Raw genomic sequence first — 112,679 nt, 5'->3', positions numbered from 1 at the left:
GTCCCCTTGAATGTGTTCATACTCACCTCCATCAGACGCAATTACCCACCAACTCTCGTTAAATTTGGAGAGAGTTCATAGTGAAGTACACGTATTGTCTAGAAATGAGATATAGCTGTACGCTCGCATAAGTCAAATGACGAATACGAAATTAAGCCGTCTTAAGACAGCGATAAATTGTTAGCGTGAGCTCAAGGTTCAGTAATGCTACTGTTTTGAAGAATTGGACATTTTTGCAGGATCGGGCAGCTATGAGGAGCTGGTCCCTTTGGAAATGCAGAGCTGATTAGCAATGTTGTAATTAGTGTGTTCAATGTTGGGTTTCCCATTAACATGACGAACTGCGCCATAAGTATCCCGTCTATCAGCTAAAGGACTAGCCAATACCTACCCTACGTAATGTCCCAATCAGCAAGAATGGTCACTACGCGTATCCCCCAGAAGCAATCGTTGCTCTTCTTGAACATTTTCATTCCGAGATTGCGCGGGAAAGTAACATAAAGTGAAATGAACGATCAATAGTTTTTAGTAATAGCTTGATAAATAGCAGCGGTGGCTAAGTAATTGCTGTAAATATCGTCACACTATCGTTTGGGAAAGAGATCCCCGGTTCATTCGTTCCTCATACCCGAGGATGACGACGTGGGGTTATAAACGTTGCTAGAGAAGCTTTTAGGTCATGGCGTCTTTCCGTCATTCCCTAGCACGAGGAACAAGTTCATAGGGAATCTCGCTTTTAAAAACTAACTTGATTGCAAAATTTGAAACAGAGATAGAAATAAATGTTGAGTGCGGATTCGAACAAGAAGAGTTCTTAAACGTAAAAGCTAAACGTCAGAAACCAAAAAGCCCGAACATTTCTGTTCGGGCTTCTTAAATTGGAGCGATACATCGGGTTCGAACCGATGACCTCAACCTTGGCAAGGTTGCGCTCTACCAACTGAGCTAGTATCGCATTTGCTTTATCGAGATAAAGACTTTAATAGATGGTGCCCCGGGCCGGACTTGAACCGGCACAGCGCGAACGCCGAGGGATTTTAAATCCCTTGTGTCTACCAATTCCACCACCAGGGCACGCAATTCTTTATTGCGATGCCGATTACTGAAAAGTAAAACACCATCTTAATGCTGACGCCAATCAACATTACAAAATTTGGAGCGATACATCGGGTTCGAACCGATGACCTCAACCTTGGCAAGGTTGCGCTCTACCAACTGAGCTAGTATCGCATTTTCATTCAAATTCTTTCTAGAAGAAAGAGAGAATGGAGGCGCCTCCCGGAGTCGAACCGAGGTCCACGGATTTGCAATCCGCTGCATAGCCACTCTGCCAAGGCGCCTTAGTAACTCCAATCGAATCGCTCATTGCCATCCTCTTGGGTACGGGATGCATTCTACGGATTCAGACGATTGAGTCAATATTATTTTTGTATTTTTAATTCGTTTGAATAGATTTCATACGAAACAGGCCAAATAGCTGACTTTATGTTCAAAACACACTGTGAGCGGGTTATTCAAATGAGATCTATATCACATTAGATATCCACTATTGATAACTTAACCTTAGGTTAAAGATCAAAAAAGCGAGCCTCAGCTCGCTTCTTCATCAATGATGTTTTTCGTCTAACAAATCGTCTTTGGCAGCCATCAAGTATTGTGCCATTGACCAATAAGTAAGAACGGTGGCGACATACAGTGCAATGTAACCTACCCACACCATCCAGTCGTCGTATCTCCAGATAAGTACCCAAAGAGCGAACATCTGAGAAACCGTTTTGACTTTACCAACCCAAGATACCGCAACACTTGCGCGTTTACCGATTTCAGCCATCCATTCACGAAGCGCTGAAATGATGATCTCACGAGCAATCATAGTCACTGCTGGAATAGTTATCCAAATCGAGTGGAAATGCTCAGTAATCAAGATAAGAGCCGTAGCAACCAGTACTTTGTCGGCTACAGGATCAATGAATGCGCCGAAACGAGAAGTTTGTCCAAGTTTACGAGCTAGCATGCCATCTAGCCAATCTGTAAAACCCGCTACCCAAAAAACCATCGCTGCAGCAAAAGGAGCCCATTGATAAGGTAGGTAAAAAACGACAACGAATACTGGGATCAAAAATAGTCTCAGTAAGGACAAAATGTTAGGTATATTCAAACGCATATTATTGGGCTCTTATTAATTGCGCTTTAATGGTGCGGGATTTTTACTATTGTTTCAATGCTTGATAAATGTTTTCTGCCAAAGAATGACTAATGCCCGGCACTTTGGCTATTTCTTCGACAGTTGCACGCTTAAGTTCTTGTAAGCCACCCATATATTTCAGCAAAGCTTGACGACGTTTAGGTCCTACCCCTTCAATTCCTTCCAAAGCACTGGTTCTGCGCGTTTTACCACGTTTCGCCCTGTGCCCTGCAATCGCATGATTATGGCTCTCATCACGAATGTGCTGGATAAGATGCAGCGCTGGTGCATCGCTAGGTAAATTAAACTCTTCACCTTCAAGGGTTACCAAAGTTTCTAAACCCGGTTTACGCGTCACGCCTTTCGCAATACCCATCATTCTTGGTCTAAACGGCCAATCACCCCAATATTGAGAAATGATCTCATGAGCGCGGTTTAGCTGACCTTTACCACCATCGATAAAGATGATGTCTGGGATCTTGTCGACATCGAGTTGCTTCGAATAACGTCTCTCAAGCGCCTGAGCCATCGCTGCATAATCATCGCCACCTGTAATGCCGGTGATGTTGTAACGACGGTACTCTGGTTTAACCGGGCCTTCTTGATTGAACACCACACACGACGAAATCGTGCTTTCACCCATGGTATGACTGATATCAAAACATTCCATGCGCTTGATAGCATCCATCGACAGCACTTCTTGGAGCTCTTTGAAGCGCTGATTAATCGTCATCTTGTGATTAATCTTGGTGGTAATAGCCGTCAATGCATTGGTATTAGACAATTTAAGGTAACGACCTCGGGTACCAGAAGGGTTGGTATTGAAGTGAATCTTACGACCCGCCACTTCACACAAGGCTGCTTGAATCGGTGTGACGTCTTCCATTAGATCGGCATTGAGAATCAAACGGGTTGGAATGGTTCTCGCTTCATTATGCGCTAAGTAATACTGGCTTAAAAAGCTCGAAAAAACCTCTTCGCGTACCGTATTGTTTGGAATCTTAGGAAAGTGGCTTCGGCTACCTAAGACTTTACCTTGGCGAATCATCAAGATATGAATACACGCTACGCCATTCTCTTGAGCAAAGCCCAACACGTCCATATCTTCCATTGAATCGTCAGATACGTATTGTTGTTCTTGCACGCGTCGAATCGCTTGGATTTGGTCACGGAAAGCGGCAGCTTGCTCAAAGCGAAGCTCACGGCTTGCTGTGTCCATTTTGTCGATGAGCGTCTCGAGGACTAGCTTATCTTTCCCTTGCAGGAATAGACGAACATAATCGATAAGTTCACTGTACTCTTCATCAGAGATGATTGAGCTGACACAAGGCGCGGCACAACGACCAATCTGATACATCAAACACGGGCGGGTTCGGTTGGCATAAACCGTATCTTCACACTGGCGGGCAGGGAAAATCTTTTGGATTAGGTGTAACGTCTCACGCACAGCGCCGGAATCAGGGTAAGGACCAAAGTATTCGCCCTTTTTCTTCTTAGCACCACGGTGCATCGACAAACGAGGATGCTTGTGACCGCTAATAAAAATATAAGGGTACGACTTATCATCACGCAAAAGTACGTTGTATTTAGGCAAGTACTGCTTGATGTAGTTGTGCTCAAGAATGAGCGCTTCTGTTTCCGTGTGCGTTACAGTGACATCGATCTTGTCAATATTACTGACTAGAGCGCGTGTTTTTTCACTGTCGACTTTTTTACGGAAATAACTGGAAAGGCGTTTTTTGAGGTTCTTAGCTTTACCGACGTAAATAACGACAGCCTCGGCGTTATACATTCGATAAACGCCGGGCTGCTCTGTTACTGTCTTGAGGAATGAGACTGAGTCAAACAAGTTGGTCACTATACGATCTCAGTGTTAAAGGGTCTCAGTGTCTAACATTCCATGTCTAATCGCTAAATGCGTCAGCTCTACATCGCCACTGATATCCAGCTTACTGAACAAGCGGTAGCGGTAACTGTTGACTGTTTTAGGACTTAGATTGAGTTGTTCTGAAATATCCGTCACTTTCTGACCTTTGGTAATCATCATCATGATTTGAAGTTCACGTTCAGATAAGTCTGCGAATGGATTTTCAGACGCAGGCGAGAATTGGCTCAAAGCCATCTGCTGCGCAATTTCTGGTGAAATGTATCGTTGGCCACTATTAACCACTCGAATTGCATTTACCATTTCGTCCGGACCTGCCCCTTTAGTAAGGTAACCAGCAGCTCCAGCTTGCATCACTTTAGTTGGAAACGGATTTTCCGTATGAACAGTTAAAACGATGATTTTAACATCAGGGTTGAAACGCAAGATCTTCTTGGTTGCTTCTAAGCCACCAATACCAGGCATATTCATATCCATCAAAATAACGTCAGTATTGTTAGTACGACACCATTTTGCAGCATCTTCACCGCTTTCAGCTTCCCCTGCTACGTTCATTCCACGGACGTCTTCAATAATACGTCGTATCCCTGTGCGAACCAGCTCGTGATCATCTACAAGGAAAACATTTATCAAACTTGTATCTCCACACTATTAATTGGCTCTGCAACCACTGTGTCGTTTCATCTGTTTGAAACAATTGAACAAAGGAACAGTGGATCGCAGCATTGAGTACATCTTAACTTAATTACTAAAAAAAAGCTCTGTTGAATATGTGCTGAAACACGAACTTTAGCAAGTACTTATTAACAAATAAGCTAACTAAAACAACAAGCTTTTTCTAAAAATCAACCAGTTAAAACAACACCCAATAAAATTACATAAGATAAAGATATTTTCAATACCATTGAATAACCATTCGCGACAATTTCACTTATTTGCTTATAGAGTCCCGTTATTCGCCTCTACTAACTAGAATTTAGTTAGTATTTTTACTGCCTGTTGTGCGCAGAGGGTCGCTAGATGGTAGTATTCGATTCCCCATTTCAATAGGTTACTACATTGGATATTCAGCAAGGCTTTGTACTCACAAGACAAGCAAGAGATTTTTCAGGGCGCACACAAATCGACTTGTGGTTAAGCACCCCTCAAGGCCCTACTCTGCTGACGATTCAAAATGAAAAACCGGTATTTTTTGTCGCTCAATCTGACGTTGAGGCATGTCAGGCAATCGCAGCGAAAGAGTCGATCGATTGCCAATTTAAGCCTCTAGAATTAGCCACATTCGAGCAAACACCTCTCGCCGCGTGTTACACCTCACTGTCGAGAAGCAGCTTTGGTTTAGCGCAAGCCTTTCACAACGAAGAAATCCAAACCTTTGAAAGCGATATTCGACTCGCCGATCGATTCTTGATGGAACGTTTTATCAAGGGAAGTATTGAGTTCACCGGATCTGCTGTGCAAAAAAATCAGCATCGTCGAGTCTCAAACGCAAAATGCCGAGCAGGTGATTACTTACCCAGTCTATCTGTGGTCTCGCTTGATATTGAGTGTTCGGAAAAAGGCGTGCTTTATTCAATTGGCCTAGACAGCCCGATGGACAGCCGAGTAATCATGGTCGGCGAAGCACAACAAGCTGAAACCAATATCCAATGGGTTGCCAACGAGAAAGCGCTACTTGAAGCCATGATAGCTTGGTTCTCTGAATTTGATCCTGACATCATCATTGGCTGGAATGTTATCGACTTCGATTTTAGGCTGCTGCACAAACGTTCAGAATGGAACGAAGTGAAGCTCAACATCGGCAGAGACAACCAACCGAGCTTTTTCCGCAGTTCTGCTCAAAATCAGCAAGGTTTTATCACGATTCCGGGGCGCGTTGTCTTGGATGGTATTGATATGCTCAAGACAGCGACCTACCACTTCCGTTCTTGGTCTCTTGAGTCGGTATCGCAAGAGCTGCTTGGGGAAGGCAAAGACATCCATAACGTTCATGACCGTATGGATGAGATAAACCGAATGTTTAAGTTCGATAAACCCTCACTCGCTAAGTACAACCTTCAAGACTGCGTACTGGTAAACAGCATCTTCGAGCACACTCACCTACTCGACTTCGCGATTGAGCGCTCTCGATTAACCGGTGTTGAGCTGGATCGCGTTGGTGGCTCTGTTGCGGCCTTTACTAACTTATATCTGCCTCAAATCCACAGAGCGGGTTATGTCGCACCGAACTTAGAGCCAGAGAATTGGATTGCGAGCCCCGGCGGTTATGTGATGGATTCAATTCCCAATCTGTACGACTCGGTTTTGGTACTCGATTTTAAGAGCCTGTATCCATCGATCATTCGCTCGTTTCTGATTGACCCTATGGGACTAATTGAAGGGTTGAAGCTTGAACTAGGCCCAGCAGAAAACCAAGCCGTTGATGGCTTTCGAGGTGGGCAATTCCACCGCTCTAAACACTTCTTGCCCGAGATGATCGAAAACCTTTGGGCTGCACGTGATGTGGCGAAGAAGAACAACGAGAAAGCGTTCTCTCAGGCGATTAAGATCATCATGAACTCATTCTATGGTGTGTTAGGTTCGTCTGGTTGTCGTTTCTTCGATACCCGGTTAGCGTCTTCAATTACCATGCGTGGACATGAGATCATGAAGCAAACCAAGGTTCTGATCGAAGACAAAGGCTATCAAGTGATTTACGGCGATACCGATTCAACCTTCGTGTCTCTGAACGGCAGTTATGATCAGCAAAAAGCAGACGAGATCGGGAACACACTGGTCGCTTACATCAACGATTGGTGGACGAATCACTTAAAAGAGACCCACAACCTAGCCTCAATACTCGAATTGGAATACGAGACTCACTATCGCAAGTTTCTAATGCCGACCATTAGAGGTTCAGAAACCGGCTCGAAGAAACGTTATGCCGGATTAATCACTCAAGGCGATAAAGAAAAGATCATATTTAAAGGGCTTGAGAGTGCACGCACCGATTGGACACCTCTCGCACAGCAATTCCAACAAACCTTGTATGAGATGGTGTTTCACGATCAAGATCCAACCGACTACGTCAGACAGTTTGTTGATGAAACCTCTGCTGGCAAACATGATGATTTATTGGTGTATCAAAAGCGCTTACGCCGCAAATTACATGAATACCAAAAGAACATTCCGCCGCAGGTTCGCGCAGCTCGTATGGCCGATGAGATCAATGCTCAGTTAGGGCGCCCTCTTCAATACCAAAATAAAGGACGCATTGAGTATTTGATTACTCTGAGTGGCCCTGAGCCCAAGGAGTATTTAAAGAGTGGTATCGATTATCAGCACTATATCGACAAGCAGATTAAACCGGTCGCAGAGGCAATACTGCCCTTCATCGGTTTAGACTTTGAAAGAGTTAGTGGGCAGCAGTTGGGTTTGTTCTAGCACTATATTCAATATGCTCTTAAAACGAAAAAAGCAGAGATATGTTCTTCAGCACACTCTGCTTTTTAGTATCAATGGATCGGTTATAAATCTCTATCCGATTCTGAACTCGGTTTTCTGATACTGCTTAATCAACCACTCACCAAAGCCATCAAGAATACCGATCACCGAACGTTTAGGGATTGGTCGACCAGAAAGTAAAATGCCCAACCTTTGGATTTCGACTTCTCGATCTGGGTGATACTTCAAGAACTGTTGGCCACATTCAACAGGATCATCGTACCAATATTTATCGCGGTACATCACCAGTGAGTAACTCGCCCGTAGAAGCTTCTTGGCAATAATCACCTGCGCAGCGACTTGTTGTTCTGGCGTTGTCGCTCTTGCGATCTTGTTGCGATACACCGCCAACCAGTTTTCCGCATCCATATTCCAGTGCTTAGCGATTTCCCAACTTGTTTCAAAATCACCATAGCAGTCTGATAAGTCTTCACCATGCACACACACGGCTAAATGCTTGAGCATAAAACCCCAAGTGAAGATATTGTCGAAATCGACTATCTCACTCACTAAGGTAGTTTTTATCGCCACTTGAGTTACCTGCGGGAAGCTCTTTTGGAAACGCCATTTGATGGTGTTCAACAAAGTGGTTCGTTGGTCAGGAAACGGTCGATGGGTCACCACAACCACATCTAGATTGGAGCGACCGAAGACGGCTTGCTTACGAGCCACACTGCCATAAATATAAATACTGTGCAGATTAGATCCTAACCCACCTTTTAGAAAGGTAATCAGATCGTTAACCACAGGTTGAAATTCAGGTTGAAAAGGCTGTGTTGGGTCAATAACGGGTAGCTGCATAGGTCGTTTCGGTAAATAAAATAATGATTTAACTATAACTCTATGATCGCCTAGGTGACTTTATGATTCAAGCTATTCCTATTTATAGCATCTCCGAGATATAATCAGCGGATAGACCCACTAAGGACAAACACAAAATGCCTAGAGCAAGTGAAATTAAAAAAGGTTTTGCTATCACAGTAGAAAGCAAAACAGTGATCGTTAAAGATATCGAAGTAACAACACCAGGCGGCCGTGGCGGCCAAAAGATTTACCGCTTCCGTGGTAACGATGTAGCAACTGGCGTTAAAACTGAAGTTCGCCACAAGGCTGACGAAATTGTTGAAACTATTGACGTAACTAAGCGTGCAGTAATGTTCTCTTACGTTGATGGCAACGAGTACATCTTCATGGACAACGAAGATTACACACAATTCATCTTCAACGGTGAGACTATCGAAGACGAACTACTGTTCATCAACGAAGAAACTCAAGGCATGTACGCGATCCTTATCGACGGCAACGCTGCAACGCTTGAGCTACCAACATCTGTTGAACTAGTTATCGAAGAGACTGATCCTTCAATCAAAGGTGCATCAGCGTCTGCTCGTACTAAGCCTGCTCGTCTTTCTACAGGTCTTACTATTCAAGTACCTGAATACATCGCGACTGGCGACAAAGTAGTAGTAAACACTGCTGAACGTAAATACATGAACCGCGCAAGCTAAGATACTTATTATGACCGAAGCTAACGACCTAATGTCTTATGACGACGCAATTGACACTGCATACGACATCTTCCTAGAGATGGCACCTGACAACCTAGAGCCTGCAGACGTGATTCTTTTCACTGCTCAGTTTGAAGATCGTGGCGCAGCAGAGCTTGTTGAAACTGGCGATGATTGGGTTGAACATGTTGGCTTTGAAGTCGACAAAGAGATCTACGCTGAAGTGCGCATTGGTCTTGTGAATGAAGCTGATGACGTTCTAGACGACGTATTTGCTCGCATGTTAATCAGCCGTGATCCAGAACATAAGTTCTGTCACATGCTGTGGAAACGCGACTAATACCGCTGTTGACGCTCATCTGCATGAGTAAACAAGTATTCATGTAAGCGAGTTAAAAGTTAGCCGAGCCCATTGCTCGGCTATTTTTATCACGCTATTTTCCATCGTGATTCATCACTTTCATCATCAACGTTAGATTCACTGATTATGACCAAAGCAAAAACAGACACACAATCAAAAGGCTATGCCTGCATTGGCCTAGTTAACCCAAAGACGCCAGAAAACGTAGGCTCAGTGATGCGAGCAGCTGGCTGCTACGGCGCCAACTCTGTGTTTTACACTGGCACACGCTACGACCATGCGCGAAAATTCCATACCGACACCAAAGAAAAGCACTTAGCCCTGCCTTTGATTGGTGTTGAAGAGCTGAAAGATATTATTCCAGTAGGCTGCGTGCCGGTTGCTGTTGATCTGATTGAAGGTGCTAAGCCTCTACCTGATTACAAGCACCCACCACGCGCGTTTTACATTTTTGGCCCAGAAGATGGCACGCTAAAGAAAGAGATCACAGATTTCTGTCGTGAGACGATTTACGTTCCGACCAACGGCTGCATGAACCTAGCAGCATCAGTGAATGTAGTGCTTTACGACCGATTAGCGAAAGGCGATAACTTCTCGAATCATAAGTAAATAGAACGAGATACGAGATGCGAAAAGATTTATAGATACGTGTAAACGAGATAAGAGATGCGAAGAGCATGCTTACTGCCGATTATGGCAGTATGTTTTCGATACTCGATTACTCGCATCCCGAATCTTTTATTTCTTCTAGACGTAAAAAAAACTGCTCAATGAGCAGGTTTTTTAGTATTCAGTGCTTTTAGCTAATGAAGCTTTACGCGCAATAAATTACGTAATTACTGACGTGTTCTTGGCTTAGCTGGTTTAGCCGGACGACCGTTGTTCAGTTTAGGCTTACTTTTGTTAGCCTGAGGTTTGCCTTTGTTTGCAGCTGGAGCGCTACGACCTGAATCAGGTGTTGTAGTACCGCGAGTTGCAGGCTTCTTACGCTTAGTTTGGTTGCTACGGCCTTTTGGTGCGTTTGCACGCTCTTCGTGACGCTTAACAGCGCGACGAATTTTTTGGCTACGAGAACGCTCACGCTTACGAGAAGTGTTTGAAGGATCAAGATCCAACAGTGTCTCTTTCTCAGGCTTAAGCTCAACAAGCTCACGCAAGTAGTTAACTTCTTGAAGATCTAGCTCTTTCCAACCGCCACGAGGCAGTTTCTTATCAAGGTAGATATCACCGTAACGTACACGTTTCAGGCGGCTTACTGTTGTTTCTTGTGATTCCCAAAGACGACGAACTTCACGGTTACGACCTTCGTTAATCGCTACATAGAAAGTATGGTTCATACCTTCACCACCAGCGTAAACCACATCTTCAAAACGAGCCATGCCGTCTTCTAGTTGTACGCCACGAGTAACGTTTTTAACTTTCTGCTCAGTCACTTCACCGAATACACGTACTAGGTACTCACGTTCAACCTGACGGCTTGGGTGCATTAGACGGTTTGCAAGCTCACCATCAGTAGTGAAAAGCAAAAGGCCTGATGTGTTTGCATCAAGACGACCAACTGAAATCCAACGAGAACCACGGATCTTAGGTAGACGATCGAAAACAGTACGGCGGCCTTCAGGATCGTGACGAGTACAAAGCTCACCTTCAGGTTTGTAGTAAGCAAGTACACGACAAACCACTTCTTCAGAAGCCTTGCCTGAAACAGTATGGCCATCGATACGGATCACTGAGTTCTCGTCTTCAAGACGCTCGCCCAGTTTCGCAACTTGACCGTTAACACTTACACGACCAGATTTGATTAAACCTTCTAGTTCACGACGAGAACCGTGACCAGCTCGCGCTAAAACCTTCTGTAATTTTTCGCTCATTTACTCTTTTCTACCTAATTGTCGTCTTCACAGACGTCGAATGAATTTTTCGCGACCAAATCGCGGTCGCGTATTATCGCAAATAACCTGCCAAAAAGCACTTGTTATTTACTGTGGCAGGTTTGCTGTATGGTTACAGACTGTTAATCAGTAAAGCGATTATTCAAACGGCGCAGGATCGCCAGCACCACGACGTAGAACCACGGCATCATCGTCACTGAAGTCAATAACCGTTGTCGGTTGCTCACCTAAGTAACCGCCATTCAAAATGACATCAACCGCATGTTCTAGGCTGTCACGAATTTCTTCTGGATCCGACTCCGTAGTCTCGTTACCCGGCAGAATCAGAGACGTCGACATTAATGGTTCACCCATCGCTTCCAAAAGGTCGAGTGCAATCTTGTTGTCTGGGACACGAATACCAATCGTTTTACGCTTGGCGTTCATCAAACGCTTTGGCACTTCTTTGGTTGCTTTAAAGATAAACGTGTAAGCACCTGGTGTATGTGCTTTCAGTAGACGGAAAGCCACGTTATCGACGCGTGCATACAGTGATAATTCAGAAAGATCACGACATAACAAGGTGAAATTGTGCTTGTCATCGATGCGACGAATTTTACAGATACGTTCAAGTGCTTGTTTGTTTTCAAGCTGACAGCCCAGCGCATAACCGGAATCTGTTGGATAAACCACAACGCCGCCATTGCGAATAATCGCAACCGCTTGAGTAATTAAGCGTGCTTGTGGGTTATCTGGGTGTACATAAAAAAACTGGCTCATTATTGATCCTCGTTATCGAATCTCTCGACTCTATCATCAGAAGGAGCTGGCTCACCTAAAGACTATTCAGATGGTGAAACCGTTTGAAACTCCCAATCTTTCCATACTTCTTCGACCCCAGAAGGTAGCCAGAGATTGCGTCCAAGTTCCATCCACGGAGATGGGTAATGGAAATCACTGCCTTGGGAGGCTAATAGTTTGTATTGTATAGCATAATCCGCGAGTGTGCGTCTTTCTTGTTGCGCTTGCTGAGGTTGAGCTACTTCCATCGCATCCCCTTTCGCTTCAACAAATGCCGCTAGCAGGCGCTTAACCCACTTGGCTGTAAGTCCATATCGCCCAGGGTGAGCGAGTACGGCTTGTCCACCAGCAGCATGAATAGCCGTGACAGCATCACTCATTGAACACCAAGTTGGCGGCACATAACCTGGGTTATTACGAGTAAGAAACTTTTTAAACACCTGCTGCATAGTTTTCGCATAGCCATTGTCGACTAGCCACTTAGCAAAGTGAGCGCGAGTGATTGGTGCATCACCCGCAATCAATTTAACTTCTTCTAACACCCCTTCACGAGTCGCTTTCTCAAGACGGTGAGCGATCATCTCAGCACGCCCAATACGGTGTTGCTTCTGTTGTTCAATGAGCGCTTTGAGTTCTGGTGACTCAGGATCAACGTTTAACCCAACAATATGGATATCTTTGTTTTGCCAAACAGTCGAAATCTCAATGCCGTTTATCAACTGAATAGGAAGGTTGTTATCCGCAATATAGCTGCGTGCTTCAGCAAGCCCATCAGTCGTGTCATGATCTGTAATCGCTAGCGCTTCGATGTTAAAGCCAAGCGCTCGGTCAATTAGCTCAGGTGGAGTAAGTCGGCCATCTGAGGCTGTTGTATGACTATGTAGATCAATTCTCATATATTCTTTTTCATTGTTTTCAATTTTTATCGTTATATTTGTGTCAACACACTTGACCCGCAAGCAGAAAACTAGTTAACTAGTACACAAATACGAAGTATCACATTTGATAGGTTCACCATGTTACAAGAATTTAACCAAAACCATAAAGATAAAGTTTTAGAACTTTCTTCAGTAGAAGCAAGTTCAGTGCTTAATTGGTGGCGCACTTGGACAAGTTCTTGGTGGGCTAACGTGTACTTCTAATTAAACAGTTTGTTTATAAAAAAGTTATCACTAAGCCCGCTTTAATAGCGGGCTTTTTAATTTGTCGAACATCTCACATTCAACTGACTAACAAATCATCGAATTGACCATATTCTAGATTGGGTGAAAGGTATCTTTATGCGACTATGTACGGCAGGAAATTTAAAGAATCATAAAGGAGGTCTTGTGAACAAGGCCATTGAAATCAAAAAGCTGGGAACCATTGAGGTCATCAATTCTTCAGTTCCTTACTCGCAAGATCCAACCAGCGTTTTTCATACTTTGTGTGAAAACAAAACTGATAGTCTTTTGTTGGAATCTGCCGAGATTGAATCTAAACAGAACCTGACAAGCCTACTCCTTATCGACTCTGCTGTTCGCATCGTATGTCGCGGACATGAAGTAACCTTTCAAGCATTGACTGAAAACGGTCAAGCGCTTATCGAACATCTCACTCAAAACGTGAAAGCAGAAATTAAATCTGACCTTACTGATAACGTTTTGACGCTGACTTTTATCGAGCCAAGCAACGAATTAGACGAAGACTCACGTTTAAGAGAAGCCTCTTCATTCGATGCTCTACGTTTAGTTCAGCACAGCTTTGAGCAAGACGCGGATAACAAACACGCATTATTCATGGCGGGCTTATTCGCTTACGACATCGTGGCAAACTTTGAGCCACTAGGTGATGCTGAAGCAACCAACAATTGTCCTGACTTTGTCTTCTATGTAGCTGAAACACTATTGCGTTTCGATCACCAAGAGAACGAAGGCCTACTTCACGCGAGCTTATTTGCTCAAGATGACAACATCAAAGCGCAATTAACTGACCGTCTAGCCGACATTCAAACTCAGTGTCAGTCCCTGAAGGCCATCACTGAAGTAACGCCGTTAGACAACGTTGAAGCTGTACCTAGCGTTTCAGATGAAGACTTCTGCCAAACGGTTCGTGATTTAAAAGAGTACGTAGTTAAAGGCGATGTATTCCAAGTGGTACCTTCACGCCGCTTCACTCTACCTTGCCCTGCCCCACTGGCGGCTTATAAAGAACTCAAACAAAGCAACCCAAGCCCTTACATGTTCTACATGCAAGACGAGCTGTTTACTCTGTTCGGTGCATCTCCAGAAAGCGCGCTGAAATACGAGACAGAAACCAACCAAATCGAGATCTACCCGATTGCTGGTACTCGTCGTCGTGGTAAGCGCCCTGACGGTCAAATCGATTTCGACCTAGACAGCCGTATCGAGCTTGAACTGCGTACCGACAAGAAAGAAAACGCCGAGCACATGATGCTAGTTGACCTAGCGCGTAACGATGTGGCACGTATTGCCGAAGCTGGCACTCGCCACGTAGCAGACTTACTGAAAGTAGACCGCTACAGCCATGTAATGCACTTGGTTTCTCGTGTTGTTGGTCAGCTCCGTGAAGACTTAGATGCTCTGCACGCTTACCAAGCTTGTATGAACATGGGCACGCTAACGGGCGCACCAAAAATCCGCGCAATGCAGCTTATTCGAGACGTAGAAAAAACGCGTCGTGGTAGCTACGGTGGTGCAGTCGGTTATCTAACTGGTGAAGGGACTCTAGATACTTGTATCGTAATTCGCTCTGCTTACGTTGAAGATGGCGTAGCACAAGTACAAGCTGGCGCTGGTGTGGTATTCGATTCAGACCCACAAGCAGAAGCCGATGAAACTCGCGGCAAGGCACAAGCGGTTATCTCAGCGATTCAAGCAGCTCATACTAAGAGCTCTGCTACAAACCAACACTCATCAAATAAGAAGGAGTCGTAATCATGGCTGATATTGTATTCATCGATAACTTCGACTCGTTCACTTACAACCTTGTAGACCAATTTCGTTCATTAGGTCACAGCGTAAAAATTTACCGTAACAACATTCCTGCAAAAGTAGTTGAAGCGGCGATCAACGAACTAGACAACCCTGTTGCACTGCTTTCACCAGGCCCTGGCGCTCCAGCAGATGCGGGCTGTATGCCAGAGCTGATTCAGCTTCTAAAAGGTAAAGTGCCAATGATTGGTATTTGCTTAGGCCACCAAGCGATTGTTGAAGCCTATGGCGGCACCGTTGCAGGCGCTGGCGAAATCATTCATGGTAAGGTGTCGATGATGGAACACCAAAACCATGCGACTTACCAAGGCTTACCTTCGCCATTGGCTATCGCTCGCTACCACTCTTTAGTGGCAACGCATGTATCTGATAGCCTAACGGTGACCGCTGAAGTCGATGATTTGGTGATGTCTGTGGTTCAAGAACAAGACAAGGTGTGTGGATTCCAATTCCACCCTGAATCAATTATGACGACCTACGGTGCAACGCTTCTAGCAAACGCTATCGAATGGGCTCTTGAGAAAAAGACGATATAGGAAACGATCATGGAACAGATTAATAAACTTTACGAACAGCAGTCTCTTACTCAAGAAGAAAGCCAACAGTTATTTGATGTGATCATCAAGGGTGAACTAGACCCAATCTTGATGGCTTCTGCGCTAACTGCACTGAAAATCAAAGGCGAAACGCCCGATGAAATTGCAGGCGCAGCAAAAGCACTACTTGCGAATGCAAACCCGTTCCCGCGCCCTGATTACGATTTCGCAGACATCGTAGGTACAGGTGGCGACGGTCACAACACCATCAATATCTCGACGACTTCTGCATTTGTTGCCGCAGCGTGTGGCTTAAAAGTCGCGAAGCACGGTAACCGCAGCGTATCGAGCAAATCAGGCTCTTCTGACCTACTGGATTCGTTCGGTATCAACCTAGCGATGACAGCTGAAGACACACGTACGGCTGTTGATGAACTTGGCGTAGCATTCCTATTTGCTCCGCAATATCACGTTGGTGTACGTCACGCGATGCCGGTTCGTCAAACAATGAAAACGCGCACTATCTTCAATATTCTTGGCCCACTGATTAACCCTGCTCGCCCTAACATCGAGCTAATGGGTGTTTACAGCAAAGAGCTGGTACGCCCTATCGCAGAAACCATGCTGCAAATGGGCATGAAGCGCGCGGCGGTTGTTCACGGTAGCGGCCTTGATGAAGTAGCGATTCACGGCGAAACCATGGTTGCTGAAATCAAAGATGGCACAATTCACGAATACACAGTGACACCAGCAGACTTTGGTTTGAACACTCACCCTCTTGAAGCAATCAAGGGCGGCGAGCCAGAAGAGAACAAAGCCATCACAACCGATATCCTGACGGGTAAAGGCACTGATGGTCAAGTTGGCGCAGTGGCAGTCAACGTTGCTCTACTGATGCGTCTGTTTGGTCACGAAGACCTAAAAGCCAACGCACAGCAAGCAATTGACGCGATGAACTCTGGCAAAGCATACGAGCTTGTACAAAAGCTTGCTGCACACGCCTAACGAACGACGAATCGAGACAAAGAACATGACACAGACTACCGATAAACTGTCGACCCACGTTTCAGTCAAAGAAGCTGAAATGGCGGAAGTATTAGCAAAAATCGTTCGTGATAAATACCAATGGGTTGAAGCACGTAAGCAGACTCAACCATTAGACGAGTTTAAAGCGTCACTAACTGCAACAGACCGCAGCTTTTATGACGCTCTGAGCGGAGAACAAACGGTTTTCATCACTGAATGTAAAAAGGCCTCTCCGTCAAAAGGTTTAATCCGTGACGAGTTTGACCTCGACTACATTGCTTCTGTTTACAACAACCACGCAAACGCGATTTCTGTGCTGACAGACGAGAAGTACTTCCAAGGTGACTTTGAGTTTTTACCTAAAGTTCGCAGCATTGCTAAGCAGCCTATCCTGTGTAAAGACTTCATGGTTGATACCTACCAAGTGTATCTAGCTCGTCATTACTCAGCTGATGCTATCTTGTTAATGCTATCGGTATTAGATGACGAAGAGTACAAAGCGCTGGCGGAAGTCGCTCACTCACTCAACATGGGTGTATTGACCGAAGTCAGCAACGAAGAAGAGCTTCACCGTGCAGTCGCTCTAAACGCTAAGGTGATCGGCATTAACAACCGTAATCTTCGTGACCTTTCGACTGATTTGAACCGTACTAAAGAGTTGGCGCCGCTGATTCGCGAACTGGCTCCAAACGCAGTTGTGATTTCAGAGTCTGGCATCTACACACATCAACAAGTTCGTGACCTTTCAACGTTTGCAGATGGCTTCCTAATCGGTAGCTCTCTAATGGCAGAGAAGAACCTCGAGCTTGCGGTACGCAAAGTAACACTGGGTGAAAACAAGGTGTGTGGTTTAACTCACTCTGACGATGCAGCAAAGGCTTATCAAGCTGGTGCGGTATTCGGTGGTCTGATATTCGTTGAAGCATCTAAGCGTCATGTGGATATCGAAGCGGCTCGTTTGACTATGAGCGGCGCACCTTTGAACTACGTGGGTGTGTTCCAAAACCACAGCGTTACTGACGTTGCGAAAACGGTTTCTGAGCTAGGCCTGTTCGCTGTGCAATTGCACGGTGATGAGTCTCAAGCGTTTGTCGATGAGCTAAAACAGTCACTACCTGAAAGCGTTGAGATTTGGAAAGCTTACGGTGTTTCTCCCGATGCTGAGAGCTCGCTACCAGAATTACTGGAAAGCAACGTGACTCGTCACCTGCTAGATACTAAAGTGGGTTCTCAAACTGGTGGCACAGGCCAAGTGTTCGATTGGAACCTAATCAACAACCAAAGCGCAATCATGTTGGCGGGTGGTCTAACCCCAGAAAATGCTAACCAAGCGGCTAAGTTGGGTTGCTTAGGATTAGACCTAAACTCTGGTGTTGAATCTGCTCCAGGCAAAAAAGACGCAGACAAACTGCAACGTGCTTTTGCTGCGATTCGTAATTACTAGTCCAAGCTCGGCGCTAGAAATTAGAAAGCAGAAACTAAAAACATATTTGTGAGCTTTGCCTTTTGCGAAGCTCAAACAAGATTAAATGACTTGGTGTGAATACACATCAGTAGAATTGAAGGAATAACACAATGGCTAAACTCGATGCCTACTTTGGTGAATACGGTGGTCAATACGTACCGCAGATCCTAGTGCCAGCACTAGACCAACTTGAACAAGCATTTATCGATGCACAAGCCGATCCTGAGTTCCGCAGCGAATTCATGACGCTTCTTCAAGAGTACGCTGGTCGTCCAACGGCACTAACGCTAGCACGCAACCTAACAAAAGGTACAAAAACCAAACTGTACCTAAAGCGTGAAGATCTACTTCACGGCGGTGCTCACAAGACAAACCAAGTTCTTGGTCAGGCATTGCTAGCAAAACGTATGGGTAAGCAGGAAATCATCGCTGAAACTGGGGCAGGCCAACACGGTGTGGCAACGGCTCTAGCGTGTGCTCTACTAGGTCTTAAGTGTCGTGTATACATGGGTGCAAAAGACGTTGAACGTCAAAGCCCGAACGTGTTCCGTATGAAGCTAATGGGCGCAGAGGTTATCCCTGTTCATTCTGGCTCTTCAACGCTAAAAGATGCATGTAACGAAGCGCTACGTGACTGGTCGGCAACTTATGAAGACGCGCACTACCTATTGGGTACTGCAGCGGGCCCTCACCCATTCCCAACGATTGTTCGTGATTTCCAACGCATGATTGGTGAAGAAACGAAGAACCAAATTCTAGCTCGTGAAGGTCGCCTTCCTGATGCGGTTATCGCTTGTGTCGGCGGTGGTTCAAACGCTATCGGTATGTTCGCAGATTTCATTGAAGAAGAGTCTGTACGCCTAATCGGTGTAGAGCCTGCTGGTAAAGGTATTGATACCGACCAACACGGCGCACCACTTAAACACGGTAAAACAGGTATTTTCTTCGGTATGAAAGCACCACTGATGCAAGATGAGAACGGGCAAGTAGAAGAGTCTTACTCTGTATCTGCGGGTCTAGATTTCCCATCAGTGGGTCCTCAACACGCGCACCTAAATGCCATTGGCCGTGCTGAATACGACAACGTGACCGATGACGAAGCGCTAGAAGCGTTCCAATTGATTGCACGTAAAGAAGGTATTATCGCAGCGCTAGAGTCATCTCATGCTTTGGCTCATGCAATCAAAATGGCTCACGATGATCCAGAGAAAGAACAGCTATTAGTCGTTAACTTATCTGGCCGTGGTGACAAAGACATTTTCTCTGTACACGACATTCTTAAAGAGAAAGGAGCATTATAATGGATCGCTATCAATCACTCTTCACTCGCTTAGCTGAAAAGAATCAGGGCGCATTCGTACCATTCGTAACAGTTGGTGATCCTAACCCTGAGCAATCGCTTAAGATCATGGAAACTTTGGTTGAAGCGGGTGCAGATGCACTTGAGCTTGGTATTCCATTCTCCGATCCGCTTGCAGATGGCCCGACAATCCAAGGCGCAAATATTCGCGCGTTAGATTCAAAAGTAACGCCAGATGTGTGTTTTGATCTTATTGGTCAAATTCGTGCTAAATACCCAGATCTGCCAATCGGCCTACTGATGTACGCAAACTTGGTGTACGCACGTGGTATCGAGAACTTCTACGAGCGTTGTGCGAATGCAGGTATCGATTCAGTATTGATTGCTGATGTACCAACCAACGAGAGTGGCGAGTTTGTTGCTGCAGCTAAGAAGTTTGGTATTCACCCAATCTTTATTGCTCCACCAACAGCAAGTGATGAGACGCTTCAATCGGTTTCTGAGCTAGGTGGTGGTTACACTTACCTACTTTCTCGTGCTGGCGTAACGGGTGCAGAAACCAAAGCAAACATGCCTGTGACTGCCCTACTTGACCGTTTGAACAAGTTTGATGCGCCACCAGCACTGCTTGGTTTCGGTATCTCTGCTCCTGAGCAAGTAAAAGAAGCCATCGAAGCTGGCGCTGCTGGTGCTATCTCTGGCTCTGCGGTTGTGAAAATCATTGAAAACAACGTTGAACAACCAGAAGCAATGCTTAAAGCACTTGCTGAGTTTGTTACGCCAATGAAAGCGGCAACGCAAAAATAATAAATAGGCTCCCACTAGTGCGATAATTTGCGCTGTGGGAGTTTTTCTCCGAGAACACGTCCAAACCCTCTCAATTGTTAAATTTCTGATAAAAACAACACCTCATACAAACCTGTAGCACACCTATAATACCCCACCAAAACATCACCACCATTTATAAAAATAATGACAAATCAAAAAGCAAACGTTTGCTTTGGTGTGAAAAATCATCAAATGACATTCAATTACTGCTTTTTGGTGTTCTTTCATCTCTGCTCATATTGATAAATGTAAAGGATACGTGTAAAACTTCTCGCGAAATATTAATCCAATGGTACATCGTACATTGGTGAGTAGTTCTGGGATTTTTATATTTAGTAGCACAGAGGTTATGGAAGTGTTAAAAGAAAAGAGTTTACTAAGCAACATCGGCGTTCAAGTCGTTATTGCAATGATCATCGGTACCCTAGTCGGTGCGATGATGGGTGACAGCGCAACTATGTTCGCTCCACTGGGTGCTATCTTCATCAATTTGATCAAGATGCTGGTTATCCCTCTAGTCGCGGTTGCCCTAATTTCAGGTGCTGCTGGTCTAGGCAACAGCTCATCAGCAGGTAAAGTGGGCGTGACCACTCTAGGTTACTTTGCACTAACGTCTGCACTTGCTGTAGCACTAGCGCTAGTAATGGGTGAAATATTCGAACCAGGTCGTGGTATCGATGTTTCTGGCGTTGAAGGCATGTTCTCTTCTGAATACGCTGCGAAAGGTGAACTTCCAACGTTCTGGGCAACCATCACAGGCATGATCCCGACCAACGTTTTCCAATCACTGAATGAAGCAAACATTCTGCAAATTCTAGTTTTCTGCTTATTCTTCGGTATTGCGATTTCTAAACAAGCGAAAGAGAAACGTGACCCTATCATCAATGGCGTAAACGCGATTGTTGACGCTATGGTTTGGATGATCAACAAGGTTATGATCATTGCACCACTTGGCGTATTCGGCCTAATGGCAGAAGCTGTGGGTACATTCGGCTTTGGCGCACTTATGGTTGTGTTCAAACTGTTCGTTGTCTACATCGCTGCGATTCTGATCTTCGGCTTTGTTGCTTACCCGCTAATGATTCAAATCTTCACTAAGACTTCTGCTAAGAAGTTCCTAGTGGCAATGAAGAAGCCTCAAGCGGTTGCACTATCAACAGCCTCTTCAATGGCGACACTGCCAGTAACAATGGAAACGGTAGAGAAAGAACTTGGCGTTCGTAACTCTACGGCTTCATTCGTTCTGCCACTTGGTGCGACGATCAACATGTCTGGTAACGCAATTTACTACGGCCTAGTTGCTATCTTCTTCGCACAGCTGTTCAACATCGACCTGTCTATGGGTGCTTACATTGCTATCATCGTAACGTCGACTCTAGGCGCAGTTGGTCAAGCAGGTGTTCCAGGTCCTTCTTTCCTAGTGGTTGCGGTTCTTCTAGCAGCTGGTATCCCTATTGAAGGTCTACCTCTGTTGTTCGCTCTAGACCGTATCTTCGACATGATCCGTACTGCTCTAAACATCACTGGTGATGCAGCATGTGCAGTCATCGTTGATTCTCTAATCGAAGACGAAGCGAAAGAAGCTGAGCTACAAAAACAGCAAGCGTAATATTAAGCTTCAGTTTGATTGATAAATAAAACCGCCTTCATGAGGCGGTTTTTTTATTAGGTAATGATCGATATTGATTCGGTAAATCTTACCCTTGTCAGGCTAATTGATGAGTCCAAACGCACGAGGCAGAGCCAAACTAATTTCAGGAATAAAAGTAATGGCCAACAGTGTGACGATCAATACGGCACAAAACGGCATGATACTTCTTATAACGTTTTCAATCTTAGAGCCACTGACACTACAACCCACAAATAGCGCCGTACCAACGGGTGGCGTTGCAATGCCAATACATAAGTTGAAGATAATCATCATCGCGAAGTGAATTGGATGCATGCCTAAATGCTCAGCAATCGGCATAAAGATAGGGGTAAAGATCAATACGGCTGGCGTAAGGTCCATAAACATACCCACAATCAGTAGAATCAGGTTCATCAGAATAAAGATGATAATTGGATTGTCTGAAATAGAGAGCATCCAATCACTGATCATGGTTGGTAGACCGGTAAACGCCATTGCCCATGACATAATGGTAGAAGCACCAATCAAGAACAGCATAATGCCAGTAACCTGAACCGTTTCTCTACAAATTATCGGAAAGTGTGCCCATTTGAGGGTTCGGTAACAGAGTGACAGTATAAAAGAGTATAGAACCGCTATACATGCCCCTTCTGTTGCAGTGAATATACCACCAATAATACCGCCAATAACAACAACAATAAGCCCTAAGCTTGGTGTTGCTTGCCAAACAATATTCAGCACATCTTTCGTTGTGAAGCCGTCATTCGCACTTGTTTTGTAGCCCTTCTTTTTAGCGATGAAATAGGCGACGACCATACAACTTAAGCCCATTAGAATACCTGGGACATACCCTGCGATAAACAACGCCGCAACGGATGTTCCACCCGATACCACTGAAAATACGATCAGTGAATTACTCGGCGGTATTAATAAGCCTGCCGGGCAAGATGCAACGTTTACTGCTGTTGCTAAGTTTTTATCATAACCATCTTTTTCTAATTCTGGGCCTAAGGTTTTACCAACCGCAGCTGCTGCTGCAACGGCTGATCCTGAAACGGCGCCAAACATCATATTGGCGAAGATGTTCACGTGAAAAAGTGAGCCCGGGATCCAACCAACCAAGAGCTTTGCAAGGTTGATGAGTCGACTCGCGATGCCACCTACATTCATTATATTCCCCGCGAGGATAAAGAAAGGGATGGCTAATAAACTGAAACTATCAATACCGGTAATGATTTTTTGACCCGCAGTAATACTGGCGACTTCAAACGGTAAGATGAAATACATGATGGTTAAAGATGACATGGCAATTGCAATCGCAATCGGCATGCTTATCGCGATCATGAATAAGAATAGGCCTAGCAGCCAAACACCAATGGACAAATCCATAATATAGAGTCCTTTTAAAACTTATTTTTTGTTGGGTTCACAAAAAAGATCAAACGTATTCATGACCAAATAAATGAGGATAATAACGGCTGAAATCGGCAATATTGAATACACCGTCGACATCGGTAATTGCAGTGCTGGAGAGAGTTGTTGTGTGGTTCTTCCCATTAGGGCGATGCCACCTTGAAGCATTGCTAGAAATACAAATGCGCCAGAAATGATATTGATGAGTACATGTAATGCGATATGTGCTTTACCCTTAAGATAACCATCCAATAACGTTATTGCTAAGTGTCCTTTGATACCGAATAAGTAGCTTGCTCCTAATAAGCCAAGCCATACCATCGCATAACGAGCAAGTTCATCAGTCCAGTTACTTGGATCATTCAAAACATAACGACTAAAGACCTGCCAAGTGACAGTAACGACAAGTAACATTAGTGCAAAAGAAGAGACAAAAAGAATCAGCCTATCAAGTAGGTTTCTGAAAGTTGCTAACATGGTGTGATACCTCAAAAAATTTTGCCTTAGCAAAGCCAAGGCAAAATTATATTTTCACTAAGACTGATTAAAGAGCTTCAATTTTTTCAATGAATGGAGCTAGTTTTGGATCTTTTTTCGCCACATCAATCATAGGTTTAACAGCTGCACGGAAAGGGGCTTTATCAACTTCAACAAACGTGACACCTTCTTTCATTCCTTTCTCTTTGTTCATGTCATCTGTTGCATCCCAGATTTTGATCTGCTCTTCAAGAGACTCAGCAGCAGCTTCTTTTAAGATCTTTTGCTCTTCTGCCGTTAATGAACCCCATTTGTATTCTGAAATGATGATCACGTCAGGTGTCATCATGTGCTGGTCCATAGAGTAAAATTTGGCAACTTCGCTGTGTTTCATTTCAACTAAGCTAGAAATATTATTTTCAGCACCGTCAATTACGCCTTGTTGCAGCGCCGTGTATACCTCATTGAAAGGTACAGGCGTTGCTTTACCACCTAATAGGTTAACCATTTCCATCATGGTTGGAGAACCCGGAACTCGAACTTTCATACCAGCGAGATCAGCCGGTGAGTTAATGGCTTTTTTAGCGTAGAAGCTACGTGTGCCTGAGTCATAGAATGTAAGACCGATGAAGCCTTTACCTTCACTTGAAAGCAACATCTCTTGTGCAGCTTCACTTCGCATGAACGTTCTCATATGTGGAACGTCACGGAATAAGAAAGGCAATGCATTAACCTTAAACGTTGGTTCAAAAGATTCGGCTAACCCACCATTGATTTTGGCCATATCAATCGCGCCAGTAACAACTTGCTCCGCTTGGTCACGTTCAGAGCCTAATTGACCGTTTGGAAAGATCTTAATCGTAAGTTCACCATTCGATTTTTCTTTAACTTTATCAGCCATGATCACCATGCCTTGGTGAGCTGCGCTTTCTAATGACATTGCATGCCCTAACGTCAAAGTTTTTGCTTGAGCGCCAAATGCCATAAGAATTGAAGCCGCTGCAATCGTCAGTAGGTGTTTTTTCATGTTCTTCTCCAGAATCCATTTTGTAAGAGGTACAGTTTTTATATGCAACGCTATAGCTAAGTTTGAAATCTAACGTTCTATTGCACATCGCTCATAGCAGTAACGTTTCATTACAACATTCTTACCTCCATGAATTTTGTATTACAATACTATATGTATATTTTGTGAACTAAGGTTTATCTATTGGCCTGAGAACCTAATTGATTGTGATACCAATCATATTTGGGACTAATTAGACCATTAAGCAGTCTAACTTCGGATTTTTTGGGAATTCCGATTACTTTCAACTGCTTTTAGAACAATCTCTTAGCAAAAAATTACCGATATATTTATGCTATTTTAAGACATTAAATTCAGTTATGGAGCACGACAAAGAAGGTCTCCTCGTTCTAAAACGCGAGTCGTGAACAGTGCTTTGTGAGGTGATGAAGGCAAGGTTTTCGGCTGAATTTAGGTAACAAGAATAGATAAAGGCAATAGAGAGAAGCTTGAGAGGATGAATTATTTGTAACAAAAATCCGAGAGCCTCACAGCCCTCGGATTTTTGTTTTTGGTGTTCTAATTTTTAGGCGTTAGACGAATTACAAATCAGCGCCATAGATATCAAACGTAAAGTACTTAGCGGCGATCTTGTCGTAAGTACCGTTCGCTCTGATCTCTTCAATCGCGGCATTGAATTGTTTCGCCAGTTTTGAATCCTGCTTTCTTAGTGCTAACGCCGTACCCTCGCCAATGTAGGCTTTGTCGGTCACTGCTTTACCTTTAAATTCAAAGCCCTCACCTTCTTTCTTGTCTAAGAAAGCCAATGACAGTTGATCCGAGTTGCCAAAGGTTAGATCTAGACGACCGTTTTGCAGATCCAGATAAACTTCATCTTGGCCGGTATAGCGTTTAATGTTTGCCACATCACCAAACTTGTCGGTTACGTAGCGATCGTGAATCGTACCTTGCTGAACACCGATGGTTTTGCCCGCTAAGCCTGCCTCATCGACGCTGAACTCCGCGCTTTTAGCAGCAACAAACACGGCTGGAGTTTGGTAGTACTTATCAGTAAATAAGATCTTACGCTTACGCTCTTCAGTAATACGCATCGACGCCATGATCACGTCTGACTTTCTTGCCAATAAGCTTGGAATTAACGAATCCCAACTTTGTGAAACCCAAGTGCAATCGAGTTTGGCTTGCTCACACAAGGCATCAGCTATCTCAATATCAAACCCGACAGGCACACCGTCACTGTTTTTATAGTTGAATGGCGGATACGTAAAGTCCGACGCCAAACGGATTTCTTTCGCCTGTACCGTTGTACCAAGTAAAGCGGCCGCACAAGCGAGTCCTAGTATTATCTTTTTCATCATTGCCATCCTAGATATGATCTTTATCGAGTTGAGATTGAGTTTCTATATATTGATCTTGTTGAGTCTGTTGTAGCTCGATTTGGTAGCGTGTTAGTGACGTTATCACTTCTAGCATGCTCTCTTGGCTACCAATACTGATTCGAACACAGTTACGCAAAGCCGGTTCATGGTTTTGGTTCCTTGTCACAATGCCGTCCTTCGCCAAGACACTGAACACTTGATGCCCAGCTTTTTGACGCAGCAAAATAAAGTTTGTCGATGAAGGGTAAACAGACTCGATGAAATCAAACTGCGTTAACTCACAAGCAAACCAGTTACGCAGCTCAACCAGATTCTGCGTCGCATCTTGCATCACTGAGACTCGTTCATCAGACAACGCGTCTAATACAATTTGAGATGAGCAATCTGGCATCGGATAAGGTGGAATCAGCTTCGCGACATACTGCATCACATTTTGACTCGCTAAGATAAAACCACAACGAACTGCAGCCAGTCCAAATGCCTTAGACAAAGTGCGAATCACAACCAAGTGCGGATAACGCTCAATAAGGCTAACGGCTGACGTTTGTGGTTCAAATTCGATATACGCTTCATCGACGACCACTAGAGATTTTCCAGTCGTGCCTTCCAGTACCTGAATCAAATCCGATTTAGGAATCACATTGCCCGTTGGATTGTTTGGTGAGCAAAGAAACACGATATTCGCCAGTTTTGCCTTATTCACAATATCAGCGACGTTCAGGCTAAAGTCTTCCTGCAATGGAGAGTCCAAGGTATTAATCGCCAATGCATCAGCGCAAAACTCATACATCGCATACGTTGGAGAGCAGATAAGTATGTTGTCGCACGCCGGTTTACAGAATGTTCTGATCAGCAAATCAATCGCTTCATCTGCACCACGAACAGCCACAGTCGCGGCATCGGTACTACAGTAATCTTGATAAGCCTTAGCAATATCTTGTGGTAAGAAGTCTGGGTATCGGTTGTGACTTGCTTCTCCTTGAAACAGCGAGCTTTCCAATTCATTGGCGTTTAGCCAGACACGTCCATCACCACCAATTCTTCTTGCCGATTGATAAGGTATTAATTTTTTTACAGCCTGAGGCACTAAGCTATCAATAAAAGATGTCAAGAAGCTATCCCTTTCACAAAATCACAATGTCTTCATCATTGCCTTCATATTCAAAAAATGTGACTTATACACATATTGAATCACAAATGATGATTAAGTATTTACATTCAAACAGAACACTATTGATAAATGAATCGAAATAATCACATAATAGCCATGATAAAAAGTCATAGGTAAAGATATGAATCGCACACTTCCTTCAACCAAAACCTTGCTCGCGTTTTTGTCTACGGCAAGGCACCTCAACTTTACACGCGCGGCACATGAGCTCAATGTTACGCAAGGTGCAGTGAGTCGTCAGGTATTGTCGTTTGAAGAAAGCCTTGGCTGTGATCTCTTCTATCGCCATGCTCGCGGATTGTCTTTAACGCCGAAAGGAGAAGAACTGGTTCCCCTGATACAAGGAACGATTCATCAGCTGCAATCGGCTCTAAATCAAGTGGCTAGCTCTCCGTCTAAGATCAAACTCAACGCACCGAGCTGTATTACCTCTTGGCTACTACCTAAGTTGATGTCTTTTCAGCAAGCCTATCCTGAAATTGATGTCGAACTGACGTCGACCATCAAGCACGTCTTCGAACCAAGCTTTGATCCGTTTGACGCCGTAATTACCTATGGTAAGAAGCCAAACCAACAATCGATTATCAGCCAATTATTGTTTAACGAGCAGCTAGCGCCCGTTTGCCAAGCACAAAGCATTACACAGAGCCATCTTGTCGACGACGCATCGACCATCATCAAGCCACACAAGCTTGCCCAATACACTTGGCTACACGCCAATAATGAGCAAAGTGATTGGCGACTTTGGTTAGAGCACATAGGCAGCCACGACCTTTCAAGCAAGAACAACCAACAATTCGCGACACTCGATCAAGCTATGAACGCCGCCATTCAAGGGTTTGGCATTGCCATAGGCGACATCACACTGGCCAAGCAAGATATTGATTTAGGTAGATTGGTAAAAGTGAGTGAAGGCAGTGTTTTCTCTGGAAATGGTTACTTCTTGCTGCAACCCAAGAATCGACAAAATACATCCTTATCTACGCTGGTTGATTGGCTCGTCGATTAGCGGCATCACCGTTGAAAGGCTCACACTATAAGCGGCAGTAGAGCGTCATAATGAGAATTTCATCGTTCTCAAAATGAAACTATTTGAGGTCTGTTTCGTATTGATTGTCAGAGAATAGAACGTACCTTCCTTTAACTATTTGAAAAGAAGTTCAATTCTATTTAGCCGGGAATTTATTCTGTTCCGTTGGAGAAAATGGCATTCGAGTTGCTTTGTCATAGATAACCCAACCAATATACAGCAGGTTGCACCAGTTTCACTGCAGCTTGTCACGGAGGATAGGCTATGACCTTACAAAGACATACGTATTACGGCTTGATTCACCATGGAATTAAAACCCTATTAATGGACAGAATTGGCCACTTCACAGAGCGTGAATATCACGAGTATCTCGACTTAACGACCGGTAAATCGACATGTTTTGCCATGAGTGAGCAAGAGCTCGAAAACACCTTAGACAGCTTAAAGAGCGAAGGTTACCTTGAAGATATCAAAAAGCTGATACCTCGCTATCAAACCTCGTCAATGCGATAACCTGCTTCAACTCTTTAAACACGATGAGTGGTTAGATTGAATTAATTGGCACCCAATTGTCTCGAGCTATTTAGCATCGAGACAGTTTTCGTTAGACTGTCAGCAACTCAACTAACTGGATAGTCAGTGTCTCATGAAACAAATTCTTGATTTCATTCCTCTCATTATTTTCTTTGCGCTTTATAAGATGTACGACATCTATACCGCGACCGGCGCTTTGATCGTTGCCTCTGCAGTTCAAATTATTTTGACTTATCTCATCTACAAGAAAGTCGAAAAAATGCAGGTCATCACCTTTCTAATGGTTGCCGTATTTGGTGGCATGACCATCTTCTTGCACGACGACAACTTCATTAAATGGAAAGTCACCATCGTTTACGCACTGTTTGCGATTGGCCTGACGGTCAGTCACATCATGGGCAAATCAGCGATTAAAGGTATGTTAGGCAAAGAGATCACACTGCCTGATTCGGTATGGGGCAAGATCAACTGGGCATGGACGCTGTTCTTTACCCTATGTGCCGTTCTCAACGTTTACGTTGCTTTCAGCCTACCGTTGGATGTTTGGGTCAACTTCAAAGTGTTTGGTCTACTCATCGCGACCTTGCTCTTCACCTTGCTCACTGGTGTTTATATCTATAAGCATCTACCAAAAGACCAGCAGAAAGAGTTAACGGATAAAAATACCGACGAGAAATAGCCCTTAGGGATGAGTCCTCATACCCTATTTGATACAATTATTATCAATATGCGATTGGCCAATGATACTCGTGATCATTGGCCGCTGATTATTTGTGTTCGGTGAAGACGTTAAAAATTAGACCACCACGAGTCTCGTAAACACATCTATTTTTATATAAAACAATCAATACCATTAAGAGTACGACAATGACTATTCAATCAACTTTGAACCCGATTGGTTCTTTACTTCTTCGCACATTAGCGATGCCTTCTGATACAAATGCAGCAGGCCAGATTTTCGGTGGTTGGATAATGTCTCAGCTTGACCTTGCTGGCGGCATACTGGCGAAGGAGATCTCTAACGGCAAGATTGTCACTGTTTCAGTATCGAGTATTGAGTTCAAACAGCCGGTTTCAGTGGGTGATGTTGTGTGTGTTTATGGTGACTGCACCAAGATTGGCCGTAGCTCGATGAATATCGACCTAGAAGTATGGGTTAAGCCTGTACTTGATCACGGCATCGGCGACCGATATAAGGTTTGTGGAGCAACGTTCAACTACGTTGCTGTCGATGAGGGTGGTAAGCCTCGCCCAATTAATAAATAGTACTTTCGACAGCCCTATCGCACTTTAAGGTCTTTAGTCGTTTCGATTAAAAATGCTAAAGACCTTCTCACTCTCCCGCACCATTTCACAATTTCTTATCATTAGCTCTTCCAATACCAATTAGTTCGCGTAAATTAGCAAGATAGCGAATTTAAACGCCCTCAATTTAGTGAAGTAAAATAAGGATATCTCAATATGTGGTACGTGATTTTTTCTCAAGACGTCGAAAATTCATTAGAAAAACGCCTAAGTGTTCGCCCACAACATCTAGAACGCCTACAAACACTTCACGATGAAGGCCGCCTTTTGACAGCAGGTCCAATGCCAGCGATTGATTCAGATAACCCTGGTGAAGCGGGCTTCACAGGTTCTACTGTGATTGCTGAGTTTAATTCTTTAGACGATGCACAGGCATGGGCAGACGCAGACCCGTACATTGCTGCAGGTGTCTACCAAAATGTGATTGTTAAACCATTCAAGAAAGTATTTTAACGTGAAAAAATGGATTATCGGTTCACTGGCCGCTGTTCTGCTTGCAGGCTGCAGCTCATCAAGTGAACAAGACAAACAAAGACAGCTAGAAATGATGGCGCAGCATCGCGCTGGCGTTTTATCCGCAGGCCTTCCGATTGAGTATGGCCCGCTGTCGGTCATGCGCGTGCTGGCAAAGAACACGGTTATCGAAATCATGATGATCTACAACCAAGATGCAAAAGGTGCTAAACCTTTAAACCAAGTTGTAGACATGAGTGTGAATAGCTACTGTACCAACTCTGAAGTAAGAGCAAACCTCGACATGGGCTTGGCCTACAACATCAAGATTCGCAACACTCGCGGACAACTGATCGTTGAGAAGCTGATCAGTAAAGATACGTGTCAAAGTAGCAGCTAGTTTCTAGCTCGAGATTCGAACAAGTATAAAACCAGAAGGCCTCGCAAATGCGAGGCCTTTGTTGTGGTTCATCGTGGATTAACGGATCAATCAAAATCTTAGACTGAATTATACCTCAGCTGATTCCCACTCTTTACGCAGTGTCTTCGTCGCCGATACAAGGTTGGCCAAGGCGGCTTCTGTCTCAGCCCAGTTACGCGTCTTCAGTCCGCAGTCAGGGTTTGCCCATAAACGTTCAACCGGAATTCTCTTTGCCGCTTTCTTAAGTAAATCAATAATCCACTCTTCTGAAGGGATGTTTGGCGAGTGAATATCGTAAACACCCGGGCCTACCGCATTCGGATAGTTAAACTCTTCAAACGCTTTCAATAGTTCCATATTTGAACGAGAGGTTTCAATGGTAATCACATCGGCGTCTAATGCGGCCACTGAATCAATGATTTCGTTGAACTCGCTGTAGCACATGTGAGTATGAATTTGCGTCTCTGGTTTAGCACTCGCGGCCGAGATCTTAAAGGCATCGACGGCCCATTCTAAATATTCTGCGTGGTCACGTTTTTTCAATGGTAAACCTTCACGAATCGCTGGTTCATCAATCTGAATAATATTGATTCCTGCATCTTGTAGGTCAGACACTTCATCACGCAGCGCAAATGCCAATTGATTAGTGATCTCTTTGCGTGAGATGTCTTCACGTGGGAACGTCCAGCACAAGATAGTGACAGGGCCAGTTAACATCCCTTTCATTTGTTTAGAAGTTAGAGATTGGGCATAGGTAGACCACTCCACCGTCATCGGTTTCTCACGCTCGATATCCGCGACTACAATAGCTGGTTTCACGCAGCGAGAACCGTAGCTTTGCACCCAACCAAATTTAGTGGTTTGAAAGCCTGCTAGATTTTCTGCAAAGTACTCCACCATATCATTACGTTCCGCTTCACCATGAACCAACACATCCAAATCTAGCGCTTCTTGGCGTTTCACCGCATCCGCAATATGGCCTTTCAATGCGGTTGTGTATTCCGCTTCACTCAGTTTGCCGGTTCGGTAAGCACTACGCTGAATTCGGATCTCCCCTGTTTGTGGGAACGAACCAATGGTTGTGGTTGGCAATAGTGGTAAACCCAGCACCTCAGACTGATGAACCGCACGTTCTGCATAAGGAGCACTACGCTCTGCTAATGCTTTGGTAATCGTGCTAAGACGAGCCTGTACTTGAGGCTTGTTCACATGAGTCGAGCTCTTACGTGCAACAATAGGTTGGCTATACGTCTCACACGCTAATATGGCATTTTGATCGCCGTCAAGCGCAGCACCCAATAAGCTAACTTCCGTGACTTTCTGTTTCGCGAAAGCAAACCAGCTTTTCACTTCATCGCTAAGTGAATCTTCTAACTCTAAGTCAACTGGGCTGTGCAGCAGCGAACATGAACTTGCGACCCAAAGCTTATCGTCTAACTTCTCTTTCACTGGTTGCAGTTTCGCTAGCTGAGTAGCCAAGTCTGCTCGCCAAACATTGCGCCCGTTGATGACACCTGCAGACAGCACCCACTCTTCAGGTAGTTTACTCACGACTTCATCGAGTTGTTGTGGCGCTGCAGCTAGATCGATATGCAGCCCGTTAACCGGTAGTTTGACGATTTTGTCTAAGGTATCTGTCACCGAATCGAAGTACGTGGTTAATAGCAGTTTCACTTCCCCTTGAATAACTTGGTATGCCAACTTGAATGAATCAGCCCAACGTTTTTCAAGTTCCAGAGAAAGGATAGGCTCATCGATTTGCACCCACTCAACACCTAACTTGGAAAGTTTAGCCAAAATCGCTTGGTAGGCAGTAAGCAGGCGTGGAAGCAAGCTTAGGCGATCAAAGCCCTCTTCCACTTCTTTGCCTAGGTACAAGTAAGACAGCGGGCCAAGAAGGACTGGCTTAACCTTATGCCCAGCTTGAATAGCTTCATTCACTTCATCAAACAGTTGCGGCCAGCTCACGTCAAACGAATCATCTTTACTGAATTCGGGCACAATGTAGTGGTAGTTAGTGTTGAACCACTTGGTCATGTCAGATGCAGCTGCACCGTCTTGAACACTTTCTGAACCATGTTTCCCGCCACAACAAGTTGGCTGCTTTTGAGATTGTATTTGAGTTTGAGATTGACCGCGACCAACACGGAACAAGGTATCTAAGTCTGGGAAGGCTTTCTCTTCTTCAGAGCCACCAGCGTGACGCTTTGGCACATGACCCAAAAGCAAAGTCGTTGTTAACACATGGTCGTACCATGCGAAGTCACCCGCAGTTGCAAAGCTTAGATTCGCCTTAGCTTGTACATTCCAGTTACGATTTCTTAGTTCGCTACCGAGTTGCTTTAAATCTGATTGGTTAATCTCACCGCGCCAGTATTTTTCTAAAGTGAATTTGAGTTCGCGTTTTTCGCCGATACGTGGGTAGCCTAAAATATGCGTTGTCGTAGTCATGAACCTGTTCCTTATTCAATAATTTTTAGTGTTCGATCAAACTGCCTAGCTTATGGTTTAAGTTCTTTACAAGGCGTCTAGATGGCTAAACTATCTCCCTAATCTGAACGATGAACAACGTCCAAATATTCATCTTGTTTATTAAAAATATTCATCTTGAATAAACCAAAGATGAGGAACTCAAAACCATCTAGACATCTAGACGTTTACAAATGATAAAAAACCCCGTAGGGTGATTATTAAGAAATATTGAATTGGCTTAGGGAATATGAGGAATACTCATGATAGAGCTTAAACACCTTCGAACATTGACCACCTTAAGAGACAGCGGCTCACTAACTGCCACTGCAACCTCTCTTCATTTGACGCAGTCGGCGCTTTCTCACCAACTGAAAGACCTTGAGGCGCGTATCGGTGGTCAGCTTTTCCTACGTAAAACTAGACCAGTTAAGTTCACCTCTGAAGGTGAGATTTTGCTTAGGCTTGCCGATGAGATACAGCCAAGAATAGCTAAAGCGGAGAACGAACTCGCGAGCCTAAAAGAGGATGTGAATGGTCGTTTGCACATGGCGATTGAATGTCACTCATGCTTCCAATGGTTAATGCCTGCTTTGAAGGAATATCAAGTGGCTTGGCCAAGCGTAACGCTAGATTTCTCGTCAGGCTTTGGGTTTGAGCCGCTACCCGCGCTAATGGCAGGCGAGCTAGATTTGGTGATCACCTCTGATATACAGCCTCGCTCTGAGGTTCATTACGAGCCGCTTTTCGATTTTGAGATGCGTCTTATCACCGCGATCAACTCGCCTTTGGCCGATAAAGCGAGCATTGATCCGCAAGATCTTAGCGAGATCACCATGCTCTCCTATCCTGTTCAAAAACAACGTTTAGACGTCGTGAAACACTTTTTGCAGCCTGCAGGCGTAGAACCTAAGAAGTGGAAACAAGCAGACAACACCTTGATGTTGGTGCAAATGGTATCGGCGGGTTTAGGTGTGGCGGCATTACCCAACTGGGCGATCAGTGAGTTCTCAAGACAAGGTTTGATAGCAAGCAAGCCGTTAGGTAAAGGGCTTTCAAGAAGACTGTTTGCAGCGGTAAGAAACTCAGAAAAAGACAAACGTTACCTGCAGGCTTTCTTTAGCACAGCAAGACAGCAAAGTAAGAGTCACTTAGATGGCATTGAGGTTGTTTAAGAGATTCATTGTTGGCTAGTTTAAGCCTGTGTTAAATCGGATAGGCAAACGCCAGAAACAAAAAAAGTCACAGATAATCTGTGACTTTTTAGTTTCAGTACCGATGATTTTCGATATCTGTTGATTCGCGAAAATAGACTATCTTGGATAAGACTTAAACTGGTTAGTCAATGGGTCGTATTGATAGCCAAGCATATCGAGCTTGCCCACGACACTTTCTATATCCATTTCATACATACTGATCAGCTCTTCAAAGCTATCGCACTCTAGGCGAAGTTTTTCATTCACGATTCCCAGCAAGATAATGCTATCGAAACCTTTGACGTTGCTTAAATCCATCTCGTACTCCTTACGAACACACCGACTATAATTAAGTTTAGAACGCTTACCAACGCCATGCTAAAAAACTGATCACACTTCTTAAAGAGAATGCGTGATTAATGAGCGTACGTAATTAATGAAAGTGCGCGATTAAAGTGCCCAAACTGGCGTTAAACCCACAGCCGCAGCCAATAACATCAGTAACGAAATCGTCAGTTGCAGCTTTTCCGGGGTTTTAACGAACAGTAAATGCCAACACCAAACCACGATAGCGGAGATTAACAAAGCAAAGCTGAACAGTAGCGTTGAAATCACAGGCTCTAATTGAGCTTCAGAAAGAGAATAAACACTCACGACTGTCGCCAAAACCACTAACATACCCGTCAGCACACCAACAACGGGCAGAACTCGGTGAAATGCCTGTAAGCGTGTTCTTGCTATCGTCAGCAATAAATGGCCAAACGCTGAGCCTAACAGTGCCACTAGCAATACAGTAGTTATGATGCCGACAGTAGTTGCTTGTTCAGTCGCTTGAATAGCCACGTAAGACAATGCCAAACCACAAGCTAAGTACATCACCCAAATAGGGCCGGAATCACGTGTCTTCTTGGTTTGAACTTGAGAATAGAAATAAAAGATCGCAAACACGACCAGAAAGGCTTCAATTTTTACTGAAGCGACGGCAAGCCACAGCACGCCAATCGCAGGTAACATCTTGTGGATCCGACCACGCTGCCCCGGACAAATATCCCCTTTCACCAAGATGAGGGTTAAGATCAGTTGGGCTCCTAAAAGCATCGGAGCAAATTGTACTAATAACGTTTCGACCATTGTGGATCTACTTCTTCAGACTTATTTTCGCGAATAATATCAAAAACTGCTGCGAACACTAATCAAAATCACAAATTAGCGACGTTATTCAAGGCTTCAACTATGCTGTTGTATGGTTCTTTTGTCGCCATTTACCGTAAAAAGACGAAAGACACCAGAACTAACAGGGGCATGTTCTACTGGCTAGTCTAGGCTCATGCCGCTATAATTCCCGCCTCAAAAATCAGAGGTTGAAATATGTACAGCGATATCACTCCTATTCACGAACACAAAAAATACTGGGCCGAGTGCTACGGAACTGCACCCTTTTTGCCTACCAGTAGAAAGGAGATGGATGCTCTTGGATGGGATAGCTGTGACATTATTATTGTAACTGGTGACGCTTATGTCGATCACCCGAGCTTTGGTATGGCTATCATCGGCCGTCTGCTTGAAGCTCAAGGTTTCCGCGTGGGCATTATTGCTCAACCAAAGTGGGACAATAAAGATGCCTTCATGAAGCTAGGTAAACCTAACCTATTCTTCGGCATCACAGCGGGTAACATGGACTCCATGATCAACCGCTACACCTCTGATCGCAAATTACGTCACGATGATGCTTATACTCCGAACAATGAAGGTGGCAAGCGTCCTGATCGTGCAACTCTGGTTTATTCTCAACGTTGTCGTGAAGCTTACAAAGGCACGCCAATCGTGCTTGGTGGTATTGAAGCGAGCTTACGTCGTGTAGCTCACTACGACTACTGGTCAGATAAAGTTCGCCGCTCTGTATTGTTTGATGCAAAAGCTGACATTCTTCTTTTTGGTAACGCTGAGCGTGCACTGGTTGAAGTAGCACACCGCATTGCCGATGGTGAAGACATGTCTACGCTGACCAATATCCGCGGTACTGCTATCAATCTTCCTGCGGCCCCTGAAGGCTTCAAGATCATTGACTCTTCTCGTATCGAAAAGCCGAACAAAGCGTATGTTCCGGTTAACCCGTACGAAGTTGAAACTCAGTGTGATACCAAGAAAGACGAAAAAGAAGAAGTAAAAGCGCAACCTATTACTATTCGCCCTTCTCGTCACGATGCAAAAACTACAGCGGTTCGTATCCCAGGTTACGAAAAGCTAAACAATGACCGTATTCTTTACGCTCACGCTAGTCGTATTCTGCACCTTGAGACAAACCCGTACTCAGGTCGTGCTCTGATTCAACGTCACGGTGATCGCGAGCTTTGGGTTAACCAAGCGCCAATTCCATTGACCACAGAAGAGATGGACTACGTGTTTGGCCTTGCATACAAGCGTGTTCCGCACCCTATGTACGGCAAAGCGAAAATCCCTGCATACGACATGATCAAAACCTCGGTTAACATCATGCGTGGTTGTTTTGGTGGTTGTTCTTTCTGTTCAATCACAGAGCACGAAGGTCGTATCATTCAGAACCGTTCGAAAGAATCTATCTTGGATGAAATCGAAGACATTAAAGATAAAGTACCTGGCTTCACAGGTACTATTTCTGACTTGGGCGGCCCAACGGCAAACATGTACCGTTTAGGTTGTTCAGATCCAAAAGCTGAAATTAACTGTCGTCGTCCATCATGTGTGTTCCCGAAAATCTGTGAAAAGCTAAACACAGACCATCAACACACCATCGACCTGTACCGCTCAGCAAGAAAAGTACCCGGCGTTAAGAAGATCATGATTGCTTCTGGTGTACGCTACGACTTAGCGATTGAATCTCCAGAATACGTTCGTGAGCTTGTGACTCACCACGTTGGTGGTTACTTGAAGATTGCTCCAGAGCATACTGAAAAAGGCCCACTGGATCTGATGATGAAACCGGGAATGGGCACTTACGATCGTTTCAAAGAGATGTTCGAGAAGTACAGCGCTGAAGCCGGTAAGAAACAGTACCTAATTCCTTACTTCATCTCCGCTCACCCGGGCACAGAAGATGAAGACATGCTTAACCTTGCAATGTGGCTTAAAAAGCACAACTACGAGTGTGACCAAGTACAGAACTTCTACCCATCGCCAATGTGTAATGCAACGTCGATGTACTACTCAGAGACTAACCCTCTGAAGCGCGTGAAATATAAGAAGCGTGAAGATGTGCCAGTGCCTAAAGGTGACCGTCAACGTCGTCTGCATAAAGCACTGCTTCGTTACCACGATCCTGAAAACTGGAAAATCATCCGTGAAGCACTGATCAGCATGGGTAAACAGCACCTAATTGGTGACAAAGCAAACTGCCTAGTACCAGCAGAAGACTTTGATGCACAAACACCTGCACAACGTCGTAAATCTGGTCGTCACGGTTCACAGCGCTTTGCGACTAAGCACAGTAAGTCTCAGCCAGGTCTTGGTGGCGAAAGCCCACGTAACCACTCTGGTAAGAAACCGGGTGGCAAGAAGCCGACTGGTAACAGCAACGGTAGCCAAGGCAATGCTAACCAAGGTGGCGGTAATGGCAATGGTCGTAAACCAGCGACTGGCTTTATTAAGAAAGGCCCTGGAGGTCAGCAATCGCAAGGTAATGGCGGCGGAAATGGCAAACCAAACCGTAACAAAACGGGCAATGGTCAAGGTGGCAAACCTGCGGGTAACGGCAAGAACCGCCAGCGCGCAGCACAACGCTAATATCGCGAGCCAATTTACTTCGCTATCGTAAAAACACAAAGCGCAGCTATTTAGCTGCGCTTTTTTGTGTCTGCTACTAGGGAGCTTAACGTGTGAACACCCAATACTGACTAAGCAAATAGTTACTGACCATGCCCACCAAGATGCCAACCGCCATTGCGATAAACACTGCCCCAGTAAATGCAGGGAGTAACTCCGTCATCAACTTAAAGCACAGCAAATTAGGTATCGCCGATATCGATGCTGACAGCATGAACTTTTGCCACTGAATCAGCTTTTCGGACCAACTCCCCTGCCCTTTGAGCTCAAAGGTCAACACTCGATTTCCAAACCAAGTTGTCGTTGCAGCTACGATGAAAGAACCCATTCGAGCACTCATCAAAGGCAGTCCAATAACGTAATGCAGCAATGCAAACACGGCACAATCGACAACAAAGCCACCCGCCCCCACCATAGCGAATTTAATCATCTTATGGTGAGGTTGTAGTTTTTTGTTTAGCGCGTCGAACTTGTGGCTAAACAGTCTCGATGACGAGTTAAAATTGAACATCGCCATCACTTCGAATATGGCTCAACGATAGATTTGGTTTGATATTTTGGCTATGACAACTAAATAGAGCGCGCTTGATCTTCACCGTCGGTTCTAAAATACAGGTTAACGCGTTGTCTTTAATCTTGGTTTCTACTTCCGCTCTTTTACCAATCAGATAGAACTTGTCGATACCATCTAACTGTTCAACATCGAGTAACTTTTTCGCTTGTCCATGACTGTAAAACTGCCCGGAGAACGGTCGTTTACCGACATAAAAGCTCGGCGCTTCATCCGTAATCTGTTCGAAGATAATACGGTCACTTTTCTCATTCGCTTTGCCTAAGTTGAGGTAGACCATTGCAATCATTAGCAACACAGGTAGCACTAAAGCCACACTCGAGAACCACTTCTTATCTTTTTCTACTACAAGCATTGCCACCAACAAGCCAAGGGCAGGAATGCCTGGCAACACATAGGCAGGAAGAATATTACCCGCCATGGTAAAAAGAATCAGAGGAGAGACCAACCAACACACGAGGAATGAAAACAATCCACTATGTTCAGCGTTAACTTCTGCGATTTTCTTACGACGGGCGAAAGTCAAAATAGGCAACACAATCGACCACGGTGCAGCCGCTTGAAGCCAAAACAACCAGATCATGCCTCTTGCTTGGCCATGGGCAGAACCGTATAAATCGCCCTCCCAGCCACTCACAACAAAACGCTTAAAGTGCTCGCCAACAATAAAGTAATCAATAAAACCCGGTGTTGCCATTTCAGCCATGATGTACCAAGGCAAGGCAATCGCCAGCATCACACCTAAGCCAGACAACAGTGGAAAGCGTTGCCATAACACTTTGAAAGCGCCAAAGAAGCCATGTTGCAATACTAACCAAGGGAAAACAGCGATACCCATGATCACAATCGCTACCGGCCCTTTTGCAAGCAAGCCTAGTGCTAAACCAATGAAACCAACATAACCCCAAGACCGATTAGTCTCAGCATTGCCCTCTCCCTTACAACTCTCTCCTCCTAACCAACATAGGTAAAAACCTAACATGGCAATGGTCATCGCTAACGTTAACGCCATGTCGGTCATCACAGCACCCGCCGCAATAGAGAAAATCCCACATGTCGCCAATACCACGGCCGCCACCAAGGCACTTTGTCCGGTGCGCTTAGCCATGTACGCAACCAACAAAATCGTCGCAAAACCTGCTAACCAGTGTGGCGCACGCACAGCAAACTCACTCAAACCAAACAGCTCAATGCCAATCGCGCTCATCCAGGTAAACATCGGAGGCTTACCCCAGAAAGGGATGCCGTAATCAAATTGAGGGGTTAACCAATTGCCGGTTTCTACCATCAAGCGAGCCATCTCACCGTAGCGCGCTTCCGTAGTGTCCATTAAAGGGTATGTCGCCAGAGATAAGAGCCTTAGAACCAATGCAAAAGCCAACAAATACCATAGGTGCGTTCGGTTCAGGCTCATGCTGACTCCTCTAATTTAAAATGCGTTTTTAATGCAGGGGTATCGACCACCGATTGGATCAGATACAAAGGACGGTTCTTGGTTTCGATGAAAATACGACCTATGTATTCCCCCATTAAACCAATACTCAGAAGTTGAATGCCGCCAAGGGCAAGTTGAACCACCATCATTGACGGGTAGCCCGTAATAGGCTCACCAAACATCATGGTTTTGAACACGATGAAGACGCCATACACGAAAGCAGTAAGCGCCACTAATCCACCAACGGCCGTCGCAATACGCAGTGGGCGGATAGAAAATGATGTGATGCCATCCATCGCCAATCCGATGAGTTTCAGGTAGTTCCACTTGGTCTCGCCACAGAAGCGAGCGTCGCGCTTAAACTGAATCGTTGCTTGTCTAAAACCTGGCCATGAAAAGATGCCTTTCATGTAACGGTTACGTTCAGGCAGTTGGTTGATATGGTCGACAACCTCTCGGCTTAACAGTCGGAAATCACCGACATTTTCTGGAACATCGATCTTCGCTGCCACGTTCATGACTTTGTAAAAGCTTGCTGCTGAAAACTTCTTAAACCACGTTTCACCATCACGTTGGCTACGCTGCATATTGACGACGTCATAACCTTCGCACCATTTGGCAATCATTTGAGGAATCAGCTCGGGTGGGTCTTGTAGATCGGCATCGAGCAAGATCACAGCTTGTCCTCGGCAGTGTTCGAGGCCAGCACTCATCGCTGATTCTTTACCAAAGTTACGGCTTAAACCGATCACAGAAATTGAGCTATTGATTGAAGTGAATGAACTCACCAAATCCAAGCTGTTGTCTTTGCTGCCATCATCGACATAAACAATTTCACTGGTGATGGGTAAGCTATCCAGTACCTTGGTTAAGCGAGAATGAAACTCTTCTAACACCTCTTGTTCATCGTAAAACGGCACAATGATCGATAGTGAAACGGCGGGATTGATCCGTGATGTGGAGACTTTAGGTCGGCTAATATGAAGTTCAGACATAATACGTTCTTCTATTTTTTAATCTGAATCCAATCTACCCCCTTATAAGTGAAAGTTATGTTATTGACATATTTTTCACGCTCACTCAGGATAATGTTACCGTCTATTTCTGTATGAGAATCAAAATGAAACGAGTTCTATTAGTCGAAGATAACCGTGAAATCGCAGGTGTCTTGTTTGATTATTTTGAGTGTATTGGCATGGAACTCGATTATGCGGACAACGGCGAACTCGGCCTGCAACTCGCGTTGGAAAACTCATTTGATATCATCATATTGGATCTGATGTTGCCAAGAATGGACGGCCTCACGGTTTGTAATAAACTGCGAGACCAAGGCAACGCGACACCTATTTTGATGTTGACTGCGTTAGATAGCCGCGATGATATGTTAAAAGGGTTTGAGCATGGTGCCGATGACTATCTAACCAAACCTTTTGATTTGGATATTTTGGAAGCCAGAATGAAAGCGCTTGTTCGTCGTTACCGAGGAAAAGTGGCTTCTTCTAAATTGCAGTTTGATGAACTCACCATCGACCAAAAAACGCGTAAAGCTTACCGTCAAGATAAGTTACTCGCACTCAACCCAACCACTTACACCATCCTTGAGATGTTGTGCCAAAAAGCACCAGAAGTGGTTACTCGCGAAGATATTTCCTACAAACTCTGGGAAGAAGACGAACCCAACAATGACGTGTTGCGCAGTCACATCTATCAATTACGTAACCAACTCGACAAGCCGTTTGATACTCAGATGTTAATTACGGTGCCTAAAGTTGGCTTCCGATTGGAGCCATCGAATTGATTTCAAATGTTCTTACAAGCACAAAAACCCTAACGGGCCGCTTAGCGGTTTTCTTTGGGTTAATGGCCGTAATTGTGTCGGCATTTGTCTATGTGGTATTTATCACAGCCCTGTACTTGTCGGAAGACCGCGTGGGTGAAAGACGCATCCTAATTGACCGCAACTATGCAGTCGGGTTATTCCAGTCAGGTGAAAGTGGAGAGCTTCGTATTGATGACCTGACTATCGCTTACAACGATCTTTCCTATCTACCGAAAAAGTATTTAAAGTATATTGAAGGCAAAGAAAATTTCATTGGTGAGGTCGGTGAAGATCCAGAATCTCGCATGGTCTATGTAGGCGAGTATACTCATGAAGGTAGAACTCACCCTATTGTTCTGCTTTCTGAAATAGACCGTGTCGAGCTTAGTGTCTTTGAGCTCGTTTATGCCACCACATTTGTATTAGCCCTTCTCTCTATTCTAATATTCAGCTTCGGAGCTCTGCTCTATCGGTTGTCTAAACGGCTGATTGAGCCCTTCAACTCCCTGTCTGAACAGCTTGAATCCAATAAGCTCAATCTAAACGAAGAATTTGGAGTGAATGACGATGCGGCGGTGGAGTTTCGTCAGTTGACGGATCAACTCAATCAATACAGAAGAGAAATCAATTCTCTAGTAAAACGCGAGCAAGCTTTCGCACGCTACTCAAGTCATGAACTAAGAACTCCGTTGACTGTTGCTCGTGGTGCCAACAAACTGTTACTGAGAAGCGAAACAACCGAATTTCAATCTCGTCAGGTTGAACGTATTGATGAAGCCATTGTTCAAATGTCTGAAATGGTCGATGCACTGCTTGGTCTCGTTCGCTATGAAAGAAACAGTGACGATGCACCGCTACGTTTATTCAGCCAGCAAGAGCTAGAGACTATCGTTTCTAAAAATTCGTTGCAGGCTGACGAGAAGGAAGTCGCGATAACCTTACAAGTTCAATCAGAACCCACAATTCAGGCCACCAGCGCGATAATGAATATGTTGGTCGGTAACTTGTTAAGAAACGCGATTGCAGCCACTAATAGCGGTACAGTAACTATTACCCTTTCTCAAGACAGTCTTATTATTGAAGACCAAGGCGAAGGCCTGCAGGAGCAATACAACCCGAATGGACACGGGCTAGGTTTGTTGATTGTCGATGACTTGTGTCAGCGTTTTCATTGGGACTTTGAATTGTTTAATCGCAGCTGTGGTGGATGCACAGCCAAGATCACCTTTCAAGCCGATTCATCCGCGTCAATATCGAACGAAAACTTGATTTAGTTGGTTTACAGCCGCCTCTGGCTACTAGATACTCGTCCGTCCTATTTGATTTAAAAATGCTGGCTCTTGAGTCAGCATTTTGTCTAAGTGCGATGAAACTAAATAATAGCCCTGTAACTCAACATCAATACAACGACCACACCTTTTTCTTAAAGCGTGACGATCAGCTTCATTCCCACTTTTGCGGCAACAAAGCCAGAAAGTTCATGAAGCTACTGGAAGACGAGCACCCAAGCACTACCACCCTAATAAGCTATGGTTCCGCTCAAGCCAACTCATTGTTCTCGCTAGCCGCACTTGCAAAAATCAAAGGTTGGACGCTTGAGTTTTACGTTGATCACCTACCTCGATGGCTACAAGAACGCCCACTCGGCAACTACCGTGGCGCTATCGATCTCGGGGCTGAGGTTATTTCAGTCAAAGAAACAGGCTCTGAGCTTCATCCACAAGAGTATATTGAGCAAGTAAGACAACCTGACTCACACTGCATTGTGTTACCCGAGGGTGGCCGCTCTCAGCTTGCTGAGTATGGTGTTAAGCAATTGGCAATGGAAATACTGAGCTGGACTCGCTTCGAAAACCAACACGATTTTGTGATCGCACTCCCCGCAGGGACTGGCAGTACTGCGCTGTACCTTCATAAGCATTTAAAAATGCACAACATCCCGGTATTAACCTGTGCGTGTGTTGGTGGCAGTGACTATTTAACGCAGCAATTCAATGAGCTTGGCGAAAGTGAACATCCGCAGATATTACCGCTTAAAGCCAAACACCACTTTGGAAAATTGTATCAACAGGATTATCAAACTTGGTTGGCTCTACAAGAACAAACTGATATTGAATTCGACCTGCTCTACGACCCATTAATGTGGCAATGCTTAGAACAATGGCAAGAAGATAACCCAACCAAAACTGTCATCTATATCCATCAAGGTGGTATCTTAGGTAATGAGTCGATGTTGCCGCGCTATCAACGTAAGTACCCAGAACTTCGAAGTAGTCACACCGCTGATAACGCTACTTGGTAGTAATCCGTTCTTTTCTACTCTAATGCCCCGCGTTTCTGCGAACTGAGAATTTCTCAGCGCATCATGAACAGCCATCGCACTCCCTTTCGATGGCTGTTTATCAGTAATAGCCACCTGCTATCCCTGCCAGACATTTCAAGTTAGAGACAGAAATCTGGCGAGAATCATCGCGTTATCTATACTTTCGATTGGAACGTCAATTGTCATCGAAAGGAATTACGCATGCGAAAACTCACTACGCTCGGCCTGTTTTCAGTTTTACTGCCCTTCTCTGCGATATCAGGAGAAAACGTCACTTACCAAGTCGATGGGATGGATTACGAAGGTTATTGGAGTGAAGCCAGTGACCAAGCGCCTTTGGTACTGCTAATACACGATTGGGATGGCTTAACCGATTACGAAAAGAAACGTTCTGAGATGCTCAACGAACTCGGTTACAACGTGTTCGCCATCGACCTATTTGGTAAAGGCATTCGCCCTACGGAAGTGAAAGATAAAAAGCAACATACAGGCGAGCTGTATAAAGACAGAGAAAAAATGCGTACGTTGCTCAACGCTGGTGCCATGGAAGCGAAAAGACTTGGCGGCAACTTAGATAACAACGTAATGATGGGATACTGTTTCGGCGGAGCCGCTGTATTGGAAGCCGCTCGTGCGGGCATTCCTTCGAAGGCTTATGTCACCTTCCATGGCGGTTTATCAACACCAAAAGGTCAAGACTACTCGCAGACTAAAGCTCCCGTAGTCGTGTTCCACGGCACGGCTGATGCCATGATTTCAATGCACGACTTTGGAAGCCTCGCCGCTCAACTTGAATCAACCAAAGTTCCGCATGAGATGATCACTTATAGTGGTGCGCCACACGCCTTCACAGTATTCGGATCGAATAACTATCAACATGAAGCTGACCAAAAATCATGGCAACGCTTTACTCAGTTGTTAAGTTCGGTATCTCGTTAACTTTCAATCTAGGTAACAGCCCAACGGCAGCCTGTTACCTAATTCGTACTAATTATTAGCGAGTATTTCTTTAAATTTGGTGTTCGTCACTCAAAAAGAAAGCGCTTTCTTGTAGTGTGTCTCTATTATCAATCAGGCACTCTGAATCAGATATGCTTTTTTAACTGTGAGAAATTATGAAATATTTAGCAATTCTACCAGCGGTATTCGCACTAAGCGCCTGTTCAACAGTGACAGAGTCACCGGTTAGCTACCACAAAACTTCTCCGGGGCTAGAGTCACTACAGAACAACGAAAACTGCTGTGAAAACCTGAGTACAATTCAATATCAAAGCGTTACGAACCCAGAAGAAACATCTGTTTCGATCACCACAGCAAGCCCTAAGATCGAGTTCAAATCGGGCCGATCCTTTGCTGGAGGGCTAAAGCTTCCTGCAACACTAGATGCTATTCGTTTTTCAGTGACTTCAAATGCTAGTTATTCAGCATTCGTTCCGTCACTTTTAGTCTTAGACAAAAATTACCAGCCGCTAGATGTCATTGGCAATGAAAGTATTAAGTACCAACCACTTAGCCTGCTTGATGGTGCACAATATGGCGCGCAAATCGAACTGCAAGAACGTTACTTAAACGGCGAGGCTCCTGCTTACTTGGTCGTATTCACAACCAGCGAAGCACTCGCGGAAACAACTCCTGTCGAAAAACCAAGTGATATGGCGATACGTTCTGGTGATATCCAGGCAAACATCGCTCATAACACGGACTACGCCATCCCTCATTCTGCAATCGGGAAAGTCTCCTTTGATTTTAAATTCACAGCGGTAACCACCGTTGTTGAAGAACAAAACCGTCAAAAGCGAGTTCAACAAATTATTCCAGAATCAACCGTAGCCCAATCAGATTTATTAACGGAAAATACACTGAATAAGAAAGAGGTTTATCAAACTCTTATAGAAAACTCGGTTTCATCTGGAGATTTTAGTGCAGCACTGACTTACGTTGAAGAATCTGAGCGATTAGGAATCGAAGGGATGCGAAACTCCTTTGTTGACGCGATGAAGCAATATCAAAAAGCACAATAACTCAACCTCAAAGTAGTCGTTTATTTTCTCTCACTTTACCTCTTTTTTGAGCAACGAGAGTTAAATAAACGACTGTTATCCCTTAGCCCTATTCAGGCATAAACGAAAATACTAATTGCTCCAATTCTAAGCCTAATTTGATGAATTCAATATCCAAAGAATAAAAGCCTTTATCAAGCTTAACGGAGAGCCCCTCAACTGAAACTGTCTCGCCATTAGTACCATTCACTGATAGAGACATCGCGTACACGTTATTGAGACTTAAACTACACGCAGATTGAGCCAAAGTGCCACTATCGTAGTTAACAATACCTGCACATCGATACACACCAGCCTGTTTAACTTCCAAAACAATGCTACGGTTTTCTCTGATATTAAGTGGTAATACTATTGCATGTTGCTCTGCCGTCAGAGAGCAAAAGTCTCCATCAGTTTTACTCTGTTGTTTATTAAGATTTTGGGTCGCCTCAAAGCTCTTAACTGGATCAAAAGCGACTAATGGGCGACCCATTGCTGGAGAGTCCATAATAAAACGACAAATATTCATCGCGCTTCGTTGCAACTCCCCTAAGCTCAACGTTCCGTTTTCAAGCGCCTGTAACGTATCGTCATTCGACACGTTATTTTCCGCACCATCATGCTCAACAACCATATAAAGATCATTTTGAGAGCGAAGCATAAAGGATGTGTAACTTCGACTTTCAGAGCCACCTTTGATTGGGTCATTCATTTTTGCCCACCAATCCGTCATCACTATCCCTTTATAACCCCACTCCCCACGAAGAATCGTAGTATTGAGGTCGTAATTGGATGCAGCCCAGTGACCATTAATAGGGTTGTAGGAGGTCATAACACTCGAAGCTCCTCCTTGTTTTACCGCTATTTCAAAAGGCTTCAGATGAATCTCACGAAGTGCTCTTTGAGATATAACACTATCAACATCAAACCGTGACGTTTCTTGATCATTCGCCACCAAATGCTTGATTGTGCCAGATACTCCTGCAGCTTTAAGACCAAGAGTTTGAGATGCAGCTATTACCCCTGAGAGAAATGGATCTTCTGAGAAATACTCAAAATTTCGACCATTCAAAGGGTGGCGGTGGATGTTAATCCCAGGACCAAGCAACGTATCAATATGATTGGCTTGCATCTCTTTCCCCACTAAATGAAATAGTTTCTCATTCAGTTCTGGGTTCCATGTACAGCCTAATAATGTACCAATTGGGACTTGAGATGCTTTATGTCCGCTGTCCATTCGGATACCAGACGGACCATCAGCAGCTGCAACGACAGGGATACCTAAATCAAATAAGCTCGGCGAAACACCCCCAAAAGCAGCAGCAGTACCTGGCGTCACCTTAGGGCTGCACATACCTTCCCCACGAACAATTGTCGCTAACTGCTTTACGGTCATTTGCGAGATAAATTCGTCAATGTTCGCTCGCCCCTGCTTAACATCCAGTAAACGAATGCCCGTATCTTCACCAAGAGGAATAGAGCTTGGAAGCTCACTCAGAATACGTTTACTCAAATCAATAGTTCGCAGCGGCACAGATTCGTAATCGCAACTGTAAACACCATTTTCCTCGTTGCCTTTTGGGATCAACCTACTAAATCCGGTGACAGGAGCAAGTGCTTCCGTTAATTGCTCAACAACTAACAGCTCTTCTATTTTAACGCTCTCACTAACAAGCTTTGCCTGGCGAACACTTCCTCCTAGATAAAAGTGATATTCTCCAGCTTCAAGTACGTAACTATTTGGGTGTCCCGTTTTACCGGAGTCATCAAATGATGCGAAGGAAGATAGAGGACATGAAATAGTCAAACACACCGTATCTTGCGGGTCCAAGGTCGGTGTTTTCACAAAACCGATCAGTGCTCGTGAAGGCTTACCAAGGTGACCTTGAGGCGATTCAACATACAGTTGAACCACATCCTTACCACTGTATTTCTCGCCTATGTTTTTAACTTCAATATCGAAGACCAACTCTTGTTCAGAGCCGGAACCAAGAGTCGTCAATGCATTTAATTTATTGGAAAAGCGGGTGTAGGACAGCCCAAAACCAAACTCAAATTGAACAGCTTTAGGATTGAAAGTTTCAAAATACCGATACCCGACATAGATATCCTCTTGGTACAGATTACGCTCTTTATTTCCGAAGCTAGCGCTGGAAGGATAATCAGATAAAGAGTGCGCAATAGTGTCGGTCAAACGTCCACTCGGGCTAACATCACCTGATAAAACATCAGCTAAAGCATGCCCACCTTCCATACCTGCGGCCCAACTATACAGAACAGCCTTAATCGCAGCAGAACCTTTAAGTGAACTTGTCCATGACATATCGATTATGTTGGTCACGTTCAGTATCACAATGACATCATCAAAATATTCTGTCACTTTCTCCAACATTTGTATTTCTAGCGCGGTTAAATTGTAACTGCCTTGCTGCTGTGCATTATCTTGATCTTCACCCGCCGTTCGACCGATAAAAATAACGGCTTTGTTAGATTTGGCAACGGCATCCATCACAACTGAATTTGAAAGAGGCATTTCATCTTGAAACCAAGGTTCTGCTGCCCAACCACCTCCTCCGTCATTGAACGGGTTGTCCTTGACCCAACGTTTGTATACCTCCACCAAACTGAGATTAAGATTGATGTTTGGATTCTCATACAAGCCCTGTAATGCATTAACGGAATAAGGGACATTCACAGCTCCACCAGATCCAGTGCCACTTCGGTAGGTATCAATCTGACAGCGACCAAAAAGAGACACCGTATCACTAGCCTGCAATGGCAATATTGAATCACTATTTTTTAGTAGCACAATGCCCTCAGTAGCCGCTTGTCGACTTATGGGTGCAAGCTGCTTCTGTGCTTCGAGAATTTCCACAGTATTCATTTAAAGTCCTACTATTTTTTTACTTAGAGCAAAAATTTGACCTCTCGCTCTAAAAGTTAATATTGTCTTTGTTCAAAAAATAGTAATCTTAACCACGGCGTTTAACTACCAAATAAGCGACAGAAATAGGTAAAATAGCGACATGAAAACCAAGTTTAGACTCCAAAGTCATCAGAGATATCCTCAGATAAAATTTGCCTATGTCGATGGTCATCACGATTTCGACTTTGACGTACATAGCCATGACTTTTCTGAACTTTTCTTAGTTGTGAGTGGTAGTGGAAAGCATACGGTAGCTAGCCACACTTACCCTTTAAGTACAGGAGATGTATTTGTTATTAATGGGGATATTGAACATGGATTTTGTGAAGTAAATAAACTGAAGATTGTAAACTTGATGTTTGATACGGCATTGCCTTTTTTTGAGGTCCCTTCAATGCGTCAAATGCCAGGTTATCAAGCGCTTTTCAAGGTAGAACCAATTGCTCGACAAGCATCTGAATATCAAGCAAAGCTTACGTTATCACTTTCTCAGTTGAAACGAATCAATGGACTTCTACAACAAATCAAATCGGAATACGACAACGCAGAACAGGGGTTTGAAATCATATTGACGAGCACAATGCAGCAACTTGCGATAGAACTTGCTCGGCGATATCAAGAACAGACCCATAGCTTACCAAGAACAACCCTGGCATTGAGCCGTGCTCTCGCACATATTGACCGTCATTACAAAGAAGTAGGATTAGATACAGAAACCATTGCGCAAGCGGCCTATATCAGCAAGCGGCAACTAGAAAGGTTATTCAGGCAGTTTTTAAATACATCCCCAAACCAATACGTCAAAGACCTTCAAATTCGACACTCGGCATCCTTATTATTAAACGACAACAAAAGCATCCAACACATTGCTGAGTCTTGCGGCTTTTCTGACAGCAACTATTTCTCCAAATGTTTTAAGGCCCAAAATGGATGCAGCCCTCGCGAATTTAGAAAGCAACATTCTTCCCATAACTCATAACCCTTTCCCCCTTTCCCCCTTAAACCTTAAACCTTAAACCTTAAAAGATTAGATATGTCACACATAAAAAAACCGCTCCTTTCGAAGCGGTCGATGAGTATCTTTGGCAAGAACACATTTGAAACGAAACTCAAATATGGAAGACTCATAGCAATAAAAATGAAACTCTTTGTGCTGCTAGGAAAGAGCTCAACTATTGCAATAAATAGGATATCGAGAACCTTGCCCGCCCTAAAGGCAAGGCCGTCATACCACTCCCCCGGTATGCTCGATATCACTTAAGACCCGAAGGTAAAAAATTCTACCACCACATGTCAGCTTGAATACCTACAACAAAGTCGCCCTCTTTACCCGTACCATCTTGCATTTCACCATCAAGGTAAGATGCCATGAAGCGAATTTCTGGAGATGGACCGAAGCCAGAGTGCACAACTAGAGTCGGTGCTACTGTTAGCTTGTAATCATAAGAATTCTTTGACTCACCATTACGGTCTTCGTAGTTGTACATGTAACCAGCTTCGGTAGCGATAAAGAAGTTTTCTGAAATTGGGAACGTTGGTCGCACCATTGCTGATACCCAGCCGTCTGTGTCACCATTGTCAAAATCGTTGTACTGGGTTTGAAGAGAGTGGAAAATATTCACACCATTTTCAAAAAAGTACCCACCCCATGCTAAAGCACGTAGCGATACATCGTTTTCATCAACAGCCTTCAAACAAGACGTACCACAGCCCGTGCCTGTCGTTAACCAACTTTGATAGTCGCTACCAGGCTTGTACGTGTTGTAAGTCGTAAGAGTACCGCCTAAAAGGTTACCTGAACCTAAGCCTTTACCAGCCTGCGCGATGTATTTTGTAAAACCTTTATCTGACAACCCAAAGACAGACTCAGTGTGAACAATTGCCGTCATTTCATAGCCATTCTCAGCGAATGCTTCTGGGCCATTACCAAAACCTAAATCGACCATATTGTCTGGCATATACTTAGCCATAGCGTGAAGCTCAACACTGCCAAAGTTCACGCCAGCATGAAGTGCATGCATGATGTTGTTGCTGTCACCCCAGAAACTTGTATCGCCAGAGTCATCGCTTGCAATATAAGCAAAGTCCCACTTATTACCACCTAGCTCAACACCTTCAATACCAACACCAGTACCTGACATATCCGTGTAGAAAAAGTCGGTCATAAAGATGTAATTATCTTTACCATAAAAGCGCTTACCACCCCATACAACACCGGTTTCAGATACACCTTCAAACTCGACAAAAGTTTCTGCCATACCAATTTCGCTGTTGGTTGCATCGGCATTGGCACCAAGTTGGTTGGTTGCATATTCCGCATTGTTGGCTGCTGCTCGTGTTTTGATTCGAATTTTCTGACCACCGTCATTCTCAAAATTTTTCTGCAGTGCAACTTCAAAGTGGCTATCCGACTCAACACCCAATCGACCTAAACGCTCTTTAGATGCTGGGAACTTTGCTCGTTTAAAATCATCATTTTCACTGAATAGAACACCAGCACGGAAATAACCGTGAAATTCAAATCCATCCGATTTTTCGGCATGTACAGCAGGTACAGTAGACAAGCCAGCAGTAGCGACTAAACAAGCAAGGGTAAGCTTAGAAAGTTTCATAATAACTCCATGTTCCAAATTATACTTTCAAAAAGAAAGCGCTTTCTTTGTTTTTCTTAAAAAAACCAATCGAACAGATTTAAAGAAGATCAAATCTAAGCCCACATTCACTATGCACTCTTAATCTTATTGGCTCTAACCGCTCAGTTGGTATGGAAAGAGTATAAATCGATCTCGTGAATATAAACCGTGATCAACCCCACCAAAGAAAGCGCTTTCTTATGCGTGAGTCACAAAAATAAAGATGTTAAGTATTTTGTTTGAACAATCATGGAACCAAGAAAAATGTCACTGTTTACATATTAAGGACGAATTGCTCCGTTCAATCACTCAGAACCTGTTTCGGAATACATCGTCGATTGCCTTCCTCAAATAATCGTCAAAATAAAAAAGGGAACATACATTGTATGTTCCCTTTATATTCAGACTTTTATTCAAACCCCTTAGTTAAAAGGCTTACTTTTCAAATCGCATATTGTCTAATTTAAAACTCATTTTTCCTTGAGGCTCAAACACTAAAAGGTTAGTGATCATTGTTGGATCAGCCTGATTCCCACCAGCAAAACGGTTGTCTCTCTTTAAAATGTCAGCTATTGGAATACGTACCGTCTTCCATTCATTCATTGCTGATAGCGGCACGGTATAGTCACTTGTTTTCGGCCAGCCACTGTCCATCTTAACCAGTAGTTCAACCCCGTCGGCCATACTCTCAACTTTCAAATCAAAGACCAGTTCACCCGTTTCTTGCCAATGTGTCACATCCGTTACAGGAGAACGAAAATAGATATTTCCTGATCCTTCATTCTTATTCACTTGTAGCACTGTTCCACGATCTGGTTCGCTCACTTCTTGATAGTCAACAATATCCAATGGGTCATAACTTGCATAAGCCAAGCTTGCGTTAAGAGTTTCGGTAAAAATCTCCAACGTTGGTCCATCAGCATAACTATCATCGGTTGCTAAGATCTCTGGAGCTTCGTGCCCTATTACTTGTATTGCATGTTCAGAGCGACTTGCACACCCTTTTCCTTTCCAACGATCAACCTTACAACGGTATACCTTTACTGAATCAACTAGCATTGTTTTCGGAAACAAACCTTCGTCGATGCCTTTATCATTTGCGTTTGCTGACCACGCTCCACCGACAGCCAAGTTCAATAACAAATGAAACTTTTCATCAAACGGAGCTGCTCCACTCGCATTAATGAGTTCCCCTTCTTCCGCTTCATATTGGCTGTACCAGCCCTCTTGAGTTTGAGTCGCGTAATGAATATTGTCTACATACCAACGAATTTCACCTTCTTCCCACTCAATCGCGTATGTATGGAAGCCCTCAGTAGGGTTCACACCATTTGGCAATGTCGCGGCCTGCCCTTTATAAACATTGTCTGGCCAATTTCGTCCGTAATGTAACGTCCCGTAGACTCGGCTCTCTAGATCATCATTTTTCACTCCCGCCGCATCTGAAAGTGTGTTTAGGTTAACCGCTTCCATAATATCGATTTCGCCAGAAGCTGCCCATGTGCCATATTTATTGTCGGTTGGCAGCATCCAAATTGCGGGCCATGAACCTTGTCCACCAGGTAACTTTGCTCTGATTTCATAACGGCCATATTTGGTGTCACGCTTGTCTTTTGTGCTAAGCCTCGCAGAAGTATAAGGGAGTGTCTTAGTTGCTCCGCCAATCGTACCTTCAGCATTGTCAGGCCCAGTATGACTTTGCTTCAGCGCGACAATGTGTAAAAAGCCATCTTTAACAAATGCGTTATTGGGATCATCCGTGTAGCACTGTTGTTCATTGTTCCCGCCCCCCCAACAGTTCACTTCTAATGACCAATTACGTTTATTTATTTGCTCGCCTTCAAACTGGTCTTCCCATACCAATAGCCAGTCTGGACTTAAAGTAACTGGAGCATGGGATAGCACGATCGGTTTTTCAGTTTGAGCTAAGTCCGGACTTTCGGATACCGGCAGCTCTATCGCCGTGCAGCCAGACATCAAAGCGGCAGAAATAAAAGACGTTAATATCTTTACCTGATTGGTTAGATGTTGCATTACAACTCCTTGTATCACGACTTTCAATGCAGGCGACACGTAATGTCGGCACCCATAAAAGAAAGTCGATTAGTGAATAACTCCGCGAGCATGGATCTAATATGAATATGCCATGCACGACTTTTTCAAAATGAGTATATAAAAGTGCATAGTTCAAAAAAGAGACAACGCTCACTTTAAGAAAGCGCTTTCTTGTTGGGTTTCACATTTTGCTAAAGTTCATTGCGGTTTATATAGATTCCCAAGAATTTTCATAACCCGATTATCTGCGATAACGCCCTAGTAGCCCTTTATTCTCAGACTTCTATTTTATCTAGTTCATAACTAAGATCAGAAAAACAGATTCACTTTCACTACAACAACAAAGAAAGCGCTTGCTTGATATTTAATCGAGTATATGAAAATATTCGTTACCTTACTTTGTATGCTTGACCTTCAAATTTAGCGTTAAGCAGTTCAGAGTTTTTAAATATTAATCATTGGATTACTAGGCTCTTATTGATCACGAAGGTAATATAGCTTAGTTCACTCCTTGTAGAGATAAGGCCACTACCATTGATCACCATTAAAGAAGTATCTGAACTTGCTCAAGTTTCTCAATCAACCGTCTCACGAGCATTAAATGGTCACCCTACGGTAAAGGAAGCCAATCGCGAAAAAGTATTCAAAGCTATTGAGCAACTGGGCTACAAGCCTAATGCGTTTGCACAAGCTCTAGCCTCCAGTCGTTCAAATAGCATTGGCATGCTAGTTGGTTCGCTTGATGGGCCTTTCTATGGACCATTAATGCATACAGCCGAAGATACCGTTCGCCAAAATAATATTCACTTAATCGTTACAAGTGGCCAGGAATCACGAACCAAAGAGCTCGATTCTATCCAGTTTTTGCAATCTAAACTTGTGGATGGCCTCATTGTTCACTCAGACAAGCTCAGTGATGACGAACTGATCAAAATCGCGAAAGACAGTGAAACAATGATTGTTCTCAACCGTTTTATTCCTGAGATTTCTGATCGCTGTATTTACATTGATAATGAGCTTGGTGGCTACCTTGCAACGAAGCACTTACTTGAAAATGGGCATAAAAAAGTCGCTTGTATCACAGGCCAGTTGAGTAAAGTTGATAGTAGAGATCGCTTTCAAGGATATCGAAATGCCTTGTTAGAGTTCGGTATCGAATACGACGCAGGGCTGTTTGTAGAGGGACGCTTTGATCATCAAGGCAACCACGAAACTGCGCGACGCTTGTTAGACCGAGACCCTGAGATCACCGCGATTTTCTGTCAAAATGACAACATCGCGCTTGCTGTATATGACGTAGCAGCAGAGCGAAACCTCATTATTGGGCGAGACCTTTCAGTCGTAGGCTTCGATAACGATACTCATAGCCAGCATATTCGTCCTCGCTTATCGACGGTCGACTTTCCAGTTCATGAGATGGGAGAAGAAGCTGCAAAAGGTGTTTTATCGTTAATTAATAAACGCGACTACCCATTGAAGCACAAACTAACCCCGACATTGATTGTAAGAGAGTCCGTGGCTAAGCTTTGATTTTTGTATATCAAGCACCCCATTTTTTACACTTAAAAGAAAGGCTCTAAGTATTCACTTAGAGCCTTTTTATTTCACTTTAAATTAGAATTAGAGTAACTGGTGCTTTGACAACACGACAACGACTTTCTCAATAAGACCACTACGAGAAAAGAGCTGTGAAGCCATTTCATGGTTTAGCGTTAACGATGCAAATGCCTCACTTGTTCCGTCTTTAAACTGAACTTCAATACCCTGTGTTGGCTCATCATTGAGTTGGTAAATAAACGGTACCTGACAGTAAGTAAAAGCCAGTTGCCCAGCCTGAACAATAAAGCTCTGCATTTGTCCTTCAATATTTTGGCAGTCAAAAGTCGCCGCTTTTTGTAAGAACTCTTTAGGACTAAGAAGTGAAGGGTTAATTACAATTGTGCCATCAACGACCTCTAGACCTAGCTCTCCAAAACGAGTAATCACTTCTTCCTTAACTTGCCCTGTCATCCCTGGCTGCTGTGCTCCAGAGTGCTTTGGCGTATGAGAATACGGATCCGTCGGAAACGCACCGTAGTTTTCCGGCGTTTTGTTGAAACCAATACCAGCTCTCACTTTGTAATAGTAATCCGCTAATTTAAGAGTTTCCTGGCTATTAGAGTCCATACTCCAAGCATGCTGATAGTTTTCTTGCACAGCTAGCAGCAACTTAGAAACCATATGCCAATAGATACAACCTAAACCTTCATAACCAAACATGGTTCCCGAACGCCCAGTAAAGGCTTTATGGTTGAATACACGCTCATACAAACTAGATACATGACAAAATTCATCATCACTAATTGACGGGTAATCGGCTTTAATTTCATCAATCGCAGCCTGAAGGAAACCTTTGTTTTCAAAGCTTGAATTGAAGTGGTAAGAACCTTTGCTGTCTTGGTTTACTAATCGGTTATCTTTGGCAACAACCATCATGCTTAACAATTTGCTCTGGTCAATGTCTTTAGCGTCTAAACAGTTTTTGTCCATAAAAGAAGCCAGCTCACGGTCAGGGTAAAGCATGAAGCTATTTTGATCAGCACGATACATGTCACTGGCAAACAATTTATCCAACAACTCAACCGCTTGTTTAGATGATAATAGACCCGAGCTCAATACTGCAACTTGCCCTTCTAGCATAGGGTAAAGCTCTTCAACCATTAAGCTCTCACCAGAACAACTCAAGATGTTATACGCATTGTACAAACCGTCTTCACGCAAGTTGTTTGCAATCGTAGAATCTAGGACTTTTAAGCTCGCGCCCATCAATTGAACAATCGCTTCTTTCTCAACTTTCGTTTTCCCTGAGAATCCATTTACTCGGTACACGCGCTCACGATAATTAGCAGCGGATTTAGCCAGCTTAGTCAGCATTGCTTTACGCGTTTGACGAGTGACCGTATCTTGACGAATCTCTGTATTTGCCTCTGAAACGATCTGTGTAACAGAAGACATCCACTCAAACACTTCTTTGGAAATACTGTATGACGATGGTGACTTCTCTAACAGGCGCTGCATAAAGGCAACATAGCGACGCATGTAGTACAAGGTTACCATTGAGAGGCCGTTGCCAACGATAGCGTTGTTTGCATCATTCCATTCTGGACGTTGTGTATTGAGCCAAATACCACCATCAAGCACTAAGTTACTCAATTTCGCCAATAAAGGGACGAGTATCTTCTCCATTAAGTTGACCATATAAACTTCTTGGTCACCCGTCATCAACAAGCGACCGTCACTGCCTAAGCTCTTTACACGTTGCTCTGTCAATTCCTGCAAGTCTTGGTTGAACTCTACGGTATCTTTAGGGTTATCAAAGAGGCCTTGAACTCCACAAAGCTCGTAAGGCACGTTGGCATAACTAAAAATGTCACTCTCTAGTAATTCGATAAGATCGCTTTGCTCAAATTTGTCTGCTAACTCAAGGAATTTTAATAGATAAATGATTTGATGATCGCCCCAGTAACCAATGTTACTCCAAGGATCATCCGCCTCTAACAGCTCCCAATCTACACCATCTTTAGTAATTCGATACGGATTGTAACCATCCACCGTTGAAGCATTAACAAACTTAGAGATGAATGATTTGATGAACCCTGGATAACTAAGAGCCATCGCTTCCCAGTTTTGGAAAATATCACGCCAGTTGCCTTGATAAGAAAGTAAGCGTTCGCCATTTTCATCTTTAAGCTTAATCTCATAGTGGTTCCAAGGGCGACTAGGGTCACCATGACGACGTCCAAAAGTAAGCGGTAGATACTCGTAGCTCAATCGAACTAATTGAGAATCCCCTGTCGCTTTAGCGCGCGAAACTAATTCAGAATGGCTGAAAACATCCCCTAACTGATCAAAAAAGTCTTGATGGCGGCCAGCTACCTGAGAGTTGGCCTTTTCCATAGTTTTAACTACGTCAACCTTTTCTAACATATAGCCGTTTTCAAACACGCCACCACGCATGTTATTGAACAACACATTGGCATAATGGTGAACGCTGGTATTTTCTTCAGCTGTTATTTGCCACGCATCCGCGCCAGACATTAATGTGATCAATTCATCTTGATTATCTGCAACGCTCTTTTCTAAAGCTAGTGCTAGGTTAGCAGGAACAGAGAGCTCAGATTGAAGCTGACAGATATCGGAATGAGTCTTGTCTATATCAGCGACAATCGACCAAACTTTGGTTTGATGTGCTCGCAGCGTCAGAGACTTATGAACTAAATAGCTCCCTCTAACCCCTTTCGTTAAAGGTTCACTTTTAACCGCTCGACCTTTTCTGAACGCATTAACTTGAGCACTCGTCAATAAAATTTGGCTGCTTTCCGTTTCTAAGCTGAAGACTGTCGTCGCTAGCAAAGATTCAGCAGGGTCGGCTCTATCGCTCAATTTCGCGTACATGCTGAACAGAGCTAATGAACTACCATCAACTTGTTCATTCCACTTGTACGCATCAACTAATGCACTTCTTGTTTGAAGAGCTGATAACGGAGCGCCTGAAGGAAGTATATTTTGTAAGCCATCTAGTGCTTCGACTTTACGCTCAAAGCTCGCGAGGTTGGTCAGTTTTGAACGACGAATAAAGCCGTATTTTTCACTCGTATTCCAGCTGTATTGGAACTGTAGTTGCAAAGTATGGTTTATCTCTTCAAATACAATCTTGTCTCCAATCGTATTTTTATAAAGATTGCGTTCAACATCAAAAATACCATCATGGAATGTATTAAACGGTTCCCAAAGTACAACCTTGTCGCCATGTTCAATACGGAAGATGGATTTTGAGCCGGTGTTTTCCGCATTTTCATGAATATGGTCAACAGACTTGTAAGGAAAAAGCGCATTTTCCGGACGAATGCGTCCAGCTGAAAGGCTGCCTGTTGATGAAATAAATAACCAGTGATCGCTCGACGATACAACGCTAATAAAGAATGGCGTCATTTGGTCAACATTAGAGATTTGGTAGTAACGCTCACCATCTAAATCAACGAACTTGCCATCGACCTCTGGTGTTGAGTTGTAGTCTTGTTTCATATCAAAATTCCAAAAAATTCTTACACTTAAACTTTGAAAGCGCTTTCTTTTGCGTTTCAAAAAGGATTTAAAGTTTACAAATGATGACAACGAGCAAAATGCTCTTCTGCAATTTGAGTCGGTTCTGGTATTGATTGCGTGCAAAGTTTATCGGCTTTCATACAACGGCTTGCGAACGGGCAACCTACGCTACTTGGCTTCCAAGAAGGGATATCGCCTTTTTTCACGTTCATGTCACGCTTGCCCGATTTACCGACTTCTGGCACTGCTGACAACAACAACTGAGAATACGGATGTTGTGGGTTCTGAGTGACGTTGTCGCTATTGCCCCATTCGACCATATGTCCTACATACATCACCGCCGTTTTCTCAGCAAAATAACGCGCTGTCGCAATGTCATGAGTGATGTACATGAACGAAATACCATGCTTATCCTTCAAGTCAGCCATTAGGTTTAAGATTCCTAACCGCACAGACACATCAAGCATAGAGATAGGTTCATCAGCTAGGATAACTTCAGGGCTAACAGCAATTGCGCGTGCAATTGCGACACGCTGTCGTTGTCCACCACTTAGTTCATGGGGGTACTTCTCTGCGGTCTCTTTAACTGGTGTAAGCCCAACCATTTCAAGCAATTCATAAACGAGGTTCGGAATCGCTTCTTTTTCTGCTCGTTTATGGATAAGTAATGGTCGCGCAATATGGTGGTAAATCGTATGTACAGGATTCAACGAGCCAAACGGGTCTTGAAAAATCATTTGCACTTGGCGTGCATATTCAAGCTCACCATATTTTTCAATATAATCAGACAGAGGCTCACCTTTGAATTCGATATCTCCAGCCGTCTTATCGTAAATTCGGGTAAGAATTCGAGCTCCTGTGCTTTTCCCTGAGCCAGATTCGCCAACAATCGCTAATGCTTCTCCTTTACGAAGATCAAATGAAACATCATTTACGGCTCGCATCATATTGCTTTTGACTGACTGGCCAAGTGGGAAATCTTTTACCAAATTCTTAACTGATAAGATAACTTCGCTTTTATCAACGTTCTTTAAAGTATTCATAATCTTTCGCTCAAACTAGGTGACAAGATACGTGATGCCCAGTCGCAATAGCGCCCAAACGAGGCTCACTTTTAATGCACATTGAAATGCATTCGCCACATCGCTCTTGGAAGTTACATCCTTGAGGTGTATCCAAAAGGTTGACAGGATTCCCAGGGATCCCGTAGAGACGTTCTTTTGGCCCATGAATAGTCGGGAATGAAGAGATAAGCCCTTTTGTATAAGGATGCTTAGGTTCACTAAATACCGTTTTCGCATCACCTAATTCAATAAGGTTACCCGCATACATCACGCCAATTCGATCAGCAATTTCGCCCATGAGGCTTAAGTCGTGACTAATAAACAGAATAGAGAAGCCAAACTTACTCTTAAGCTCATACAGTTCATTCAAGATTTCACGTTCAACCACTACATCAAGTGCCGTTGTTGGCTCGTCCATGATGATCAGTTTAGGTTCCAGCGCCAAAGCAATCGCAATAACAACTCGCTGACGCATACCTCCACTCAGTTGATGGGGAAAGCTCGACATTCTGTCGCCATGAATCCCAACCGTTCCTAACAGCTCGACCGCACGATCGTGAGCCTGTTTATAAGGTATTTTTCTGTGCGCTAGAATAACGTCCGTTAGCTGCTCACCGATGGTAATGACAGGGTTAAGTGAGTTCATTGCGCTTTGAAAAACAATAGAAACGTCATTCCAACGGAAGTCACGTAACTGCTTGTTATTCATCTTTAAAACATCCTGCCCTTTGTAGAGTATTTCACCCTCAGAGATAAGCGCTGGTGCTTTGTGTAGGCGTGATATAGCAAAAGCCAATGTACTTTTACCGCAACCAGACTCACCGGCAATACCGAGCGTTTCACCGGGCGCAATGGAAATACTAACGTCATTAACGGCTCTTGCTACGCCATTAGGAGAAACGTAATCAACACACAGGTTATTAATTTCTAATAGATTGCTCATTATAGGCCTCGGCGTTTATCTGCTTCTTTTTTAAGTTTGTGCCACAGTTTGATGTGTGGGCCCGTACGTAATTTAGGGTTGCTCACTTGGTCAATTGACATGTTAATCAATGCGAGTCCACCACCAGTAATCGCTAACGCCAATGCAGGAACCAGCATTTCCCACCACGCTCCGGTATATAACGATGAAGAGGTCTGTGCCCAATACAGCATAGAGCCCCAACTCACTTCTGTTGCATCACCTAAACCTAAAATACCTAGACCAGCTTCAGAGCCCATTGCGTAGATAACCGTGCCTAGGAACCCGCCAAAAACAATCGAAACTAAGTTTGGTAAGATCTCTACTAAAATAATGCGGATTTTTGATTCACCCATAACTTCTGCAGAAATGATGAATTCTTTGCTTCTAATTGCCATGGTCTGTGCACGAATCACCCTAGCTCCCCAAGGCCAGGAGGTTATTCCTAACAACACGGTAATAACCAGCGAACCGACCTGCCCTAAGAATGCGGCGAGAACAATCAGCAAGGGCAACTGTGGAAACACAAGAAATACGTTAGTAACGAAGTTCAAGCGTTCATCGACTTTTCCACCAAAGTAACCAGATGAAACCCCGACGAGCACTGCTATTGTCATCGCGATTACGCCCGCAGAGATCGCAACAGTAAGCGACTTTCTTGCTCCAAATAGAACCTGGCTATATACATCACGCCCGCTACGAGTAGTGCCCATAATATGCTCAGAACTTGGTGCAATATGTGGACGTGCTACGCGCTTTTCTGGATTATGAGTCGATAATACAGGCGCAAATAACGCCCCAGCTAAGACAATCGTAAGTAAAAAAGTACCTACAATGGCTGGAGGGTTACCGTAGAAAAATGCGTAAGCTTTACCGAGAGTTTTCTTTACGTTTTTCCACGACCATTTTGGCTCACGTACTGGCATATTCGGCTGGTTAGCGGTTTTTTGAGTATCCATTAAATTATCCATCATACGCCTCAGTTCGAGATTCTAGGGTCAAGCCAGACATATAGAAGGTCGGCAATAAAGTTAGCGGTCAGTACCGCTGTCACCAAGATAAGAAGAATGGCTTGGATAAGTGGGTAATCACGAGCAACTATGCCTTTAAGAAGGATGTTCCCCAAGCCTTGGTAGTTAAAAACCACTTCGGTCATGATTGAGCCTGCGAATGAGAATCCGATTGCCATTGCAATAGCGGTCGCAACAGGAAGGATGGCATTTCGACCAGCATAGCGAGACATAACACGATAACTACTCAAGCCTTTGGCCTCAGCCATCGTTACGTAATCTTCACCCAACACATTGATCATCGCATTACGCATATTGAAGACCCATGTTGCGATCCCAACCAGGACCATAGAGCCCATAGGCAACACAGCGTGTTTAGCCACACTAGAAATAAACTCCCATGTAAAACCTGGCTCTAGCGATGGGTCATAAGTGTATGCCAAAGGTAATAGTTCGAGTTTTAAACCGAAGAAATAGAACAACAGTAACGCGGTCACGATGTACGGGAAGTTACTAATAAATGCCAAAACTGGCGGAACAATTTGTCCAAATAGCCCTTCACGTCGATACGATGCATACGTACCAATACTGACACCAATGATAAGAGCAACAATCAGCGAACCAAGCGCTAGGAACATAGTCCACGGCAGTGCCATAGCAAGGACATCTGAAACACTTACAGGAAACATAAGCACTGAAGGTCCCAGATCAAGAGTGAATACGCTTTTCATATACGCGAAGTATTGTTCGAAAACATTGCCATCAACAAAACCGTACATTTCACGAACAGCATCCATTTGAGCAGGATCCATTCGACCTTGAGCTGCAGCGAAAAGAGCATCAACAGGATCTCCTGGCATTAGGCGAGGCAACATGAAATTAAACGAGATAGCGATTAAGAAAGCGGTAAAATAGAAGCCAAATCGGCGAATTAAAAACGACATAAAAATCTTTTAACCTAGGGGCTACAACCTAAGCTGTAGCCCTCTCAAAAATAACTTACTTAAGGTGTAGATTGTTGAGAATTATTACTCTCTTACCACCGTCGTACCATACTGGCTGTACGTATGGGTCTTTTTCACTTGGCCAACCAACAATATGTTTAGTACTGTATTGGAACCAAGTTGGGTTAGAAAATAGAGGGATAAAGGGAAGGTTTTCAGCCGTAAATTCCTGAAGTTCACTCAACACTTTCTCTTGCTGCTCTGCATCACCAATTTTGCCGAAGCTGTCGATCAATGCGTCGATTTCTGGTGAATTAACACCGTGACCAGCATGCCAAGTTTTTCCGATTCGAGACGTTGAGAAGTACTCTTGGTACGCCAAGATTGGATTTGTCGCGACCATTGACCAGTTAATTGACATGGTATATTTGCTTTCTTTCAAATTGCTGTCATATACCGCCCAATCCACAGTCTTAACGTTTGCTTTCACACCCACTTCTTCAAAGTATTCAGATACCATCTGAACCACTTGGATCCAGTCGGTCCAACCGTTTACAACCTCGATATCAAACTCAACCGTTTCCCCGTTTGCTTTGTCGCGGAATCCATCACCGTTTTTGTCAACTAAGCCCGCTTCATCAAGTAAAGCGTTTGCTCTTTCAACATCGTACTTAGTTAGATAACCATATTTCTTAGATACATTTTTATCAATGTGCGTTTCGTATAGCTCACCGATGCCACCAGCATTGAAGTTTGCGGTCGGATAACCGTAAGCAGCAATATCAACGATGGTTTCACGATCAAGAGCCATAGAAAGTGCTTGTCGTACTCTTAGGTCATCAAATGGCGCTTCTTTGGTATTTACGTAAAGGTGGATAGCATCATTCGCTGGATACCAAAAATGGTTATTTTCTTTATCCATATCGACAAATGTTGACTCAACGTCAGCAATAAAATTTGAACCCCAATCAATCTCACCTTTGATTAAGGCAGGTTGGATCTGAGAGTTGTCATTGTAAGAACGGAAGTTGATGCAATCTAAATAAGGTCTATTTTCTAAATAGTAATTTGGGTTTCGGCACAGCTCCATCTGTTGCGGTTTAATGTATTTAACCGTCGTCATTGGGCCACTACCTACCGGGTTAAGGTTGGTAAACGTTGTCAGCTCTTCAACTTTCGACCAAATATGCTTTGGTACAATATGGTAACGCTCTAAGTTCCAAGCAAATGTAGAATCCGCTTCCGTCAGCTCAAACACGACGGTTCGCGCGTCAATAGATTTGATTTCTTTTAAATTACCTGAAGACCAAATACCTTTCTGGTCAAAAGCTGGTGCCTCTTTAGTCAACATAAAGCTAAAAACAACGTCGTCTGCAGTTAACTTTGAACCATCAGACCACTTCAAATTCTCTCGTAACTTAAGCGTCAATGTTTTCAGGTCAGTTGAATACTCAACCGACTCAGCCAGGCGATAATCAACATCACCTGTCATGTTGTTGAATACGACCAATGGCTCAAACATTACCCCATGCAGCAAGTCTTTAGTTGTATAAGGGTTAAAGTTTTCAACAAAGCCAGTATTGATAATTGGCACCGTTAGTGTGCCACCCTGCTTAACTTCATCTGCTTGTACAGAGGCTCCGAATAAAGCTCCAATGGCGAGCGAAGCAATCAATGTCTTTTTGTGCATCACGTTGTCCTTTTAATGATAATAACCAGAAAGAAAGCGCTTTCTTTTAACTTTAAAAAAGGGGGTGTTTTCGTATTCACTATCGGCAACTCGCATCAAGAAACCGCTTTCTTTAGGTGGATAATAAGCCGATAGAATGATTCTTCAACTTACATTTCGGTGAAACGAACCATAGATCACAAATTGAGAATAGATTGAGAATAGAAATACACAATAGTGCCATTCGTCACATTAATTGTTCACTAACACGAAAAACAATTTAAAAACAATAATTTAAAATTCACTAATGGTACCCCCATGGTCTTTCCTAATCGTCGAACCTCTAACCCATCAATGAACTTATGTGCTTTCTTTAAAATAGCCTTTCCGTCGCGATTCTCAACATACATAGACTGTATCTATGTATGATTCTCTCAAAAACAAAAGAAAGCGCTTTCTTGGACGCTAAACCTATGTCAGCATACCAGTCATAAAATGTAAGTTCCCCCTTAGGACAACTATGTTTAACTTTTGGAATGGCAATAAATCAGGTAAAAGACAGCACTATGAGTTGGAGCTAATTCATAGCTTGTTGAATTGGGATCCGAACGAACCTATTGTCGTTCACAGCGATAATACAGACTTTCCAAGAGCTGAGGATGAAGGAAATATATTCCGCAAGAATTATGATGTACTCGTCACGGTGGCGGGAAACCGTAAATTTGCTGATAAGCCTGCAATCAAACTCAACTCTCCAATTTGTAAAGGCTTATTAGGACACCGTATCCTGATAATTAGGGAACAAGATCAACCCACATTCCATAATATCAACAGCAATAAACTGAAATCACTTATCGCTGGAATTCCTGCGACATGGGCTGATGTTGAGCTGTTTAGAGCAAATGGATATCGAGTACTAGAGCAAGGAACGTTACCAGAGATTCTGAAACTTCTCTCAGATAAAAAATGTGATTATGTGTCACTCGGAGCCAATGAAGTTGAAAGCATATACCAAGAACATACCTATTCCCTGGATGGGTTAGTCATAGAAAAAAGTATTATGCTTTATTACCCTCTTCCTCTGGTCTTCTATGTCCACCCAGACAAGGCTCAACTGGCTCAATTACTTGAGGACAAACTGCAAGACTACAAACTCAGTGGTGATTTCGAGCTATTGTTTAACCAACATTTCGGGGACGTAGTGAGATCCATTGGATTAGAACATCGCAAAGCTATTAACCTCGTAAATAAGGAGCTACCGCCAGAGCTAAGATCATTTAAGTCTCAAGTCATCTCGTGATTATAAATAGAGGAGACTTAAAGCCATGCACCTAGATTTACAACATTAGGTGCATCCGCTTCATGCTCCTAATGTCGATATCATCAAACCATAGGCAAGATAACTAACGGCTTGCTTTTACATATAGCGGTGGATACTCAAGTCATCAGTTTTTATATCACTAGCAGAGCCACTGACCACGCTTGCCAAGATCTTTCCTGAGCCACATGCCATTGTCCAACCTAATGTCCCATGTCCAGTATTTGTAAATAGGTTCTTGATAGGCGTCTTACCGATAATAGGCGTACCATCCGGCGTCATTGGTCTTAACCCAGTCCAGTATTCAGCCTTAGAAAAGTCACCCGCTTGTGGGAAAAGATCTTTAATCACCATATCAATCGTGGCTTTGCGTTTTTCAGGGATAAGGTAATTAAACCCCGCAAGTTCTGCCGTCCCTGCAATGCGAATACGATCATCAAATCGCGTCATCGCTACCTTGTAAGTTTCATCCATCACAGTCGAGGTTGGTGACTTATCTGCATTCACGATCGGCAGTGTTAGCGAATAGCCTTTCACTGGATAAACCGGGATCGACAAATCGACTTGCTTCAACAGTTCTCGAGAATAGCTTCCTGAAGCGACCACGTAAGCATCCGCTTTGAACTCGCCTTGAGTCGTTGTAATACTCTCAATGGTTTGATTCTGATGATTGAGCCTAACCACTTCGGTATTAAACACGAACTGAACGCCGAGTTGCTTGGCTTTTTCGGTCAAGGTTAAACAGAACTGATGACAATCACCGGTTTCATCGTGTGGTAAATATAGGCCGCCCACCAGCTTGTCTTTAACGTCTGCTAAACCAGACTCCACTGACAGACACTGTTCAACATCAAACAGCGAGTGTTCGATTCCACTCTCTGTTAATAGCTTCATATCCTGCTGAATAGCGTCCAATTGTTTTTCGCTTCTGAATACTTGCAAGGTGCCTTTCTGCCGGCCCTCATAAGCCAAATCTTCACTGATTCTTAGATGAGTCAGGCAATCTCGGCTGTAGTTAGCGACTCGTAACATCCGCGATTTATTCTGTGCGTACTTGGCTTCATTACAGTTGGCGAGCATCTTAGTCGCCCAAGACATTAACTCTGGAGAAAGAGAAGGCTTCACTTTAAGTGGCGCATGTTCTTGGGTAAGCCATTTCATCGCTTTCAAAGGGATGCCCGGTGCCGCCCATGGTGATGAATAACCGTAAGAAATTTGCCCGGCATTCGCAAAACTGGTTTCTTTGCCACTGCTATCTTGACGATCGATAACCGTCACCGAGTGGCCCTCTTTCGCCAGATACCAAGCACTGGTCAAGCCAATCACACCGCTGCCAATTACAATTACTTCCATTCTCTTCCCCTAATGCCCGACAAAGCCAAAACCAGCCGAACACAACTGTCAGTGTAAAACTCGTTTCGTTAATGGTTTGTAACTTATTCCGCACGTGTTGACTTAACAATAGAGAGAGCGTTGACAAAAACTCAATTCGACTTAAAAACGAATTCGGCAGTTTGAAAGTGTGATATTGGCGGTATTTGAAAGCTTAGGTAGGAGTCGCTAAGTAAATCAACTAAGCCTAGATATTATAAGCGTCATGGCTTAAGAAAGTGGCGTTCTCGAGTAAGAAATCCAACAAGGTTTCGGCTTGTAGCGTAAGTGCACGGCCTTTCAAAGATTGAACCTTAACCGTCGCCTTCGATAGCATCTCCAACTCGGTCGCAACCACTTCAATCTGCCCTGACTTTATTTCATCGATCACAGTGAGCTTAGGCATAAAGGTGACGCCCAACCCTGCTGAAACGAAGTTAGTCAGTGCCGTGACTGAGTTAGTTTGAAGTTTTGGCTGCAAGGTAAGATGGGAAATTTGTTCAGCCTGCTTTACTAGCCTCCCCATACCGGTCGAGTTATCGATCAAGGCGAGAGAAGCGTCTTGAATATCTTGCATTACCACTGGTGCATCTTTCATCGTAAGGAAGTGCCCCTTCGGAGCAATCAATTCGAGCGGATGACTACGCTCGACGTGTGAATGCAGTTTAGGATGAGGTGCAGACGCATAGGTGATCGCGAAATCTATCTGTTGATCTTCTAACATTTTCACGGCATCCAATGCACCTGCAATTTCAATCGATAAATTGATATCAGGGTATCGAGCCATGAAGGTTTGCATCGGTTTAGAGACCAAGTTAGTAATAAATCCTTCTCCAATCGCGATGCTAACATTACCGCCCTTGAGGTTTTTAAGCTTAGTTAGTCGAGCAAGCACAGCGGCCTCTCCACGAACAATGGAACGGTAGTAATTCAGCAGTTCATTACCCGCTTCGGTTAACAGTGATTGGCGGTTGTTGCGCTCCCATACTTTCATTTCCGCTTGCGCTTCTAACTGTGTCAACATCCGACTCATCGCGGCAGGGTCAACGTTCATCATCTTAGATGCCTTACGTAACGACCTGTATTTTGATAACGCGTTTAAGTACTCGAGAGCACGGATATTAAAGTGGTGCATTCAACTTCCTTGTAATTCAACTGACACTTAATCAAGCGTCTCACAAATTTGCTGCGAACATATATCCCAATTTATCAAGATCGTAATTGCTCTTACTAACTTGTGCACCGAGTCACTTCAAGACATCACATCAAAGGCTGATATACGTGTTTTAGCTTGCTGTCGATAAAACAAAGGCGACGACTTTCGTCATCGCCTTTGTGGTCATTATCCCGATGTAAACCTCAAGCAGTCAATAACCGGTCACTTCGCTACAGACCAACAAAGAAACTGATCACTAGCGCATTAATCAAATCAACAAAGAAACCACACACTAATGGCACCACAATGAATGCTTGTGGGCTTGCGCCATATCGATGAGTTACTGCGGTCATGTTCACAATTGCTGTTGCGGTCGAGCCTAGAGTGATACCACCGAAGCCTGAACATATCACCACAGAATCGTAGTTTCTTCCCATCAAGTAATAAACGACAAACACAGTAAACAACAGGGAAAGCAAGATCTGGATACTCATGACAACAGAGATATAGCCAAACAGTCCATCGAGATCCCAGATACGCAACCCCATCAATGCCATGGTCAAGAACATGCCTAAACAAATATCAGAGATCATCGCTAAGCCTTTGCGGCCTTGAGCGATTTTCTCTTGTGTACGACGTTTCTTAAACAGTGCGCGACCAACGTTTCCGATTAGGATACCTGCGATCAAACAGCTAACGAATAACGGCAGTTTTAGGCCCATCGAGTCGATAACTTCACTCAAGCTGTAACCCAGCATTAGTGTTAAGTTAAGAATCAACCACGCCCACAGAACGCCGTAGTGGCTAAGCTCTGTTTTTGTTTCACTCTCTTGGAATGCACCAACCGTAACCTCTTCTTCATTAGAAGGGCTTACTTTGTGTTTATTGAGCAGGTAGTTCGCAATCGGACCACCAATCACACACGCTGCAATTAAACCAACCGTGTTTGAAGCGACACCAAGTTCGAGCGCGTTAGCAATACCAAACTCTTCCACAAACATTGGCGCCCAAGCTAACGTTGTGCCTACGCCGCCTATCAAGCTAACAGACCCAGATAGCAAGCCTGCTTTCGCATCCATTCCAAAGCCAGAAGCGACTGCCATTCCGACTACGTTTTGCAACACGATAAAAATGGCAGCAAGACACAGTAGGATGAACAACGGTCGCCCGCCTTTAATCAGTGTTTTAATATCCGCTTGGAGCCCGATGCCAGCAAAAAAGTAGAGAAGCAAAAAGTCTCTGACATCTAGGCTAAAGGTGATTTGGATTTCAAAAATATAGTAAAGCGCCGCTACGGTCGCTGCGCAGACAAAGCCACCAATCACAGGCTCTGGCAGTGAATACTTTCTTAATACTTCAGATCGCTCGATCAAACCTTTACCGATAAACAGTAATGAAATCGCGATCGTAAAAGAGAGCATTGGAGAAACTAGGGTTTCTGTCATGAGGCTATGGGTTCCTAATAGTTAGATTATTCATAATATTGCGTACTATTAATAATCTAGATTCAGGCAAAAAAATCAAGCGATTATCGATGATAAAAACATCTAATATGGTTAATTCTGCGACGGTATTAATAGAGATTATAACTATAAAGCAATGATTAAAGGAACGGATATTAGGGAGGTATACAGATGAGGTGGGATATAGAGGCTCTAAAACGAGAAAACCCCAGCATTTCTGCTAGGGTTTTGAATAGTGGTGGAAGGATGGGGATTTGAACCCCAGATACGCTATAAACGTATACTCGCTTTCCAGGCGAGCGCCTTAAGCCACTCAGCCATCCTTCCACAAATTGTGTGTTGAGCATGTCACTCAACGAGGCGCTACTTTATTGATTCTGCTTGCTTTGGTCAAGGGGCATTCTCAAAAAAAGTGCCTTTTTCGGTTTGTTCGATTACAAATTAACTCATTAGATCAAAAACAAACCAAATTTCATTCTTTCGCTGCACTTACGCTTGTTGCTTTTCTTAAGCTTGTTGATAGTAGCCAGGAACTCGAAACCATTTACGACACATATCGAGGAAGTAGCCGTAAAGTACGCCCATACCGCACGAGATAACTGCATTACTGGTGACAGCCGTAACGATCTGGTCGCCTGAAGCACCCACTGCCAACAAAATACCCGCATACACTGGAGACTGGAATAACACGTATGCCATCAAATCAGACAAGTTTTTCATCAATGAGCTTTCTGAAAGTTTTGCACCATTGCGTAAGAACCAATCACGAAAAACGCCATAAGGCCAAGCGATAGCAATGTTTATAGGAATAGATAACGTTCGAGAAGCAAGAGATTGCTCAAACGTCATACCAGAAATAAACACTTCTACGATCATGCCAGAAATAAAACAGAAAACGACCATAGCAAATGTATCCGCAGCTGCGTTTCGAATACAAAATGGACCACGAGACTTCATTGACGACAAACCTAAAATATATCACTGCTTAATTAGTGATTTAGTAACATATAAACAAGGCACATTTGCACCTCACCAGATAATGTCGCTATTAAATCACAAGATTAGTAGTCATACACTCCAAATTAAAAATCAAGTTGTAAATTAACAACCAAAAACCACTTTAAAAGCAGTCACTTTCACCAAAAAATCCAACCAAGGTCAAATATTGGACAGTTCGTCATTTACTTACCGTAATTAAACAACATTTAAGCCATAGGTAGATTTACAGTAATGATATTAATGACATCTTGTGTAGGTGGTGATCCTAAAGCAACCTGCTCTAACGCTTTATCGACTTGTTCAGTAAGTTCCGCGTTGTTCATAGCTTCAACGTGGACACGTAGGCTCTCTAGTGCAAATTGAATCAGTTCTAGGTTGTTGTCTTCTAGCGCCACATACAACGTCACTAACAGCTCTTCAGTGTTATCTTTGTTGCGAAGATCAGGTTTAGGCAGTGACTCGCTTTTACTTTTCGAATCGTGTGGTTTTACGTCTTGGCTTTCGAGCTCATCCGCTTTTACTTCATGGTATTGATAAAGCTTATTTGAATAGCGGAACAAGGCATCATCCAGTTCACGCTCGTCAATCGGCTTAGCAATAATATAATCCACACCTGCCCCCAACATACGCTCACGAGTCTCTTTAAAGACATCAGCCGTACAACCAAACACCAATACCGATGACACATCGCCTATCAAAGCACGAATAGCAGTGGTTGATTCAACGCCGTCCATCACAGGCATATGGTTATCCATGAGCACCAAATCAAAGCGCTCAGCAACCACGGCTTGTATCGCAAGTTCACCGTTTTCGACGCTCTTACAGGTAAAGCCTTTACTGCTCATGAAGGCTTCAATGATCACCGTGTTAGTTCGGTTGTCCTCGACGATCAGTACCTTTAAGCCAGAGTAGTCCAACTTCTTATGTGGCAAACTCTCGATTTCTCCTGGCTGACATGGCTGAATCTTCAAGCGAACATCAAAACTCGTGCCTATCCCTTCTTCACTGGTGACGGTAATACTGCCATCCATCAACTGGGCAATTTTCTTCACAATCGCGAGGCCAAGGCCAGTACCGCCAAAACGCCTTGTGGTCGAAGACTCCGCTTGTTCAAACGGTTTAAAAATACGCTTCTGAGCTTCTTTAGAAATACCAATTCCGGTATCACGAACTCGAATGCTCAGATAGGTGTCACTCCCCTCTACAACTTCTTTCAGGTACACCTCAACAAAGCCTCTGGAGGTGAACTTCACCGCGTTGTTCAATAGATTAAACAAAATTTGGCGAAGGCGAGCTTTATCTGAGAAGTACCAACGACCCGAAGTCACCTCAGAGTACACTTTGAATTGAAGCCCTTTCTCGGAAGACAATGTGTAGTAAACACTGTTAATACTGCCGATGATCGAATCAAGCGGGAAACGCGTTTCATCAAGATCCAACCTGCCCTGCTCGATCTTCGAGAAGTCTAAGATCTCGTTGAGTAGAGTCATCATATGATCGCCGGACTCATACAAGCTCTTAAGATGCTTCTCTTGTTCAGAATTTAGAGGCGTTTTTAATAGGATTTGAGCGGTACCCAATACCCCATTCATCGGAGTGCGAATTTCATGTGACAAGGTCGCAAGGAAAGCGGTTTTTGCATTGGTGGATGCCTGAGCTTTAACCTTTTCCGCTTCGAGATAAATGGTCTTTTCGTTGAAGGTTTTAATCAAATGGCCGATTTCGTCATCACTCGAGTAATCCACATCAATGATTTCGCCGGCTTTCGAACTATCAACCTGTGCTGCAATCCTTGTGATTGGACTAATCAAATAACGGTTCAATAAGTAATACCCCGCCATGACACAAAGTAGCAATAGCGGAACAATACCGCCTTCAATGCTCATCACCTGACGAAACACTTCGTCTTCTACTCGTGATTTGGAGTTCACCACATCCACTTGCCAGCCGAAATCACCAAATTGATTGCTACTGATGTAAATGCCTTCAACGAGATTAAAGTTATGCGAAACCAACACTTGGTTAAGCTTATCTCTGAGCGTAATGCCAAGGTTGTATTCTTCGGCGTGGTTCTTGATAAAACCAAGCAGCTCTTCGAGCGAGAGATCCACCGTGGCAACACCGGCAAAAGTACCGTCGTAATAATAAGGGGAAGACGCCGTAATCATTCGAACGTGTGTGTATGGGTCGATATACACATCGCTCCAAGAGATCGTTCCTTGTTTTTTGTTGACGACAGAGGTGTACCAATACTCTTCTTGATAAGGGGCATTTTTGGGGTTGTTGTAAGAATATATCTGATCGATTCTTCCATCGTCGGCTTTATTAAAAAAGTAACTGTTGAGAAGCTTTTTAGAATCGAGCGCATAAGGTTCAGGCCAAATACCGGCACTGACAATTGTATCGTCGCTCGCCGCCAACATGGACTTAAATAGCGGAATAACATCATCACCATTGCGATGTGCTTGAGCAAACCCAACGAGACTGTCTACAAAGCCTTGAGAGCTGCTGAGTGGCTCTGTAATCAATGCGGATAACAATTGCGTACGCAAGTCGAGATTTTGTTGTAATTTGGCGCGCACAGGGGATTCTACGACGTAATACGTCACACTACCGACAATGGCAATAAACATCGCAAGGTATAATCCAAGCGCTACCATGCTTTTTTTCTTTAAAGACGACCGTATCTGCATAATTCTTTTATTGTTTTCTTTTCTGTTAAACCTAGTGTTTATCATCCATGACATCAAGCCTTTTTAGATTGAAGCTTGATTGGCACAAGTTCATTGGTACTATAAGCGCAAATATGTTCCCTTTTACGGTACCTCACTTTGACTTTACAAGATATTCTTGCGCTTCCAGAGTTGGAAGGAAAGCTAATCACAGAACACAAAACAATGGGCTTTGTCACTGCAATGGCAGCGGCACCGAATGTGTTAACCCCGCATGAGTGGCTACCGTTCTTATGGGGTGGCGAAGAAGTCGCACCTTTTACGGATGGTGAACAGCTAGAAAGCTACATTGAAGTTATCATCGAGCTTTGGAATAAAACCCGCCCTGAACTGATTGAAGGGACTTGGGTTTGGCCTGAAGCTTGTCAATTAGACGACGAAGAAGTGGTGAACACTGCCGCTCGTGATTTTTGTGAAGGCTTACTTCAAGGCTGGCAGATTGCTCGCGACGATTGGGAAACACTAATGCCTGAAGAGAGCGAAGATAACGCACTCGTTGGCGGTGTCCTGCTGTCACTGAGCATGCTTTACGATCCAGAAACGTCAATTGCTACGCTTGCAGAGCAAGGCATCGAAGGCCTAGAGCAGTTCGAAGAGATCTTTAACGCTGTTCCTGTGATGCTTTGCGGACTAACGCAGCGTGGCATTGCACTGGCTGAAGCTCAATAACAGTTAGCTTTATACAAGCCAAAAGGCCTCATTATGAGGCCTTTTTTAGTTTTCAGACGAAATAAAATAGTCGCTTTAGAAGCCTTTCCAATCGAAGTCATCAATTCGCTCATCAGCAATATAAAACAGCTTAGTGCCACTGCTGACCACTTGATCTAACTCTGGGTTGAGTTCAATACCGCTCCCCGTATCAATGGCGATCAGAGTTGCTTGATACTTCTCTTTAAACACTGAGAAAATAGGCGCGACGGTGACAGACTCAGCGTCTTCAGGGAAATACGTTGAATACTGTGTCATGCCTCTTGTTGAGCTCAATAATTCTTGGTGAAGCGCACTGGAACCTGGGTCTACCGCAGCCTTTGCTAGCATCTCAGCACCCACCGCTGGAATACATTCTGAGTTAGGGCAATGCTTGTGTAACAAATCGCTCAGCGCTTCATCTTTAAAGTAAACAAGAAGGTGCGCTTTAGGGTTTCGGTTGGCACAGTAAAGCGCCGCAGATAACGTAATGTCGTCTTCTGGGTTATCAATCAGGATGCAACTTGCAGACTCAATGCCCGTTTTCTCCATCTCTTTGCCATCGGTGTAGCTGTTTACTTTGACGAAATTGATTTCACCGGGTAACGGGTTCTCGATATCTGAACGCGTACATAGCACGATTGGTCGTTTACCCGTTTCTTCGTGTTGTAGCATGCGGATGAGATGAATGGTTCTTTGCTCATTCCACCCCAACATCAAAATGTGGTTGTCCACTCTAACTCTCCTTTTTCCTAGCAAGCCCGCTCGCCAATATTCAACACCTTCTGTCGCCACTTTACCGAGCAACGCGGCAAAAAGGCTCAACCCGCCTGGAATCACAAATAGAATAACGATCCACTGCCCCGCTACCGTGGTCGGTGATAAATCACCATAACCAACCGTAGAAGCCGTCACCACCAAGTAGTAAGCGAATACGGTAACCGAACTGGTTAAATCTATTTCACCCGCCAAATACAGCATCGACCACGATAAAGCGATGTAGCCAAGAAAAGTGAACAGTAAGTTTTTGCCATTCAAAACAAAGATGTTTGCTTTGATCCAGCGTTTGAGTTGTAACCAGATTATCATTCGAGCCTCTAATCTTTTCCTCTTACTTACATGCTAGAAAAAATACGCGATATCAACAAGATGTATCATCAGAAAAAGATACATGACCACAAGATTGATATTGGCGGCCTATACGCAGATACAAAAAAACCAGCACTATTGGCTGGTTTTTTTATTGGTTAGATAAAAGAACGACTTACGCGTTACCTTTTACCTGCACATTTAACTGCTCTGCAAAATCTAGCATGCGGTTCAATGGAATAAGAGACTTCACGCGTAATTCGTCAGAAACGAAGATTTCGTGTTGCTCACCACCATTCTCAAGCGCGTTTTCAATCGCTTCAAGGCCGTTCATTGCCATCCAAGGACAGTGTGCGCAGCTACGACACGTTGCACCAGCACCCGCTGTCGGCGCTTCAATCAGCTCTTTTTCAGGAACCAATTGCTGCATCTTGAAGAAGATGCCTTTGTCTGTCGCAACAATCATCTGTGGATGAGGCAGCTCTTTTGCTTTCTTGATCAGTTGGCTTGTTGAGCCTACAGCATCAGCCAGTTCAACCACGCTTGCTGGTGATTCTGGGTGAACCAAGATAGCCGCTTCTGGGTATACCGATTTCATTTTCTTCAAAGCATCAGCTGAGAACTCATCATGAACGATACACTCACCTTGCCAAAGCAACATGTCAGCGCCAGTTTGATTTGCGATGTAAGAACCTAGGTGACGGTCTGGCCCCCAAATAATGGGTTTGCCTTCAGCGTCTAGGCTTTCAACGATTTCTAAAGCGATGCTCGACGTAACTACCCAGTCTGCACGAGCTTTAACAGCTGCAGAGGTGTTCGCGTATACAACCACAGTGTGGTCAGGGTGAGCATCACAAAATTCTGTAAATTTGTCAGCTGGGCAGCCAAGATCAAGCGAACATTCAGCTTCAAGTGTTGGCATTAAAATGCGTTTTTCAGGAGTAAGAATCTTTGCAGACTCACCCATGAAACGAACACCAGCGATGATCAAAGTGCTTGCTGAGTGACGGTTACCGAACTTAGCCATCTCTAATGAATCGCCAACGAAACCACCAGTTTCTTCTGCCAGAGCCTGAATTTCAGGATCGGTGTAGTAGTGTGCAATTAGAACTGCATCTTTTTCTTGAAGTAGTTTTTTGATGTTTGCGATGTGGGCCTGTTTCTGAGCGTCGCTCAATGGAACTGGCTTAGGCGGAAACGGGTAAACTGTATCGATTTTATCTAGTATATGACTCATTGCTCTTGCTCTACGCAACTTCTTCCGAGAATCCGAGTATTCTACACAGGACAGCGATTGGGATCAAAAAGGATTGGTTGCAAGCGGTGACTAGCTAATGCTTAAAACGCATAAACAAGGCGATGTGTTGTCATCACTAGCAAGAGAAGTAAACACTAAACGGAAGTGAACAGGTATAAAAAAGAGGCGCCTAAGCACCCCTATTTTGGTTATAAGTGGGTTTTGGCCACTTTAGCCGAAGCACTGTTTGGGTGCTCGGTTACGACTTGTTGGTAATATTTCTTAGCTTGCGTCGCGTTGTTGTTGCGCGCTGCTATGTCACCAAGCTTAACCAGTGCATCTGCTCGCTTGTTTGAGTCTTTGTACGACACAACAGCAGCGAAGCTCTTCACGGCTTCTTTATCTTGCTTCTTAGCGAAATAAAGCTGACCTAACCAGTAATGTGAGTTAGGTGTGAAGGTAGAATCTGGGAAGTCTTTTTGAAACTTTTGGAATGCAGCGATAGCACCCGTGTAGTCTCGTTGCTTTAGAATCATATCTACAGCATTTTGATAAGCAGTTTGCTCATCCACATCAGTACTGAACGTACCAGAAGCGTCTTTAGAGCCTTCGCTCGCCGCCACTGCTACCGTTGCTGTTCCTGCTGCTTTCACCTCGCCTCTTACGCGATCCAGTTCAATGAACAGTTCACGCTGACGCTCTAGCATTTGCTTCATATCGTAGCTGTTTCGTTCCAGCTCACCACGAAGTTCACTGATCTCCAGTGCCATGTCGTCGATTTGCTGTTGCATTTGAAGCTGAACGAGATTGCGATTTTGAAGCAGGCGCTCTAAACGCTCAATATCTGATTCGTTAGATGCTGATCGAGAGGAAGATGATGAATTGGTTGCGGTGCTATTGAGATCGGATACTGGAGCTGGTGCAGCGAACGCGGTGTTCGCTGCACTTGCCAGTAACGAAAGCAAAATGACTCGCTTTGTGTTACTGAACATGAGGCAATTCCTCAATTATATAGTCTACTAAAATTAGTAAACTAGTACTGCGCGACGGTTTTTAGCGTACACATCTTCAGATTGACCTAGAAGAAGTGGCTTCTCTTCACCGTAGCTTACGATAGAGATTTGGTCAGCTTGAACACCTAGAGCTTGTAGGTATTTCGCTACAGCTTGTGCACGACGCTCGCCAAGTGCGATGTTGTACTCAGGAGTACCGCGCTCATCAGCGTGACCTTCGATAGTAACGTTCATGTCAACGTTCTTAACTAGGTATGCTGCGTGAGCTGCTAGCATTTCTTCGTAATCGCCAGCGATAGTAGAGTTATCGAATGCGAAGTAGATTGTTTGAGTTTCACGTAGCGCTTGCTCTTTAAGCTCTTGCTCAGACAGTTGACCGTTAGCGTCAATTGGCGTTACAACAGTTGTGTCTACATTGCCTTCTGAACCTGAAGTTGTTTGGTTGCTTTCAGTACCAGATGTTGCAGATGTTGCTTCATCAGTTGAGCTACATGCCGTTACTGCCATCACTGGTAGTGCAATCATCAAGCCTTTAAGAACTTTGTTAAGTTGCATCTTTTTTTCCTTACGTTATCAAACTTAGTTTCTACAGCGACTAAGAGTGCTATAGATAGTTAAATGCCACAATAGTTAACACTATCAATAGCTAAAAGAATATGTAATTTTCCCTAGAGGAACGGTGACCATGCAGGCGCTCTTACGCGTCCGTTAGTTGCCGGTAATCTAGCTTTAAAACGTCCATCGATAGAAACCATCGATAGTACATTTGTTTTGTTGTAAATAGAGCTATAGATAACCATACCTCCATTCGGTGCAATACTTGGAGACTCATCTAACAATGTTTTTGTTAGTACCTGAACCGCACCGGTTTCCAAATCTTGCTTAGCCAAGTTAAAACCTGAGTTGCTGCGATTCACCATGATCATGAATCGACCATCAGGAGTGATCTGGCCACCTAAGTTTTGGCTACCTTGCCAAGTAATACGAGAAGTCGAATTATTGGACAAATTTACATTATAAATCTGTGGTTTACCACCACGATCCGATGTGAAAATAAGAGACTTGCCATCTGGGTGCCAGAATGGTTCAGTATTATTCGAACGGCCGCGGGTAATTTGAGTCAGCTTACGGCTAGCAAGGTCAAGTGTGTACACCTGAAGGCTGCCCGTTTTCGACAATACCAATGCCAATGTTTTACCATCTGGCGAGAATCTTGGCGCACCATTGTGACGAGGGTATGACGTCACTTTCTCACGTTCACCCGTGTAAATATTCATGATGAATATTTCAGCTTGGCCATTCTGGAAGCTCACATAAGCTAGCTTTTTGCCGTCTGGTGACCATGCTGGAGACATGAGAGGCTGCTTAGAACGAAGTACTAAACGCTCGTTAAAGCCATCGTAGTCAGCAACACGAAGTTGATACGGGTACTTGTCTTTATCGTTCACTACCACGTAAGAGATACGAGTTAAGAACGCGCCTTTCTCACCAGTTAGCTCTTCATACACTAGGTCTGAGATACGGTGTGCGTACTCTCTCAAGCGCTTGCCAGGAACCGTAGCCTTCTTGTTGAACAGCACGTGATCTTTAGAAAGAACCAATTGACCTTCATCGCTTAGTGCACGGCTTTGTCCTTTGGTCAGTTGACCACGAACAATGTCGATCAATTGGTAATTCACCACATACTGCCCTTCGGCATTTTTAGTGATACTACCGGTAAGCAATGAGTCAACACCTAGGTTAGTCCAAGCATCAAAGTTAACCTCAGTTTCGCTGTAAGGCGTTTGAGGCATTTTGCTTGTCGCAACTGGGCTGAATTTACCACTGCGCTGTAAGTCAGAAGCGATAACCGCTGATACATCGTGTGGCAATGGCTCTGAGCCTTCCCAACGGAAAGGTACAATAGCGATAGGTCTTGCAGAGTTAATACCGTCTGTAATAACCAGCTCCAGCGCTGCATGTGCAAACTGGCTGCTTGTAGCTATTAAGAAAACAAAACTCAGTAATAGTTTCTTTAACACAAGTTCGTCCTTTTACTCTGGTGATACAGTTAAGTTAATGTCTTTCAGTGAGTTCACAATGTCTGGGTCTTTAGGCAACGGGTAAGATTGTACTTGTGCCACCGCACGCTTGGTTGCTGCACATAAACGGCTATCGCCATCTAAGATACTCAAACTACCCAATATCGCGTTAGAGCCCGTTGGAATCAGCTTAAGGTTCACTCGACATGAGCGTCTTCGATAGCTGTCTTCTAACAACAGGTTCTGTTGAATCAGTTGGGTATAGATAGCCCCGTAACGTTGCGCTTCATCAGTGATAAATTGTTGTCTTGCTGAAGAGTTTTGAGTCGCTTCCGTTTCAAGCCCAGCAAAGATATCGTTCAATGCGGCTTCTTGTTGTTTACGCTCTTTTTCTGCTTTTGCTGCAGCTTCTTTTGCCTTACGGGCTTTCTCTGCTGCGGCTGCCGCTTCTTTCTCTTTCGCTATGCGTTGCTTTTCCGCGAGTTCAGCGGCTTCTTTCTCTTTACGAGCTTTGTCTGCTGCCTCTTTCGCTGCTTTTTCTTTTGCCACGCGTTCTTGTTCAGCTTTTGCGATTGCCGCTTCTTTGGCTTTACGCTCGTTCTCGGCTTTCACTAACGCAGCTTCTTTTAGCTTACGGTCAGCTTCGGCTTTAGCGGCTTTCTTTTGCTCTTGCTGTAAACGCGCTTCTTCAGCTTTGCGTTGTTTCTCTTTCTCAACTCGACGCTTTTCAGCTTCACGAGTTGCTTTAGCTTCTTTCGCTTGCTGTTCTTTTAGCTTGCGAATATTTTCTTCTTCAGCTTTACGATTCTTTTCAAGTCGTTCGCTTTCACGTCTTAGTTTGTCAAGACGCTCTTGCTCTTTCTTGCTTGCCGCTTCTCTTTGTTGACGAATCTGTTGAGCTTGCTGGCGAACCAACTGAGGATCAATCACCACTGCTTGAACCATCTGCCCTGTAGGCTTTGGCTCTGACATCGTGAAATCCGCCCCCCAAATGAGCGCAACGAATAAAATGACGTGCAGCCCAAGAGAAATAAGAAGCGGTGATCTGAAATTATTGGATTTTTTATTATTCGCTTTCATGAATGCTACGGAGCTATTCCCTTATATCCGTTAAAAGGCCAACCTTTGGCACACCTGCACGGCTTAATTCATCAAGTAATAAAACCACTTCAGCGTATGGCGTTGCGGCATCACCACCAACCGCCACTGGAGAGTTTGGCTTCAGAGACAACTCGGCTTTCACACGGACGATAATATCTTCCATTGATAAGCCACGCTGTACTTCTTCGTCATTAACGCTCAAGCCAAGTTCACCGTCTTTGTTCACTTCAACGATGATGAAACTTGCATTGTCGTCACCCAGTAGGTCTTGTGCCGATTTAGCCGTTGAAGCCTGAGGCAATTCAACGTCAACGCCTTGAGTAACAAACGGCGAAGTCACCATAAAAATGATCAGCAAAACAAGCATAACGTCGATGTAAGGTACAACGTTAATCTCTGCTGTCATTTTGCGTTTTTTAGGTTGGTATCCAGCCATCTATTATTCCCTGCCAGCCATCGCTTGACGGTGAAGAATACTGTGAAACTCTTCAGAGAAAGTCGCGTAGTTGTGCTCTAGCTTGCCTACTCGGCTGCTGAAGCGGTTGTACGCCATTACTGCTGGAATCGCAGCGAATAGGCCCATTGCTGTTGCGATCAGTGCTTCTGCAATACCAGGGGCAACCATTGCGAGCGTCGCTTGCTTCACTTCACCTAGTGCGATGAATGAGTGCATGATGCCCCAAACCGTACCAAATAGGCCGATGTATGGGCTGATAGAGCCAACGGTCGCCAAGAAAGGTAAGTTAGTTTCTAGTTCATCGACTTCACGAGCAACGGCAACGCGCATCGCACGGCCAGTGCCTTCCATGATGAAGTCAGGTGATGTTGCATTCGATTTACGAAGGCGAGCGAACTCAGTAAAGCCTGCGTAGAAAATTTCTTCAGTACCAGAAAGCTCGTCTTTGCGTTTGTTGCTCTCTTGGTACAGTTTTGCAAGATCAACGCCTGACCAAAATTTGTCTTCAAACACTTCTGTTTGTTTAGAAGCTTGAGATAACACTTTACTTCTTTTTATGATCATCGCCCAAGAAACAACAGACATGCCCATAAGAGTCAGCATGACCATCTTAACTAGTAAACTAGCTTCTAAAATTAGGCCTAAGATTGAGATTTCAGCAGTCACTATTCGTTAGCTCCGTGAGAATAAATGTTGGCATTGCTTTGGGTTTCATTTTTTGATTATCGATACATGCTACCTTAACCATTGCTTTACACAATGCCTTGCCATCAGGATTTACGATCTCTTGACAGAAGACCAAGGTAGCTCGCTTCAACTCGTAAATATTTGTAATGACTTGTAAAGAATCATCAAGACGCGCGCCTTGAATAAAATCAATGTCCATATGTCGGACTACAAAACCGATGTTTTGTTCTAACAATACTTGCTGAGAAACGCCAATTGAGCGCAACATCTCAGTTCGAGCGCGTTCGAAAAACTTAAGATAGTTTGAATGGTATACAACGCCACCCGCATCGGTGTCTTCGTAATACACTGTCACTGGCCACGTAAATGGCTTAGATAATCCCTGCAATTTGATACCACAATCCAAAACGATAAAGATTTCACTATAACCTAACTCCTTATCATTAATAGTATATCGCTGTGAATTTTTTGATTTGAGAGACGAAAAAAAAGGCCATCTGTATAAGATGACCTCTTTTTGGCTAAAAACCCAACAAGTATAAAGGTTCACGTTGTTATGAACCTAAATCCTTTGCCTTTTATAGAAGGCGCAGCGTCGTTAGGTAGAGCAAAATTGTGAGTGAAACATATGGGCTAAACAGTAGCTGCCACATCCAAGCTCTTGGCTTAAATCCGATACCGTAAACCATGCTTGAGCATACTGCCCAAATGAACATTGGCCCGATGATCGCGTTAAAGCCACCGATGCTTGTCGCATACGCTTCAGGATCCCACATCACTAAACCCACATGCATGAAACCCAATACTAGGGATAAGGCTCTAAGCAGAGTCTTATCCATTGGTTGATGCAGCTTAGCGATTTGCTCTGCGAGATTACTCACTGTCTTTGTCCATCATTTCTGAATGCTCTAGCCATAGAGCATTGATGATGCCGAATGCACATGCTAGAAGTACACCCAAAATCCATGCGAAGTACCACATAAAATTTCTCCTAAGTTATTTCACTTCTAGCTTAGTAAGCTGAAACGTCGTTATCTTCGATGTGTTTCTTATCTAGACGACCGAACATTTTGTAGTATGTCCAAGTTGTGTAGCCAAGAATCACAGGAACCATTACCGCCGCAACGACAGTCATAAGACCAAGCGTTAGCTCACTCGCTGTTGAATCCCACATAGTCAAGCTTTGGTTAGGGTTCAGGCTTGATGGCATTACGAATGGGAACATTGCAAAACCAGCCGTTAGAATAACACCAGCGTTCGATAGGCTTGAGAACAAGAATGCGAAACCACCACGCTCAAAGCGAGATGCAATCACAGCAAGCAGTGGCATTGCTACACCAAGGATCGGCGCAGCCCACATTGCTGGATAAGTTTCGAAGTTTGTCATCCAAGCACCCACTTGAAGTGATACTTCTTTGTTTAGTGGGTTTGAGTCAGCAAACGTATCGATAGTGCTCGTAATTACATAGCCTTCGATAGATTGAACCCAGAAACCACCAATAACGAATAGAGCAATAGCAATTAGGCCAGTGATCTGAGCAACGTTACGAGCACGAGCGTGCAGCGCTTCTGTTGTCTTCATTTGAAGCCATGTTGCACCTTGCATCACGAACAACATCAGAGCCAACACACCACAAAGCAATGCAAATGGGTTAAGCAGAGCGAAGAACGTACCATGGTACTTAGACATCATAAATTCGTTCAGTTCAAATGGAACACCTTGTAGTAGGTTACCAAATGCCACACCGAAAATGATTGGTGGTACTGCGCCACTAAAGCAAAGTGCATAGTCCCAAGTTTTGCGCCATTTTGGATCTTCGATCTTAGAGCGGTAGTCAAGTGCAAGTGGACGTAACCAAAGCGCTGCTAACGTCGCGTACATTGCGAAGTAGAAGCCAGAAAACGACGTTGCGTAAACCAGTGGCCATGCAGCAAACAATGCACCACCCGCAGTGATAAGCCAAACTTGGTTACCATCCCAGTGAGGGGCAATCGTGTTTAGCATAATACGACGTTCAGTGTCGCTCTTACCGATAACAGGTGACAGAGCGGCAACACCCATATCAAAGCCATCAGTTACGGCGAAACCAACCAGTAGAACACCGATCAATACCCACCAAATAAGTCGTAAGCTTTCGTAATCAAACATAATATTCCCTCACTTATACTTCAACTGAACGGCTAACTTTGTCTTCAACAGAGTTATCGTTTTGTTCGAAGTGGTAACGGCCTGTCTTCAAGCTACTTGGACCTTTACGTGCGAATTTCAGCATTAGGTAAACTTCAGCAATCAAGAACACTGTGTAAAGTGCCAGGATAGCGAATAGAGAAGTCCAAAGCTGTTCAATAGTCAGTGCTGATGCAGCAACGTTAACCGGTAGGATTTCACCAACCGCCCATGGTTGACGACCAAACTCAGCAACGAACCAACCTGCTTCAATCGCAATCCAAGGAAGTGGGATTGAGAATAGCGCAGCTTTAAGTACCCATGGTTTCTGTTCGATTTTCTGACGACACGTTTGAACAAACGCAGCACCGAATACAAACAGCATGATGAAGCCACAAGCAACCATCAGACGGAATGACCAGAATAGAGGCCAAACTGTTGGGATAGAATCATCCGCAGCCATTTGGATTTGGTCTTCAGTTGCATCAACAACGTCGTCTGTGTAGCGCTTAAGAAGCAAGCCGTAACCTAGGTCACCTTTCACTTCGTCGAACGCAGCCATGTTTTCTTCAGACTTATCGCCTGCACGTAGCTTTTCAAGCAGCTCGTACGCGTACATACCAGTACGGATACGATCAACGTGGTCATCACGTAGGTCACGTAGGCCCGTTACTTCAGTATCAAGCGAACGCGTTGCGATGATACCCATTACGTAAGGAATTTTAATTGCGTAGTCAGTATTCATTGTCTCTTGGTTTGGAATACCAAAAACAGTAAATGCGGCTGGTGCTTCTTCAGTGTGCCATTCCGCTTCTACAGCAGCGAGCTTCACTTTTTGAACTTCACCAAGCTCGTAACCAGATTCATCACCTAGTACGATTACTGACAAGATCGCCGCCATACCGAAAGACGCTGCAATCGCGAAAGAACGACGAGCAAAGGCAAGGTCACGACCTTTAAGAATGTAGTATGAGCTGATACCAAGGATGAACATTGCACCCGTTGTGTAACCAGACGCTACTGTGTGTACGAATTTAACTTGTGCTACTGGGTTTAGTACAACTTCAGCGAAGCTCACCATTTCCATACGCATAGTTTCAAAGTTAAATTCCGCACCCACTGGGTTTTGCATCCAGCCGTTTGCTACCAAGATCCAAAGCGCAGAGAAGTTAGAGCCAAGTGCTACTAACCAAGTTACCGCTAAGTGCTGACGCTTTGACAGTCTGTCCCAACCGAAGAAGAATAGGCCAACAAAAGTAGACTCTAGGAAGAATGCAACAAGCGCTTCGATAGCTAGCGGAGCACCAAAAATGTCGCCAACATAGTGAGAATAGTAAGACCAGTTAGTACCAAACTGGAACTCCATGGTTAAGCCTGTCGCTACACCAAGAGCAAAGTTAATACCAAACAATTTACCCCAGAACTTGGTCATGTCCTTGTAAATTTGCTTGCCAGTCATTACATAAACTGACTCCATAATGGCAAGTAGAAATGCCATACCTAAAGTCAGTGGAACAAATAGGAAGTGATACATCGCTGTAAATGCAAACTGCAATCGCGACAGATCAACAACATCAATCATGGTAACTCCTTTGTGTCGGCTGAATGACACTTGTGTGATTATTCACCGCAAAAATCCATGTTAAAACAATTTGTGTAATTGTTATTACAAGTTGAAATTTGTAGCAAAAACGTACCGTTATAGTTAGATTATTGTTAAGCATGAGCTAATATAGCTGGCGCTAATATTACTGGTAAAATCAGTATGTTTCAAAAGGTTTATGGGAGAACCCTGCGTTGATTTGTATCAAATTTATTCGAGCAAATTAGAGTTATTTTTGTACAATTATGATTAAAATCACACCAATTATGCTTGCCTTAATAACAGCGCATGATATCTGTGACAAATGCTCAGCACCGCCTCAACATCCGAATTACAACTACCTATAAAGTATTAACAAAAAATATGACAACTTATTTCATTTCCTGTTATCTAAATCAAACCTGAAATCAAAGTTTCCATTTTTGAAGCTCCCTTTTCGATCTTTTTATCGACTCGCTCAAAGAGTTGTTATTCAGTAAAAAGCAAAAAAACCCAGCGCTTATGCAACTGGGATCTTTAAAAATGAATAATTTAACGATTGGAGGGTTTATCTATTCCAAAGTGTAAATACGCTCTGTCGGTCGCGATTCGACCTCTTGGCGTCCTTTGTAGGTAACCTTGTTGAATCAAGTAAGGTTCTAACACATCTTCAATAGTGTCTCTCTCTTCACCAATCGCGGCAGCCATGTTGTCGATACCTACCGGACCACCACCAAACTTCTCCATAATCGCCAGCAGAAGCTTTCTATCCATGTAGTCGAAACCTTTAGCATCGACATCCAACATGTTTAGCGCTTTGTCAGCAACCTCCGGACAAATATGCCCGTCGCCTTTTACTTCCGCATAATCACGAACACGGCGCAGTAGACGGTTAGCAATACGTGGCGTACCACGAGCTCGGCGAGCAACTTCTAGCGCCCCTTCGGACTCCATAGAAAGACCAAGGCAATCTGCACTGCGCTGAACGATGTTTTGTAGATCTTCAACCTTGTAGTACTCAAGACGCTGAGTAATACCAAAACGGTCACGTAACGGCGATGTCAGTGAGCCAGCACGAGTGGTTGCGCCAATCAAAGTAAAAGGAGGAAGGTCAATCTTGATAGAGCGTGCCGCTGGGCCTTCACCAATCATGATATCTAATTGGTAGTCTTCCATTGCAGGGTACAACACCTCTTCAACCACAGGGCTTAAACGGTGAATCTCATCAATGAACAGGACATCATTTTCTTCGAGATTGGTCAGTAACGCCGCTAGGTCGCCTGCTTTTTCTAGAACAGGGCCTGAAGTCGTACGAATGTTGACATCCATCTCATTGGCAACAATGTTCGCCAACGTGGTTTTACCCAAGCCTGGAGGGCCAAATATCAACAGATGGTCGAGCGCCTCGTTACGCAGTTGTGCCGCTTTGATGAAAATCTCCATCTGGCCACGAACGTGATCCTGACCTTGATAGTCAGCCAGTGCTTTAGGGCGTATTGCACGATCAATGACATCTTCATCTTTGAATACTGGGTTATCCGGTGCAATAAGGCGATCGGCTTCAATCATAAATTCTGCTATTCCTAACTATGCTCTTGTTGACTCTGCGCTTCTTGACTCTGTGTAAAGGCAAAGTGAATGAGTCTATTTTGTCGAACAAGTATATTGGGTATTAAACCATCGATTTCAGAGCTTCGCGAATCAACTGTTCGCTGGTCATGCCATCTTTAGCCACTTGAGAAACCACCTTGGAAGCTTGAGTCGGCTTGTAGCCTAATGCAAGTAGCGCACTTACCGCTTCTTCTTCCGCGTCGTGAACGGTTGGCATAGAATCAATCGGAGCTGCATCTGTCGCTGGAGTAAACAAGTCACCCGCGCCCCACCCTTTCAGGCGGTCTTTCATTTCAACAACCAGACGTTCAGCGGTTTTCTTACCCACACCCGGAAGTTTAACCAGCGTCGAGATGTCTTCACGTTCAACACTTTGAACAAACTGGCTAGCCGTCATGCCTGAAAGAATGCCAAGGCCTAGCTTAGGGCCCACACCGTTCGCTTTGATCACTTCACGGAACAGCGCACGCTCTTTAACCGTGTTAAAACCATAAAGTAGCTGCGCATCTTCACGTACAACAAAGTGCGTGTAGATGATTGCCTCTTCGCCCACGTTTGGTAATTCGTAAAAACAGCTCATTGGCATTTGAACTTCATAGCCAACGCCACTCACTTCGATTAGTAATTCTGGTGGCTGTTTTTCTATTAATGTACCGCGTAGACGTCCGATCACAATTCACTCTCTTGATGGAATATAATTTGAGGGACAGAATATAAAAGAACTGGATGCTTATCCAGTTCTTTGTGTTTATTAGGATGATTTATTTAAGCTTGCTTAGCTTGGGAAACCACGCTGTTTAAGCTTTCGACCAGTTCTTTTACTGAGGTGACATGCCCGGTCAGTTCAGAACCATAATTAGCGACTAAACTTGACACGGATTTGGTTTCTGCAACGCTCTGCGCCACTTCTGAACTGGCGAGATCGAGTTCTTTCAATGAGCTCATCTGCATCGCCATAATATTGGTGAGCTGATTAACATCGGTCGAGATGGTTTGCACCTCAGAGATAATGCCGTTCATTTCATTGGCCGTAGTTTCAATGATGGCTCTGCCATGTTCCACTTCTTCTTTACTTCGGTCTAATAAGGTTCGAATTTCTATCGCGGAATGGCTGCTTTTCGCCGATAGCTCTCTCACTTGGTCTGCAACTACCGCAAAACCTCGTCCTTGCTCACCGGCACGAGCCGCTTCTATAGCTGCATTGAGTGCTAATAGGTTGGTTTGCTCGGCAACCGAGGTAATCAAATCAGCGACTTTCATGATTTCTTGATTACTTTGAATGATCTGGCTGATTGCACTGGTTGAGGCTTCTAGTGATTCTGAGCTCTTTTGCGCTTTCATTCCGACCGCTTCGCTGCGCTCTTTTAGCTCACCCACAAATGAATTAGATTCTTCGATGCCTTGAGTCATTTGATGCAGTTGTTGGCTCATCTGTTCTGCTGCACTCGCCTGAGATTCGCAATTGATGTTCAACACTTCAACTTGAGCGTGCAGGTCTTGAGACTGCTGATCTAAATGGACAGATACGCCCTGTAAGCTTTCAGAGTTTGAGTTAGCTTGGTCTAGGACAATAGAAAGTCGACCTTCACTTTGCGTCGCTTGATTGGCAATCTGTTGGCTTTCCGAGATCGCATCTTCTGCCATTTCAATCGCCACCTCTTTTTGCTTAGCGGTAAACGCTTGAGCAATGCAAATCACCACCAGCGGCATGATCACACCAGAGCATGTTTCAACCACCACCGCTTCCGGAGTAAGTACTAACTGCGGAAATTCAAAGCCATCAAGATGAGCTGAAGTCATCACCAAAGAAACGCCAATCACTAACCCACTCCATACAAGGGCGACAATTCGAGTTCCCGACAAGAAAAAAGCGACCACTAACAACGGCACCCAATAAGCCTGTGTTGACGCCACCACACCACCGCTTTGGTAGATGATGTTCAAAGCGTGTACTGCCATCCCGACAAAACCAAAGTTAAGTGCAAGGCTGGGTTTACTGGTAACACGCAACAGCAGTGCGGAGATCAGTTCAAACACGATAAGGAATACAGATGTGGTGATCAGAAGTTGCTCTTCGTGCTTTGTCCATTTAATTAAGCTGTAGACACCCACAAAGAAGGCGATAAAGGTAAAGAGTAATAAGATATCGGCTTGTCTGACTTGGTTGTTACTCCACCCATTACTTTTGGGTAGAAACAACGCGCGCCACAGCTTGATAGGGTTCATCAGTGCTCATCCTTGATTAACTTGTTAGACCTCTGACCAATGTTAATAACATGTTAAATGATGCGCAATGTTATTATTTGGTTTGTGTTCGAAAGATCTCATTTCATCAAGGATTTAGGGGCGTATTGTTTTGAACTGAGCCAAACGAGGCGTAAGGCTCATGTAATGCAAGCTATTAGAAAATAGAGGGATGGGATTAACGGTAGCGCCCTTTTCTCGCGCCTGTCGCTTTACCAGCAAGAGCTACCAAGGTTTTATTGGTGTTGGCGTGAGTGATCGCTACGCCTAGAGCATCGGCAGCATCGGCCTGTGGTTTAGCGGGTAACTTAAGCATGCTCATCACCATGTTCTGAACCATCGACTTATCTGCACCACCATTGCCTGTCACCGCTTGTTTGATTAGACGAGCCGCATATTCATGAACGGGGAGATCAGCATTTACCGCTGCCACTATCGCACTGCCACGCGCTTGTCCCAGCTTAAGTGCAGAATCCGCATTCTTCGCCATGAAGACCTGTTCTATCGCAAACACATCCGGTTGAAACTGAGTGATGATTTCGCTCACACCGGCGTAGATTTGTTTGAGTCGGCCCGGCAGTTCTTTTTCAGAGGTGCGAATACAACCGCTACCTAAGTAATATAGATGGCGACCATTTTGACGAATCACGCCATAGCCGGTAATACGCGAGCCAGGGTCAATTCCTAAGATAATAGACATAACTTCAATACTGATTATTTATACATGCTTTATGAGCTTAGTATATCGAACGCAAAAAAAAATGCCCGTCAAATTAACGGGCATTCTCTAATTTACTGGCAAGTCTTGGCTAATTAATTGAGAGCTCTCTATCAACTAGGATCTCTTCATCAACAAGAAAAGATAACAGGCTTACGCTTGCTCTTTTTTCTCTGCCAATTTAACTGCGATTGCTAGCTCTTCCAGTGATGCTGGGTTCGCTAGGCTTGGCGCGTCTGTCAGTAGACATGCTGCAGCTGTTGTTTTCGGAAATGCGATAACGTCACGGATGTTCTCAGTACCACAAAGCAGCATTGCTAGACGGTCAAGACCGAATGCTAGACCAGCGTGTGGTGGCGTGCCGTACTTAAGCGCTTCAAGTAGGAAGCCGAACTTCTCTTGTTGCTCTTGTGCTTCGATACCTAGGATACCAAATACCGCTGTTTGCATTTCTGCGTTGTGGATACGTACAGAACCGCCGCCTACTTCGTAGCCGTTGATTACCATGTCGTATGCATCAGAATTTGCTGCTGCTGGGTTCGCTTTTAGCTCTTCCGCGTTCACACCTAGTGGTGATGTGAATGGGTGGTGCATTGCGTGTAGGTTACCTTCGCCGTCTTCTTCGAACATTGGGAAGTCAACAACCCACAGTGGAGCCCATGCAGATGTGTCTGTTAGCTCTAGATCCGTACCTAGTTTAAGACGAAGTGCGCCCATTGCTTCAGCAACGATGCCCGCTTTGTCTGCGCCGAACAGAATGATATCGCCAGATTCAGCTTGAGTACGATCTAGAATACCGTTGATTACGTCTTCGCTTAGGAATTTAGCAACTGGAGATTGAATACCTTCCATGCCTGCAGCACGGTCGTTAACCTTCATCCAAGCTAGGCCTTTCGCGCCGTAGATGTTTACGTGTTCAGCGTAGCCGTCGATTTGCTTACGAGTTAGCTTAGCACCACCTGGAACACGGATAACTGCTACGCGACCTTTTTCGTCGTTAGCTGGGCCAGAGAATACCTTGAATTCAACATCTTTAACCAAGTCAGCAACGTCCACTAGCTCTAGTGGGTTACGTAGATCTGGCTTATCAGAACCGAAACGACGAATCGCTTCAGAGAAAGGCATTACTGGGAATTGACCTAGTTCAACATCTAGAAGTTCTTTCCACATATCGTGAACAAGCTTCTCAGTCACGTTACGTACTTCTTGAGAAGTCATGAAAGATGTTTCGATATCGATTTGAGTAAATTCAGGCTGACGGTCAGCACGTAAATCTTCATCACGGAAACATTTAACGATTTGGTAGTAACGGTCAAAACCAGACATCATCAGCAGTTGCTTGAAAAGCTGAGGAGATTGAGGAAGTGCGTAGAAGCTACCTTTGTGAACACGGCTTGGTACTAGGTAGTCACGAGCACCTTCTGGTGTCGCTTTCGTTAGTACTGGCGTTTCGATGTCTAGGAATAAGTTCTCATCTAGGAAACGACGAACGAAGCTAGAAGCACGTGCACGAAGCTTAATACGGTCGCTCATTTCTGGACGACGAAGATCGATGTAACGGTACTTAAGACGCTGCTCTTCAGAGTTCGTTTGGTTGAAGTCTAGTGGAAGCGCTTCTGAACGGTTAATGATCTCTAGACCCGTCGCGTAAAGTTCTACTTCACCAGTAGCCATGTCTTTATTTACTTGGCTGTCCGGACGAACTCGTACTTCACCAGTAAACTTGATACAGAATTCATTACGCAGTTGGTTAGCGATCGGGAAGATATCTTTCATATCTGGATCGACAACAACCTGAACGATGCCTTCACGATCACGCATATCAATAAAGATAAGACCGCCTAAATCACGGCGACGGTTTACCCAGCCGCACAATTCTACAGTTTGTCCCGCCAGGGACTTGTTCAGGTTACCACAGTAATGGGTACGCATAATGAATTTCCCAATCTCTTAATTATTTACTAATTTCCAAGCTGTCAGTGGTCATTCCACACAACAGAGCAAAGGAACATTTATACGCGGAAACTCGCTTAAAATCGACCTTCCACATTCGAATTTATTGTGTTTTATCTGGCTTTGCTGCTTTTTAGCCCATCAAGTGCGCAAAGATTCATCAAAACCGAAAAAATTGCGATAATTATATCTCGAAAGTACCTTAATCAGCAAAACTCTCGTAAAGTAGATTTTCGTTTCAACCCAAAAACTTTTTGTAATGACTGATGGCGTGATGGATAACGGTGTAATAGATGGATAATCGTGTAATAACAACAGAAACTTTACCTCTAAGACTTGGATTAACTATGTGGTCTCATTCTGAGTGGCAAAGTCAGTTCTACGGTAAAGGCACCAAGCCTGCCGAACGCTTGGAAAAATACACCCAAGTTTTCCATACCGTTGAGGGCAACACCACCTTTTACGCTACGCCAAGTATGTCTACCGTTCACAATTGGAAAGCCGCCAGTCACGATGATTTCAAGTTCACCTTCAAATTGCCCAAATTCATCACCCACCAGCAACAACTGAGACACTGCCAAGCCGAACTCAAAGAGTTCTTGATGACGATGTCGCCACTGCATGACCGTATTGGTCAATGGACGATTCAGCTGCCGCACAGTTTTGAGCCCAGCATGCTGCCTGCCCTACAAAAGTTTTGCACCTTATTCCCAAAAGATATGCAGCTTGGCGTCGAAGTTCGACACTTAGGTTTCTTTGATAAGGGCGATGCGGAAAAACGCTTCAACCAATGGCTGGTTGAGGAAGGCATCAATCGCATCATTATGGACAGCCGCCCCGTTTTCTCTGCGCCACCCACCACAGAAGCGTTGATCGATGCGCATCAGAAAAAACCGCGTGTTCCTGTTCATGCAATTGCTACCGCCAATAACCCGATGATTCGATTTATTGGTCACCCAGACCAAGAACCTAATATTGAGTTTTTTAAGCCTTGGTTTGCCAAAATCCCAAACTGGCTTAATGAAGGCAAGCAGCCCTATTTAATGATCCACACCCCAGACAATAACCACGCACCTGAACTTGCGATTGCTATTTATAAGAGGCTACAAAAGCAAGTCTCTGAAAATACATCATTATTACTGCCCGAACTGGCTCAGTTTCCAGCTCAAAAAGGCAATCACCAAATCTCGATGTTTTAACCTCTCACTTGTAAGTAGCTTCGAACCTTGAGCTAAATCTCAGTTTTCGTGACAGTGGCGTTTTTTTTACGTAAAATACGCCCCCTTTTATTTGGTACGAATTTTGTGCCAATTACGCTGACTGTCGAGAGAAAATGCTATGAGCAACACAGACAATATCTTTTCCGCTCCTATTGATAAAATTGGAGACTTCACCTTTGATGCAAGGGTTGCTGAAGTATTTCCGGATATGATTCAACGTTCGGTGCCTGGCTATAGCAATATCATCTCTGCAATCGGCATGCTGGCTGAGCGCTTTGTAAAGCCACACTCAAATATTTACGACCTTGGCTGCTCGCTTGGTGCTGCGACACTTTCTATGCGTCGTCACATTCAGCAAGAAGGCTGCACGATTTTCGCGATCGATAATTCAGAAGCCATGGTTGAGCGCTGCAAATTGCACGTTAATGCTTACCGCAGTGACACACCGGTAGAAGTGATTGAAGCCGACATCCGTGAAGTGGAAATCAAAGACGCTTCTGTTGTGGTGCTTAACTTTACGCTGCAATTTCTTTCTCCAGACGATCGATACGCTCTGCTTGAGAAAATTCATGCTGGCTTGCGCCCAGGCGGGATCTTAATCCTGTCAGAAAAATACGTATTCGAAGATGAAAGCTCAAATGAACTGCTTATCGACCTGCACCACGATTTCAAGCGTGCTAACGGGTACAGCGAACTGGAAGTCAGCCAGAAACGCAGCGCAATTGAAAACGTAATGCGCCCAGACTCGATCCCTGTTCACAGAGAACGATTTGATAAGATTGGCTTCTCAAGCAGCGAAGTTTGGTTCCAATGTTTCAACTTTGGTTCAATGTTCGCGATTAAGTAGCCTACAAACCTGGTCAGCTCGTATTAGAACGTCATCCTCACTGTAGGAAATGACAAATTTAATTTTTATTTTAGGGTTTATTGCCCCTATTAACTCAGTGAAAAACTATGTTTAATTTTGCCAATTTTTATCAACTTATTGCCCAAGATACTCGCCTTCAGCCGTGGCTAAATGTTCTTCCTCAACAGCTGACGGATTGGCAAACTGCAGAGCACGGTGACTTCGACCGCTGGTTACGTGCACTAAACAAGATTCCACAAGACGTGCCAGATCAAGTTGACCTGAAAAATTCAGTGACGATTGGTAGTTCTACGCCATACCACACAGGCGAACTGAAAAAGCTAGAAAGCTTATTGAAGACTTTCCACCCGTGGAGAAAAGGTCCTTATACGGTTCACGACATCCATATCGATACAGAGTGGCGCAGTGACTGGAAATGGGATCGTGTGCTTCCACATATATCTCCATTAAAAAACCGTTCGGTTCTCGATGTAGGTTGTGGCAATGGTTACCACATGTGGCGCATGCTGGGTGAAGGTGCTCGCTTAACGGTTGGTATCGATCCTTCCCACCTATTCTTGGTTCAGTTTGAAGCAATTCGTAAGTTGATGGGCGATGACCAACGAGCTCACCTATTACCTCTAGGTATTGAGCAGCTCCCAAAGCTAGAAGCCTACGACACGGTATTCAGCATGGGCGTGCTTTACCATCGTCGTTCACCACTGGACCACTTGATTCAACTGAAAGACCAATTGGTGTCTGGCGGTGAACTGGTTCTTGAAACCTTGGTGATTGAAGGCGATGAGAACGCAGTATTAGTTCCGGTTGACCGTTACGCGCAAATGAGAAACGTCTACTTCTTCCCTTCAGCTCGCGCACTGAAACGCTGGCTAGAACAAGTTGGTTTTGAAGACGTACGAATCGTTGACGAAAATGTCACGACAATTGGTGAACAACGCACCACAGAATGGATGACACACAACTCTCTTCCAGATTACCTCGATCCGAACGATCCAAGTAAAACGGTTGAAGGTCACCCTGCACCGAGACGTGCGATTCTGGTAGCAACAAAGCCATAGATTTACTGCCCACAAAGCAGTGGCATATGGAGTAAATAAAGCACAAGCCTATTAAGGCAGCAAAACAATTGCTTGCATGGTCAAAAAGCCACTGTTAATTTCGCGGTGAACCTTGCTTCCTTAGCTTAAGAATTGAACAAAAATTGACTTGTGTTTAATAAGTGAGCTATTCCAAATAGCAATAATTGGCGTAGCGCTCACATTGCGATTCAATATGACCAGACTCTTACAATAGGATGCTTCACGCATCCTTTTTTGTGGGCTAAACTTCTAAATAGTCTGAACTATTCTCTAATTCTCAAAGGTTTTTTTATGTTTAAGCGATTATCGCCTATTGTGGCGGTTGGTTTGCTCTCTGGTTGTACTCTTACAAATGGTGCTACCTACCACCAAGAAACTCTCGACGCTATTTCCCGCTCAGAGACAAACATCGCAAATAAGGTTCAAAATCTTGAACTGCAACTAAGCAATCAAAGTGACTATATTGAAAGCTTAGAAGAAGAAATTACTACCCTTTCTAGTCAATTAGATACCCATCTAACGAGCATGGAACACAAGGTTATTGAAGAGCTAGAGGAAGAGGAACCGGTCGCTATTGCCGTTGCTCCTATCGCTCCTATATCACAACCGACTATCCTTGGCGGCATCGAAAAAGTGTTTATCGACTCTATCAAGCAAAGCTTTGATGCTCGTGTTGATACAGGTGCAACCACCTCTTCTTTAAACGCTGTCGATATCAAAGAATTCGAACGTAACGGCAAGAACTGGGTTAAATTTCACCTAGACGACAAAGCCCAAGCTAAAGAAGACCAGAAATGGATTGAAGCGCCTGTTGTACGTTATGTAAAAATCCGTCAATCAACCAATGATCAAGCAGAACGTCGAGCTGTGATCGAATTATGGGTGAAAGTTGGAAAAATCCATGAAAAAGCGCAATTTACATTGGCGGATCGCTCTCAAATGAGTCACCCTGTGTTACTAGGGCGCGAATTTATCAAAGACATAGCGCTAGTAGATGTAAGTAAAAAGTACGTACAAACGGAAGTTAAATAACAATAGTAGGGTAAGCTATGACGTCAAGAATTCCATTTTATATCTCTATATTCCTGCTTATTGTGGCAGGTATAACACTGAGTATGTTCAGACATACGACCTACGGTGTACCTTGGACTCCAGGGGAAACCAGACAGGTTTGGGACGTTGAAGCTCGCATCGAGTTCAACGCAGTAGGCAAAGAAGCAAAAGTTTCCTTAGCGGCTCCTCATACTCAGTCTAACTACACACTTATCGGCGAATCGGCTTCATCGCCGGGTTACGGTATCTCTTACTTGAATACCGAATCAGGTCGCCGCGCAGAGTGGTCTATTCGATACGCAGATGGCCCTCAAACCATCTACTACAAAACACAATTCCTAGTCGACAACCAAGCAAAAGTTGATGCTATCGCACCAGAAGGTGAAGTCTCGCAACCAAGCTTCGACGGCCCTGAAGAAGCGGCGGCTCTTGCATTGATTGATAGAGCGACAAAACGTTCTGCAGACAATATCACTTTTACCCGTGAGCTCATCAAAACACTTAATGATCCAGACAGCCAAAACTCAGCGCTGATTCTGAACAACATGACCAAAGTGGAAGCGACACACAAGCTACTTTCAGCGGCGAAAATACACAACAAAGTGGTTGGTGTTATCGAGCTAGAAGATGGTCGTCGTCGTCAGTCGATTCAAAACATGATTCAGATCTGGGATAACGACGAGTGGGTTCTATTCTCTCCTGAATCAAGCGAACAACAAGTCCAACCAAACCTACTCATCTGGGACGAATCAAACGTTTCTCTACTGGATGTTGTTGGCGGTCAGAACAGTAAAGTTCACTTCTCTATGATTGCTCAAGAGGTTTCACCAACGGAAGCAACCAATAGTAAAGTCTCTGCTGATCAACTGTTAAACCTTTCAATTCACAGCCTACCGTTAGAAGAGCAAGCGATGTTTAAAACCATCATGCTGATTCCTATCGGTGCTCTGATTGTTGTGTTCCTACGTGTCATCATCGGCCTGAAAACGTCTGGTACGTTCATGCCAGTACTGATTGCGGTAGCCTTTGTACAAACACAACTGGTAACGGGTATTGTTGGCTTCCTGCTTATTGTAGGTACGGGTCTGATTATTCGAAGTTACTTGTCCAAACTCAACTTGCTCTTGGTAGCCAGGATATCCGCCGTAATCATCACGGTAATCATGATTATCTCTGTGTTTACTGTAGTCGCGTTTAAAGTGGGTCTGACTGAAGGTCTATCTATTACGTTCTTCCCTATGATTATCCTATCTTGGACTATCGAACGTATGTCTATCCTATGGGAAGAAGAAGGCGCGAAAGAAGTAATGCTGCAAGGTGGTGGTTCTCTATTCACTGCGGTTCTTGTTTACTTAGGCATGACTAACCCGTTCATTCAGCACTTAACGTTTAACTTTATTGGTTTACAACTTGTTATTCTAGCGACCATCTTGCTACTAGGTAACTACACAGGATACCGTCTAACCGAGCTTCGTCGCTTTAAACCGCTAGCGGAGGACTAAGTTATGTTTGATCAGTTTACTTCACCGTTTAGGTTGAAAGACAAAGGCATAATGGGAATGAACAAGCGTAACCATAGTTATATTGGTCGCTACAATGATCGTTCCAAGTATCCACTCGTTGATGACAAGCTTAAGACGAAGATCATTGCTGAACAGGCTGGTGCTACTGTACCAAAACTGATTGGCGTGATTGGTCATCAAGCTGAAGTAAAAACAATCCACAAGATGGTAAAAGAGTGGCCGGGTTTCGTAATCAAGCCAGCTCAAGGCAGTGGTGGTAAAGGTATCCTTGTTGTGACTTCTCACAAGGACGGCGTTTACACCAAGCCATCGGGTTCGACTATCAATGAAGAAGACGTAGAGCGCCACATCAGTAACGCTCTCGCGGGTCTTTTCTCACTCGGTGGTAAGAACGATGTTGCTGTAGTTGAAAACCTCATCAAGTTTGACGAGTGTTTTGACGGCTTCAGTTACGAGGGTGTACCAGATGTACGAATCATTGTATTCAAGGGCTACCCTGTAATGGCGATGATGCGTCTATCGACTTCGGCTTCTGATGGTAAAGCTAACTTGCACCAAGGTGCTGTGGGCGTAGGTATTTGTATCGCTACGGGTAAAGCCGTTCGTGCGGTTCAATTTGACCACCCAGTGACTCACCACCCAGATACGGGTAAAGAGTTGGCGCTACTACAAGTACCCCATTGGGAAAAGCTGCTGACACTTGCATCAAGTGCTTGGGAAATGACAGGCCTTGGTTACATGGGTACGGACATGGTTTTAGACCAAGAAGAAGGCCCGATGGTACTGGAGCTAAACGCTCGCCCTGGATTAGCAATACAGATTGCAAACGGCGCAGGTTTATTACCTCGCTTGCATCATATTGAAAACCTGGGCACACCGGCTGAATACCCAAAACCAGCAGAGCGCGTTGCCTACGCTGCTAAGCAATTTGGTGTTCACGGTAGCGAAATTGTTCAAAACTAAGCTCATCTAAATCAAAGCGAAACGACTCAGTTATTGATACTGAATCTAGCTCGATAAAAAGGCCGCATAACTCTGAGAGTTACGCGGCTTTTTAATGCCAGCCGTCTTCACCGAGCTAATATGATTAAGCCTCTGTTACTTCACACTCAGGCTCACGAATAGGATCAATACGCACAGCCGCCACCTTAAATTCAGGGATCTTCGCGTGTGGATCAGTCGCTGTGGTAGTCAAACGGTTAACTGGTGATTCAACAAAATGGAATGGAATAAATACCACACCCTTTTGCATTCGTTTAGTCACAAAGGCCGCGATTTCGATTTCACCACGACGTGTTGAGACCTTAAGCATCTGACCATTCGAGATACCTAGCGCTTCAGCATCATGAACACTCACCATGGCACGCGGCCCTGCTAAGTTATCCAACCCTTTTGTTTTACGTGTCATGGTTCCGGTGTGGAACTGTTCTAGAATACGGCCTGTCGTTAATACTAACGGGTATTCCGCATCCGGTAGCTCAGCAGCGTATCTAAACGGAATCGCCTCCATTTGACCACGCCCACGCGTAAATTGGGTCTGGTGCATGATACGTGTGCCATCAGGGTTGTTCTTATTACTTGGCCATTGCACGCCGTTCACCGTAATGTTCTCCCAACGTAAACCACCATACTGTGGCGTGACACGCGCTATCTCATTGGTGATATCAGCAACCGAGTCATATTCCCAATTGCCGCCCATCGCATTAGCCAACATTTGGATAATCACCCAATCTTCTTTCGCTTCACCTGGAGGCAATACCGCCGGGTTAATACGCTGAACACGACGCTCGGTATTAGTAAAATGACCAGACTTCTCAGCAAACGAGCAAGACGGTAGCACCACATCGGCATATTGAGCGGTTTCGGTTAAGAAAATATCTTGAACCACGAGGAAATCTAACGCTTCAAGACCTTCAATCACATGCGCTTGGTTCGGATCACTCAGCACTGGGTTCTCGCCCATTACGTACAGACCACGAACATCTCGATGACACGCTCCATCAATAATTTCGGTCAACGTTAAGCCTGTTTCAGCCGGTAGGTCAGAAACACCCCACTCCATCGCGAATTTTTGACGAACCATTGGGTTGTACACTTTCTGATAACCCGGAAGGTTATTTGGCAATGCGCCCATGTCACACGCACCCTGAACATTGGATTGACCACGTAATGGGTTGATACCGCCGCCTTCAATTCCGATATTGCCACACAAGAGCTGTAGGTTAGCGATTGATCGAACGTTATCGTGACCAGTGGTATGTTGCGTAATGCCCATCGAGTAGTACACCGCTGTACGCTCTGCAGTACCAATCAATCGCGCCATTGCGAAGATGTCTTCCGCTTTAACGCCAGTTACCAGCTCCACTTTGTCTAGTGAATAACTTGGTGACATTACCTCTTGAAGCAAGGTATCAAAGCCATCCACACGGTCTTCGATATACTCTTGGTCGTACCAACCGTGTTTGATGATTTGCTGCATCACACCATTGATCAACATTACATCACTACCCGGTCGGTGCGCTAAGTAAAGTTCAGCATGGTCAGCAATATCGATTCGTTTTGGATCGGCAACGATCAATCTCGCTCCACCATGTCTCACAGCTTGCTTGATATGCGAGCCAATAATTGGGTGTGCTGACGTGGTGTCGGAGCCAATAATAAAGATCACATCTGAGTGCTTGATGCTTGGAATATCATTGGTCATCGCCCCGCTACCTAGCGAAGCCTCTAAACCAGTAACAGTAGATGCGTGACAAAGGCGCGCACAGTGATCGACGTTATTGGTACCGAGTTCACGACGTATGAATTTTTGGAAGGCATAGTTATCTTCATTGGTGGTTTTCGCCGACGAGAACCCCGCTAAAGCGTTACTGCCAAAGCCTTGCTTAATCGCAGTAAACTTCTCGGCAATAAGCTTAACTGCCTCATCCCAACTTGCAGGTTGCAACCAGCCATCTTTACGAATTAATGGTGTGGTTAAGCGCGCATCGCTGCCCACAAAATCGAAGCCAAATCGTCCCTTAACACACAACATGCCTTCATTAACCGGAGAGTCTCCGCCTTCGATATAGCGAATTTTGTTTTTCTGCTCATCGATATGCATGGTTAACTTACAACCCACACCGCAATAAGTGCAGATGGTATCGACTTTCTTGAGTACGTCTGTGTCTCCCTGCTTTCTGTCGCGAGCATCCACCATTGCACCGGTTGGACACACCTGAATACACGATCCGCATTGAACGCAGTTTGAGTCGCCCATTAAGGTCTTGTCCGCCCCAAAGTTAGGACGACATTCTGGTCTTGATGCAGGTTTGCCATCCGATTGGTTCATGAAGCTTAGAACGCCATGAACATTCTGTTCTCGACACGCTTGGATACACTGGCCACAACTAATACAGCGGTTAGCGTCAAAGATAATGAACTCAGAACTGTCATCGACCGAAAATTTTTGTCTTGTTAACCCGACCTTCGCTTCTTCAGCACGAATCGCCTGCCAACTCTCATTCGAAGCCACATCGATTTTGTATTCAGGATGGGTTTGCGTTGCTTTGTATTCAGTCGAGTAGTCTCGTAGGTCGCAATCGGTATTAGCTTGGCAGCCACACTCTAGACATCTTGCAGCTTCAGCGATTGCATCGGCATTATCAAACCCTGTTTCTACTTCATCGAAGCTTTGTTCACGCTGTTCGGGCGTTAGCTCAGGCATGATCTTGCGCGCCATGCGTTGTATAGATTTGTATTGCTCAGGATCCACCGCTTTGAGCTGTTTGTGCTTTCTTGAGTTAAACGGTTTAGCCGGAATATTTTCCATATCACCATGGAAGAAGCGATCGATCGCTTGTGCAGCAATACGCCCATCCCCAACCGCTTCGACTGCAGTTGCAGGGCCGCGTCGGAAATCACCAATACTGAAAATATTTCCGGTTCCGGTATGCATGGTTTGTGGATCAGCATCTGCGGTATTCCAACGAGTAAGAGGAATATCAATTGCTTCATTGTCCATAAAACTCAGATCAGGCTTTTGTGACACGGCAGCAATAACCGTATCAAACGCTTCAACAAAGAACTCGCCCGTTGGTTTAGGGCTGCGACGACCTGAAGCATCAGCCGGACCCAAAGCCATACGCTCTAATCGTATTTCTGATACATGACCATTTTCATCGGCTATGTTTGCTGCCGGGTTGGTTAAGAAATGGAACTTCACACCTTCATGCTCAGCTTCTTCGATTTCGTAATCTTCTGCTGGCATCTCATCTCGAGTACGACGATAAATCAGCGTAGTATCCGCGCCATCACGCACCGCTGTTCGAGCGCAGTCAATCGCGGTATTACCGCCACCAATTACTGCGACCTTTTTACCTGTGACATACTGCTGATCGGTCACGTAATCTTTCAGATAATCGACACCCAAATAACAACCGCCGAGTTCACTACCCGGGTAATTCATTTCAACCGCTTGTGATGCGCCAACGGCTAAACAAACCGCATCAAAATCGTTACTTAAATCAGACAGTGTAAAATCAACACCGAGTTTTTTACCGCACTCAACCACCATTCCGTTGCGACACATCAACTCGATTTCTTTATCTAGAATCGACTTAGGTAAGCGATATTCAGGGATACCGTAACGCAGCCAACCACCCGCTTTGGGCATCGACTCATAGACACTGACTTCATAGCCTTCGTTAGATAGGTAATAACCCGCCGTAAGCCCACCGGGGCCACTACCAACAATAGCAATGCTCTTGCCTTTATTTGGTTTCTTCGCTGGCATGTAGCTCTCTTGAGCCGCTAGATCCGCATCGGCAGCGTGTCGTTTGAGTTGGCGAATCGCAATGGATTCATCGACCAAGTTACGACGACATTCGGTTTCACAGAAAGCAGGACACACACGACCAATTGAAAGCGGCATTGGCAATGTCTTTTTGATCACTTCAATCGCTTTAATGTGATCATTTTGAGCAATATGGTGCAGGTAAGATTGGATGTCGACCCCAGCAGGACAGGCTGTTTGGCATGGCGCCTCACAGTCAGCGTAGTGATCGGTCATGATGCGATTCAACGCTTCTTGTCGATGATTCGTTAACTGTTTTGACTGAGTGGTAATATTCAGCCCATTAGACACTTCAAGCTCACAAGAGCGAGTAACACCAACGCCATCAACTTCCACAACACACAAATCACACGGCACTTTATCCGCTGTTTTATTCAAACCACATAAAGATGGGATTTCCAAACCACATGTTTTTGCCGCTTCAAGAACGGTTTGTCCTTGCTCGACGATTCGATATTTCCCATCAATAACGATTTGAATCATACCTAAGTCCTACCTTTACCTTTCGCACACGCGAGTTATCAACAATTAAAATTTAAGTAATACAATATTATTAATATTATTAAATCTATGTCATTACCATACATTATTTGTGGTTTTGTGCGTGTGACCTCAAACAAGTTCCATTGATAATAACCATAATGTATGAGTGGTCTTATCAGTGTCGACGAAAGGATTAAGCGGGAGGGGTTCTGCTGTAGAAGTAAGAAGTAAGAAGTAAGAAATTAGATTCAAGGTACAAAAAGGCCCCTAATGATTAGGGGCTTTGAACAAATATCATTGAGTCGCTTTCGAGCTTATAGCTAAGCTATCAAGGTTATTGCTCGGCTATCAAGATTATAATTCGGCTATCAAAGTTATTGCTCAGTTTCTTCGATAAGCTCTTGCACCGGAGATGCTGGTTTGTTTTGAGCAAAACCGCGCAGGCCAACAACATGTACGTGTTCGTGGTCTTTGAAGACCTTACGAACCAGTTTGTAGGTTGTACCTTTCTCTGGGCTAATGTTTTCAGGTGCTGCAATCAGAAGTTGCATACCCAAACGGTCACACAGTTCAAACAGCGTAGAGATCGACTTAGAATCCAAACGTGCTGCTTCATCAAGGAACAACAAACGACATGGAACGATGTCTTTACTGCGAAGTCGACGAGATTCCTCTTCCCAGCTCTGAATAACCATCAATAGGATTGACTGACCCGTACCGATCGCCTCACCCGTAGACAATGCGCCCGATTCAGCTTGTAACCAACCATCTGAACCACGGTTAACTTCAACACTCAGCTCTAGGTAGTTACGGTAATCCAGTAGCTCTTCACCAAGAACCTGTGGAGAACGTTGACCCATATCGATATGCGGGTTCACTCGTTGGAACAACTTCGCCATCGCTTCTGAGAAGGTAAAGCGCGTTGATTCAAACAAGTCTTTGTGTTGCTCTTGTTGAGTTGCTAGCCCTGATAGCAAGATCTCGTGGCTTTCACGGATCTTAACGTTCAGACGTACGCCTTTAACCTGACCAAAGTAAATGTTAGACAAACCTTGGTTCAGCATTCGAATACGGTTCTGCTCGCGCTGAATCGTTTTCTTGATGATGCTTGCTACGGACTCAGAGCTGATTGCCAGGCGATTTTCACGCTGCGTCAACTCTTCTGTTAGTCGAGCTAGCTCCACTTCCATCTCTTCGATTGCTTCAACCGGATCATCCGTATGAATGATGTCTTGGCGAATACGCTCGCGAAGGTGTTGATAAACCGCAATGTAGAACAGAACCTTACGCTCTGGATGTGCGTTGTCTTCAGATAGACGCAGCGAATCACGTAGGTCGTCATTGTCAGCTACAGCTAGACGTAAAGCACCCAGTGATTTATCCGACATAGAACGAAGCTCGCCCGCCGTTAGGTAAGCCAGTTCACGCTTGTGCAGACGACGTTCAACATCATTTTCACGAGCTAAGCGAAGTACTGAACACCAGCCTGCTTTTGCTGCAACAACGAAAGTACGAAGCTCGGTGTACTCTTTTTGAACTTTCTTAAGACGCTTAGCTAGGGCTTTCATCTCAAGTTCTGTTGACGTAATCGTACGCTCGTATTCACTCTTACGGCTGCGAGATGTATGTAGACGCTCTTGAAGCTCGTCACGACGACGTACAGCACGCTCTTCAGCGCCTTCGTCAGCGTTTACGCCAAACTCTTGTAGCTCTTGTTTGAACTCTTGAACCGTCTCTTGCTTCGCTTGATGTGAGCTCTTCAATGCCGCCAATACTTGGTTGTATTGGTTCATCTGTTCACGAGCTTGCTTCAAGCCATCACGGCCTTTGGTTCTTGCTTGTTCTGCTTGAACCAATTTCGCTTTTAATTGCTCGCTCAGTTCACTGCTCTTGTTAAGCAAGTCAACTGAGTCTGCGTAAGCAAAGTAGTGACGACGCTCAATCAAATCAGACAGTGCGAACACTTTGCCTTTTAGCGTTTGTAGAGCGCTGTCGGCTTGACGATACTCGGCCTCCAAAGCTTCGAACTGCTCTGGGTCAGCGTCTAGTGCAGATACGATTTGCTCTAGAGAAGTAAGCGATTTGCCGTGCTTATTCAAGTAAGACTTAGCTTCACTTAAACGCACAAGTTGCGCTTCTAATTCAGCTAAGCGCTCAGCCAATGTTTCGTCTTCTAAAATACGAACCATAGGTGCTAATTTATCTAGCGCACCGAGTGCCTGCTTGCTTTGTAGAAGCTGGCTACGTTGCTGCTGCTCTTTAGAGTTAAGCTCAGCCAGAGAACGTACTACTTGGTTACGTTTCTCACGAACGACTGCAAGTGCTTGCTCTGGGTCTGCGTTAAACGCAACGTGCAGGTGCTTTGCTACAAAGCTGTTGAATGCTTGGTATAGGCGATTCAGTTTTTGAGAGTCAAACGCTGCCTTCGCGTGGTTTTCAACCACAACGTCACGCTCTTCGCGCAGTTTCTCTAGGCGTTGTTCACGAGCCGCACGGCCAAACAGTGGGATCTCAGGGAAACGTGAGTAACGCATTTGGCGATCGTTCAGCTGAACACACACTGCGCCTTCAAGCTCATCGGCATTGAATGAACTGTCATCAAACGCGTCGACATCGCCTTCTAGGATGTAAAGGTCTTCTGGACAATCATCAAGATCCACCAGCTTCTCTTTAATACCATCAAGATCAGAAACCACAATTGCGTGACGAGCTGGGCCGTACATCGCACTGAAGTACGGCGCATCACCAATCGTGATGTCATCGTAGATCTCAGAAAGCAACACGCCACCAAGCGTATCCGCCAGACCTTTCAAACGAGGATCGTTAGAGCCACCTGGCGAAGCTAAACGCTCAATCTCTTGCTCAAGTTCAGCTCGGCGCGTAGCCAACTGATCTTTTGCTGCCGCTTGCGATTTCTCATCTTCAAGCACTTGCTGCATTTGAGTCATCACCGCTTGGCTATCTTCTAGTTCAGCGTCGGTTTGATCTCTTAGTGCTTCAAGCGCATCGTTTGCCGTGATCCACGCAGGAGCAATGGACTCAAGCTTTTGAATCTCTTGGTCGTGGTTTTGTTGTACACGACGTTGCTCACTCTTCGCTTCACGCAGCTCTTCTTGAGCGTACTCAAGAGACTCGATCTGCATAGCGTGACGTTCACGTTCTTCATCGAAAACCGCTTCGTCAGTCAGTGAGATGTTGTGTTGCTTTTGGTATTCAGTCGCAAGCTCTTTTGCTTGACGCTGCTGAGCCACATCACGAGCCATGTCGCGGTGCTGAGCACGCCATTGCTGTTCGTTCTCAACAACGTGTTTTGCGTTACGGCCTTTTTCTAGAGCTTGCTTAGCACTGTGAGACGCTTCTTTGCGCTCCACGTCACCAACGATGCTCTTAACTAAAGACAGTGCTTTGTCGAACTGTGCAGAAGCTGCAGAAGACATGTCTAACTTGTGCTTAGTAGACAGTAGCGTTTGAGTGCTTGATTCTTCTTGTGCTTTTAGCTCAGAAACAAGAGTTAATGCACTTTCTGCCGTAATCGATTCATCACCAAGCAACTGCTTAGTTTTCTCTAATGCTTGAACCGCTTGCTGGTATTGAAGTGCACGAGTCTGCTGCACATCCAACGCTTGTTGGTAATCAGCAAGCTGAGTTTTCAGGCTATCCACTTCTTCTTCAGTGATGGTTGCCTGCTCTTCAGCAAGAAGTACTCGCTCTTGAGCTTCTTCCACAACCATCATCTGCTCTTCTAGACGCTCATTAAGCTCTTCTAGATCTTCGCTGTAGCGAGCAATTTTCTCTTGCTGGCGAAGTGCAGTTTGAACCAATTGAAGATGATCCGAAGCCGCTTGGTAATCTTGCTCCAGTGCCGATTCTTGATCGACAAGTAACTCTAGTTCTTCTTGAACGCGGTTCAACAAGTTGTTTTGATCAAGCAAGGTTTCACGCGAACCAAACAGTTCACCACGGAACTTCATGGTTTGATCAAGCTTGTTGCGACGATCGTTGGCATGGCGCATGTAGTCTGCTGCCACGTAGTTCGTAGATTCAGTGATCAAATGTTTGAACAGGTCACGATCCGACTGAGTCGTTTTGATCGCTTCTAGCGTCATACGGTTTTCGCGTAGTGCTGATTCCATGTCTTGGAATGCTTTCTTCACACCACCGTTTTGCGGTAGAAGATAATCACGCAGAGAACGCGTAATCGCACTAGAAATACCGCCGTAAAGTGATGCTTCAATTAGACGGTAGAACTTAGAACGGTCGCTGCTATTACGCAGTTTCTTCGGTACCACACCGTACTCAAACATCTGTGAGTGGTAATCAACAATCGAAGAGAACGCTTTAAAGTGAGCGCCTTCGTATTGTGCTACCGCTGCTTTCACGTCATTCAACTGACATACGCGGGCATGGCTGTCTGAAACGTTTTGAATCAATACATCCGTTGGTTTCACATGGCTAGGAAGGCCTTGGATAACGAACGGTTTAATGTCGACTTTCTTGTCACGACCCGCTACTTGCTGCAGCTTTACTGCAAACAGTAGGCGTTGATTACGAGAGTTCACAACATCCAGCGCTGCATAACATGCGCCTGGCTGAAGCTTACCGTAAAGGCCTTTGTCACGAGATGACTGTGAGCTACCCGCTTCCGTTGTGTTACGGAAATGCAGAAGGCTTTGGTCAGGAATCAGCGCTGTGATGAATGCCGCCATAGTGGTCGACTTACCTGCACCGTTACCGCCAGAAAGCGTTGTAACCAATCCATCAATATCAAAAGTACGCGCAAAGAAACCGTTCCAGTTGACCATGGTTAATGATTGATACTTACCTCTTTCAATCATGCTTCACCTTCTACTTTTGTTTGTTCGCCATCGTTTGACTCAAGGTCAAAGCCGGCTTGATCGTTAAAAATGTCTTGTTGACCGTTTTCATCTACGTCTAGTTCTGATGCAGCTTCCGCTTGTTCTTCATTCAACAAGCTACCTTGGTTAGGCTCTTGGGTATGCACCACAGCTTCACCATCACGGATAAGACGTAACTGCGCTTCTTTCATATCATCGCCAACACGAACGTCAGCGCCAAAACGGAATACCGCTTCGCTGATACGGAACTTGCCGGTTTCACCAATCGCAATCAACATACCGATACGGCGTAAGCGACGTAGAGAAGTACGTACTTTTTCGAACAGCTTTTCTTTATCTAGGTCAGAACCAGACGCACGGTTGGTTGCTAGCTTCATGAGTTTTTTCTCATCCGCTAACGACATCAACTCATCAAACAGTTCTTGGTTGGTGAAGATACCTTCATGAGCAAGACGTTCTGGGCTTAGGTATAAGAAACACAACACCTTTCCAACCAACATGTCGAGCTCAGACAACACACTACGACCAATCAGAGACGTAGAACGCGGACGCAGGTAATAGAAACCTTCCGGCGCTTTTACCAATTCCGTATTGTAGCGTTGATAGAAATGCTGAAGCTCAACTTCAAAATCAGACAGCAACGCGTGGTTATCTAGGTCTTCTGTTGAAACATGCTTACCTGAACGCAGCATGCTATCTAGCGCAGGGAACAGTGGGTTCGCTATCGCTTTTACCAGTTTCTCTGGCATGTAATCATCAGTACTTGTTAATGACATTTGCTTGTACCTTTGCACCGAAATCGTTAATTGCCTGCCAATCTGGCTGAATAGCCTGATAGTCAGACTCTGAGTAACCTAAGCGCACGGCTTGGTCGACAACAATTCTGGCTAAATCAAAATGGTGTGTGCGAGGGTGTGCAGCGAGGTAATCGCGTAACACAAGGCCAAGATCAATTGGCGCGCCTTGCTGTTTGTGAGCTTTTAACATCTCTGCAATTCGATCTGAAAGCAGGTCATTCACTTGCTCAAATTCTTCGTACTCTACGTCGATTGGTGCTTGTCCCATCACTTCATCATCACGAAGCATAAGCGCTTCATCACGAAGATCCGTCAGCTTCTCTGCATCGGCGTAAGTCAAAAGCCAAGGCGCATCAAAGTAGTCGGTAACCGACTGACGCAAGCGTTGGCTAAAGGCACGGTTTTTATCCATATCAATCGCGGTACGAATAAACTTGTGAACATGGCGGTCGTAGCCGATCCATAAATCGATGGCTTGTTGGCCCCAACTGGTGATTCGGTCTAGCTTCATCTGCAAGCCGAACAGGGTTTCGCCAACGAATTCGAGTTCATCGTCACCGTAAACAATTTCTTGAATATCGAGGATCTGTGTTTGCAGTTCATCACCCGCCGCTTGCAAGGTGTCTTGCAATTCTTTCAGCGTGGAAGAGGTTTCTGAAAGCAAGGTTTCACAGTTGTTAATCGCCTCTCGCCAATCCTTATTTAAAAGGTCGGCAATTTGCTGTTTAACGGTTTGCTGCTGCTCATCCATAACACGTTGGTTAAGATCAATCTGATCGAAAATTTCACCAACAGAATACTTGAGCACGCCGTAAACATTCTTTCTCCAATGTCCTGGAGTTCCGCCTTTTTGTGCTGCTTCAATGGCTTTTGCCATCTCATCCGCAACCATAGAAAGCTGGATAGACAGTTTTAACTTAGAGAACTGACGGTGGCGTAAGTAATAATCTGAAATACCAATCGCCAGTGGCGACAAGCGATAAATACTCGCACCATCGGTGATTTCGCTGGTAAAGCGGCTAATCAACTTCTGTTTAACTAACTCGTTGATGGCATTGTTGGCACGAAACGCGGACGCTTCGCCAGTATCTTCAAACAGTCGAGTGACGATGGTAAATGCATCGTGCAGTTCACCCTCGCCCAACTCTTCATCGAACCTTTCAGTGCTTAGTACTGCGATAGCAATCAAAAATGCTAAGCGCTCTGGTGGCAAGTTTAATGAAAAATCATGCTGCTTGACCCAGCCCACCAACTCATCAATTGGCTGCTCTTCGGCAGTTTGAGTCATTTCACTCATTGTGGTTCCTGTTACTGTTCTTCGTCATATCGAATGTATTAGATATGACGCCTATTTCTTTATGACGCGGGCTTCTTACGATTGCATAGCGCATGTTGTGGCTTCTTTTACCACATTCACCGCTGTTATTGCGCAGGTTTTTGAGCCCAAACGTGAATATAACGGCCTAGTGACAGATATGGCTCTTGGCGACATAGCTGTTTTTCCAGTTCCAATACATCTTCAAATTGGTAATCGCCCATGTACTCCATATTACCTATGTAGTCACTGAAAGAGCGAATGCCTGATTTACCACAGATTTCTAGACCAGCGTCTTCTATCCATTGATAAACCTCTTCCGGCTTCAAGCCTTTTTGTGGTTGCAGCTTAAACCGTTTTCGATGTGGCATCCCATTCAATACATGAGGAATGTTGCCACAAATCACATTTTTCAGGACTAATCCGTGGTGGTTGTAAAACATTATCGAGGCAACGCCACCCGGTTTAACTTGTTCAAGCAATAAGTCAAGCGCCTCTTTAGGATCGGCTAACCATTCCATTACGGCATGAAACATCACAAAATCGACTTTCTCATCTAGATGTTCTGCGACTTTTTGTACTGGTGAATGAATAAATCGATATTGCTCTAGCAAACCCGCTTCGCTGATACTTTCTTCTGCGAGCTTCAGCATTTCAGAAGAGAGATCACACAGAGAAACGTTATGCCCAAGCGACGCAATTTTTTGCGACATCTGTGCAAGGCCGCCTCCAGCATCAAGCACATGCAGCGGAGAAGCTGATTGCTCAAACTTGCTCAAAGCTTGTTCTAAATCTTCCCATACGATGATCTGACGGATCTCTCCTTTGTCAGAGCCGTAAATATTTTTTGCAAATTTGTGGGCAATATCGTCGAAATTACGGTCTTCAGTCACGGCTACTTGAGTTATTATGTCCTATCGTGCCTGCTATTCTGTCACAGGAATTTCAGGAATAAAGAGGCGATGTCTCTTTTTACTACTAAGTGATGTTTTTTCGGACTATTCGGATATGTTTGAGCTGAAAAAAGTAGTGTCTTCGCTATTGATGCCACTGCCAGCAATGTTAATTCTCGCTTTTCTGGGTTTAGCCCTAGTGATGTTTACTACCAAAAGGAAGACGGGTTGCTTAATCACCCTTTCAGCCCTATGTGGTATTTTCCTAATCGCTTTCCAACCAGTTTCTAGTCAACTTTTAATGCCAATGGAAAGGCAACACACCGCTTTTTTACCTGTCGATGAAACCGTCGATTACGTAATGGTTCTCGGAAGTGGTCACGTCGTAGACGACCAAATTCCACCGACATCAGAACTTAGCCGCACCGGCCTGATGCGTTTAAGTGAAGGGATTCGTATTCTACGCCTCTACCCTGGTGCAAAACTCATTTTGTCTGGCTATGGCGCAGGCACTGAAGTAAGTAACGCAAGAATGATGGCTAAAGTGGCTTTAGCACTTGGCGTAGCAAAGCCCGACATCATTCTGCTTGAAACCGCAAAAGACACTTGGGAAGAAGCCCGCCAAGCCGCTGCGTTCGTTAAGAATAAAAGAATGGTGTTGGTGACTTCAGCGAGCCATATGACTCGCGCACTGAACGAATTCAATGCTGCTGGAATGAAACCACTGCCGGCACCAACTAACTACCTTGCACAAGAAGGTATAGTTGAGCCGTGGGAAAAGTACATGCCGAAAGCGCTATACCTTGAGCAGACTGAGCGTTACTGGCACGAAACCATGGGATTGGTTTGGCAAAGCCTGCGTGATTGGCTAGATACAAGCAATGACATTGTTGAAGAGCCTGTTATTCCAGAAGCTTCCAGCTTAATTGAAGATGACGGTGAAGTTTCCGCGGCTCAGCCTCAATAAGCCCATTGAATCTTTAAACTCATCTTAAGCATACAGAGTCGCCAAGTATTTGTAGATTCTCTGGTTGTTAACAGTAAAAGCTGAGTAATAAAAAAGGTTCATCGCG

The 112,679-nt window shown here is 44.4% G+C and carries 91 protein-coding genes, 5 tRNA genes and 1 other annotated feature; of the genes, 36 read left to right on the top strand and 60 right to left on the bottom strand.

Annotated elements, in window-relative coordinates; all coding sequences use genetic code 11:
• Positions 1-879: 879 nt before the first annotated feature.
• The 7 genes from AB4307_RS15120 to uvrY all read right to left on the bottom strand — a co-directional run bounded on the left by AB4307_RS15120 (position 880) and on the right by uvrY (position 4,703).
• Positions 880-955, bottom strand: a tRNA-Gly gene (locus AB4307_RS15120).
• Positions 956-987: 32 nt separating this feature from the next.
• A tRNA-Leu gene (locus tag AB4307_RS15115) sits at positions 988-1,074 on the bottom strand.
• An 80-nt stretch (positions 1,075-1,154) separates the two neighbouring features.
• Positions 1,155-1,230 (bottom strand) — tRNA-Gly (locus AB4307_RS15110).
• Between the two features lie 36 nt (positions 1,231-1,266).
• Positions 1,267-1,340, bottom strand: a tRNA-Cys gene (locus tag AB4307_RS15105).
• A 266-nt stretch (positions 1,341-1,606) separates the two neighbouring features.
• A complete protein-coding gene (pgsA, locus tag AB4307_RS15100) occupies positions 1,607-2,164 on the bottom strand; it encodes a CDP-diacylglycerol--glycerol-3-phosphate 3-phosphatidyltransferase (RefSeq protein ID WP_010438068.1) in 558 nt (185 codons plus the stop codon).
• Positions 2,165-2,210: 46 nt separating this feature from the next.
• Positions 2,211-4,043 carry an excinuclease ABC subunit UvrC gene (uvrC, locus tag AB4307_RS15095; protein ID WP_137001114.1) on the bottom strand — a complete coding sequence of 611 codons (1,833 nt, stop codon included), beginning with the start codon at positions 4,041-4,043 and terminating at the stop codon, positions 2,211-2,213.
• Positions 4,044-4,058: 15 nt separating this feature from the next.
• On the bottom strand, positions 4,059-4,703 hold the full coding sequence (uvrY, locus tag AB4307_RS15090; RefSeq protein WP_004729778.1) for a UvrY/SirA/GacA family response regulator transcription factor: 645 nt from the start codon (positions 4,701-4,703) through the stop codon (positions 4,059-4,061).
• Positions 4,704-5,129: 426 nt separating this feature from the next.
• On the opposite strand from uvrY, the gene AB4307_RS15085 reads away from it, so the two are divergent.
• Positions 5,130-7,493 carry a DNA polymerase II gene (locus AB4307_RS15085; protein WP_372132294.1) on the top strand — a complete coding sequence of 788 codons (2,364 nt, stop codon included), beginning with the start codon at positions 5,130-5,132 and terminating at the stop codon, positions 7,491-7,493.
• A gap of 93 nt (positions 7,494-7,586) precedes the next feature.
• On the opposite strand, the gene AB4307_RS15080 is transcribed toward AB4307_RS15085, so the two are convergent.
• A complete protein-coding gene (locus tag AB4307_RS15080) occupies positions 7,587-8,354 on the bottom strand; it encodes a nucleotidyltransferase family protein (protein ID WP_017061494.1) in 768 nt (255 codons plus the stop codon).
• Between the two features lie 137 nt (positions 8,355-8,491).
• On the opposite strand from AB4307_RS15080, the gene efpL reads away from it, so the two are divergent.
• The 3 genes from efpL (at position 8,492) to AB4307_RS15065 (ending at position 10,031) form a co-directional block, all read left to right on the top strand.
• Positions 8,492-9,061 carry an elongation factor P-like protein EfpL gene (efpL, locus tag AB4307_RS15075; protein ID WP_017055115.1) on the top strand — a complete coding sequence of 190 codons (570 nt, stop codon included), beginning with the start codon at positions 8,492-8,494 and terminating at the stop codon, positions 9,059-9,061.
• Positions 9,062-9,071: 10 nt separating this feature from the next.
• Entirely contained in the window at positions 9,072-9,401 is a 330-nt protein-coding gene (locus AB4307_RS15070; protein WP_004741258.1) for an HI1450 family dsDNA-mimic protein, read from the top strand.
• Positions 9,402-9,548: 147 nt separating this feature from the next.
• Complete coding sequence (locus tag AB4307_RS15065; protein WP_017061495.1) at positions 9,549-10,031, top strand: RNA methyltransferase; 483 nt, start codon at positions 9,549-9,551, stop codon at positions 10,029-10,031.
• A gap of 227 nt (positions 10,032-10,258) precedes the next feature.
• Here AB4307_RS15065 and rluB read toward each other — a convergent pair whose 3' ends face one another.
• From rluB to rnm, 3 genes are all read right to left on the bottom strand, one after another.
• Positions 10,259-11,293: a 23S rRNA pseudouridine(2605) synthase RluB gene (rluB, locus tag AB4307_RS15060; RefSeq protein ID WP_017055112.1), complete on the bottom strand. Its 1,035-nt coding sequence runs from the start codon at positions 11,291-11,293 to the stop codon at positions 10,259-10,261.
• A gap of 159 nt (positions 11,294-11,452) precedes the next feature.
• Entirely contained in the window at positions 11,453-12,073 is a 621-nt protein-coding gene (locus tag AB4307_RS15055) for an L-threonylcarbamoyladenylate synthase (protein ID WP_009848751.1), read from the bottom strand.
• Between the two features lie 62 nt (positions 12,074-12,135).
• Entirely contained in the window at positions 12,136-12,990 is an 855-nt protein-coding gene (gene rnm, locus AB4307_RS15050; protein WP_017061496.1) for an RNase RNM, read from the bottom strand.
• Positions 12,991-13,110: 120 nt separating this feature from the next.
• Between rnm and trpL2 the strand changes: the two genes are divergently transcribed.
• From trpL2 to AB4307_RS15010, 8 genes are all read left to right on the top strand, one after another.
• Entirely contained in the window at positions 13,111-13,236 is a 126-nt protein-coding gene (gene trpL2, locus AB4307_RS15045) for a tryptophan operon leader peptide (protein ID WP_372132291.1), read from the top strand.
• Positions 13,183-13,297, top strand: a sequence feature (Trp leader region). It overlaps the preceding gene by 54 nt.
• Positions 13,298-13,422: 125 nt before the next feature.
• A complete protein-coding gene (locus AB4307_RS15040) occupies positions 13,423-15,030 on the top strand; it encodes an anthranilate synthase component 1 (RefSeq protein WP_372129631.1) in 1,608 nt (535 codons plus the stop codon).
• Between the two features lie 2 nt (positions 15,031-15,032).
• Positions 15,033-15,623: an aminodeoxychorismate/anthranilate synthase component II gene (locus AB4307_RS15035; RefSeq protein WP_010438041.1), complete on the top strand. Its 591-nt coding sequence runs from the start codon at positions 15,033-15,035 to the stop codon at positions 15,621-15,623.
• Positions 15,624-15,632: 9 nt separating this feature from the next.
• Entirely contained in the window at positions 15,633-16,628 is a 996-nt protein-coding gene (gene trpD, locus AB4307_RS15030) for an anthranilate phosphoribosyltransferase (protein ID WP_017063543.1), read from the top strand.
• 25 nt (positions 16,629-16,653) lie between these two features.
• Positions 16,654-18,093: a bifunctional indole-3-glycerol-phosphate synthase TrpC/phosphoribosylanthranilate isomerase TrpF gene (gene trpCF, locus AB4307_RS15025; RefSeq protein WP_017063542.1), complete on the top strand. Its 1,440-nt coding sequence runs from the start codon at positions 16,654-16,656 to the stop codon at positions 18,091-18,093.
• A gap of 131 nt (positions 18,094-18,224) precedes the next feature.
• Positions 18,225-19,415, top strand: coding sequence for a tryptophan synthase subunit beta (gene trpB, locus AB4307_RS15020; protein ID WP_372132287.1), 1,191 nt, complete (start codon positions 18,225-18,227; stop codon positions 19,413-19,415).
• A complete protein-coding gene (gene trpA, locus AB4307_RS15015; protein ID WP_017069986.1) occupies positions 19,415-20,221 on the top strand; it encodes a tryptophan synthase subunit alpha in 807 nt (268 codons plus the stop codon). The genes trpB and trpA overlap by 1 nt, the downstream gene beginning before the upstream one ends.
• A gap of 310 nt (positions 20,222-20,531) precedes the next feature.
• Positions 20,532-21,851 (top strand): dicarboxylate/amino acid:cation symporter, encoded by a 1,320-nt coding sequence (locus AB4307_RS15010; RefSeq protein ID WP_346393668.1) that lies wholly within the window; start codon positions 20,532-20,534, stop codon positions 21,849-21,851.
• 102 nt (positions 21,852-21,953) lie between these two features.
• Here the strand turns inward: AB4307_RS15010 and AB4307_RS15005 are convergent, their stop codons facing one another.
• The 5 genes from AB4307_RS15005 to hisC all read right to left on the bottom strand — a co-directional run bounded on the left by AB4307_RS15005 (position 21,954) and on the right by hisC (position 27,279).
• A complete protein-coding gene (locus tag AB4307_RS15005) occupies positions 21,954-23,261 on the bottom strand; it encodes a TRAP transporter large permease (protein ID WP_010438025.1) in 1,308 nt (435 codons plus the stop codon).
• Positions 23,262-23,282: 21 nt separating this feature from the next.
• Complete coding sequence (locus AB4307_RS15000; protein WP_004736522.1) at positions 23,283-23,762, bottom strand: TRAP transporter small permease; 480 nt, start codon at positions 23,760-23,762, stop codon at positions 23,283-23,285.
• A gap of 67 nt (positions 23,763-23,829) precedes the next feature.
• Positions 23,830-24,789 carry a TRAP transporter substrate-binding protein gene (locus AB4307_RS14995; protein ID WP_372132284.1) on the bottom strand — a complete coding sequence of 320 codons (960 nt, stop codon included), beginning with the start codon at positions 24,787-24,789 and terminating at the stop codon, positions 23,830-23,832.
• A gap of 581 nt (positions 24,790-25,370) precedes the next feature.
• The gene (locus AB4307_RS14990) at positions 25,371-26,144 is read right to left on the bottom strand and encodes an ABC transporter substrate-binding protein (protein ID WP_017085617.1); all 774 of its coding nucleotides are present in this window, start codon (positions 26,142-26,144) and stop codon (positions 25,371-25,373) included.
• Positions 26,145-26,154: 10 nt separating this feature from the next.
• On the bottom strand, positions 26,155-27,279 hold the full coding sequence (gene hisC / locus AB4307_RS14985) for a histidinol-phosphate transaminase (RefSeq protein ID WP_372132281.1): 1,125 nt from the start codon (positions 27,277-27,279) through the stop codon (positions 26,155-26,157).
• 181 nt (positions 27,280-27,460) lie between these two features.
• Between hisC and AB4307_RS14980 the strand changes: the two genes are divergently transcribed.
• The 6 genes from AB4307_RS14980 (at position 27,461) to gspS2 (ending at position 31,061) form a co-directional block, all read left to right on the top strand.
• The gene (locus tag AB4307_RS14980; protein ID WP_017063534.1) at positions 27,461-28,348 is read left to right on the top strand and encodes a LysR substrate-binding domain-containing protein; all 888 of its coding nucleotides are present in this window, start codon (positions 27,461-27,463) and stop codon (positions 28,346-28,348) included.
• A gap of 285 nt (positions 28,349-28,633) precedes the next feature.
• The gene (locus AB4307_RS14975) at positions 28,634-28,882 is read left to right on the top strand and encodes a hypothetical protein (protein ID WP_017069991.1); all 249 of its coding nucleotides are present in this window, start codon (positions 28,634-28,636) and stop codon (positions 28,880-28,882) included.
• 133 nt (positions 28,883-29,015) lie between these two features.
• Positions 29,016-29,582: a septation protein A gene (locus AB4307_RS14970; RefSeq protein ID WP_372110748.1), complete on the top strand. Its 567-nt coding sequence runs from the start codon at positions 29,016-29,018 to the stop codon at positions 29,580-29,582.
• Between the two features lie 188 nt (positions 29,583-29,770).
• A complete protein-coding gene (yciA, locus tag AB4307_RS14965) occupies positions 29,771-30,169 on the top strand; it encodes an acyl-CoA thioester hydrolase YciA (RefSeq protein WP_010438001.1) in 399 nt (132 codons plus the stop codon).
• A gap of 195 nt (positions 30,170-30,364) precedes the next feature.
• On the top strand, positions 30,365-30,661 hold the full coding sequence (locus tag AB4307_RS14960) for a YciI family protein (RefSeq protein WP_004736512.1): 297 nt from the start codon (positions 30,365-30,367) through the stop codon (positions 30,659-30,661).
• A 1-nt stretch (position 30,662) separates the two neighbouring features.
• Positions 30,663-31,061, top strand: coding sequence for a GspS/AspS pilotin family protein (gspS2, locus tag AB4307_RS14955; protein WP_004736511.1), 399 nt, complete (start codon positions 30,663-30,665; stop codon positions 31,059-31,061).
• A gap of 108 nt (positions 31,062-31,169) precedes the next feature.
• On the opposite strand, the gene metE is transcribed toward gspS2, so the two are convergent.
• Positions 31,170-33,533 carry a 5-methyltetrahydropteroyltriglutamate--homocysteine S-methyltransferase gene (gene metE, locus AB4307_RS14950; RefSeq protein ID WP_372132278.1) on the bottom strand — a complete coding sequence of 788 codons (2,364 nt, stop codon included), beginning with the start codon at positions 33,531-33,533 and terminating at the stop codon, positions 31,170-31,172.
• A gap of 281 nt (positions 33,534-33,814) precedes the next feature.
• Between metE and AB4307_RS14945 the strand changes: the two genes are divergently transcribed.
• Positions 33,815-34,726: a LysR substrate-binding domain-containing protein gene (locus AB4307_RS14945; RefSeq protein WP_017062028.1), complete on the top strand. Its 912-nt coding sequence runs from the start codon at positions 33,815-33,817 to the stop codon at positions 34,724-34,726.
• A gap of 138 nt (positions 34,727-34,864) precedes the next feature.
• Here AB4307_RS14945 and AB4307_RS14940 read toward each other — a convergent pair whose 3' ends face one another.
• Both AB4307_RS14940 and AB4307_RS14935 read right to left on the bottom strand, forming a co-directional pair.
• The gene (locus tag AB4307_RS14940) at positions 34,865-35,065 is read right to left on the bottom strand and encodes a DUF4250 domain-containing protein (RefSeq protein ID WP_004736508.1); all 201 of its coding nucleotides are present in this window, start codon (positions 35,063-35,065) and stop codon (positions 34,865-34,867) included.
• A 132-nt stretch (positions 35,066-35,197) separates the two neighbouring features.
• Positions 35,198-35,878 carry an HI_1241 family integral membrane domain gene (locus tag AB4307_RS14935; RefSeq protein WP_017069996.1) on the bottom strand — a complete coding sequence of 227 codons (681 nt, stop codon included), beginning with the start codon at positions 35,876-35,878 and terminating at the stop codon, positions 35,198-35,200.
• A gap of 237 nt (positions 35,879-36,115) precedes the next feature.
• Between AB4307_RS14935 and AB4307_RS14930 the strand changes: the two genes are divergently transcribed.
• Positions 36,116-38,506: a YgiQ family radical SAM protein gene (locus AB4307_RS14930; RefSeq protein WP_372132275.1), complete on the top strand. Its 2,391-nt coding sequence runs from the start codon at positions 36,116-36,118 to the stop codon at positions 38,504-38,506.
• A gap of 85 nt (positions 38,507-38,591) precedes the next feature.
• Here AB4307_RS14930 and AB4307_RS14925 read toward each other — a convergent pair whose 3' ends face one another.
• The 3 genes from AB4307_RS14925 to AB4307_RS14915 are packed head-to-tail and all read right to left on the bottom strand — an operon-like array spanning position 38,592 to position 41,546.
• A complete protein-coding gene (locus tag AB4307_RS14925; protein ID WP_372132272.1) occupies positions 38,592-39,056 on the bottom strand; it encodes a GtrA family protein in 465 nt (154 codons plus the stop codon).
• Positions 39,043-40,530, bottom strand: a complete 1,488-nt coding sequence (locus AB4307_RS14920; RefSeq protein ID WP_372132269.1) for an ArnT family glycosyltransferase — start codon at positions 40,528-40,530, stop codon at positions 39,043-39,045. The genes AB4307_RS14925 and AB4307_RS14920 overlap by 14 nt, the downstream gene beginning before the upstream one ends.
• The gene (locus AB4307_RS14915) at positions 40,527-41,546 is read right to left on the bottom strand and encodes a glycosyltransferase (protein ID WP_372132266.1); all 1,020 of its coding nucleotides are present in this window, start codon (positions 41,544-41,546) and stop codon (positions 40,527-40,529) included. Before AB4307_RS14915 ends, AB4307_RS14920 begins: the two co-directional genes overlap by 4 nt.
• 125 nt (positions 41,547-41,671) lie before the next feature.
• Here AB4307_RS14915 and AB4307_RS14910 point away from each other — a divergent pair, with 125 nt between their 5' ends.
• From AB4307_RS14910 to AB4307_RS14890, 5 genes are all read left to right on the top strand, one after another.
• The gene (locus AB4307_RS14910) at positions 41,672-42,349 is read left to right on the top strand and encodes a response regulator transcription factor (protein WP_029224200.1); all 678 of its coding nucleotides are present in this window, start codon (positions 41,672-41,674) and stop codon (positions 42,347-42,349) included.
• On the top strand, positions 42,346-43,644 hold the full coding sequence (locus AB4307_RS14905) for a sensor histidine kinase (RefSeq protein WP_017063525.1): 1,299 nt from the start codon (positions 42,346-42,348) through the stop codon (positions 43,642-43,644). Before AB4307_RS14910 ends, AB4307_RS14905 begins: the two co-directional genes overlap by 4 nt.
• A gap of 92 nt (positions 43,645-43,736) precedes the next feature.
• The gene (locus AB4307_RS14900) at positions 43,737-44,672 is read left to right on the top strand and encodes a pyridoxal-phosphate dependent enzyme (RefSeq protein ID WP_372132263.1); all 936 of its coding nucleotides are present in this window, start codon (positions 43,737-43,739) and stop codon (positions 44,670-44,672) included.
• Positions 44,673-44,894: 222 nt separating this feature from the next.
• Positions 44,895-45,632, top strand: a complete 738-nt coding sequence (locus tag AB4307_RS14895; RefSeq protein WP_136973590.1) for a dienelactone hydrolase family protein — start codon at positions 44,895-44,897, stop codon at positions 45,630-45,632.
• Positions 45,633-45,808: 176 nt separating this feature from the next.
• Positions 45,809-46,714 (top strand): MalM family protein, encoded by a 906-nt coding sequence (locus AB4307_RS14890; protein WP_061038885.1) that lies wholly within the window; start codon positions 45,809-45,811, stop codon positions 46,712-46,714.
• A gap of 88 nt (positions 46,715-46,802) precedes the next feature.
• On the opposite strand, the gene AB4307_RS14885 is transcribed toward AB4307_RS14890, so the two are convergent.
• Complete coding sequence (locus AB4307_RS14885; RefSeq protein WP_017071400.1) at positions 46,803-49,616, bottom strand: glycoside hydrolase family 3 protein; 2,814 nt, start codon at positions 49,614-49,616, stop codon at positions 46,803-46,805.
• A gap of 142 nt (positions 49,617-49,758) precedes the next feature.
• Here AB4307_RS14885 and AB4307_RS14880 point away from each other — a divergent pair, with 142 nt between their 5' ends.
• Positions 49,759-50,637 carry a helix-turn-helix domain-containing protein gene (locus AB4307_RS14880; RefSeq protein ID WP_017071401.1) on the top strand — a complete coding sequence of 293 codons (879 nt, stop codon included), beginning with the start codon at positions 49,759-49,761 and terminating at the stop codon, positions 50,635-50,637.
• Positions 50,638-50,938: 301 nt separating this feature from the next.
• Here the strand turns inward: AB4307_RS14880 and AB4307_RS14875 are convergent, their stop codons facing one another.
• Positions 50,939-52,270, bottom strand: coding sequence for a carbohydrate porin (locus AB4307_RS14875; RefSeq protein ID WP_017070688.1), 1,332 nt, complete (start codon positions 52,268-52,270; stop codon positions 50,939-50,941).
• 456 nt (positions 52,271-52,726) lie between these two features.
• Positions 52,727-54,325, bottom strand: a complete 1,599-nt coding sequence (locus AB4307_RS14870; protein WP_372132260.1) for a glycoside hydrolase family 16 protein — start codon at positions 54,323-54,325, stop codon at positions 52,727-52,729.
• A gap of 555 nt (positions 54,326-54,880) precedes the next feature.
• Here AB4307_RS14870 and AB4307_RS14865 point away from each other — a divergent pair.
• A complete protein-coding gene (locus AB4307_RS14865; RefSeq protein ID WP_372132257.1) occupies positions 54,881-55,876 on the top strand; it encodes a LacI family DNA-binding transcriptional regulator in 996 nt (331 codons plus the stop codon).
• A gap of 90 nt (positions 55,877-55,966) precedes the next feature.
• On the opposite strand, the gene AB4307_RS14860 is transcribed toward AB4307_RS14865, so the two are convergent.
• The 6 genes from AB4307_RS14860 to AB4307_RS14835 form a co-directional block, all read right to left on the bottom strand.
• The gene (locus AB4307_RS14860; protein WP_102319663.1) at positions 55,967-59,410 is read right to left on the bottom strand and encodes a 1,3-beta-D-glucan phosphorylase, GH149 family; all 3,444 of its coding nucleotides are present in this window, start codon (positions 59,408-59,410) and stop codon (positions 55,967-55,969) included.
• Between the two features lie 74 nt (positions 59,411-59,484).
• Positions 59,485-60,474 carry an ABC transporter ATP-binding protein gene (locus AB4307_RS14855; RefSeq protein WP_017071889.1) on the bottom strand — a complete coding sequence of 330 codons (990 nt, stop codon included), beginning with the start codon at positions 60,472-60,474 and terminating at the stop codon, positions 59,485-59,487.
• A gap of 10 nt (positions 60,475-60,484) precedes the next feature.
• Complete coding sequence (locus AB4307_RS14850) at positions 60,485-61,438, bottom strand: ABC transporter ATP-binding protein (RefSeq protein WP_048659634.1); 954 nt, start codon at positions 61,436-61,438, stop codon at positions 60,485-60,487.
• Positions 61,438-62,415 carry an ABC transporter permease gene (locus AB4307_RS14845; protein ID WP_371957688.1) on the bottom strand — a complete coding sequence of 326 codons (978 nt, stop codon included), beginning with the start codon at positions 62,413-62,415 and terminating at the stop codon, positions 61,438-61,440. Before AB4307_RS14845 ends, AB4307_RS14850 begins: the two co-directional genes overlap by 1 nt.
• 20 nt (positions 62,416-62,435) lie before the next feature.
• On the bottom strand, positions 62,436-63,410 hold the full coding sequence (locus AB4307_RS14840) for an ABC transporter permease (protein WP_017071753.1): 975 nt from the start codon (positions 63,408-63,410) through the stop codon (positions 62,436-62,438).
• Positions 63,411-63,465: 55 nt separating this feature from the next.
• A complete protein-coding gene (locus tag AB4307_RS14835) occupies positions 63,466-65,100 on the bottom strand; it encodes an ABC transporter substrate-binding protein (RefSeq protein ID WP_017071752.1) in 1,635 nt (544 codons plus the stop codon).
• 499 nt (positions 65,101-65,599) lie between these two features.
• On the opposite strand from AB4307_RS14835, the gene AB4307_RS14830 reads away from it, so the two are divergent.
• Positions 65,600-66,379, top strand: coding sequence for an ABC transporter substrate-binding protein (locus AB4307_RS14830; RefSeq protein WP_372132254.1), 780 nt, complete (start codon positions 65,600-65,602; stop codon positions 66,377-66,379).
• 117 nt (positions 66,380-66,496) lie between these two features.
• On the opposite strand, the gene AB4307_RS14825 is transcribed toward AB4307_RS14830, so the two are convergent.
• The 6 genes from AB4307_RS14825 to AB4307_RS14800 form a co-directional block, all read right to left on the bottom strand.
• Positions 66,497-67,750 carry a D-amino acid dehydrogenase gene (locus AB4307_RS14825; protein ID WP_372073325.1) on the bottom strand — a complete coding sequence of 418 codons (1,254 nt, stop codon included), beginning with the start codon at positions 67,748-67,750 and terminating at the stop codon, positions 66,497-66,499.
• Positions 67,751-67,976: 226 nt separating this feature from the next.
• On the bottom strand, positions 67,977-68,903 hold the full coding sequence (locus tag AB4307_RS14820) for a LysR family transcriptional regulator (RefSeq protein WP_136973584.1): 927 nt from the start codon (positions 68,901-68,903) through the stop codon (positions 67,977-67,979).
• A gap of 251 nt (positions 68,904-69,154) precedes the next feature.
• Positions 69,155-70,369, bottom strand: coding sequence for a sodium/glutamate symporter (gene gltS, locus AB4307_RS14815; RefSeq protein ID WP_017062061.1), 1,215 nt, complete (start codon positions 70,367-70,369; stop codon positions 69,155-69,157).
• Positions 70,370-70,623: 254 nt separating this feature from the next.
• A tRNA-Ser gene (locus tag AB4307_RS14810) sits at positions 70,624-70,714 on the bottom strand.
• Positions 70,715-70,894: 180 nt separating this feature from the next.
• Positions 70,895-71,344 (bottom strand): L-alanine exporter AlaE, encoded by a 450-nt coding sequence (locus AB4307_RS14805; RefSeq protein WP_017072260.1) that lies wholly within the window; start codon positions 71,342-71,344, stop codon positions 70,895-70,897.
• Between the two features lie 248 nt (positions 71,345-71,592).
• Positions 71,593-74,079 carry a hybrid sensor histidine kinase/response regulator gene (locus AB4307_RS14800; RefSeq protein WP_524540946.1) on the bottom strand — a complete coding sequence of 829 codons (2,487 nt, stop codon included), beginning with the start codon at positions 74,077-74,079 and terminating at the stop codon, positions 71,593-71,595.
• A 138-nt stretch (positions 74,080-74,217) separates the two neighbouring features.
• Between AB4307_RS14800 and AB4307_RS14795 the strand changes: the two genes are divergently transcribed.
• On the top strand, positions 74,218-74,787 hold the full coding sequence (locus AB4307_RS14795) for a UPF0149 family protein (protein ID WP_017062064.1): 570 nt from the start codon (positions 74,218-74,220) through the stop codon (positions 74,785-74,787).
• 75 nt (positions 74,788-74,862) lie between these two features.
• On the opposite strand, the gene AB4307_RS14790 is transcribed toward AB4307_RS14795, so the two are convergent.
• From AB4307_RS14790 to aspS, 18 genes are all read right to left on the bottom strand, one after another.
• On the bottom strand, positions 74,863-75,894 hold the full coding sequence (locus tag AB4307_RS14790) for a potassium channel family protein (RefSeq protein WP_372132251.1): 1,032 nt from the start codon (positions 75,892-75,894) through the stop codon (positions 74,863-74,865).
• A 175-nt stretch (positions 75,895-76,069) separates the two neighbouring features.
• Complete coding sequence (nadA, locus tag AB4307_RS14785) at positions 76,070-77,131, bottom strand: quinolinate synthase NadA (protein ID WP_017062067.1); 1,062 nt, start codon at positions 77,129-77,131, stop codon at positions 76,070-76,072.
• A 209-nt stretch (positions 77,132-77,340) separates the two neighbouring features.
• Positions 77,341-78,123: a tol-pal system protein YbgF gene (gene ybgF / locus AB4307_RS14780; protein ID WP_017072257.1), complete on the bottom strand. Its 783-nt coding sequence runs from the start codon at positions 78,121-78,123 to the stop codon at positions 77,341-77,343.
• A 33-nt stretch (positions 78,124-78,156) separates the two neighbouring features.
• Positions 78,157-78,699 (bottom strand): peptidoglycan-associated lipoprotein Pal, encoded by a 543-nt coding sequence (pal, locus tag AB4307_RS14775; RefSeq protein ID WP_017062069.1) that lies wholly within the window; start codon positions 78,697-78,699, stop codon positions 78,157-78,159.
• Positions 78,700-78,812: 113 nt separating this feature from the next.
• On the bottom strand, positions 78,813-80,165 hold the full coding sequence (tolB, locus tag AB4307_RS14770; RefSeq protein WP_372132248.1) for a Tol-Pal system beta propeller repeat protein TolB: 1,353 nt from the start codon (positions 80,163-80,165) through the stop codon (positions 78,813-78,815).
• Positions 80,166-80,177: 12 nt separating this feature from the next.
• Positions 80,178-81,245: a cell envelope integrity protein TolA gene (gene tolA, locus AB4307_RS14765; protein WP_372132245.1), complete on the bottom strand. Its 1,068-nt coding sequence runs from the start codon at positions 81,243-81,245 to the stop codon at positions 80,178-80,180.
• 13 nt (positions 81,246-81,258) lie between these two features.
• Positions 81,259-81,702: a protein TolR gene (tolR, locus tag AB4307_RS14760; RefSeq protein WP_017062072.1), complete on the bottom strand. Its 444-nt coding sequence runs from the start codon at positions 81,700-81,702 to the stop codon at positions 81,259-81,261.
• Positions 81,703-81,705: 3 nt separating this feature from the next.
• Positions 81,706-82,389, bottom strand: a complete 684-nt coding sequence (tolQ, locus tag AB4307_RS14755; RefSeq protein ID WP_017062073.1) for a protein TolQ — start codon at positions 82,387-82,389, stop codon at positions 81,706-81,708.
• Positions 82,379-82,816, bottom strand: a complete 438-nt coding sequence (gene ybgC, locus AB4307_RS14750; RefSeq protein WP_017067533.1) for a tol-pal system-associated acyl-CoA thioesterase — start codon at positions 82,814-82,816, stop codon at positions 82,379-82,381. The genes tolQ and ybgC overlap by 11 nt, the downstream gene beginning before the upstream one ends.
• Before the next feature lie 172 nt (positions 82,817-82,988).
• On the bottom strand, positions 82,989-83,291 hold the full coding sequence (gene ybgE / locus AB4307_RS14745; protein ID WP_017067532.1) for a cyd operon protein YbgE: 303 nt from the start codon (positions 83,289-83,291) through the stop codon (positions 82,989-82,991).
• Positions 83,284-83,391: a cytochrome bd-I oxidase subunit CydX gene (gene cydX, locus AB4307_RS14740; protein ID WP_000270284.1), complete on the bottom strand. Its 108-nt coding sequence runs from the start codon at positions 83,389-83,391 to the stop codon at positions 83,284-83,286. Before cydX ends, ybgE begins: the two co-directional genes overlap by 8 nt.
• A gap of 31 nt (positions 83,392-83,422) precedes the next feature.
• The gene (gene cydB / locus AB4307_RS14735; protein WP_017067531.1) at positions 83,423-84,559 is read right to left on the bottom strand and encodes a cytochrome d ubiquinol oxidase subunit II; all 1,137 of its coding nucleotides are present in this window, start codon (positions 84,557-84,559) and stop codon (positions 83,423-83,425) included.
• A gap of 13 nt (positions 84,560-84,572) precedes the next feature.
• Positions 84,573-86,159 carry a cytochrome ubiquinol oxidase subunit I gene (cydA, locus tag AB4307_RS14730; protein WP_017062077.1) on the bottom strand — a complete coding sequence of 529 codons (1,587 nt, stop codon included), beginning with the start codon at positions 86,157-86,159 and terminating at the stop codon, positions 84,573-84,575.
• Between the two features lie 552 nt (positions 86,160-86,711).
• A complete protein-coding gene (gene ruvB / locus AB4307_RS14725; RefSeq protein ID WP_017062078.1) occupies positions 86,712-87,728 on the bottom strand; it encodes a Holliday junction branch migration DNA helicase RuvB in 1,017 nt (338 codons plus the stop codon).
• Positions 87,729-87,831: 103 nt separating this feature from the next.
• Positions 87,832-88,443, bottom strand: a complete 612-nt coding sequence (ruvA, locus tag AB4307_RS14720; RefSeq protein WP_017062079.1) for a Holliday junction branch migration protein RuvA — start codon at positions 88,441-88,443, stop codon at positions 87,832-87,834.
• Positions 88,444-88,535: 92 nt separating this feature from the next.
• Positions 88,536-89,996 (bottom strand): methyl-accepting chemotaxis protein, encoded by a 1,461-nt coding sequence (locus AB4307_RS14715; RefSeq protein WP_372132242.1) that lies wholly within the window; start codon positions 89,994-89,996, stop codon positions 88,536-88,538.
• Between the two features lie 196 nt (positions 89,997-90,192).
• Complete coding sequence (gene ruvC / locus AB4307_RS14710) at positions 90,193-90,714, bottom strand: crossover junction endodeoxyribonuclease RuvC (protein WP_004736470.1); 522 nt, start codon at positions 90,712-90,714, stop codon at positions 90,193-90,195.
• A gap of 171 nt (positions 90,715-90,885) precedes the next feature.
• Positions 90,886-92,664: an aspartate--tRNA ligase gene (gene aspS, locus AB4307_RS14705; RefSeq protein ID WP_017062081.1), complete on the bottom strand. Its 1,779-nt coding sequence runs from the start codon at positions 92,662-92,664 to the stop codon at positions 90,886-90,888.
• A 314-nt stretch (positions 92,665-92,978) separates the two neighbouring features.
• Between aspS and AB4307_RS14700 the strand changes: the two genes are divergently transcribed.
• The 6 genes from AB4307_RS14700 to AB4307_RS14675 all read left to right on the top strand — a co-directional run bounded on the left by AB4307_RS14700 (position 92,979) and on the right by AB4307_RS14675 (position 99,391).
• Entirely contained in the window at positions 92,979-93,884 is a 906-nt protein-coding gene (locus tag AB4307_RS14700) for a DUF72 domain-containing protein (protein ID WP_372132239.1), read from the top strand.
• Positions 93,885-94,023: 139 nt separating this feature from the next.
• Complete coding sequence (cmoA, locus tag AB4307_RS14695; RefSeq protein ID WP_017062083.1) at positions 94,024-94,752, top strand: carboxy-S-adenosyl-L-methionine synthase CmoA; 729 nt, start codon at positions 94,024-94,026, stop codon at positions 94,750-94,752.
• A gap of 107 nt (positions 94,753-94,859) precedes the next feature.
• Positions 94,860-95,831, top strand: coding sequence for a tRNA 5-methoxyuridine(34)/uridine 5-oxyacetic acid(34) synthase CmoB (gene cmoB, locus AB4307_RS14690; RefSeq protein WP_372132237.1), 972 nt, complete (start codon positions 94,860-94,862; stop codon positions 95,829-95,831).
• Between the two features lie 312 nt (positions 95,832-96,143).
• Positions 96,144-96,884, top strand: coding sequence for an ATP-dependent zinc protease family protein (locus AB4307_RS14685; protein WP_372132234.1), 741 nt, complete (start codon positions 96,144-96,146; stop codon positions 96,882-96,884).
• Positions 96,885-96,901: 17 nt separating this feature from the next.
• Entirely contained in the window at positions 96,902-98,407 is a 1,506-nt protein-coding gene (locus AB4307_RS14680; protein WP_372132231.1) for an inactive transglutaminase family protein, read from the top strand.
• A gap of 3 nt (positions 98,408-98,410) precedes the next feature.
• On the top strand, positions 98,411-99,391 hold the full coding sequence (locus tag AB4307_RS14675) for an alpha-L-glutamate ligase-like protein (protein ID WP_029235672.1): 981 nt from the start codon (positions 98,411-98,413) through the stop codon (positions 99,389-99,391).
• 124 nt (positions 99,392-99,515) lie between these two features.
• On the opposite strand, the gene fdhF is transcribed toward AB4307_RS14675, so the two are convergent.
• The 5 genes from fdhF to cmoM all read right to left on the bottom strand — a co-directional run bounded on the left by fdhF (position 99,516) and on the right by cmoM (position 111,606).
• Positions 99,516-103,745, bottom strand: a complete 4,230-nt coding sequence (gene fdhF, locus AB4307_RS14670; protein WP_372132228.1) for a formate dehydrogenase subunit alpha — start codon at positions 103,743-103,745, stop codon at positions 99,516-99,518.
• Between the two features lie 374 nt (positions 103,746-104,119).
• Positions 104,120-108,580: a chromosome partition protein MukB gene (gene mukB, locus AB4307_RS14665; RefSeq protein ID WP_372128134.1), complete on the bottom strand. Its 4,461-nt coding sequence runs from the start codon at positions 108,578-108,580 to the stop codon at positions 104,120-104,122.
• Complete coding sequence (gene mukE / locus AB4307_RS14660) at positions 108,577-109,377, bottom strand: chromosome partition protein MukE (protein ID WP_372128133.1); 801 nt, start codon at positions 109,375-109,377, stop codon at positions 108,577-108,579. Before mukE ends, mukB begins: the two co-directional genes overlap by 4 nt.
• Positions 109,358-110,695 (bottom strand): chromosome partition protein MukF, encoded by a 1,338-nt coding sequence (mukF, locus tag AB4307_RS14655; RefSeq protein WP_372128132.1) that lies wholly within the window; start codon positions 110,693-110,695, stop codon positions 109,358-109,360. Before mukF ends, mukE begins: the two co-directional genes overlap by 20 nt.
• A 125-nt stretch (positions 110,696-110,820) precedes the next feature.
• Positions 110,821-111,606 carry a tRNA uridine 5-oxyacetic acid(34) methyltransferase CmoM gene (cmoM, locus tag AB4307_RS14650; protein ID WP_017063509.1) on the bottom strand — a complete coding sequence of 262 codons (786 nt, stop codon included), beginning with the start codon at positions 111,604-111,606 and terminating at the stop codon, positions 110,821-110,823.
• Between the two features lie 115 nt (positions 111,607-111,721).
• On the opposite strand from cmoM, the gene elyC reads away from it, so the two are divergent.
• Positions 111,722-112,573, top strand: a complete 852-nt coding sequence (gene elyC, locus AB4307_RS14645; protein WP_102332487.1) for an envelope biogenesis factor ElyC — start codon at positions 111,722-111,724, stop codon at positions 112,571-112,573.
• Positions 112,574-112,679 lie beyond the last annotated feature (106 nt).

This window comes from Vibrio sp. 10N.261.52.C2 (assembly GCF_041471425.1).
GTDB classification, from domain to species: Bacteria; Pseudomonadota; Gammaproteobacteria; order Enterobacterales; family Vibrionaceae; genus Vibrio; species Vibrio crassostreae_C.
The sequence above is the reverse complement of the archived record's forward strand: the minus strand, read 5'-3'. Positions and strand labels throughout refer to the sequence as shown.

Bases quoted from the DNA above. Each gene is read 5' to 3' on its own strand.
- pgsA (WP_010438068.1), bottom strand. From the start codon at position 2,164: ATGCGTTTGAATATACCTAACATTTTGTCCTTACTGAGACTATTTTTG.
- AB4307_RS15080 (WP_017061494.1), bottom strand. From the start codon at position 8,354: ATGCAGCTACCCGTTATTGACCCAACACAGCCTTTTCAACCTGAATTT.
- efpL (WP_017055115.1), top strand. From the start codon at position 8,492: ATGCCTAGAGCAAGTGAAATTAAAAAAGGTTTTGCTATCACAGTAGAA.
- AB4307_RS15070 (WP_004741258.1), top strand. From the start codon at position 9,072: ATGACCGAAGCTAACGACCTAATGTCTTATGACGACGCAATTGACACT.
- AB4307_RS15065 (WP_017061495.1), top strand. From the start codon at position 9,549: ATGACCAAAGCAAAAACAGACACACAATCAAAAGGCTATGCCTGCATT.
- rluB (WP_017055112.1), bottom strand. From the start codon at position 11,293: ATGAGCGAAAAATTACAGAAGGTTTTAGCGCGAGCTGGTCACGGTTCT.
- AB4307_RS15055 (WP_009848751.1), bottom strand. From the start codon at position 12,073: ATGAGCCAGTTTTTTTATGTACACCCAGATAACCCACAAGCACGCTTA.
- rnm (WP_017061496.1), bottom strand. From the start codon at position 12,990: ATGAGAATTGATCTACATAGTCATACAACAGCCTCAGATGGCCGACTT.
- trpL2 (WP_372132291.1), top strand. From the start codon at position 13,111: ATGTTACAAGAATTTAACCAAAACCATAAAGATAAAGTTTTAGAACTT.
- AB4307_RS15035 (WP_010438041.1), top strand. From the start codon at position 15,033: ATGGCTGATATTGTATTCATCGATAACTTCGACTCGTTCACTTACAAC.
- trpD (WP_017063543.1), top strand. From the start codon at position 15,633: ATGGAACAGATTAATAAACTTTACGAACAGCAGTCTCTTACTCAAGAA.
- trpCF (WP_017063542.1), top strand. From the start codon at position 16,654: ATGACACAGACTACCGATAAACTGTCGACCCACGTTTCAGTCAAAGAA.
- trpB (WP_372132287.1), top strand. From the start codon at position 18,225: ATGGCTAAACTCGATGCCTACTTTGGTGAATACGGTGGTCAATACGTA.
- trpA (WP_017069986.1), top strand. From the start codon at position 19,415: ATGGATCGCTATCAATCACTCTTCACTCGCTTAGCTGAAAAGAATCAG.
- AB4307_RS15010 (WP_346393668.1), top strand. From the start codon at position 20,532: ATGGTACATCGTACATTGGTGAGTAGTTCTGGGATTTTTATATTTAGT.
- AB4307_RS15005 (WP_010438025.1), bottom strand. From the start codon at position 23,261: ATGGATTTGTCCATTGGTGTTTGGCTGCTAGGCCTATTCTTATTCATG.
- AB4307_RS15000 (WP_004736522.1), bottom strand. From the start codon at position 23,762: ATGTTAGCAACTTTCAGAAACCTACTTGATAGGCTGATTCTTTTTGTC.
- AB4307_RS14995 (WP_372132284.1), bottom strand. From the start codon at position 24,789: ATGAAAAAACACCTACTGACGATTGCAGCGGCTTCAATTCTTATGGCA.
- AB4307_RS14990 (WP_017085617.1), bottom strand. From the start codon at position 26,144: ATGAAAAAGATAATACTAGGACTCGCTTGTGCGGCCGCTTTACTTGGT.
- AB4307_RS14980 (WP_017063534.1), top strand. From the start codon at position 27,461: ATGAATCGCACACTTCCTTCAACCAAAACCTTGCTCGCGTTTTTGTCT.
- AB4307_RS14975 (WP_017069991.1), top strand. From the start codon at position 28,634: ATGACCTTACAAAGACATACGTATTACGGCTTGATTCACCATGGAATT.
- AB4307_RS14970 (WP_372110748.1), top strand. From the start codon at position 29,016: ATGAAACAAATTCTTGATTTCATTCCTCTCATTATTTTCTTTGCGCTT.
- yciA (WP_010438001.1), top strand. From the start codon at position 29,771: ATGACTATTCAATCAACTTTGAACCCGATTGGTTCTTTACTTCTTCGC.
- AB4307_RS14960 (WP_004736512.1), top strand. From the start codon at position 30,365: ATGTGGTACGTGATTTTTTCTCAAGACGTCGAAAATTCATTAGAAAAA.
- metE (WP_372132278.1), bottom strand. From the start codon at position 33,533: ATGACTACGACAACGCATATTTTAGGCTACCCACGTATCGGCGAAAAA.
- AB4307_RS14945 (WP_017062028.1), top strand. From the start codon at position 33,815: ATGATAGAGCTTAAACACCTTCGAACATTGACCACCTTAAGAGACAGC.
- AB4307_RS14940 (WP_004736508.1), bottom strand. From the start codon at position 35,065: ATGGATTTAAGCAACGTCAAAGGTTTCGATAGCATTATCTTGCTGGGA.
- AB4307_RS14935 (WP_017069996.1), bottom strand. From the start codon at position 35,878: ATGGTCGAAACGTTATTAGTACAATTTGCTCCGATGCTTTTAGGAGCC.
- AB4307_RS14930 (WP_372132275.1), top strand. From the start codon at position 36,116: ATGTACAGCGATATCACTCCTATTCACGAACACAAAAAATACTGGGCC.
- AB4307_RS14925 (WP_372132272.1), bottom strand. From the start codon at position 39,056: ATGTTCAATTTTAACTCGTCATCGAGACTGTTTAGCCACAAGTTCGAC.
- AB4307_RS14920 (WP_372132269.1), bottom strand. From the start codon at position 40,530: ATGAGCCTGAACCGAACGCACCTATGGTATTTGTTGGCTTTTGCATTG.
- AB4307_RS14915 (WP_372132266.1), bottom strand. From the start codon at position 41,546: ATGTCTGAACTTCATATTAGCCGACCTAAAGTCTCCACATCACGGATC.
- AB4307_RS14910 (WP_029224200.1), top strand. From the start codon at position 41,672: ATGAAACGAGTTCTATTAGTCGAAGATAACCGTGAAATCGCAGGTGTC.
- AB4307_RS14900 (WP_372132263.1), top strand. From the start codon at position 43,737: ATGAAACTAAATAATAGCCCTGTAACTCAACATCAATACAACGACCAC.
- AB4307_RS14895 (WP_136973590.1), top strand. From the start codon at position 44,895: ATGCGAAAACTCACTACGCTCGGCCTGTTTTCAGTTTTACTGCCCTTC.
- AB4307_RS14890 (WP_061038885.1), top strand. From the start codon at position 45,809: ATGAAATATTTAGCAATTCTACCAGCGGTATTCGCACTAAGCGCCTGT.
- AB4307_RS14885 (WP_017071400.1), bottom strand. From the start codon at position 49,616: ATGAATACTGTGGAAATTCTCGAAGCACAGAAGCAGCTTGCACCCATA.
- AB4307_RS14880 (WP_017071401.1), top strand. From the start codon at position 49,759: ATGAAAACCAAGTTTAGACTCCAAAGTCATCAGAGATATCCTCAGATA.
- AB4307_RS14875 (WP_017070688.1), bottom strand. From the start codon at position 52,270: ATGAAACTTTCTAAGCTTACCCTTGCTTGTTTAGTCGCTACTGCTGGC.
- AB4307_RS14870 (WP_372132260.1), bottom strand. From the start codon at position 54,325: ATGCAACATCTAACCAATCAGGTAAAGATATTAACGTCTTTTATTTCT.
- AB4307_RS14860 (WP_102319663.1), bottom strand. From the start codon at position 59,410: ATGAAACAAGACTACAACTCAACACCAGAGGTCGATGGCAAGTTCGTT.
- AB4307_RS14855 (WP_017071889.1), bottom strand. From the start codon at position 60,474: ATGAATACTTTAAAGAACGTTGATAAAAGCGAAGTTATCTTATCAGTT.
- AB4307_RS14850 (WP_048659634.1), bottom strand. From the start codon at position 61,438: ATGAGCAATCTATTAGAAATTAATAACCTGTGTGTTGATTACGTTTCT.
- AB4307_RS14845 (WP_371957688.1), bottom strand. From the start codon at position 62,415: ATGGATACTCAAAAAACCGCTAACCAGCCGAATATGCCAGTACGTGAG.
- AB4307_RS14840 (WP_017071753.1), bottom strand. From the start codon at position 63,410: ATGTCGTTTTTAATTCGCCGATTTGGCTTCTATTTTACCGCTTTCTTA.
- AB4307_RS14835 (WP_017071752.1), bottom strand. From the start codon at position 65,100: ATGCACAAAAAGACATTGATTGCTTCGCTCGCCATTGGAGCTTTATTC.
- AB4307_RS14830 (WP_372132254.1), top strand. From the start codon at position 65,600: ATGTTTAACTTTTGGAATGGCAATAAATCAGGTAAAAGACAGCACTAT.
- AB4307_RS14825 (WP_372073325.1), bottom strand. From the start codon at position 67,750: ATGGAAGTAATTGTAATTGGCAGCGGTGTGATTGGCTTGACCAGTGCT.
- AB4307_RS14820 (WP_136973584.1), bottom strand. From the start codon at position 68,903: ATGCACCACTTTAATATCCGTGCTCTCGAGTACTTAAACGCGTTATCA.
- gltS (WP_017062061.1), bottom strand. From the start codon at position 70,369: ATGACAGAAACCCTAGTTTCTCCAATGCTCTCTTTTACGATCGCGATT.
- AB4307_RS14805 (WP_017072260.1), bottom strand. From the start codon at position 71,344: ATGAAGTCTCGTGGTCCATTTTGTATTCGAAACGCAGCTGCGGATACA.
- AB4307_RS14800 (WP_524540946.1), bottom strand. From the start codon at position 74,079: ATGCAGATACGGTCGTCTTTAAAGAAAAAAAGCATGGTAGCGCTTGGA.
- AB4307_RS14790 (WP_372132251.1), bottom strand. From the start codon at position 75,894: ATGATAATCTGGTTACAACTCAAACGCTGGATCAAAGCAAACATCTTT.
- nadA (WP_017062067.1), bottom strand. From the start codon at position 77,131: ATGAGTCATATACTAGATAAAATCGATACAGTTTACCCGTTTCCGCCT.
- ybgF (WP_017072257.1), bottom strand. From the start codon at position 78,123: ATGTTCAGTAACACAAAGCGAGTCATTTTGCTTTCGTTACTGGCAAGT.
- pal (WP_017062069.1), bottom strand. From the start codon at position 78,699: ATGCAACTTAACAAAGTTCTTAAAGGCTTGATGATTGCACTACCAGTG.
- tolA (WP_372132245.1), bottom strand. From the start codon at position 81,245: ATGAAAGCGAATAATAAAAAATCCAATAATTTCAGATCACCGCTTCTT.
- tolR (WP_017062072.1), bottom strand. From the start codon at position 81,702: ATGGCTGGATACCAACCTAAAAAACGCAAAATGACAGCAGAGATTAAC.
- cydX (WP_000270284.1), bottom strand. From the start codon at position 83,391: ATGTGGTACTTCGCATGGATTTTGGGTGTACTTCTAGCATGTGCATTC.
- cydB (WP_017067531.1), bottom strand. From the start codon at position 84,559: ATGTTTGATTACGAAAGCTTACGACTTATTTGGTGGGTATTGATCGGT.
- cydA (WP_017062077.1), bottom strand. From the start codon at position 86,159: ATGATTGATGTTGTTGATCTGTCGCGATTGCAGTTTGCATTTACAGCG.
- ruvB (WP_017062078.1), bottom strand. From the start codon at position 87,728: ATGATTGAAGCCGATCGCCTTATTGCACCGGATAACCCAGTATTCAAA.
- AB4307_RS14715 (WP_372132242.1), bottom strand. From the start codon at position 89,996: ATGAACCCTATCAAGCTGTGGCGCGCGTTGTTTCTACCCAAAAGTAAT.
- ruvC (WP_004736470.1), bottom strand. From the start codon at position 90,714: ATGTCTATTATCTTAGGAATTGACCCTGGCTCGCGTATTACCGGCTAT.
- aspS (WP_017062081.1), bottom strand. From the start codon at position 92,664: ATGCGTACCCATTACTGTGGTAACCTGAACAAGTCCCTGGCGGGACAA.
- AB4307_RS14700 (WP_372132239.1), top strand. From the start codon at position 92,979: ATGGATAATCGTGTAATAACAACAGAAACTTTACCTCTAAGACTTGGA.
- cmoA (WP_017062083.1), top strand. From the start codon at position 94,024: ATGAGCAACACAGACAATATCTTTTCCGCTCCTATTGATAAAATTGGA.
- cmoB (WP_372132237.1), top strand. From the start codon at position 94,860: ATGTTTAATTTTGCCAATTTTTATCAACTTATTGCCCAAGATACTCGC.
- AB4307_RS14685 (WP_372132234.1), top strand. From the start codon at position 96,144: ATGTTTAAGCGATTATCGCCTATTGTGGCGGTTGGTTTGCTCTCTGGT.
- AB4307_RS14680 (WP_372132231.1), top strand. From the start codon at position 96,902: ATGACGTCAAGAATTCCATTTTATATCTCTATATTCCTGCTTATTGTG.
- AB4307_RS14675 (WP_029235672.1), top strand. From the start codon at position 98,411: ATGTTTGATCAGTTTACTTCACCGTTTAGGTTGAAAGACAAAGGCATA.
- fdhF (WP_372132228.1), bottom strand. From the start codon at position 103,745: ATGATTCAAATCGTTATTGATGGGAAATATCGAATCGTCGAGCAAGGA.
- mukB (WP_372128134.1), bottom strand. From the start codon at position 108,580: ATGATTGAAAGAGGTAAGTATCAATCATTAACCATGGTCAACTGGAAC.
- mukE (WP_372128133.1), bottom strand. From the start codon at position 109,377: ATGTCATTAACAAGTACTGATGATTACATGCCAGAGAAACTGGTAAAA.
- mukF (WP_372128132.1), bottom strand. From the start codon at position 110,695: ATGAGTGAAATGACTCAAACTGCCGAAGAGCAGCCAATTGATGAGTTG.
- elyC (WP_102332487.1), top strand. From the start codon at position 111,722: ATGTTTGAGCTGAAAAAAGTAGTGTCTTCGCTATTGATGCCACTGCCA.